This window comes from Chloroflexota bacterium, from assembly GCA_016197225.1.
GTDB lineage: Bacteria > Chloroflexota > Anaerolineae > Anaerolineales > VGOW01 > VGOW01.
In genome coordinates, this window is the sequence record JACPWC010000016.1 from 1 (window position 1) to 112361 (window position 112361).

Below are 112361 nucleotides of genomic sequence, written 5' to 3' on the forward strand. Positions count from 1 at the left end.
CTCGTCCGTCGCCACCTGTGGACCTCCGTGAAATTCGTGAACTCACCCGTGCAAACGCCATCTCTCGTAATTCCCAGCACCCTCTTCAATGGGCTACTCGATACTGTCTGCTATGCACGTTGAAATGGATAAAGTCCAGTTAGAGAGAGGTAATTACGGCGCACCTTCTTCGACGATCATCGAAATTTGATGCAGGCCTCTCATCATTTGATCCCAGTTGGCTTCACCCAGCGTTTCTACAATATGGGCTTGCGCCTTTTGCCAGTAGGGAAAGGCATTTTCAAGGACCGTTTTTCCCTTGGGCGTGACCGTAATCGGGCGCGCGCGGCGGTCACTGCCCACCGAAACCTTGACCAGGCCCTTTTTTAACAGCGGACTCAGGTTTCGGGTGAGGGTGGTGCGGTCCATGGCCAGCACAAAAGCCAAATCCTGCATGGAGGCTTCCCCCAACATAGATAACCCACTGAGTAAAGAATATTGCGTAGACCGCAGCCCCGTGGGGGCCAGCGCCTTGTCATAGTATTGAGTGACGAGACGGGTGGCGCGGCGGGTATTGAAGCCCACACAGGGGATCGCCTGACGGGCAAATTCATACAGATTTTCTTTGGGCATGTCTTTGAACATAATGAGTGTATATACATGCATTTTTGAGATTTGTCAATATACAGAGTCGGAGTGTTCGCCCCAGGTAGAAATGTCTCCATTTTGCCTGCGCTATTTGCCTTGACTTTCACCCTGCGTCAAACTTTATACTCTTACCATCTTTCAGTCAGGGGTGCTGACCATAAGAAAAAACTGTCGTGCCTGAAGCCTGCTTCTAATTGCGTAAGGCAACGATTCAGGAGAGCGCACATGAGGACAAAAAGGAAATCAAAACAGATGACGCCCTGGATAATCCTTGCAGGTTTTCTGGGCGCTTCCATCTTCATCTTTATTCAGATGGCCATAGGAGAATCCGCCATGAACGATTCCATTTTGATAGAGCACCCGCCTCAAAAAGTATTTCAAACGCTAGTCAACCCGGAGAACATTACACGAATTTCCCAAAACATCGGCAATATCCAACTGGAAACACAAGGGCTTCTTGAAAAAGGGTCAAGGTATCGAAGGGTCTTATACAGCCACGGACTGCCGAACCCTCAAGTGGTGACGATCGAAGAACTCGAACAGGACAGGCGATTAACGACAAAGACGACACTGGTGGGTTTCGATGTCACCTATCGGTATGTTTTAGAGCCTGCTTCAGATGGAAAAACTTTGCTTTCCCTTAAAAAAGAAGGGCAAGGCGGCTGGTTTATTTTTAAACCGCTCCTCATTCATCTTTTGACACGCCCAGAACACGACGGAGGTCATTTGGCCCTCATAAAAACGATTGTCGAATCGCAACCATAAGAATTCAATCACCAACAAGGAGATAAAAATGAAAGTAATATTATTTGGCGCAACAGGAAACCTGGGGCCGCTCGTATTGGAGAAAATGCTGGCGAAGAATATCAATGTCACCGTGTTTGCGCGCTCGCCTGAAAAGGTTGTTGCGCGGCATTTCGCATTGAAGGTTGTGCAGGGTGATGTTAAGGATGAACAAGCCGTGGCGAATGCCATTGCAGGTCATGACTCTGTCGTCAATGCTGTTGGCGGCGAATATGAATCCAACGCTTCGATTCGTTCCACGGCGGTTGATCATATTATGGCTGGGATGAAGCGCGGCAATGTCAAGCACATCATCAACCTCGGCGGGGCCGGAGTCCTTCAAGTGGGCGGCTGGTATTTGTATAAATCGCCTGTCTTCCCCAAAGACTTTGTGCCTGTCACCAGGGAACATCACAAGGTATATGAAAAACTGCAACAAAGCGGTCTCGAATGGACGCTGGTATGCCCGCCCAAGATGACGAATGCGGCGGCGACTGGCAAATATTCAACAAGAGCCGACAAACCATACCTCTTTGGGAAGATGGAAATCCCGCTTGGGGATGTGGCGGATTTTATTGCGCAGGAACTCAGCCAGCGGCAGTATGCCCGTCAGCGCGTGGCGATTGCCATGTCGTAGCCGATATTTTGCCTCTTGACTTTCACCCTGCGGCAAACTTTACAATGACGGACATCAAAATCAAGGAGATAAAACATGCTACACAACAAAAGACATGACATACTATGGATGGGTTTGCTCATTTTGGCAATCGCGCTGACTGCCTGCGCCGCGCCGCAATCTGCCGCAAACGATGTGAAGGATTACGGATTCATCGTGAAGGGCGTTTCTGGAAAGAACGTGATGCTGGATAGAACCTGGTACCGCGAATGCGCCCCGAGCGGCGTGGGAACCTGGATGAAAAGCATGCGAACGCTTTCGGGTTATGAATTGGCAACCACCATGCTGGATTATCAAAACGAATCAGAAACACCAGACTGCGCCAACGGTATCACGGCGGTCACCATCTTTGTGCAGACACTTACCAACGATCACGCGCTTGTCCCGATTACCTGGGTGGACCTCACCGGGCAGCCCGCCGACCCGCCTGCGGGGCTTGAAGATGTAAAGGAAGCCAATGCGGCAAGCGGCGTGGTGACCTTTGCCACGCTTACCCCGCTCACGCAGGCAAAAGCAGATGAATTAAATGCCGCCGCCTTTTGTGGGATTTCCAATTGGGCGCCAGGTGTAACAGAAGATTTACTTCCCTGTTTTTCATTTGGCGGACCTGCAAAAGGGGTGATTATTGTGGATGATAGAACTGAAACGGGCGCCGTTTATGATGGGATTAGCATTAACCCAGCAGAATATCCAACCCTGATGCCCAATGTGTTTCCGCACACGGGGCCTTTGAACGGGTTTGAATTTGGTGATCGATAAAGTTAAGTCAGGAAACCCGTTGCCGTAAAAGTGACAGCCGCGTGCGCGGCTGTCACTTTTTTTCGATGGGCAGTTGTATTTCCACCGTCACGTTTTCAAAATTGGCGAGATCGAGTTCGCGTCCGAATAAATGGATTTCACGATATGCGCCTGCGGGAGCGTAATTGTTTTGCGCCGCCCAGGTGCAGAGGGCGGTGATGGCTTGCCCCACATTCGCGAAGTGACCGTGGTGGATGGTGGTCGCCATCAGCGGGGAAAATGCCAGGGTGTGTGAAGCAGGCTCACGGTTAGGGGAGAAGCGGCGGGTCATTTTCGGCGAAACGGCTGTGGCGAGTTCCACGTCAATCTCTTCCTCCACATATTCGCGGTTGTGATAAATCGCCAGTTCGGGGCTTTCGGGTTGGATGCGCTGTTCAGACAGTCCTTGATAAAGCGCGTGAAGCATATCGGCGCGGACTTTATCGGCGTTGTTCAAGGTTGGCACGATGCGGCGGACGGAGGCGATGGCGAGCGGCGGGATTTCCTTGACGATGATTTCGTAGGGGGAGATTTTTCCCTCCGCTTCGATCTGACGCTGGCGGGCTGTGACGCGCGCGATTTGCATTCGCCCATCTTCGAGTTGTTTCTCCAACTCGATTTGTTTCATTGCGAGCATGTCGCTTAATTGTTGGGCGGTGAGATCGTCGGTGAGCATGGTTGCAATTTGTTCGAGCGAAAATCCCAGGTCTTTGAGCGCGAGAATGCGGTTGAGGCGCGGCAGTTGATCAAGCGAATAAAAACGATAGCTCGTGAAGTGTTCGACATGCGCGGGCTTGAGAAGATTTAGTTCATCGTAGAGCCGCAGGGCGCGGGTGGAAACCTGTGCCAGTTGGGAGAAGTCGCCGATGCGAAGGAGGGTCATGCTTTAATTTTATCGCATAAAAGGGGCGGATGCGAGACCCGCCCCTACTTGCTTATGCCTTTTTGCCAAGCAATACCCTTAACGAAAAAAGATGCAAAAGAATCGACAAGGGGACTGCGAAAACTGGAACCAATACCAATGGGAAGGCTGTAATCAATTCATTCGGCGACTGAATGGACAAAAGCTGAAGCGGACCTGGCGAAGAAAGTACACCAAGGGTAACAGCCAGAGTCAGGTCGAAGATTCCAGCGATATTCCAGATAATTGCGGCGGTTCGCGCTGAGGGGTGTTTTCGGAAGTAAAGATAGGCAACCAGCGGAGCGGTGATGCCGATGAGCATGTCGCCGATGCCTGCTGGAAGGGCAAATTCACCAGGAATTTGACCCTGGAAGTAGAGGATCAGAAAGTCAATTCCCAGAATTCGATAGAGTTGCACGCCGATGATCCAGTGTGGGGGAATGGCATCCACATTCTTTTGGAACGATTTCGAAGCGAATAAAAATAAATAGCCAATGACCAGCGGGACGGCGGAATAGGCGATGCTGGGAACAGGTTGTTCAGGGTTTGGCAGGAAAAAGCCTTGCAAGCCGAGCAACATGGCTACTCCCAGCCACCCAGCCAATAAAACTCCAACGCCAAGCGATGTTGACATTTTTTTGTCGCCGAATGTTTGAGTAGTACGATGATAGCCCAGCCAGGTCACAATGGCGGTGGCAATGGCGCTTACGATGATGCTTGCTGAGATCCAGGGTTGATCGATCATGATATTATCCTTTCGGGTTTTGATTTTGATGGCGAAAAGATAAAGTTTGACGCAGGGTTAAGGTCAAGGGGTGAACTGTAAGAAGATCGTTAATTTTTTGGGTCGCCCTCACCTTGAATATGGTTTTGTATTGACTATTTTGAGAGTTGAAAATGAATTAAGATTTCCCGCAAACGATTCTTTACTACCCAAACTGGACGGGCGTTTGCACCTCCACGAGGATATTTTCTTTGTCTGCATCCAACTCGCGCCCATAAATGTGGATTTCACGGCAGGTGCCACAGATTGAATAATCATTTTGCGCCGCCCAATAAAATAAGGCGGTGATGGCTTGCCCTACTTCGATCAATCGTCCGCGGTGAATGGTGGTCGCCGCCAACGGTGAAGCATCCAACTGTCGGATGGAAAGAGCGCCTTGATTTGTTTGAGTTGAATTGGCTTTGGGCAGGCTTACTGCGATGGCAATTTCCATGTCAATATTTTCTTCTACATATTCAGTATTATGGTAAATGACCAATTCAGGGTTTTTAATCGCAATCCCCTGTTCGGTGATCGCATCGTAAAGCGACTTGAGAATTTCCTCGCGGACGGTTTCCATATCCTTAAGTGCGGGAACAACGCGACGAATCGAAGCGATGGTAAGAGGCTCCGTTTCCTTGAGGATAACTTCATAAGGCGAAACCTTTCCCTCCGCTTCGATCTGTCGCAGGCGGGCGGCGACCCGCGCAATCTGTCGTTGTCCATCTTCCAACTGCTTTTCCAACTCGCTTTGTTTTTTCTTCAGCATTTCGCCAAGTTGGCTTACGCCAAGCTCATCCGTGAGCATATCCGCGATTTCATCGAGCGAAAATCCCAGGTCTTTGAGCGCGAGAATGCGGTTGAGGCGCGGCAGTTGATCGAGGGTGTAAAAACGATAGCTTGTGAGGTGTTCGACATGCGCGGGCTTGAGAAGATTTAGTTCATCGTAAAGCCGCAGGGCGCGGGTGGAAACCTGCGCCAGTTGCGAGAAGTCGCCGATGCGAAGGAGGGACATGGGGGGATTGTATCGCAAATCGTAATGTTATTCCCAAATTCACCATTCTTCGCCGCAAATTTACCTTTAGCTTATTGGCTCACTGCCATAGAATACCGGCATGGTTCACGCGTAAATCCTTCGCTCCGCGTGAAAAAAATCTCACACTCAAAAAGAGGAATCCCATGTCCGACTTGAAAGAAATTGTACGCCCGTTTTACACCCAATGCCTCACCGTCAACCCCGGCACAAATGTCGCGGAAGTGATGGGCAAAATCCTTGCCGACGACTTCCAGTCCAAAGGCTCGGCAGATGTCAAAGGCAAAGCCCAACTCATCGGGCAAATCCAGTTCTTCTGGAAACTCGTCCCCGACCTGAAATGGGACATTCAGGAAATGATCCAGGAAGGCGACAAAGTTGTCGTCCGTAGCCTGGCTTCCGGCACGCCCAACGGCGATTTCATGGGGTTGCCCACCACTGGAAGCAAATCCTTCAACATCATGACCATTGACATTCACACTGTCAAAAATGGTCAGGTGGCGGAAGTTCATCATCTCGAAGACTGGTCAACCGCCATGCGGCAGTTGCAGGGATAAATCTTCGCATAAAGAAATCGAACCCTGTGTCTGGGCAGATGCAGGGTTCGTTGGAAGCAGATCAGGGATAAATTCTTTGAGATACGCGCTTGAAAAACACCAGCAGCCAGCGCTTGACTTTGATAAGCCCGTGCCTCAAGGAAAAAAATAAAGTTATGCCCGATGTCATCAAGACCAAAGACATCGAGTTGAAGACCATCGCCGAATCGGGCTTGAACTGGACGGTTCTGCGCCCGCCCATCGTCGGGTCTGGCAATGCGGCGGGCAATGTCGTCGCGAGCGAGAAAGATATGACAGGCTCCAAGATAGGCGTGGAAGACATCACAGATTTTATTTTGTCCGCTCTTCAAACGAAAGAATGGGATCGCAAAGCCCAATCGTGGCTTCGCTCTAAATCTAGATGACCTGCCGGTTTCCCCATGCTTGGTCTTATAATTTAGGCATGGACTCAAAAATCCCGATTCACGAATTTGAACAGCCGCGCGAATTCAGTCGTCCCGACAGCTTGAGTGTACCGTTTGAAATTGCGCGCATTGACGATTTGTCCGAAATGGGAAAACCCTCGGGACCACACCGTCACACTTACTACGAGATATTCTGGTTCCTCGATGGCGGCGGGATGCATTACGTTGATTTCGAGGGCTACCCATTTTTGCCGAACACGTTTTTCTTCATTACGCCCGGACAAATCCATTACCCTGAAATCACAAAAGCCCCCACTGGGTATGTAATTTTGTTTACCGAAGACTTTCTCTCGATGAGCCGCCTTGAACATGATTTTCTGCGCGGCTTCGACTTTTTTCACCGCATTGATCATGTGCCTACCTTGCATTTGAATGATGAGGCGGCGCAGCCATTCAACACGATGTGCGCGCAGATGCACAAGGAATATAACGGCGATGCGTTTGGCAGGCTGGTGGTGCTGCAATCTCTGCTACAAAATTTTCTGGTTCAGATTCAACGACATTACGCGGCTTCTGCAAAACCTGTTGAGCCGCGCACCGGCGATATGCTTGTTCAACAATTCATCCGGCTGATTGATTTGCATTTTGTGGAGAAGCAGGAAGTCCAAGATTACGCAGCGCTGCTCGGAGTGACGGCGGGTCATTTGACAGATATGACGCGTGAAGTATTGGGGATTTCGGCGAGTCAGTTAATCCATCAGCGATTGATTGTGGAAGCGAAGCGATTGTTTGTTCATTCGGGGCAGACCGTCGCCCAAATTAGTAACCAACTCAAGTTCGCCGACCCGTCCTACTTCGCCCGTTTTTTCAAACGCGAGTCGGGCTATTCGCCCACGCAATTCAAGGAGCATTACCGAGAAAAATACCTGCTTCACCGAAGTCCTTGACTGGTCTCTGTGTATTAGGTGGAATAAAATCATTTTACGAGAATGCAAAATTATATTTTTAGGAGAATACTATGAACATTGAATCGAATCCCCCCGCGAAATCGCCTCGAGCGGCGATCATCTTCTTGGGTGCTCTGGCACTATTCCAAATTATCCGGATCACAGCTTTTTTCATGATCCAAGATGTCCTATCCGGTAAAACACCCGATGCGTGGCTCTTCCCGGCCATGACAGATGTGTTCATCGGAGCCATGGCTCTCTTTGTCGCAATTGGTCTTTGGAAAGGGAAAGGTCTCGCCGTCTGGGTATCTGCCATCGTTTTCTTTTGCATTTCAATCAGCGATCATTTGGATGCGATTACCGTGGTGCTCACTACCAAGGGGCCGCTCCCTGCCATGATGAACGGCGCACCGTCATCCACTGCAACGATGTTGGCGGTTATGTCTCTCGTTGAAGCCTTCGCTATTTGGGCGCTGACCCGGAAAAGTTTGAAGGCACATTACTTGGCTCCGAAAACGAACCCCACGCCTTAAGTCTGGAAAGTCTTCATTCTTCAGTGCAAAAAAATTCTCCATTGATGGAGTAATTCCATCAATGGAGAATTTTGTAAAAAAAGGAAGTGATATGAAAACTACAAAACTTGAAAGTTCCATCCCTGGCGCGATCAAAATATACGCTGGGATTGGTGCCGCCCTCAGCTTGTTCTTTGCTTTTGCCGTTTACTTTAATCCTGCCCAAGTTTCAGATGGGGCTGTGCTGGATAATACTTCCATCAAATTTGCATTCTACACTGCCGGCGCGTCTAGTCTCGGGTTGGGAGTCGGCTTGATTTTGGCAATCCTCAGCAACCGACCCAAATCTATGGCGTTGATGTTGATCACGCGCGTGGTTGTTGCAATTCAAGATATGCTCATCGCGATAGTCCTTGCAACAGGAACGGGACGGGTCGCCTTTCAGGCGGTCATCGTCATCTTCGGCATTGCCTCCATCGTCAAACTTTTCACCATCATTCGATCTGCTGAAAAACAAGCGGGTTAATGGAAAAAAAATGAAAACTAAAATTCCAATTTGGATCAACATTCTGCAAGTCGTCATCCTTGCCATTCTGTCTTTCCAAACTTATGCTTGCTACTTCAACCCAAACTTGATCTATCCTGGAATAACGATAGATGCTACCTCAGCAAAAATGATCTATGTGCTGGCAGGCAGAAACGCCGTGATGATGGTTATTTCGATTCTGGCTCTCGTCAAACAAAACCCGCGCTTCTATTCCTTCGCCTTCCTCATGCACAGTCTGCGCGAGTTGCAGGATATGTTCATCGTGCCGCTCACGGGCGAACCTGGCGTTCCGGCGATTGCCAATTTTCTCGTCTTTCTGATTATCTTCGTCATCCCTGAAATTACCGCCTATCTCAAACTCAACAAAATGGCGAATGAGTTGGCGAAAATATAGGAGAAACCATGTTTAATAGATTAACTGCCACCTGCCTGCTGGTACACGACCTCGACAAATCCATTGCTTTCTACCGGGACACCCTCGGCTTAGAAGTGGAATTCGCCAACGGAAATTTCTTTGTCAAATTCAAACTAGACGGCACGCCCTTGATGCTGTTTGAAAAAGAAGCGGCGGCAAAAATGTTGTTTCCAAAGGAACATATCACGCAAGGCGGCGGTGTCCTGCTGGCGTTTCAAGTAGACGATCTTCAAAAAACCTGCGCTGAACTTAAATCGAAAGGCGTGGAGATTTTCGAGGGACCCAAAGCCACCGCGTGGGGACAAACCGTCGCCTATTTCAAAGACCCGGATGGGAATGTTTGGGAAGTCTCAGCCAGATAGAATCACCAGCGGACTGCAAAAGAAAAAAGCGATAGATAACCCAAAATCCATGCAAAACAAAATTGTCTTGATCACCGGCGCAACAAACGGGATCGGAAAACAAACTGCCCTCACCCTGGCAAAAATGGGAGCGCAGGTCATTATCACAGGACGCAATAAACCTGCCGGAGAAGCCGCTGTTGCCGAATTAAAGCAGGCAAGTGGCGCTCCAAAAGTTGACCTGCTCCTTGCCGACCTCTCCACGCGAGCAGGCGTTCACGCACTCGCAGAGCAATTCAAGCAAAAGTATGACCGCCTCGATGTTCTGATCAACAATGCGGGGCTGGCGGCATCCGAGCGGCGACTCACGAAAGATGGGGTTGAATCCAACTTCGCAGTGAATGTCATCGCGCCATTCCTGCTGACGCATCTGCTCTTGGACAGATTGAAAGCCAGCCCTTCGGCGCGGGTTATCACGCTCATGGGCGGAGAAGCGAGAGGAAACATTGAACTGGATAACCTTCAAGCAGAACGCTCCTTTGCAGGGTTGAACACCTACTCGCATAGTAAACTGATTATGATGGCGATCATGCTTGAATTTGCCCAACGGGCGCAAGGCTCACATGTAACTCTCAATATCTGCTACCCCGGACAAGCCAGCACGAGCATGACCCGCAGCGTCACGCCCGGAATGTTGCCTGGCTTCATGCGTTTTCTATTCCCCCTCTTCAAACTGGCGGTTCGTGATGACGGGGGGAAATCCGCTGCGAAAGCATCGCGCTCTTCAGTTTATCTTGCATCTTCGGCGGAAGTGGAAGGTGTCAATGGCAAATACTTCGACACCCACAGCAAACTGGTGGATTGGCCCGCACCTGTCATAGACCAAACGACACGCCAGCAACTTTGGGCAATTGCTGAACAAATTTCTCACACATAACAATCAAGGAGCATTACAAATGCACAAAGGACGATTGGAAGCATTCAGCGATGGCGTCATCGCCATCATCATCACCATCATGATCCTGGAATTGAAAATCCCGCACGAGGGTGACATCGCCGCGTTGGTTCCGCTAATACCGAAATTCCTGAGTTACGTGTTTAGCTTTGTCTTCATCGGGATTTACTGGAATAATCATCATCACCTTTTGCAAGCCGCGAAGCAAGTTAACGGCGCTGTGCTGTGGGCGAACTTGCATTTGTTGTTCTGGCTGTCCATGGTTCCTTTCGTCACGGGCTGGATGGGCGAGAATAATTTTGCCACCATCCCGGTCGCGGTTTATGGCGTCGTGCTTTTATTATCCGGGTTGGCTTTCTTCATTCTCGTGCGCGCGCTTGTCGCCCATCATGGCGCGGATTCGGTGATCGCCCATGTCCTCGGTGAAGATAAAAAAGGAATATACGCCCTTTTAATCTACATCGCAGCCATTCCGCTTGCGTTTGTTTCCGCATGGATCGCGGTTGCAATGTATGTATTCGTCTCCATCATGTATCTTGTCCCCGAAAGACGGATCGAGAAAAAACTGGCGGAGTGAGACGCATGATGGAACACCCCCACAAACAAATTCGAGAGATGCTGCAAGCGGAGCATGATTGCGCCGGCTACGGTCCCGATCACATCTGTGTCAAAGTCGTCGCCTTCGCCGAACTGCCTTCGCGCTTCGGCGATTTTCACGTCGTGGCCTTTTCGGACACGCGCGACGGCAAGGAACATGCCGCCTTTGTGAAAGGGATGCCGTGGGATCACCCAGATGTGCCGGTGCGCCTGCACTCCGAATGTCTGACGGGTGACGCCATCGGCTCACTGCGCTGTGACTGCCGTGACCAGTTGGAGGCCGCGCTGAAAATGATCGGCGAAATGGACGAGGGCATTCTGCTTTATCTGCGGCAGGAAGGGCGCGGCATCGGCCTCACGAACAAAATCCGCGCTTACGAATTACAGGATTCGGGTCTCGATACAGTGCAGGCGAACGAGGCGCTGGGCTTCCGCGACGACGAGCGCGATTACAGCATCGCCGCGCACATGCTCGACTCGATGCAGATCAAATCCGTCCGCCTGATCACCAACAACCCGCGCAAAATCGAGGGGCTTAAGGCCCTCGGGGTCAACGTGAGCGACCGCATTCCTCTGGTCATCCCGCCCAACCCGCACAACGCGTTTTATCTCGAAACCAAAGCGGCCAAATCGGGACACCTCATCGCGCGGCAAGCCGCAGATGAACAATGAACAAAAGGGTATTGTATGTTTGACTTTGCACAAAATATCTGGCTGGACTTGCACCCCATGATCGTCCACTTCGCCCTGGCCGGGCTGTTCTTGAGCTTCGCGCTCACCCTCTGGACGCGCATCCGCCCTAACGCGAGGCTCAATGAACTCTCGTGGATTTTGCTGGTGGTGGGTGTGGCCGCCGCCATTCCCTCCACCGTCACCGGATTGATCGCCCATTCGCCTTATGAAGAAAGCGCGCTGGCCGCCGCCATCCAGCCGCATCAATTTTCGGGGATGATTGGCACGCTGGTTTCGGCGGGCGTGTTGATCTGGCGTTTCGTCGCGCGGCGGCGAGGAAACGATATTGACATGCACCCGGCTTATTTGGGGCTGGCGGTTCTGGGCTTGGCCTGGCTGGTGGTATTGGGCGGCACGGGCGGCAATCTGGTGTTCGAACTCGGCGTCAACGTGCGCGGCATCAACCCGTTGCTCAAATAAGATCGAATGGATGAAAACCGCATGAACAACCCGGTCAACTACAACGCCGTCGCGCCCAACTATAACGCCCGCTACGCGCAAAACCCGCTGGCCGGCGTGGCCCGCGAGTTGCGCGCGCTGGCCGCGCAAACCGGCGCGCGCGAAGTGCTGGAAGTGGGCTGTGGCACCGGGCGCTGGGTCGTCGAACTTCAACCGCTTGTCCGGCGCATCGCCGGGCTGGATTTTTCGTTCGGTATGTTACAGCAAGCCCGGACGCAGGATGCCGGGCTGTTGTTGATGAACGGCGACGCCAACCACCTGCCCTTTGCCGACTCCAGTTTCGATCTGATCCTATCGGTGAATGCCCTCCAGCACTACACCGATCAACGCGCCTTCATCTCCGAAGCGCGGCGTTTACTGCGGGCGGGCGGCGCGCTGGCCATCGTCAACCTCGACCCGCACATCGGGCGCGACCGCTGGTATCTCTACGATTATTTCGAGGGAGTTCATGCCAACGACCTTCGGCGTTTCCCCTCCAGCGGCACCCTGCTCAATTGGATGCTGGCCGCCGGGTTTGTGCGCGCGGAGTGGCGCGTGGCCGAACATATCCATCAAGAATTTGTGGGGCAGGCGATTTTGGACAATCCCTTCACCCAAAAACATGGCTCATCCCAACTTGCCATGTTGAGCGACGCCGCCTACACCGCCGGGCTTAATCGCCTCCACACCGCCCTGGCCAGGGCGGACGGCACACCCCCCGTCTTTGTCACCGACCAGTGGCTCACCCTTTTAGTGGGCTGGACTCAATAAAACAATCCGTTATACTTCGCCTCAGTCAAAAATCCCCCGGAGAACTTGACAGGCGAGTATGACCATCAACCCCAAAATCAAATTGTATAGCTTCAAAGAATCTCTGCCCCTGGAGATCGAAGTCGTGCCCCTTTCCAAACTCTACGCCCAGCACCGGGATAAAGCCACCATCCCGCACCGCACGCACTTTTATCACATCATCTGGTATCAAACCGGGGCGGCGACTCACCTCGTGGACTTCAAGCCGGTGGAGATCAAAGCCAGTTCCCTGCTTTTCGTCTGCGCGAACAGAGTTCAGGCATTCGACCCATTAGGCGCGTGTGACGGGAAGGAGATCGTCTTTACAGAGAGTTTCTTTTCCGCCACCGAGGCCGACCGGCTTTTTCTAAAAAGCACCGTGCTGTTCGACCCTTTGCTGGATGTGCCTGCCCTGCGTCTGGAGCCGCTCTCCTGCGCGCCCATCACGTCCATGTTCGAGGCGATAGAAGCAGAATCACAGAATCCTGTAGACGGCCACCAGCACGTCATTCTCAAGAATCTCCTGCACAACCTTCTGCTGATGGCCGAACGCGAAATCCACAAACAGGGCTTGCCCGAAATCAAAAAGGGCGCGGACTTCGATTACACCCTGCTCTTTCGCGACGCGCTCGATCAACAGTTTCGCGAGTTGAAATCGGTCGGCGGCTACGCCCGGCAGATTCATGTCTCGGAAAAACGGCTGACCCAGGCCACAGCCCAGATTCTCGGCCGGACGCCCAAACAACTGATAGACGACCGCGTCCTGCTCGAAGCCAAACGCCTGCTCGTTCACAGCGAGCGTGCAATCAAAGACATCGCCTTCGAACTGGGGTTCAACGAACCGACCAACTTCATCAAATACTTCCGCAAGCACAGCAAAATCACGCCGACTGAGTTCCGCGAGAAGTATCTCGTCTGATGCCTTCACAACCACCGCCATCGCTCCTGTCCATTTTGAGCGACGCGCCGAAACTAAGCAGGATCATCGCCGCGAATCCGTAAGTTGCCCAGAGAAACGGCGAGATGGGGATGAATTTCAATTGCAGGGCATACAGCCCGCCGACGATCAAAACCAGCGTAAAGTGAAGGACGTTGCGGGCGCGTTTTGTCTCCAGCCGCGCGGCGAAGGCGTAAGCCAGAACCAACAGCCCGATGGCGAAAATCCACCACCCGAAGAAACGATACAGGCCAGTCAGGTAATCGCCAAGATGCGCGTTGATGTCTGCCGCGAGCAGTTGGGCGTAGGTTGTTTGCAACAAGGCTTCGTTGGCTTTTTGATCCAACAGCCAGGGTTCGGGTGCGAATAACCAGCCCAGCCCAAGCAGGGACGTGCCGAGGCCGGTGAGATAAATTGGATATGTAACGAGATGGCGAAGATTCATAAACGGCAAACTCCTTCGATAAGATTTGCCGCCGATGATATTCCTACGAACACGAATTGACTTGAACAAACTGACTGTTTTTGAACAACTCTGCCATCGTCATACCAAACATCTGCTTGAACGTCCGGCTGAGATGCGCCGAATCGGCAAAGCCGCTTTCGTGCGCCGCGTCGGTTAGCGATGCGCCGCTTGTCACCTGCTTGATCGCTTCCATCAGGCGTTGCCACATCAAATAACGGCGAAACGGAATCCCGATGTTTTGCTTGAAAAGAGTCGCGAAGCGGCTTTGCGATAAATGCACGCCGTCCGCGATTGTTTTTAGCGACACTTTCTTAATGGGCAATTCCCGAATCAATTCCAACGCCTTCTCGATGTGCCGATGGATTTCGTTGATAGGCATATCCTTATCCAGCAAAGCCAGAATGATCTCATCGTAAAACTTGCGCGCTTCCGTGCAATTGCCTGGCGCAGAAAATTCGTCGGTCAGGCGATGAAACAGCTCGTGGTCCAACGCGGCTGTGGTTTCGTCTCCGAGGTATTTCTGCTTCGATCTGCGGGCGATTTCCATTTCCGGCTCCAGCAAGAGAAGGATTTGTACCCCGTCCCGTCCGTCGAACTGGTGAGGTTTACTTCCCGCCGTGATCGCCGCCCGATACGTGTTCCACGCCCCGCCCACCTTCACCTTGAATGTAGAATTGACCCCAATGCCAATCATCAGCGCGTGGTGGCGATGTTCGGTTGTGTCGGTAGATGCGCCAATGTACAAGGCTTGTCCGTTCCAGATGTAAAGAGAGGCTTGCATTTTGTCTCAACTACAAAGAACTGCGCGGAATTCTAATATAGGCCATTTGGCGCTTCCATGAACTGGATAGCTCTGGTAAAGTTTGCTGGCAATCGAACTCACATTCTGAAAGGTAAATTGTTTCATGAACAAAAGCATCTTATTTCTGCTGATAATCGCCGCAGTCGTCCTGGCGGGTTGTGCTGGAGGGCCTGGTAACACAGTTGAAGTCAAGCTGGAGGCCAGTAGCATGAGGTATCAACCGGCTACCTTTGAAGTCGTTGCCGGGCAACCCGTCAAGCTGACATTCGTCAACAACGATTCAGTCGAACACGATTTCAGCATCATGGAAATTCCGATGGCTTCGATGGGCGCAACTGCCGAGCCAATGGCCGGACACAACATGGGCAACATGACGACCGACCCGCAACTACACATGGCGGCAACGATGGGCGCGAGCAACTCTCTCGAATTTACACCCACGAAGTCAGGCACTTACGAATTCTTCTGCACCGTGCCGGGCCATAAAGAAGCCGGAATGGTCGGCTCGTTAATTGTCAAAGCGCCATAAATCACGCGCTTCCCTTTGCTTATGGCGATTTCCTGATCAGTTTGCGGGTAGAGCTTCATAAAACCTCCTCGCCGGCCAGTTTCTATTTTCGCTTGCGGCGCAACAACACCAGCGGCAACAAGATCATGGTCGCCAGAGGCCACACCCACGCCAGGTCGCCAGGGCCGCCGTGGCCGGTGCAGGCCCCGGTGCGGTGGAGACGCATCAGCGGATACTTGGCTGTCGCCGCGCCCAACTCTTCGTCGCTCATTCTGATCGGATCAAGCCCGGCAGCGTAAGCGGCGAAGCCGCTGGCGATCATTACCCGGCGCAGGAGCGCCAGCCGGTTTTCGGAATCCGAAATATCTTCCACCACTCCCGTCCACCAGCCTTCGGGCAGCCACACTTCGACGTTGGGATTCGCCATGATGTTGCGATACCAATCGGAGATGGAGCCAAAGCCGGCAACACAATAGATTTCACCGTCAACGATGGCATAGTTGACGGGCGAGCGCCGCTTCAACCCCGTCTTGCGGCCTCTGTGCACGATGACCATGATGCGCCCGCCCACACTCGGCCAAACGTTGAGGAACGGCCCCAGCCCCAGCCGCCACATAGAGAGCATGAAGGGGTTGAGGAAACGCTTGAAGCTTTGACGCAATTTTTCTTCCAGTTTCAGAGTCATGATGCAAACTGCCCGATCTCAACGCCGCCCAGCGCCCGCCGCAAATCTTCGGAGCGCAAGATGATGGTGACGCCGCGCGCGCCGGAGCCGATAGAAACCTCGTCGGGAGCAAATATGCTTTCGTCGGCCAGGATACGCATGGACTGAGGCAGGCCAAACGGGGAGACCGCCCCTGTTTGATACCCGGTGGCGGCCAACAACTCGGCCTCGTTGGCCATCGTCAGGCGCGACTGGCCGAGATGGCGGCGCAGAGCCGGCCACGACACCTGCTGCGCCCCGGCCATCAACACCATCACGTATTCATCCTTGCCAACGCGAAAGACGATGCTTCGCACCACTTGATCGGGCGACTGCCCGCGCTCCTCTGCCGCCTGCTCCAGCGACGTGACCGGGCCGGGGTGTTGGAAGACGCGATGAGGAATGTTGAGCGCGGCCAAAACGCGGGCCACCGGAGTCGATTCAGTCTCAGCCACAATTAGCGCCGTTGCGGCTCCAGCCTTCGCCGCCGCCCTTCAAGCTCGTCTTTGACCAGCAGGGTGAGGGCCACGCTTACCAGGGTGACGATGAGCGAACCCCAGAAGGCGGGCCAGAAGCCGTCCACGGTGAAGCCGATGTTGAACCAACTGCCGACCAGGCCCGTCACCCAGAAGAGAGCGGTGTTGATCAGCAAAGTGAACAGGCCCAGGGTGAGGATGATGAGCGGGCAAGTGAGGAACTTGAGCAATGGGCGAAAGAGGGCGTTGACCAGGCCGAAGATGAAAGCCAGACCCACGATTGCCACCCAGCTTTGCGGGGCCTGAATGCCCGGCACGAAAGTGATTGCCACCCACAGAGCAATGGCGTTGATGATGAGACGCAGAATCAGTTTTTGCATTGTCGTAGCCTCGCAACCGGCGTGGGCGGGGAGCCTGGCAGTTTTTGCTCAGGCTCCCCGGCCCGCCTTGAAGGAGGAAGTTGTTTTACCGTTGATCGTTCGGGTTGAATTGGAAGGGGCCGAACACCGATGCCCCTTCGACGCACGAGACGGCCAGGGTTTGGTTGTCCACGAGGCAGGAGATCACGTAGCCGTTATCGAAATTCACCTGCACATCCACGCCGTCGGTTACAGAGACCGACTTGCGCTGATCAACCAGATAGGTTGTGCCGGCGCGGGCGCGAAAGTCCGAGAGGCTTCGCAAGGCAATAGGCAAGGCTTTGTCTGCCGGGCTGGCCAGGGTGGTCTGTATCATCCGGTCAATTTTGCGCACGGCTTCCACCGAGGAGGGCGGCATTTGCGACCACGACCCGGCAAAGGCGGCCAGAGCTATGGCGCCGGCCAGCAAAATGCCCTGAGCCACCAGGCGGCTTTGACCCTGCTTCTGCAAGTTGTCTTCATAGCGGTTGACGATCAACCGAATTGCAATGGCAATGGGCAAGCTGAGGGCCACAAACGGCAGGAAGGTGTAAACCAGGACAATGACCATCACCGTGGTGTCGGCGGCGGGGGTGAGCAGTGACTTGACTGCGCCGGAACCGGCAATCACCAGCGCGCCGGCGATGATGCCTTTGAGAGTCTCGCCCGGCCAGGCCACGACTGCTCCCACCGCAAGGCCGGCGGCCCCCGTGGTCAGCGCCGAGATCAGAATCCGGGGCCACTCGAGTCGCAAAGGCAAATCCCGGAACAGAGTGAAGTCAATCGTCCCGGCCACCAGCGCGTACAAAACGCCAAGCAGTGCGCCGCAAATCGCGCCGACGATCCGCCGCTCCAGCGGCGAGATGAGCATGTGTTGCGCCTCATATTTTTCAGGGTCTTCCCAGAACGAGGCTTTGCGTGCGCGCGTCAGGGCGCTTTTGTTGTTGGGGATCATATTGAATAGGTCCTTTCTAGTTCGCTACCGACTCCTGGCCGGCGTTTTTCAGCGCCTGTGCTTCAATCCACTCTTTGTCTTCCACGCGCATGAGGAATGGATTGAACAGGCCGATCACACACCACACGGCCAGGACAGCGCCCAGCACCATTATGATCCGGCCCGGATCAAACTGGCTGGCGAGGGCGCCCATTAGGAAGGTGCTGGCCGGCCAGCTAAACTGGGCAATGAGCCGCCGCACCGAAAAGACGCGGCCCTGCAGTTCACGCGGCGTTTGTGTCTGCCAGATGGTCTGCGAATGAGAATTCATCACCGGGATCAGGCCTTCCATCATGAAGGCCGCCGCCGCCGAAAGGAAGATCATCTTGGAAAACCCGTAAACCGTCATTGCCAGGCCGGAGAAAATGAGAGCCACCAGCACGCCATAAACCCGTTTCTTCTTCAAGCCGCCCCAGGCGCTCACCGCCACTCCGCCCACCACGCCGCCGATACTGCCCGCCGTCGCCAGGGTGGCCATGGCGCTCTCAAAGGTAAAGCCGCGCGCGAGCCAGTCGGCGTTCAGTTGGAACTTGACGATGAGGGGTTGCAGAACCAGCGCCCCGGCGGTGAAGTTGGCCACGGTGAACGTGCCCAGCAACCACAGGAACGAGCGGCGATGCCAGATGTACAACGCGCCTTCGCGCACGTCGGCCCACAGGCTTTTCTTTTCACCCGACGCCGTTTCCATGTCGGTGCGTTTGGGCGAAGGGATAAACAGAAAGGCGGGCGCAAGGGCGGCAAAGAAAAAGGTCGCGGCATCAACGCCAATTGCCAGCAGAGCGCCGTCATTTACCTGCCCCAGCAACGAGGCAAAGACCGGCAGTTTGCCGTCACGAGCCAGCGTCGGTAAGACAATGAGGGTCGCGGCGATGCCCGGCGAGAGGATGCCCGACAGCGAGAAGATGGTCTGCATCATGCCGTTGGCACGCGGCAGTTTTTCTTCGGGCACGAGCATGGCGTAAGACGTGTCGAAGGCGGCGTTGTGGAAGGCGAAGAAGGTGGAGCCTAGCAAGCCGATGATGATCAGCCAGATGATGTTTAGCTGGTGAGTGGCGATCAAATAGAAGACGCCCAGGCTCAACAAACCGCTGGCAACATCCATCGCAATCATCGTCCGCTTGCGGTCGTGCCGGTCAACGAAAGCGCCGGCGATGGGCGCCAGGAACACAGCCGGGATCGCAAACGAGAGCGTCAGCGCCGAAATGGCCCAGGCCAACTGCGGCTTCTGGGCTTCGGTGGGATACAGCGTCGTGGTCAGCCAGACGATGATGGCAAACTGGGTCAGGGCGCTTCCGAAAACCGAGACGGATTGTGAAATCCAGACGATCAGAAATGTGCGCCAGCCGTCGGGCGGGGCCTGGTAAGGAGCTGTCGAGTCGGTCATGAGTTATTCCACAAAGATTTCGACGTGCTCGCCGTCTTCTTCGTCGGTCACGTCAATGATCTTGCCGGAGAGGCCGCTCTTGAGAGCGGTGTTGATGGCGTCCATTTGTTCCGAATCAATTTCGGGCGCAAAGCGAGCGCCGATCTTCAAGCCCACGTCCACCAGGCCCATCGGCAGATTGACGTTGACTTTGGCTTTGCCGGTGGCGGTGTCGGTGACGCGGATGCGGAGCCAGCGAGCCGAGCCGCCGGTGAGGCTGGCCGCCGAAATCGGCGGCGGCGTGCGGCGGCTGTCGGCCAGGGCCGACAACAACTTTGCGCCATCATCAGCCGTGATCTTGCCTTCCTCGATCATCTTCAAAATCTTCATGCGTTCTTCGATAGTTGCCATAGTTGTTTACCTGTCTAGCCGATATACACTTGCACTCGTTCGCCGTCGCCCTCATCCACGTCCACAAACAGCGGCGCTTCGGGCGAGGTGGTCTCGTTCAGGGCCAGAATAAGTTCGTCCACGCCGGTATCGCGCAGTTTAGGAATGAAGGGGCTGATCATTCGCAACAGCCAGGCAACAAGGCCGATGGGCAGTGGAAGCGAGATCAGGAGTCGTCTGGGGCCGTCACTCTTTTCGCCGGTCTTGATGCGAATGTGAAGCCACTTGGCCTTGCGGCTGGCCCAGGCCAGGGCCATGATGGCCACGCCCAACACAAACGGCGGCGAGGCCAGCGCCAGCCAGAAACTCACCCCGGCAACCTTCAGCACCCAATACAGGAAGAGACTGCCCAGGATCGTGACAGCCACACCCAGCCACATGATCTTGATCCACCAGCCGCGATAGCGATTAAGTTCTTCGGGCTGTGGCGGCCGGCCCCCACCCCGGCCTTCCCCGGCCGGGAGAGCACCAGCAGGGGAGGGAGTATCTCCCTGGAGTTTGGCCGAAAGGGCATTGAGCAGGCGCAGTCCTTCTTCGGCGCTGATCTTGCCATCCTCGATCATCTGCAAAATTTGCATACGTTCGTTATCGCTGGTCATCTTAATACTCCGACAAACTTCCTTTGGCGCGAGCCGCGTCCTCCTCGCGGCGATACATCCAGTAGCCGAGGAACGGCATGACAAGACCAAAAACGGTGACGATGATGAACTCGACCTGAAGCGGGGCCAGTTCAGGCGAAGTCCCCATGAGGGTTGTGCGAAAAGCGTCCACGCTGTAAGAAAGAGGAATAAAGCGAGCGATGTTTTGCATCCAGCCCGGCAGGGCCGAGAAGGGAAAGAAAGGGGCGCAAAGCACCATGAAGGTGAACTGAAAGAAGTTGGCCAGGGTCTGGCCCGCTTCACGCACGCGCAACGTAATGGCGGCAAAGGCAAAGCCAACGCCAAACGTTCCGAAGAGCGAGAGGATGAGGAAATAGAGACCAAGCGGCAAATTGGCAAATGGCAGTTTGCCGATCATGGCGCTCATGAGCAGGGCCGAGGCAATGCAGAGCGTGCCCGTCCAAACCAGGGTGACGGTGACCCGCGAGAGGAGGCTGTTGAACTTGGAGGCCGGGCTGAGATAAAGCTGTTCGAGCGTGCCCTGCTTCTGCTCGCGGCGCACGTTGTAGCCAATCGTCCACATCGTGTCGCTCACAAAGATGAACAGGATGAAGCCGTAAACCACCAGCCCGGCAGTGGCCGAGTTTTCGGCGGAGGCTTGCGTTCCGCTCCGGGAGAACATCAGCCCGGCCAGGGTCAGGATGATGACGATGAGGAACACCTGACCAAACGAGGCCACCAGTTCCACCGGGTAGCGCAACATGATCAACAGTTCCTTCTTGGTCATGGCGGACAGGGTGGCCCACCAGGCGGCCAGGCCGGTAAGATGTTGAGGCGCTTGATGAGAGTTAGAGTAGGGAGTTAGAGTGGTCATAGAGTCAATCCAAAATCGAAAATCCCAAACCAAAAATCAAAACTGTCCCACGCCTTCGTTGGCTTTCACCCCCCGCTCCACCCGGTTGAACACGGCAAAGCTGAACAGGGGCGCAATGAACAGGAAGGCCCAGAGCACAGCCATATCGAAATACCAATGGCCGAAGAAGAAACCAACGCCGAGCAGGGACGAGCGCACACCGTTGGTGATCCAGGTGGGTGGGAAGAGCCAGGCTATAAATTTGACAAACGGCGGCAGAACCGTGATCGGGAAGAAGATGCCCATGAGAAAGCTGACCACCCACTGCATCAATCCCACCAGAGCGTTAGACTCTTTGACTTTGAGCACCAGCGCCCCAAAGAGAAAGGCAACAGCATACAGCGGGATCAAGCCGACAAAGATAAAAGCCAGCGCCAGCAGAACATCGCCCTGAAACGGGTTGACCCGGAACACCAGGCAACCGATGATGTACGAAAGAAAAGCCGCAATCAGCCCGCGAATGACGCTGTAGATCGCCACGCCGCTGGCCAGGGTCAGGCTGGAGGTGGGCGTGAGGTACACCGCCTCCAGCGTGCCCGTCTCCTGCTCGAAGCGCAACCAGTAAGCGATGTGCCAGAAAGCGTTGGAGACCAGGGTGAAGATGTTGGAGCCGATGAGCAGAAAGGCGACGTAGTTCGTCGTGCCGGTGTTGGCGGCAAAGTTCGCGCCGGCGTCGGCCCCGGCGGTGGCCCGCCCCAGCAACATGGGCATCGAGGCAAAGATCACCGGGATGACGATCTCCAGCGCCAGTTGGCCCGGATAGCGGCTGATGTTGATCATGCGCAAACGCGTCTCAGCCAGCACGGCTGAAAGTTTTTGGGCAAAGGTGGGTTTGATAACGATTGTCATGGCAACCTATTTCACTCGCGTATCATCGGCCAGTGTGCGCCCGGTGCGGGCAATAAATACGTCTTCGAGCGTCACCTCTTCGGGCGTGATCTTTTGCATGACGGCATTGTGCGCGATGAGCGTTTCGATGAGACGCGGCAGGAGCGCCTGATGATCATGAGCCACGACGGTGAGTTGGGCATGGCCGTTTACCGGGGTGGTCGCCGCCTGACTGACGCCGGGGAGAGCGCCAACGGCCTGGCTGGCTTTGGTCGGAATCACACCCTCGATCCGAATGACCATGTCGCGGTTCAGCGAGGCCTTGAGTTCCGGCACCGTGCCCAGAGCCAGCACCTCGCCCCGATCAATGATAGCCACCCGGTCGCACATCGTCTCGGCTTCCGACATGATGTGCGTGGTGTAGATCACCGTCTTGCCTTCCTGGTTGAGTTCACGGACGACGGCTCGTAGTTCGCGGGCTGAGGGCAGGTCAAGGGTGTTGGTCGGCTCGTCCAAAATCAACAGCGGCGCATCGTTGATCAAGGCCTTGGCAAAGGCCAGCTTCATTTTCTGGCCGGACGAATACGTCTCCACCGAACGGTCGGCAATGTCGCCCAGACTCAGGCGCTCAATAATTTGATCGGTGCGGCGGCGGCGCTCGGCGGGGCTGAGGTGATACAACGCGCCAAAAAAGATCATGTTCTCGCGCCCGGTCAACTTCCAATACAGGCCGCGCTCGCCCATCAACATGCACCCCACCGTCGCCCGGATCGGGTTGTCGTCTTTGGTCAACTGAAACCCGTTGATCCACGCCTCGCCCGAAGTTGGCAGGAGGAGCGTCGTCAGGCATTTGATCAGGGTGGTCTTGCCCGCGCCGTTCGGGCCGAGCAGGCCAAAAATTTCGCCGGGCTTGATCTCCAGCGAAATGTCCTTGAGCGCCTCCACCAGTTTTTCTTCCGATTTGAAGAGGCCTTTGCGCTGGCGCGTTTGATACGTCTTCGCCAGTTTTTTGATGATGACTTGACCCTGCATTTTGATCTCCTATCTCCCCTCAATCGCCGCCAACAACTTCTCGGCTTCGGCCACCGTAATCTTGCCCTGCTCCACCATTTTCAGGATGGACATTCGCTCCTCGTCGCTGACGGGTTCAACCGGCGGCACGGGTGGCCTGGGCGGCACTGGCGGTTTAGGGGCCAGAGGCCGCGTAAAATCAAACCGCCACGTGGACGACGAACTCCGTTTGGAGCGATCGGCGGCGTGGGTAGCATGAGCGGCGTGGCGCTCGGCCTTGCGCTCGGCGCGTTCGCGCGCCGCCTCCGCCCGGCGCTCGGCGGCCTCGGCCAACGACTTGGCTCGTCGTTCAGCCGCCTCGGCCCGGCGGCGAGCCGAGTCTGAAACGCGCTCGGCGGCCCGGCGGGCGCGGGCGGCGATCTCGTCGGCGTTCACCCGGCTGGCGCCCATCGTGATATCCAACCCGGCCAGGCGGTCCGTCAGTTGCTTCTCGAAATCGGCCATTTGCGATTCGATCTGGGCTTCAATTTGCGCCGACAACTCTTCGGCCATCACATCGGCCATCATGCCAAATTCTTCGCCAAAGCGGTCGCCAACTTCTCCCATCACATCAGAACCCGAGGCAATATCAGACAGCGAAACGTCGCCGCCGGCCCGCAAATTGACTTTGGCCGCGCCATTGCCAGCCGTCACCATCTTGTTCCGGGAGTTGCCTTCGACCGTCGCGCCAAACACGTCCACGGCAATATCGCCGCCGCTCAGAATGTTGAATGAGGCTGAGGTGTTCGACGGCGCGCGGCAGATGATGTCTGACCCTGACTGGAAATGATATTCCTGGCCGGGCGCAAAATTGAGGCTGAGAATAATGTCGGAACCGACGACGGCCCGCGCAGCAGCGTGGGCGTCGCGCAGGTAAAGGTCGCCGCCCACTTGGTCGGCGGCAAACGCGCCCGCCACCCCTCGCGCCGACACATCGCCGCCCACAATTTTCAACACCAGTGAGCCGCGAATTTTCTTGGCGCTCACGTCGCCATCCACCTGCCCGGCTTCCACCGAGGCCACCTGGCGCAACACCAGATCGCCGCTCACGTGATCGAATCGCAAGTTGCCCTCAATCGCCTTGATCCGGGCGTCGCCGGCCACGTGCGCAACCTTGATCACAGCGCGGCGCGGGACGCGGATGGCGCAATCGGAAAGGCAGGTCACTCGAATCTCGCCGTTCTTCTGCTCGGCGGTCAACATCTTCCGGTCATCTGTCTCGGCATAAAATTCGTTTTGCTCCCAGCCCGACAGGCGCAAATCGCCGGCGATGGAGTCAATCACAATTTCGGGTGCCTCACCGGTCGTGAGGGTGATCTGTTCGGTGTTCATAGATCAGTCCACAAAGATTTCGACGTGTTCGCCGCTTTCAAAATCCTCAACATCCACCAGCCGCCCGCCCGTGCCAGCCTGGAGTTGCTCGATAATCTCGCGCAAGTCCAGCCCGGCAATTTGCGGCTCGTACCTGGCCCCAATCTTCAGCCCGGCATCCACCAGCGAGAGCGGCAGGTTGACGCTGACTTTTTGCTTGCCGGTGTCCAGGTCGGTAACGCGAACGTGAAACCAGCGGTTGGCGGCCAGGGCGTCAAAAGAAGCGGGCGAAGCCGGCGGCTGATTTAAAAGCCGGGCCGCCTCGTCGGCAGAAATCTGGCCGGAGGCCAGTTGTTCAAGGATGTGGGAACGTTCAAGGTTCATAGGGAAGTCCTCGTCAGCCGCCCTGCAGGAGTTTGACGGCATCTTCAGAAGTAATTCGACCGCTGGAGAGATCGTCAAGAATCTGGCGGCGTTCACCATCGCTGATCCCGGTCGGGGCCGCCTCTTCCTGCCCCACCTCAAAGCCCATGGCCCGGATCAGTTCATTCAACCGGCCCCGCAGGGTGGGATAAGACAGGCCCATTTCTTTTTCCATCCGGTTGAGCTTGCCTTCACAGCGAATGAACGTTTCGGCGAAGGCAATCTGCTCCGGGTTGAGACGGTCGAGGGCGCTCACGGCAAAGCGGCCTTCAATAGTCGTGTCACAGCTTCGGCAATGCAGGCGGGTGACGTTGAGCATCTCGCCACACACCGGGCAGGTTCCAATAATTGGATGCATCGTTCCCCCGCCGGCTACCAGGCCCACCAGGCAAGAAGGCCAAGCAGAATAACGGTTGAGGCGATCAACACCTCTCGAACTCGGGGGTAGCCGCCTTTGAAACCCTCAAGCAATTGGGTATGACGACCCTCTTCCAGCAATTCTTCGCGCCGGGAGTTGGTATAAAGTTCAAGTTTCTGAAAGTCATCCATGGGTTCCTCCTGATAGAACAAATGCCCGAAAATTCGGACACGAGATGCTTATTTATATCTATTTCCCTTTTCTTGACTCATTATAAGATATAAATAAATTTTGTCAATAACTTTTTCAATTTTCTTGATTAAAAAATCAATTTTATTTATTTCGCTCTTTGACTTTTCAAAATTATGTTTTTATGTAACGAAAAAGCGGGCTTCTGTCTCGTCAGAAGTCCGCTTTTTGAACAATTTGTCGTTTTGGGAGCTAAACTCTCGGCAAGTTTGGCTTGAAAAGGTCGTAGCTCTCAAGCGCCTTGCCACATCCAATGGCCACGCAAGCCAGCGGGTTGTCGGCCAAATAGGCTGGCACACCCGTTTCTTTAGTCAACAACTTATCAATCCCGCGCAAGAGCGCCCCACCCCCGCACACGACCATTCCCCGATCAATGGTGTCGGAAACCAGTTCCGGCGGTGTCTTCTCCAGCACTGCTTTGACCATGCCAATAATAGAACCAAGTGGCTCAGTCATGGCCTCCACCACTTCACTGGTGCTAATCGTCACCGCCCGGGGCAAACCCGTCACCTGATCCCGGCCCTGCACTTCCATCGTCAACTCTTCGTCCACCGGCACTGCCGCACCGATTCTGATCTTCACATCTTCTGCCGTCGGCTCGCCGATGACCAGGCCATATTTCTTGCGAATGTAGCTAGTGATGGCTTCGTCAAGTTTCATGCCGCCGATCCGGGCCGAGTTGGCGACGACAATGCCGTTGACGGCAATCACCGCCGCCTCGCTGGCCCCGCCGCCGAGATCAACGATCATGTTGCCGGTCGGCGTTCCCACCGGCAGGCCGGCCCCGAGCGCGGCGGCCAGCGGCTCTTGAACCAAATAGACTTCACGGCTCCCGGCCTGCAGGGCCGCCTGGTACACCGCCCGGCTTTCAACACTGGTCACGCCATAAGGCACGCTCACCATCACCCGCGGCTTGAAGAGGCGAAACGGGCCGCATATTTTCTGGATGAAGTAGTAGAGCATGCGTTCGGTCACTTCGTAATCGGCAATAACGCCGTCGCGAAGCGGCCTCATGACTTCAATCGACTCGGGGGCGCGGCCCTGCATTTCTTTGGCCTCCTGCCCCACGGCGACGATCTTCTGTTCGTCCACCTGGATCGCCACAATAGACGGCTCGTGTAAAACGATCTCGCCGTTTTCGTAGCACAACACATTGACCGTGCCCAGGTCAATGCCAATATCTTTAGAGAGAAGCGCCATGAGGGGGTATTCTACTTACAACTGCCCGTATCGGCAAACCTCCCGAAGGCTCAATGTCCGAGCCTTCGGGAGGTTGCGGAGCAATCACTAACCCATCATCGGTGGCGAGCCTGAACGACGTTTCTTCTGGCCCACCTTCAAGCGGATATTCGAGCGCCGGAGGGCATTCTCGATCTCGGCAAAGCGGTCGGAGCCGGGCGGCAGGCCCTGGGCCAGCAGTTCTTCGGCCCGCTTGCGGGCGGCCTCAGCGCGCGCAGTGTCAATCTCGTCGGCGTGTTCAGCCGAGTCGGCCAGCACCGTCACCTTACTGGGGGTCACCTCCAAAATGCCGCCGCCGATGGCGAATGGATATTCCTGCCCGCCTTTGCGAACAAGCAGTTCGCCCTGCTTCAAAGTGGTGAGCAAGGGCGCGTGGTGGGGCAGAACACCCAGCACCCCGTCAATCCCTGGCGCAACCACCATATCCACTTCGTCGGAGAAGACGATGCGTTCCTGAGTCACAATGTCGCAATGGATTGGCATAGTCAGGTAGTCGGGTAGTCAAGTGGTCAAGTGGCCGGATAGTCATTCGCCGACTACCAGACTACTTGACCAACAGACTATTCGACTAAAGCGTCTTCGCCTTCTCAACCGCGCCTTCGATCGTGCCAATGTACATGAAAGCCTGCTCCGGCAGGTCATCGTGTTTGCCGTCGAGAATCTCACGGAAAGAGCGCACTGTCTCCTTCATCGGCACATAAGCGCCTGACACGCCGGTGAAGCGTTCGGCCACGAAGAACGGCTGCGAGAAGAAGCGCTCGATCTTGCGGGCGCGGGCGACCAGCAGTTTGTCGTCTTCTGAAAGCTCGTCCACGCCAAGGATGGCGATGATGTCCTGCAGGTCTTTGTACTTCTGCAATACCTGCTTGACCTCGCGGGCGGTGCGATAGTGCTCGTCGCCGACAATAAGCGGGTCGAGGGCGCGGGAAGTTGAAGTGAGCGGGTCAACAGCCGGGAAGATGCCACGCGCGGCAATCGGGCGCTCGAGGGCGATGGTGGCGTCGAGGTGGGTGAAGGTCGCCACCGGGGCCGGGTCGGAGTAATCGTCGGCGGGCACGTAGACGGCTTGCATGGAAGTGATCGAGCCGCGCTTGGTGGAGGTGATTCGTTCCTGCAGTTCACCCATTTCAGTTGCCAGCGATGGTTGATAACCGACGGCGGAAGGCATGCGGCCAAGCAAAGCCGACACTTCCGAGCCGCTCATGACGAAACGGAAGATGTTGTCTACAAACAACAACACGTCCCGGCCTTCGTCGCGGAAGTATTCACACATCGCCAGCGCCGTCAGGGCCACGCGCAGGCGCACGCCCGCCGGTTCGTTCATCTGGCCGTAGACCATCACCGTGTCCTTCATCACGTCCGCTTCAATCATTTCGCGATACAGTTGTGTGCCTTCGCGGGTGCGCTCGCCCACCCCGGCAAACACCGAGTTGCCTTTGTGGACGGTGGCAATGGAGCGAATGAGTTCGGTGATAACGATGGTTTTGCCCACACCCGCGCCGCCGAAGATACCGGTCTTGCCGCCTTTGGTGAACGGGGCAATCAGGTCAATGGCTTTGATGCCGGTCTCCAGCACTTCCACGCGGGTAGACTGATCCTCAAATTTGGGCGCGGGTCGGTGGATGGGATAGTAGGTGTCACTCGACACGGGTCCCAGTTCATCAATAGGGCGGCCCAGCACGTTGAAGATGCGGCCCAGGGTGGCCGGGCCAACCGGCACTGAAATGGGCGCCCCGGTGGAGGCGGCCACATCCCCGCGCCGCAAGCCATCGGTCGTGTCCATCGCCACGCAGCGCACCCAGTTGTGGCCCAGGTGCTTCTGCACTTCCAGCACCAGCGACTCTGTGCCGGGACGATGAATTTCAACTGCCTCATAAATTTCAGGCAGGTTTTCGGCGGGGAACTCGCAGTCCACCACGCCGCCTTGAATTTGAACAATCTTTCCATTAGAAAGTGTCATAACGTTTCTCCGTGTTGCGTATTTCGTATTGCGTAACGGAATACGCAACACGAAACACGTTCTTATTTCTGCGTTGCCTTCGCCAGCGCTTCCGCGCCGCCGGCGATGTCTAACAGGTCGCTGGTGATCGCCAACTGGCGCGCCTTGTTGTATTGCAGTTGCAAGGTGCTTACCAGTTCTTCGGCGTTGTCGGTGGCGTTGCGCATGGCCACCATGCGGGCGCTGTGCTCCGAGGCTCCCGCTTCCAACACCGCCTGCAAAATTTGCAATTGAGTGAAGCGCGGCAGGATGGTGTTCAGCAACTCCTGAGCGTTAGGTTCGTAAATGAACGGCACTCGGGGGCCGATCGGCCCGTCGGTGTGGCCGACGCCAGCCAACCCGGCCCGTGTCATACCCGTCGTGCTGAACGGCAACAGCTTCTTCACCGTCGGGATTAACTTGATGGTGTTCACGAAGTCGGTATAAGCCAGATAAACTTCATCCACGGCCCCGTTAAGAAAATCGTCAATGGCGGTGCGGGCGATGGGGGCAATGTCGAGCGTGGTGGGTGTGGTGGGCAGGTTGCCAAACTCGGCCACGATCTGGCCGCGCCGCCGGAATACCAGGTCGCGTCCTTTGCGCCCCACCGTCACGTAACGCACTGCCGCCGATTGCGCGCGGGCAAAGGCCATCGTCTCCCGGACGATATTGGAGTTGTACGCGCCGGCCAGGCCGCGATCACTGGTGACGAGAACAATCTCAATCGTCTTCACCGTCTCGCGGGCAGTGAGGAGCGGGTGCAACATCGCCAAACTGCCGGGCTGGTTCGAGAGGTCGGTGAGGATGTCGTAGGCTTTGCCCGCGTAAGCGCGAGTGGCCATCACCGCCTGTTGCGCCTTGCGGACTTTGGAGGCGCTCACGGCTTCGAGGGCGCGCGTGACCTGAGAAATATTTTTGACGCTCCGCATGCGGAGCCGCATCTCGCGTGCTGAGGCCATGGGTTACGCCTGCCAGGTTGAGCTAAAGGCCTGCAGGGCTTCGCGCAAGCCGGCTTCGGTTTCTTTGGTGATCTGTTTCTTGTCGGCGATGTCTTTGAGCAGTTGACCGTAGGAAGTTTCGAGGTAGCGCGACAGGCTTGCCTCCCAATCCTTCATCTTGTCCACCGCCACTTTGTCGGCGAAGCCGTTGGTGACGGCGAAGATGGCGGCCACTTCCTGCTCCAACTGCACCGGCACATATTGCGACTGCTTGAGGATCTCCTGCAACCGCTGGCCGCGTTCGAGTTGGCGCTGGGTGGCCTTGTCGAGATCGGAGCCGAACTGGGCAAAGGCGGCCAATTCGCGGAACTGGGCCATTTCCAGCTTGAGGCGGCCCGCCACTTGTTTCATGGCTTTCGTTTGCGCGTCGCCGCCCACGCGAGAGACGGAGATACCGACGTTAATCGCCGGGCGGATGCCGGCGTTGAAGAGGTCGTTTTCCAAATAAAGCTGGCCGTCGGTGATCGAGATGACGTTGGTAGGAATGTAGGCCGAGACATCACTCAGCAGGGTTTCAATGATTGGCAGGGCCGTGAGTGAGCCGCCGGTGCCAGGCAACTGCTTCACGTCCAAATGGGCGGCGTCGCTTCTGGCTTTCAGGGCGGTATCGGCGTCGTGCTTCGCCAGCGGGCCGTTGTAGGCCTTGCCATCCACTGCATTGGCGACCGAGGGTTCAGCGTCTTTTTTGACGATGACGTATTGTTTCGCCATGCGGCAAGCGCGTTCGAGCAGGCGCGAGTGGAGGTAAAACACATCGCCCGGATAAGCCTCGCGGCCCGGCGGGCGGCGGAGAAGAAGAGACACCTGGCGATAGGCCCAAGCGTGTTTCGAGAGGTCGTCGTAAATAATGAGGGCGTCGCGCCCGGACTCCAAAAATTCTTCGCCCATCGCGCACCCGGCAAACGGGGCGATGTACTGCATGGCCGCCGGGTCTTCGGCAGAGGCGAGAACGACGGTGGTGTATTCCATCGCGCCGTATTTTTCGAGCGTGGCGACGATGCGAGAAATGGCCGCTTTCTTCTGGCCGATGGCAACGTAGATGCAGAAGCAGTCCTTGCCTTTTTGGTTGATGATGGTGTCAATGGCGATGGCGGTCTTGCCGGTCTGGCGGTCGCCGATAATCAACTCGCGTTGCCCGCGGCCGATGGGAAACATGGCATCCACCGTCTTGAGGCCGGTCTGCAAAGGGGTGTCCACGTCCTGCCGGTAGACCACGCTGGGAGCGATGCGCTCGACCGGGCGACGGTTGGAGGTGCTGATGGGGCCTTTGCCGTCAATGGGTTGGCCGATGGCGTTCACCACCCGGCCCACCAGGGCATCGCCCACCGGAACCGAGGCGATGAGGCCGGTGCCGCGCACGGTGGAGCCTTCTGCAATGGAAGCGTACTCGCCCATGATGATGACGCCGACGTTGTCCGCCTCAAGGTTGAAGGCGATGCCGAACGAGCCGTTGACGAACTGCACCAGTTCCGAGGCTTGCACGCCGGCCAGGCCTGAAACGCGGGCGATCCCGTCGCCCGCCTCCAGCACCGTGCCCACATCTTTCGCTTCCAGCTTCGGCGCATACGCTTCAATTTGTTTCTGCAGGTCAGCCGCAATTTGTTGAATGAGATCTGTCATTATGCCTCCGTAGCGCAACCGCGCCTGAATTTAGTTGAGGTGTTGAGGGGAGTTAAGTTGATGAGTCCCTTGAGGAACTGGATATTATGGCGCTGAAATAATATCTTAGAACACCTGATTTGTCCAGCCGTTCACAATCAAATTTCATTTATTCATGCTTCCAATCTTCTGCCAACCCAAAGACCCGCCCGACCAACAGGCAAACGACGACGATACCGAAACGAAACTCGATTGTGACGAGTTGCCAACGGCCAGCGCCTCATTTCTGGATACAATGAGTCCGACCAGGCCTCATGATTCACGGCAATATCTTCATGACTGGTAACTACTCAGACCAGTCTTTCAGAACGCAGATAAACGCTGATACAACGCAGATTTTCGCTGATCTCTTTTTGTTTGTATCCGCGTCCATCAGCGTTTTTTCTGCGAAATCTGCGTTCCGGTTTTTGCCCTGAGCAGTTACCATGACTGAAAATTTTCCCAGCCGCGCTTCAGGCGCAACCTGCCTGCTTGCTTTGATCACCCTGAGCCTGTGCGCCTGCGCCACTGCCAGCCGTGCGGCTTTCGACCAGCGCCCCGCCGAGGCCGCAACACTCAACTCCACCTCCTCGCCTGCCCCCGCCCTCGCGCCAACCCTCAGCCCAACCGCAACTTCAACACCGCCTGCCCTCACTCGCATTCTTTTTACCGGCGACATCAACCCGGGCCGGTGTGTTGCCAGGATCGCCATTGAAGCGGATGATTTCACCCTGCCCTACCAGGCCGTGGCCGACGAACTCCGGTCAGCCGACATTGCGGTGGGTAGCCTCGACGGCTCCATCACCGACCGCGCCACGCCCCTGAGCTGCCCGCAGACCATGAATCTCGTCGGCCCGGCGCGCACTGCCGAAGGTTTGCAGTTCGCCGGCTTCGACGTGATCAGCGTGGCCACCAACCACATCAAAAACTGCGGCGCGGTTGGATGCTGGAACGAGGCCTTGCTCGACTCGATGAAGAATTTAAAGGCGGCAGGAATTGCCGCCGTCGGCGGCGGCTCGACCCTGGAAGAGGCCCGCGCCCCGTTCGTCATCGAACACAACGGGATTCGATTCGCATTCCTGGCCGCTTCATCCGTCGGGCAGGAAATGTGGGCCGGCGAGTCCGAACCCGGCACCGCCCCGCTCCTGATCGAAAACATTGCCGCCGACATCAAAGCGGCGCGCGCCCTCGCCGACGTGGTGATCGTTTTGCCGCAGTGGGGCGGCGAGTACACCGACATCCCGAACTGGGATCAGTTCAAGCTGGCCGGAGCGATGATGGATGCAGGCGCGACGCTGGTGATCGGCAACCAGGCGCACTGGGTGCAGGCGGTGGAGACGTTTCCAGACGGGGTCGTCGCCTATGCGTTGGGGAATTTTGTTTTCGACCAGGGCTGGTCGGAGAAGACGAAACAGGGCGTGGTCTTTGAGGCGGTCTTTCGCGGGGCAACGCTCGAAAGCTGGCGGCTACTGCCCATCTACATTCACGACAACTACCAGCCGCGCTGGGCCGAGCCGGAGAAGGCGAAAGAGATTCTCGACAGCGTCGAGCAGGCCAACGCCGGCTTGCTGGTCGAGCGCGGGGCGCGCTGAACAAAGTGACTCTACCTGTACTCGCTCGTCAGTCCCGGCTCCAGCACAAAACTTTCCAGCAAAGAGTCGCAGGTGGTGCGCTCGCCGTTCACGTAGACAAAGTCGCCGTAAGGATACTCGCCCAACTTGTAGACATGCCAGCGAACCAGCAACGGGTCGGAGCGCAAAAGATCGAGCGCGGCTTGATGCGAGAGATGCGTCGCCTGCCAACTTGCTTTGGCATAACCTTGTTTCAATTGCGCCGCCCGGCAGACCAGGCCCGGGCCGAGAACATTGACCCCCTCTGAGTCTTCGCTTCGCAGTAATGGCATCAGCTCCGGCAGGGCGTCGTCTGAAAGGGTGATCAGATAAGTGGTGTGGAGCTTGCCAGTCTGTCCGTAGTAGTGAATGTTTTGTTGGGCGATGAAGCGATCCACGTCAATCACATTGAGAGTGGTCGTGAAACCGATGACGGCCAGCAGCGCGCCGGGGGCAAACCAGCGCAAGCGTCCGGCCAACAGCGCAACCAGATACGGAAGAAACAACAGACCCAGCCAGATAATCGCCACGTGCGAATAGGTTCGCAGGCGGGTGAAACCAAAGATGGCTTCGTAGAGCAACAGGCGTTGAAGGGCCGAGACGACCATCACTCCGACCAGAGCGGCCATGATCACGTTCAACACGTTGAAGACGGCCGCCCTGGCCCGCCCGTCGCGGCGAGTCACCGTGCTCAACGTCAGCAGGATCAGAAGCGTGATCATCACCACCATCACCAGTTCGCCAAAACCCCGGCGGGCGTACTCGCTGTAGGTGTAGCCGGCCTCGGTGATGTTGGCCGTGCTCCCGAACAAATACTGGAACTGGATGACGACGAACGAAGCAAAGAGGAGGTTAATGCTCCCCAGCACGATGCCGCTTTCGATGAGGCCGACGAAGGGCGGCACGAGCGGCCTCTCCGCGCCGAGCGGCGAGTAGCGGCTGTGCGGCCAGAGCGCCTGGGCCAGCACGCCCAGCGCCCAGAAGGCGGCAATCAGAATCAAGCCGCCGCGCCAGATCAATTCGGGAATGTTGTCGAGGTTGAGCCACTCCAGCAGATCGCGCAAACGGTCGGCAAAGACGAGATCGGCAGCGGCGAGGAGGGCGGCAAACAAGAGCAGGATGGGCGCGGCGACGATCCCGGCCCGCCGAGAGCAGGACGGGCAGAGGGAGCAACACTGTTTCGATCCCGGCCAGCAGGAAGTTGACGGCATAATCCAGCAAGCCGAAGCGGAAGAGTTGGCCGTGATAAAACGTGCGCGCCCACAACGCGCCCAGAGTCAGGGTGACGGCCACGTTGACAAAGGTGGTGAGCGGCTCGGCCCGCACAAAAGTGTAAGCGGCGAACGCGCCCATTGGAAGCAACAGCCACAGCGAGCTGAGAGAGGGCCGGACACGCTCTAACAGCGCCAGGGCCAGGAGCAAGGTCACGCCGAGGGCGACGAAGACCGGGAAGGAAAGGCCAAACGGCTTCTTGTAAAACAGAAGGTCCACGCTGTAGCCGATCAACAGCGCGGCCAGCAGGGCGCGGGAGGCGTTGGCGGGTTTGGGTGAGGTGTTGAGGGCAGGTTCAGAGGTCGGAGTCATATAAACGGGCTTTCAACGGATGGGAAACGGAAAAGCGGATGTGTTTGCACAGCCATCCGTTTTTCCGTTTGCCGAAGGCATCCGTTGAAAGCAGGTCACAAGTATTTCCATTCGCCTCAGTCTACCTCAACCACCCCACCCGCTTCCACCGCCTGACAACGCACCTTGACGCACCTGAGTGCTTGACGAAAAAAGACGCTTAAGCGTCTTTAATGAAATTTCCGGGTAACGATTTGTTACGAGGCTACTCTACATCAATTGCTTGAAAACCTCAGGATGTTGTTCAGCAATTCGAAGCAAAGCTATTGCAGGCCCACTGGGTTTGCGGCGCCCTTGCTCCCAATCTTGCACCGTCCTCAAGCTCACTCCCATTAATCCTGCAAAAGCGGCTTGTGACAACTGAAGTTTGGCGCGTATTTTTTGGGGTGGGGCCGGGCGTTTGAAATTGTGCGTCCGCAAAACCCGTTGACCGGCCTTGTAAGCTTTGATCTCACGAATGCCGTCAAGAATTTCCTGGCCTATGTTACGTTCAGCCATCTTTGAGTTCCTCCGCGATTTGACGCAAGATATGTGCCGGGATATTTTCCCTGTCACTTTTGCCGTAGATCGTCAACATCCAGATTTCGTTGTCCTGTTTCTTGAAATAGTAGATGACACGCACACCGCCCCGTTTGCCTTTGCCAGCCATCATCCATCGTAGTTTTCGGACTCCACCTGAACCAGGAACGATTTTGCCCGCTTCTGGATATTTGAGTAAAAAGACTTGAAGCCCCAAATACTCGTTGTCTGAAAGATAGGAGTAAATCAACTTGGTGAAAGCAGACGTTTCGACAAACTCCATGCCGGCATTATACGGCAAAGCCGTATAACTGACCAGCCCTTTGTACTTGTCTCCTGCGTTTCAACCCGAAGCATACAGTTCGATCTCCGAGCCGTCATCCGGCCATTGCATCGCGCGCTCGAAGGTCAGGCCAAGCTTGCTCAGCACATTGATGGAACGCTCATTGTTTGGCGAGACAATTGCCACGATGCGCTTCAGCCCCCAGACGCTTCTGCCGTAGTCCATCACCGCTGAGGCCGCCTCAACGGCATAACCCTTCGACCAGAATTGGGGCAGGAAGGCGAAGCCGATGTCCACGTCCTCTAATGTGTCCCGTTTGATCAGGCCGCACATTCCAATAGGAGTCCGAGGTTCCTTCAACTCGGTCAAATACAGCCCAAAGCCGAAACGTTCGTAGCTTTCAATGAGCCTATTTGAAATATAACCGCGAGCATCGTCGAGCGTCCTGACGCCTCGGTCGCCGATGAAATGCATGAATGAAGGTTCGTTGAGGAGCGCAAGAATAAAGTCTGCGTCCTCAATCGAGAATCGCCGAAGAATCAAGCGCTCTGTTTCAAGAACCTGCACGCTGATACCTTTCCTTTATGGCTCTTCCGTTTTTAGCGGGATTGTTGTCATCCTGAGGGCGTTCTTCCCGAAGGGTCTCTGGGCCGGCCTTTATGAGAGGCGATAGCGCTCGGAACGGAGATGTAGAGATTCTTCGCTTCGCTCAGAATGACAGGGTCGCCTTGCAAATCACGTTGAAGCCGGGAGAGCCTCCTTTATTTGAGCCTGCCGCCGATACCATTCCAGGGCGATCGGTTCGAGGTGTTTGATCCAGGCGTCCTTGGCATCGTTGTAAGCGGCAATGTCCGCCGGGTGGCGCGCATAGACTTCGCGCTTGAGGGCTTCGTATTCGGCCCGCGCCTGGGCGTGACTGCGCAGATAGGCGGGGAAGGCAAGGTGACGCTCGACATCTGGATTGTCCGCCTGATAAATGTGAGCGTTGTGCGTTCGATACCCGCCGCTGTCGTGGGTGAAGTAGCGCCGGCCGGGAAGTCCATACTCGCCCCAGGCCGTGTAGCCGGCTTCCTGCAGAACGGGCGTCGTGGCTTCTATGCGCGAGAGATCACGGGCCAGCGGGAGCAGATCAATGATGGGTTTGGCCGCCAGGCCGGGAACCGAGGTGCTTCCGATGTGATGCACGGCCACCAACGCCTCGCCGAGGAATGTTTTTAGCCGCTCGGCTTCCCGGGCAAAGGCCGCCGGCCAATCCGGGGAGTAATCGGTGAAAGTGTAGAGGCTTGGCATCTACGTCGAATCATGGATTGCCGAGGCGCAAATCGTAGCGGGTGTAGTTGTCTACGAAAACATCATCAGCCGCGTCAAATTTTCCATTCACCCAAACCTCTGATAGAAGCGGCGAATGAGGGCTGTGTTTTGTTGAGGGGTTATGGTGAAGGCTCTAGTTTAGCGAGTTGTATAAGTGGGCATTATCGCTAGCGTAATGGGTCACCATTATTCGTAGAGGTCTGCAATCGCTTCACGCTGGAGTTCAGCGACATGTAAAGCACGCGTGTTGGCTACAACGCCGGGTTGCAACACCAGATTATCACTTGATAACCGCATTGACCAATGCATCTACAATAGATTCAAGAGTTTTTTCGGTGAAGCTACCTACTTTTCCCATTACGATTTTCCCCTGACCACGAATAGTCTCAACATTCCCCTCATGTTCTAACAAATCCAATGGGTCCTTGCCCTGTGAGACAGCCTTTTGAATAATCGAGAACTTTGCGCGCATAGTTTGGTTGATTTCGTTTACATCTTTCTTTGCCATTTTAACGATTACACAGTCTGGTGAACGTATATCATCAAAAATAAGTAGGCACGGGAACTGAGTAAAGTCTATATTGAACAAACGGGCAACTTGCACACTATATCCTTCACTAGATTGCTTATACAATAACTTGTACCATTGATCTCCTGCAAACCGCGTAACTCTAAATTCCTTTTCGCTTAGCGCAAGAACCAAGCAGTTTGACCCAGACAGAGATTGAAGCTCTTTATTATATTTTTTTAGATAAAGAAGTGCGTCGGTATCCGATGCGAGAATGAGAAAAATAGCATAACAAGGATATCGCCCATAATTGCGCAAGATCGTATGCCACCAAGCTCGAAGCGATTGCGGGTCTGTCAACTTTAGAGCCGCCGCACTTCCCGCAATAGAAACTCCATGATCGCTAGTAGCACCATTGGTATCATCAGTTTCGTTTGTCATTTCTTGCACTCCTAATGGCTGTTGCATAGAAACTTGCAACGGCCAACTGTATCCCGCGAATTTTATCGTCATCTTGAATGATTGGGTTAGTGACATCAAGCTGTAAAGGGATGTCCTTAACTGCTTGAATACGACTGTTTAACGACGGATGCGAAGGTGTGTTTTCGTCTGATACTCGGGCCATGACTTCGTCTAATTCAGGTGCCGACATCAATTGTAAGTAGTAATTGAGGAAATCATCAAAGAAAGAATTCGCGGGATCGTTTGGAAATCGTTCAAGATAATCATTAAAACAAATTTGCAGTTTTACAACCTTTGTAAGCGCGCCAGAGAAAATGTTCGAGCCAAATCTTTCTGCACCTTGTTTATCACAATAGAATTCAAATTCGTAATGAAGATTTCGAGTTATTCCGTCGTAAAGTGGTTGAATGACTCGCAAATAGCCTGCTACTGCTAAATATACAGTATTGCTCAATTCATTAGATAGAATAGCTTTTACCTTGCCAATAGATTGGGTTAACCTCCAAATACTGTGGTGAACAAAGAATGCACGATTATCAAAATGTGCGAGTTCATGTGCGATGACGGACTTGAGTTCAGCCCCCGTTAAGACCCTTACAAGAGGCCATCCTATACAGAGCACTCGTTTAACGTCAGAAGTCAGTGTCACTTCGTATGCAAAGGCTTCGGGTCCGTATGAGAGAAAAATCTCGTCTGGCCCTGGGACATCAAGATCATTTGCTACATCCAAAATGAGATAATCCAGTTCGTCGCATTGGGTTTCATGTAGAGGAAGGCCAAAGTCAATCTTTCCCTTAAATAGTCGGATAATTCGAAATGTGTAATATAGAGTCAGTCCACCACCTAAATATGGGCCTAAGACAGGCGCCGTTCTCACAAGTGTTTCATTGGCGCTGTTCGCCGCGAGGATAATAAACGCCCAATATCCAAGAGCTAATGCAAGTGCAAAACCAAGATAGAATACCAAAACAAGAGCGGCGCTTACAAATATGTTGCTGAAGGTCGCACGCAAGTTTGATTGCATATATTCACAAGCCTAATATACTGCAATTCATCCCTACTTCTTATTCGGCTTCAAGAACGACTTCCGCTCCGGATCAGCGGGCAAGGTCGGCGAGGCGTTCGGGTCGGGCTGGTTGTAGGTGTCCAGGGCGTCGCCCACAGCTTGCCCTGCGACTGAAAGGAGTGCCGAAGGGTTCACGTACTGGTCGCCGGTCCCGCGCCCGGCCACGCCCTCGATCAGTTCGGCGGCCAGCGCCCGGCTCATCTCGGTGGATTGATACTCGCGCATGGCTTCCACTTGAATCCGCCGCTGGGCCACGCCCTCGAAGCGGGCGCGCAAGCTGTCGGGCGGCGTTACCTGCAAGATGAGAGGACTGCTGATGGCAATGCCTAACGGCTCCAGCAACTTGTTGGTGTTGGCCACCAACTGCTTCTCGATGTTCTCAAACTCCTGCGCCCGGCACACGACCTCGGCGGCGTAGGCTGGCAGAATGTTGAGCAGGGCGCGCCGCACCCGGTTGGCGACGATCTCGCAGAACACGTCGCGGCTCAGCCCGCCCAACTTGGCGATGGTCGTCAGCTTGGCGATCTTCTCCGGGGCAAACTCGTAGTTCAGGGCAAAGCGCAAGCCCACCTGCAGGCCGTCGTTCGTCGGCAGGTTGTCGAACTGAAACGAGAAGGCCTCCAGGCCCACCTTGAACTGCGGGCCGAGCGTCTCGGTCAGGGTGTTGTAGCGTTTGAAACCGGGACCGCGCTCCAGCCGGTGATACTGCTCCATGCGCCGCACCAGGCGCACGTGATTCTCTGGAACGTAGTACAGGCCGAACGGCCCGCCGATCCACAATAAAAACCGAAACAGGGGCGGCGCAGACTCAGACATACTCTCTCTCCAGTCCTGGCTTACAGAAATCCAGGCAACCGCTTCGCGTACCACAAAGTCTCAAAGACACAAAGGTCACGAAGCATTCTCTTGTTTCTTCGTGTTTCTTCGTGTCATCGTGTCTTCGTGGTGAAGCGGCTACAGACATTGATAACCGCCGCCGGGCGCAGAGGCAATCAAAACCTTGCCCGGTGGCTCGATCTTGCGCTTCAACTCGGCCACAGCCCGATCCAGCGCCGCGTCCAGTTCACTAGCTCGATGCGCCTCGGCGGCAAAGACTCGCTCCAGCAGGAGACTGCGCGAGCAGGCCTGGCCGCGCTTTTCAGCCAGGACACACAACAGATCAAACTCGGCTTTGCTCAACCCGCTGACCTCTCGACCGTCCACCCGCACCAATTTCACGCCGGGGAAAATTTCAATGACGGCCTCGCCGCCTTTCGCGTTGGGTGGCGGTGTGGCCGCCCTGGCCCCGGCCTTCTGCGACACGTAAGTTTCGAGCGGCGGACAGAGAATGGCGTGCGTGCCGTCCGTTCGTTCGCGAATGAGGCCTTTGGCCATCAACGCCCCCAGCGCCGGGCCGGTCACCGGCCTGCCCTGCGAAGCGGCAACCAAACCGGCGTGCTCCTCGTCCTCAAGGCTGTCCCAAATTTTGCGGCACTCGTCCATCACCGCCGAGTCGTTGATCAATGTCTCAATGAGATCGGATTCCAGCGCGGTCTCTCCGGCGCGGGTCGCAAAGAAGGCGGCCTTGATCAGGCCGGGGTGGCCGCCGGTGGCGGTGAGGAGGCGGTCTATTGCCAACGGCTCGAGTGGACGCGGTTGCGGCAGGCGGGCGGCGAGGCGCTCCAGCATGGTGCGCGCGTCGGCGTCGCTGTACGGCCCGACAGCGAACGAGCGCATGACGGCAATCTCGAAGAAGCTCTCGAACTCCGGCGAGGTCGGGCGCAAGCGGTGCAGTTCGCGGCGGGTGACGGTGATGTAGACGAGTTGATACTTGGAGTCGTCGCGCAGAGCGCGCAAGCGGCGGAAGAGGGCGGGCTGGCATTTCTGAACCAGCGTGTCGCAATCGTCGAGAACGAAAACGAACTGGAAGTTGCTCGCCGCCTTCACCGCTTCCACTGCCCGGCTCAGGGCGCGGAACGCGCCGGAGCGCAGTTCGGGCGAGACGGCTTCACGGTAGAGATCGCCGAGCGTGGCGTTGAGCGCGCCAAGATCACTGCGGGCGGACACTACGTGGGTCAACGAATCGATCATGGCCGCGTAGAGGCTATGCTCTTCGTAAGAGTCGAGGGCGTTGCAGTCCACCATCAGCCACAGCAGGCGGCGGGCGTCAGCGCCAAAGTAGTGCTGGCGGGCGTCGTCGCGCTCGCGCAAAAAGCGCACGATGTTGGACTTGCCGGAACTGCCCACGCCGACGAGGGCGCACGACTCGCCGGCGCGGATGGACTCGACGAGCGGCTCAATGATTTCGGAACGGAAAGTGAGAGGATGAGGAAGGTCGGGCATGAGGGCATTATAGCCAGCTTCCCAAAATTTAGCCGGGCGGGGTCAGGGTTGCAAAAGAATCGTCTCCCCCGGCTGAGGCGGCGAGACCGGCAACCGTTGCAGTTCGGGCCAACGATACATCCCGGCGGAAAATTGGATCTCGCCGGGCGGCATGCCCAACACATGCGTGTCGGCCACCACCTCACCGGCCAGCCAGCAGTGGGTGGGCAGTTGGCCGTCTTGCGGCTGGCCGTCGTGGCCAGCCACGAGTTGCCCGTTCGAGTCGGTGGCATGAACGAAGACGGTGAAGTCTTCGGCCAGAGGCTTGAGGGCTTGCCAGTACAGCGTCACCCTGTCATCGTCAACGTTGTAACCGGCGAGTCGAATTGAGCCGTCGAGGGTGAAGTCTAAAGGTTGGGCGTCCGACGGAAGTTGATAAACCGGGGTCGGCGACCCCTGCCCCTCACGCCCGCTCTCGATGGGTTGCAACATCCAACCGGCGACGATGGCTTGCGTTCCCATCAACGCTAACAGCGCCACTGATGGAAGGCGTAAACGCACTGCGCCGGCAACGCCCAACAACATCCACAGCGGCGAGAGGAAGAGCCACAGCCGCGCCGTCTCACCCAACACAAACGCCGAGAAGTCGAGCAAGAGGATGAAGCCCAGCAAGCCGAGCGCCAGCGCCGACCAACGCCGTCTGCGACGGCTCTGCCAGCACAGCCACAGCGCCGGGCCGAGGAGCGCCAGGCCCGTCCAACTGGCGAAGTCGTAAAGGTTGTACCAGGCCCAGAGCCAGTAACTGCGCCCGATGTCGCCATGCACTTCGAGCGCGCGGCGATACATGGCGATTCCCGAAACGCCCCACCCCAGCCAATAAACGATCCATACTGTAGACAGGCCGACGATCATCAATAAGCCAATCGTGATCGCCCGGCCCCAGTCGGCCCGGTTGTGCCGCTTTGTCACCAACCAGCCGCCGACGAGAAAACCGTTCAGCCCAAGAAAGGCGATGTTGCCAAAGCTGATGAAACTGCCGAGCGAGAGCAGAAGTCCGGCGGCGAGGGCGTAAGCCGGCCACACCCGGTGATTGATGATGGATTGCCAGGTGAGCCAGGACCCGGCCAGGGCAATTGGCACGTAGAGTTGATTGAAGGCCGGAGCAAACGCCGACAGCGCTGGAATGAACGGATAGAGTCCGACGGCGAGCAAAGCCGTGCGCCGACCGAAAAATGTTTGAGCCAGAGCAAACAACGGCAGAACGCCCAGGCCGCCGAAGAACGGCAGTGCAAACTGCGCCAACGCGCTCGCCACTTGCGGATACGAAAAACCAATCATCTCCGGGTGCAGACAGTCGGCGCGCAAGAGCCGGCGCCCGGCCTGCTCGCCCAGCCCCGGCCAGGCCTCGAACAACTTGCGGGCCATATAAAAGATCAGCGGGATGCCGGGCGGGTGCGTGCGCGCATGCACTTCACGATAACCGCCCATCCGGTCAATGTGCGCGATCAGAAACTCGTTCGGGTCGTCAATTCGAGCGCCGACGTTGAAGTAACTGCCGCTCGTCGTCGAAGCCGTGATCTGCAACATCTGCCGGATCGGATCGCCGCGCAGGGACAGGAGCGTATACGGCAGAAAACCGCTCACCAGCACTGCGCCAATCAACAACGGGGCAACCGTCGTTCGCGTGGGTCGCCTCTCCCGCCAGGCCACCAGCGCCGTCCAGGCAACCATCAACAAGAGAGGCCAAAGGAATGCAACCGAGAGCGGGGCCGGGCGGCGAGTCCACACCCACTCGGCGTTGCCGTAAACGAGAGACGGCCAGCCCGTGATCAGCGCAACGCAATACGCCAGCGCCGGAGCGGCTACGATCAACAGAGAGAGTTTGCGCTTCAAAGGGAGTGTCTTTTGTTCAAGCCGAATTTACGCATTGATTCAATCAATTCACCACAAAGACACCAAGACACAAAGGGCCACCAAGAAATCTTTGTGAAACTTCGTGCCTTTGAGGCTTGGTGGTAAATCGCCGCCTGGGTTTGCGTAAATCCAATCAAACTTTCGAATCTCGGTCAACCGGCCCGCCGCTCGGCCTGCTTGAGTTGCTTACGATACTTCGCCAGGTCTTCAGGCACGTCAATGTCCAGCCCTAGCCCCGGAAAGCGGCAAATTTCAACGCGCGCGCCCCGGTCGCGAGCCAGCGCCTTATGTTGCTCAAAGCTGTCGGGGCCGAAGACGTAGGGAATGATTCGCGGCGGGCGCATGAAGAGGGCGTTGGTGCCGTAATCGCGCCAGTCGGGAGCGATGGTGACGCACTCCGGCTCGTCCGAGGCCGCAATCAATTTGCGAATGTCGTCCGGGTCGAGCAGAGGCATGTCGCTCGGCATCACCAGCACCGCGTGCGCGCCCAACTGCGCGGCCACGTCGGTGGCGCGGGTGAGGGCCGCGTTCAACTCGGTGCGCTCGGACTCGGTGACGGTGTAAGCCTGATGCTTGCGGGCCAGGCGAAGCACTGCCGGGTCGCGGCTGATGACGAGCGTGCGTTGAATTTCGGGAACCTGATTGAGCACTTCGAGGGTGTGGGTGAGAAAGTTGCGGCTGATGGTCTGGCGTTCTTCGGGCGAGAGCACCGGGGCCAGTCGGGTCTTGGCGCGTTTGAAGGATTTGACAGGGACGATGGCCCAGATGGACATGAGTGGGAAGTGAACAGTGATTAGTCGTCAGTGAACAGTAATCAGTAAGCGGGCAAACTCTATCGTTTCCTGGGCAAGTCGAATCTTGTCTTCGTCCGTTTGCATCACGGTGTCGGTCACCAGCACTTTGAGGCCAAGCGATTCGATCTCCGGGGCAACGGTCTCGTCAATTCGATCTATCACCAGGCCGTCTATCGAACCGGCGTAATGCCCGGCCAGGGCCGTCACCGTCGCTTCCAGCCCCAACTCAGTCATCATCTTGGCCGCCGGGCCTTTGAGAGCCATGCCGCCGACAATGGGCGAGACGGCGACCACCGGCATTCCCGCCGCCCGCCGCGACTCGATCAGAGGCCGCAACCCCGGCAAAGCCAAAATCGGCGCGATGCTGACGTAAGGATTCGACGGGCAGTAGATCAGAGTTTCGGCCTCGGCCAGTCGTTCGAGCAAACGCGGCAGGGGCCGGGCCGAGGGCGCGCCCAAAAATTCAAAGTCGCGCACGCGCGGCTCGCACCGTCGGTGAACAAAGTATTCCTGAAACGGCAGTGGCCCGTCGCCAGTGTGGACGAGGGTGCGAACCGGGTCATCACTCATCGGAATGATTTCACTGGTTATGCCGAGTTGACGACAAAAACGTTGCGTCACTTGCGACAAGGTCTCGCCAGCTTGAAGCAGGCGCGTGCGCTCGACGTGAGTCGCCAGGTCGCGGTCGCCAAGCCGGAACCAGGTCTCGCCGCCCAGCCGACCGACGGCTTCCAAAAAATTCCACGTCTCGCCGATCTGGCCCCAGCCGGTTTCGGGGTTAGCGAGTCCGGCGAGGGTGTACATCACCGTGTCCAGGTCGGGCGAGACGCGCAGGCCGAGATGCTCAAAGTCGTCGCCGGTGTTGACGGCAATCGTGAGTTGCTCAGGCTTGAGAGCGCGAGCCAGGCCGAAGGCAAGTTTTGCGCCGCCCACGCCACCGGCGAAAGTGAGGATCGTCATAGCAATTTTTGGCTCTACCGGGTTTGGTGTGAAAGACATTTTGGACGCGGACGCTTCGCGCGCTGATTTTCGCTGATAAAAAATAAAATCTGCGTTTATCCGTGTGAATCCGCGTCCCATTTCCCGGTAAAGCCGGGAGACCCAGTTTCCTTTGCGTTCTTCGCGCCTTCGCGGTTCCTCTCTTTCAGCGCCAAAGCATCACGGCTTCCAGCGGCTTGCGTGAAGCAGGCTTGCCGCCATCTGCCGGGTAGCCGAGCGTGATCAGGGCTTGCGGTTCCCAATCGTCGGGCAGGCCGAGCGCCTCTCTCACCGCGTCCGGGCAGAAGAGCGGCGCGCACATCCAGCATGCGCCCAGCCCTTCGGCGTGAGCGGCCAGCAAAAGATTCTGCACAGCCATCGCCACGCTTTGCGCCGCCATCGTGTACTCGGCCTTCTTGCGCCGCGTGTCAGGATAATGATCCATGTCAGCCATCGAGAGGCAGACGGCGATCACGACCGGCGCTGAGAGGATGCGGGCGCGGGAGCGGGCGACGTCGGCTTCGACGGCCTCAACCGGGTCACCGTCGGCGAGGCGGTCAGCCCGGAGTCGGTCGCCCATCGCCCCGGCCAACGTTTGTTTGGCCGAGTCGGTCTGAATCGCCACGAAGCGCCAGGGTTGCCGGTTGTGGGCCGAAGGCGCCCAGATCGCCGCCGTCAGCACTCGCTCGACAATTTCGACTGAGACGGGTTCGGCAGTGTAACGCCGGATCGAGCGCCGCGAACGGATGGCCTGATCCAGAGTCATTTGATGTTGGTAAATACTTTTTCGGGCAGAATCTTGTAGGTGACGCGCACCTGGCCGGGAATTCTGGGATACTCATTCTTGCCGTGATACTTGTCGTTGAGGCGGCAGATCATTTCGTAGCCGCCCTCTTCGGTCTCTTCGACCACCGTCCCACGAATTTGCAAATACTTATACGGATCATCCGGCTCAGGGATCGCCAGCGCCACTTTGGACTTGCGCGCCAGAGCGCGATCCTTCACCCGGCCCCGGGCGGTGTTGATGACAATGTGTGTGCCGTCCCAGTCGAACCAGATCGGCGTCACCTGCGGCCCGCCATCTTTAAGCGCAAGCGCCAGATACGCAAAGGCTTTTGTCTCCCACTTAAGCAAGTGTTGTGCTGTTTCGGGAATCATTTTTTCTCCTATCGGAATAAATCCAAATCTTTTTGGCGGATGAGTTCCTGGGCGTTGCCGTCGCGCAGGGCGTACGGCAGGCCACGGGCGTGAATGACCGGGCGGCCCTCGGCGGCCTGGCCCATAAGCAGAGAAGCGGCGGCGGCCAACTCGTCGGCGAAGCCGACCTGGGTGACTTGCAGAGGATAATCAAAGAGGTCGGGCGTGCCGCGCAAATCGAGGAGCGCCGGGAGGCCCGCCGCGCCGATGGCGACTCCCACTGTGCCTGTTCGCCAGGCCCGGCCATGCGAGTCATTGATGATCACGCCGACGGTCGCCCCGGTGGCGGCGCGCAATTTTTCGCGCAGTTCGGCGCAGGAGCGATCCGGGTCTTCGGGCAACATCAGTAGATAATCGTCAGTCGAGTCGCCGTGCGGGGCAACGTTGGATCGATCCACGCCGGCGTTGGCGCACACATAGCCCAGCCGGTGCTCGACGACAATCACCCCGGGCCGCATCCGCACAATCTCTTTGCTCTCACGCAGGATGACTTCGACGTGGCGTGGGTCTTTTTGCAGTGGGTCGGCCAACTCCAGAGCGCGGGCCGAGGGCGTCACCGACGACAGCTTGACCAGCCGCCCTTCAGCCTTTGAAACGATCTTCTGAGCCAGGATCAGAGCATCATCATCTTGCAATTGCAGGCCCGTCTCAGCCAGCGATTTGAGGATGATATTAGACAGATCGTCGCCGGGTTGGATGAGGGGGATGTTGGGAAGGGCGGTGAGGGTAAGTTGGTAAGCAGATGCCATTTCAGAGCCAATCTTCAATTTGAAGGTCAGGGATGCGCTCGAAATGCTGTCTATTGTGCGTAAGGAGGGGTGCGCCGTGGCTCAGAGCTATGCTGGCAATCTGCAAATCCAAATCGGCTACAACACTACCAGAATGTTCAAGCGCCGCCTTCAGCGCGCCGAATCGCCGGGCCGAATCATCGTCGAATGGCAGCACGAGGACGGCAGACAGCAACGTATCTACGGCAGCGAGGTTTTGCGATGCGCGCAAAGATCGCCAAGCGCCATGAGTAAGTTCGCCAACAGTGATTGCGGTGACAGCCAGTTGTTCGTCGGGCGAGATTCGGCCTTGCAGGTCAAGGCGGCCACGTAGAATGGCAACACAGTGATCGGTATCCAGAATTCTCATAAAGAAACTTGAGAGCGAGACAGTTGTTGTCGCCGGTTGGCATACACTCTGTCTACCAAATCATCCAGATCCCTTTCATCCTTCCAAAGCCCGAATGCCAGCATGATCGGATGCGTCGTTTGTGATCCGGCGGCAGTTTCGGTTCCCCCGCGCTTCATTTGGAGAAAATCAATAAAGTCGTTAACCTCCTGAAGTAGCGGTTCAGGCAGGCGGCGGATTTTTGAAAGGATCGTTTCGTAGTCAATCATGTTTAGTCTCCTTCATCAACGGCAACCTCTTTGCCAATTCTACTACGAAGCAAATCTCTCCCACGCCTTCTTCGCCAACTCCCTGCTCTTCGCCGTAATCTCGGCCTCGTCCAAAAACAGCAGTTGCCTGTCCTTCATCAGCACCTTGCCGTTGCAGATCGTGGTCGTCACCATCGAAGACTCGAAGCCGAAGATGATGTGCCAGGGCAGGTTGCCGGCGGTGAGCGGCGTGATCGGGTGATAGTCCACAAAGATAATGTCGGCAGCGGCCCCGGGTTCCAGCACGCCAAGTTTCATGTTGGGGAAGAACATGTTCGCCAGGGCGGCGTTGTTGTAGATCGCCATTTGGGCCACATTATAGCCCCCCGCCCGGCGCGGGTCGCGGCTGGTCGCTTTGTGCAAAAAGTAGGCCGCCTTCCACTCTTCCCACATCGCGTTGGAGAAGCCGTCGTTGCCCAGGCAGGTGACGATCCCGGCCCGAAGCATGGCATCCACTTCCGCCGCGCCGACGGCGTTGTTCATGTTCGAGCGCGGCTGGTGAGTCACCCATGTGCCAGTTTCGCGCAGAAGCTCGGCTTCGCGGTAGTCAATATGAACGCAGTGAGCGGTGAGGGTGCGCGGGCCAAGAATGGAGAAGTGCCCCAGCCGATCCACGACTCGCGTGCCGCTCTTCTTCAAGCTGTCGTACTCGTCAACTTCGTGCTCGGCCACGTGAATGTGAAAGCCGCCATCGTGAGCGTTGCGGCAAGCCTCAAGCGTTTCATCTGAAAGCGTCAGCGAAGCGTGCAATCCAAACGTCGCCGCAATTTGTCGTTTGTCGTCTGTCGTTTGTCGTTTTATAAAGCGAACGTTTTCTGCGATTCCTGCCTTCATCCGCTCCGGGCCGTCGCGGTCAGTCACTTCGTAGCACAGGCAGGCGCGGAGTCCGGCTTGCGTCACGGCTTCGGCGATGGCGTCGAGCGAGCCGTCAATGGCGTTGGGGCTGGCGTGGTGGTCAACGAGCGTTGTCGTGCCGTGCTTGACGGCGTCAATCAGGCACACCAGCGCCGAGTAGCGCACATCGTCGAGCGTCAAGGCCTTGTCCAGCTTCCACCACAGCCGTTCCAGAATTTCGGGAAAGTCTTTGGGTGGGTCGCCGGGGATGGCCATGCCGCGCGCAAACGCGCCGTAGAAGTGAGTGTGGGCGCAAATGTTGCCCGGCATGACAAGCTGGCCGCGCGCGTCGAGCGTCGGCGAGTCGGGATATTTGGCGCGCAGGTTCGCCGTCGGGCCAATGTCGGCAATGCGGTTGCCGTCCAGCTTCAGGGCGTGATCGGGCAGAATACGATTTTCGTGGGGGCGGTTCCCATCCCAGGTGACGAGCGTGGCATTTGTGATCAGCATATCTTCTTAGCCGCCGGTCACACCTGACACGCTCCGCGAAACGCGAAGCGTGTCGGGTGTGACCGGGAGCGAACTCAATCAAACGCAGTTGGGCGCGATGGATCGTCGAGATGAGCGAAGCATTCGGTCAGTTGGGCGGCGCTGGTGCGGGCCGACGAGAGTTGCGGGACTTCGTCGCGGACGAAGAAGCCGACTTCGAGAATTTCGTGATCGGGATTTGGCTCGCCGCTGGTGATCTCGCACAGGTAGATCAGCTTGACGGCGTGGAAAGCCGCCAGCGGCTCCCCGCCCCGATTCGCGTCGAAGGCGCCGATCACTTTTTTCGCCACGCAGTCGAAACCCGCTTCCTCTTGCACTTCGCGCACTGCCGCCTCTGAGGGGACATCGCCAACGTCGGCCCAGCCGCCCGGCAAGCACCACCCGCCGTCCGATCTTTCGCGCACCATCAGAATTTTGCCGTCGCGGAAGCACGCGCCGCGCACGTCTACTTTGGGCGTGGCGTAGCCGGGTTGGAGGTTGAACCAGGCGTCAATGGTTGAAGCGGCTTCCCCGGTGTGAGCGGCGAAAATCTCCACCGCCAGGTCGCGTAGCTTCTTGTAGCGTTCCTTGTCAAACGGGCTTTCGGCATAAGTCAACCCGTTTTGAGCAATCGCTTGAATCTTGCGTCCCCAGTTTAGCCAGTTTGGTTGATTGTTTGTCATATTCAATTGTAGAGCGAATTGCCAATTCGCTCTACTTTGCCAATTGCTCCTTCAGCCACTTCTTCTCGGCAGGCAAGGCGTAGCAACGAACGCCAGTGGCATTGTAGATGCCGTTGATGATGGCTGGCGCGGTGGGAATGGAGGCCAGCTCGCCTACACCCTTCGCGCCGTAAGGCCCGTCTTTAGTTTCGTCTTCGACGAAGAAAGTGATGACCTCCGGCGTCTGGTCAATGGCGGGCAAGTGGCACTTGTGTAAAGAGTCGGTCACCACGTAACCATCCTTCATCACAAAGTTTTCCTGCAGGGCCATGCCCAGTCCCATCGAGATACTGCCTTCCACCTGACCTTGCAAAGCCAATGGATTGATCACCCGGCCCACGTCACAGGCGGCGATGACCTTGAGCACTTTCGTCTCGCCGGTCCTGGTGTCCACTTCCACCAGCGCGGCCTGCGCCCCGAATCCAAAAGCGAAGTGATGATATTGTGGAACCATCGGCGCAACATACTGATACATTACTTTGGGTTGGCGGCCTTCGCGGCGGGCGGCCTTCACCACCTCACTCAGGGCTACGCTGTGGCTGCCGTTCGCCCCGCCTGAGGCGGGGTTGCTACGCACGAAGCCGTCGGCGAACACCAGACTCTCCGGCGGCGCGTCGAGCATTTCAGCGGCAGTCTGGCTGAGCACTTTGCGAACCTCGATGCTGGCGTGGCGGGCGGCGTTGCCGGTGACGTAGGTCTGGCGTGAAGCCGTCGTCGCCATGCAGTCGGGCGTGAGATCGGTGTCGGAGACCAGCACGTCCACTTGATGATATGGCACGCCCAACTCTTCGCTGACCACTTGGGCCAACACGCCGACCAGCCCTTGCCCGATCTCCGCCGCCCCGGCCCGAACCGCCGCCCGGCCATTGGCAAAGAGTTCCACTTCGGCCCCGGCGGCGTCGTAAGCGCCGCTGCCGAAGCCGGTGTTTTTATAGGCGCAGGCCACACCCCAGGCGCGGCGCTTGTTGCCTTCAGTCGCCACAAATGGATGCTTCTCCATCTCGGCGGCCACCTTCTCCAAACAGTCTGGCAGGCCGCAACTCTCGGTGAGGGTGTGCCCGGCCAGAGTCTTCTTGCCGACGGCGAGAATGTTCTTCCGTCGAATCTCCAGCGGCGAGAGACCGAGCGCCTCGGCCAGCACATCCATCTGGCATTCCATCGCAAATCCGCTCTGTGTCACGCCGAAGCCCCGGAACGCGCCGCACGGCACGTTGTTGGTATACATGGCATAAGTGTTCACAAGCGCGTTGGGGACAGAATACGGCCCGGCGGCGTGGGTGGTGGCGCGCAACATCACGTGATTGCTCAGGCTGGCATAGGCTCCGCCGTCGCCATAAATCTCAACCTCGTGGGCGGCCAGCGTGCCGTCCTTCTTTGCGCCGGTCTTCATCTTGATGATCGTCGCGTGGCGCTTGGGGTGAACCATGAGCGACTCTTTGCGGCTCAACACCATCTTCACCGGGCGCTTGGTGAGCCACGCCGCCAGCGCGGCGTGAACCTGCACCGACACGTCCTCCTTGCCGCCAAAGCCGCCGCCGATCAAACAGTTGATCACGCGGACTCGGTCTTCCGGCAGGTTGAGCGTGGCCGCGATCTGCTCGCGGTCGCTGAACGGAATCTGGCCGCCGCAGTAAACGGTGAGGCGGCCATTGGCTTCGGGCATTGCCAGCGCCGCTTCCGGCTCGATGAAGGCGTGCTCGACAAATTGGGTTTTGTATTCGCGCTCGATAATCACCTCAGAGTCGGCAAAGCCTTTGGCGATGTCGCCATTTTCAAGATGATACTTGGTCTTGAAATTCCCGGTTGGATGATGTTCGTGGAGGATCGGGGCCGACGGTTGAGCGGCCTCTTTGGGGCCGGCCACGACGGGCAGAACGTCGTAATCCACCTCGATCAGCGCCAGAGCCTGCTCGGCAACGTCTTCCGACTCGGCCACCACCAGGGCGACGGCGTCGCCGACGTAACGAACTTTCTCATAGCACAACACCGGCCAGTCAATCTCATGCACGCCGCTGTCTTTGCGGCCCGGCACGTCGTCGGCGGTGAGAGCAGCAACTACGCCCGGCAGTGCTTTGGCTTTGCTCACGTCCACCCTCTTCAACAGTGCGTGAGGATATTTGCTCCGCAACGCCCGCGCAAACAACATGCCTTCTACATATAAATCGTCGGCGTAGATGCCCTTGCCTGTCACTTTAGCCGCCGCGTCCGGGCGCGGCAGGGGGCGGCTAATGGCGTTGAGGGGCTTCTTCACCTCGGGCGTTTGCGGCACCGGCTGACCGGCGGCTTGTTGGACGGCGCGAATGATGGCGTTGTGGCCGGTGCAACGGCAGATGTTCCATTTGTGGCCGTCGTAAATCTCTTCTAGAGTCGGATCCGGATTCTTATCTAGCAAGGCTTTGCTGGCCATGATGAAACCGGGTGTGCAGAAGCCGCACTGCGTTGCGCCCTGATCCACGTAGGCCTGCTGGATGGGATGAAGCGCCCCGTCAGAGGCGGCCAACCCTTCGATGGTGGTGATGGCCGCGCCGTCCGCCACTTTTTTCATCGGGGCCAGGCACGAGCGCACGGCCTCGCCATCTTTGATGACCATGCAACTGCCGCAGTGGCCGGTGGCGCAACCGTCCTTCACGCCGGTCAGGCGCAGTTGGTCGCGCAGAACGTCCATCAATAAGGTTTGGGGAGAGGCATTCACTTCGCGGCGGTGGCCGTTGACGATGAGGGTGTAGGGTTGGTGGTCGGCCATTGTTTTTTTCTCCGGCATTGGGACAACGAATGTAGGTCAAATCGTCAAACTGCTAAACAACCGAGGCAACTGGCCTCCAGCACTTCTCGTACGAGCGGGGATGCCCGACGCCGACGCGCGCCCGGCGCGTGCCGACTGGAGACCGAAGTTGCCTGAATTCTAGCACACCTTTTACACGTCAATTTCGATTGAATCGACAGCCGCAACCAGGAGTACAATACTCCAAAATGCCAGTCTCGACAGAGCCTTTGAAGGGAGTAAAGGAGACGAACTTATGAGCACTATCATCTTCTACATTTGCCCAATTTGCTTTGAGGTCTACGAAACCGGCGGCGAGTGCCACAGCCACGCGCGCGTCCGCTGTGATGTCGGCGAGCCTGGCGACGAGCGGCGCAAGCCAGAGATCAACGGCGGCGGACGACTGAAGTCACGCGCCCCGCGTTGGTTTCTGGAGGCCATTAGCCGGCCTCCGGCCCAGACGCCATCTTCCCGATAACCCCAATGACCGCCGCCTCCATGTTCATCGAACAGTTTGTGGACGAAGACCTCGGCAACTCAGCTTACCTGCTCGGCTCGCACGACACCAAGCTGACTGTGATCATTGACCCTCTGCGTGACGTGGATCGCTATCTGGCAACCGCCGGGCGGCTGGGCGTCACCATCATCCACGTGCTGGACACGCACCTGCACGCCGACTTCGTCTCCGGGGCGCGTGAGATCGCGGCCCAGACGGGCGCGGTGATCGGGGCCAGCCTGGAGGCGCATCTGGGTTTCGATCACCAGCCGCTGGTGGAAGGCGACGAACTGCCGATGGGCGGCTTTACGATTGAAGTGATGGCGACTCCCGGCCACACCCCGGAGCACATCTCGTTCAAGGTGGTAGCCGACGACAAGACTCCTGCCGCCCTGTTCAGTGGCGGGGCCTTGATCGTGGGTGGGGCGGCCCGCACCGATCTCCTGGGCCACGATCTTTCTGTCCCCCTCGCCCGGAATCTTTATGACACCCTCCACCACCGGCTCATGACTTTGCCCGACGAGGTGGCCGTGTATCCTACGCACGGCGCCGGCTCGTTTTGCGCCGCGCCCGCCTCGTCAGATCGTGTTACAACCATTGGCCGCGAGCGCCGCCACAACGCCCTCACTCAGCCGCAAACCGAAGATGAGTTTGTCGAGCGCGCCTTGAGCGGACTGCCGTCGTATCCGGTTTATTATCAGCATCTGCGAGCGGTGAACCGGCGTGGCCCGCAGGTGTTTGGCGGCCTGCCTGTGCTGGCCCCGCTCTCGCCGCCAGAGGCCCAGGCGCATCTGGGGCGTGGCGCTGTCCTGCTCGACGTGCGTTCGCCCAAAGCATTTAGCAAAGGCCACGTCCCCGGCGCTTACAGCATCAAGGTAGACGCGCCGCTCACCACCTGGGCCGGCTGGCTCATTCCGTTTGGCTCATCGCTCATCCTGATCGCCGAGAATGCCGAAGCGCGGCTGGACGCCACCCGGCAACTGCTTCGCATCGGCTACGATAAATTAATGGGCTACCTCGACGGCGGCGTGGAAGCCTGGGCGGCGGCAGGCCTGCGGTTAGAAACTGTGCCTACTATCTCGATAAAGGAACTGCGTGAGCGCATGCACGACGAGGGGTTGGCCGTGCTCGACGTGCGCCAAAACGACGAGTGGCAGGCGGGCCACATCCCCGGCGCAATTCACATCGAGAATGGCCGCCTGCCCTACGATGACCTCCCATTGCCAACCGACAGGCCAATCGCCGTTCACTGCGCGCATGGCAACCGTTCCATGGCCGGCATCTCGGTTCTGCGGGGACGCGGCTGGCAGAATTTGATTCAGGTGGAAGGCGGTTTTGCGCAGTGGGCGAACGCCGGTTTTGAAGTAGCGCGTGGCTAAACCTATCACCCTCGGCCTGAAAGCCAACTGGGAGCAGTTCACCCTGCTCGTCGTCGTCAACGCCTTCGTCGGCGCAATGGTGGGGCTGGAGCGCGCCGTCGTGCCCCTCATCGCCGAAGCCGACTTTGGGCTGACATCCAAATCGGTCGTCCTCTCTTTCCTCGTCAGCTTCGGTATCGTCAAGGCGCTGGCAAATTTGTTTGCCGGTCGTCTCTCGGATCGGATCGGGCGCAAGCGCATCCTTGTCGCCGGCTGGCTCGTGGGCCTGCCGGTGCCGCTGTTGATCATCTTCGCTCCAGGCTGGAGTTGGATCGTCTTTGCCAATGTGCTATTGGGAATCAATCAAGGGCTGTGCTGGTCAACGACGGTGATCATGAAGATCGATCTCGTCGGGCCAAAACAACGCGGGCTGGCCATGGGTTTGAATGAGGCCGCCGGTTACGTGGCCGTCTCCCTCTCGGCCCTGACCACCGGCTACCTGGCTGCCACTTACAACTTGCGCCCCGCCCCGTTTTATCCCGGCCTGGCCTTTGCCCTCCTCGGCCTGCTCATCTCCCTCTTCTTCATCCGCGAAACCAAAACGCACGCTTCTTACGAAGCGAAATCCCAAAATCCAAAATCCCAAATCCCAAATCAAGCGCCGTCATTTGCTCAAATTCTGTTGCTGACAAGCTGGAAAGACCGCGCCCTCTTCGCCGTGAGCCAGGCCGGGATGGTGAACAACTTGAACGATGGGATGGTCTGGGGTTTGATCCCGATCTTTCTAACCGCCGCCGGTTTGCCCGTCGAGCAGGTGGGCCTCGTCGCCGCAACTTATCCGGGCGTCTGGGGGCTGAGTCAACTGATCACCGGCGCGCTCAGTGATCGCCTGGGCCGCAAGTGGCTGATCGCTTCTGGCATGTGGGTGCAGGCCATTGGCATTGCGCTGTTCGTAGTAGGCCACGGATTTTGGGCGTGGATGTTGGGCGCGATTCTGCTTGGGCTTGGCACGGCCCTGGTTTACCCCACGCTGTTAGCCGCCATCTCCGACGTTGCCCATCCGGAGTGGCGGGCTTCCGCCGTTGGCGTCTATCGTCTGTGGCGCGATGGCGGTTATGCAATTGGCGCGCTGGCCGCCGGCCTGCTGGCCGATGCTTTCAACATCCCGGTTGCCATTGCCGCCGTCGGTGGCCTCACTTTCCTCTCCGGCCTGGTCGTGGCGGCGGTGATGCGCGAGACGTTGCCAGCCAAAGCCTAGAGACTCATGGCAGGAAGCTTTGCCGCGAATCGCTTCCCGCGAAGAAAGATTCAAAACAAGGGCGAAAAGTTTGATAAAATGTGGAAATGGCCTACACTTCGGCATAGAGTTGATTTGCGGCATATAGGTTTTTCATGCCGCAGCGCTATTAACTAAATTCATGGCGGTGTGGCTGAAAATAGAGTTGGGCGGCTCGTTACCGCCGTTACCGCACTTAACCCTAGAGTCCTCTGCAATGTGTTACACTTCGATTGTAATTTGAGTTAAACGAGAAACTGCATGTCCACCACCGGGCCAGTTGATTTTCTTCTGCAAATTCTTTTGGGGGTGTTAGCCGATTCCCCTAAGGAAATAATTGACTGGTATAAAAGGAAATTGAAAGGCATAACATTTGCGGTCTTCGGTTATCGGGGAACAGGCAAGACAACCTTACTCAGAAGAATGCAGGGAATCACTATTCATGAAGAAGTTGAACCAACCTTCGGACGCCAACAAGTATCCGATTTTGATTTTGAGATCTATGGCGGCAAGGAAGTTACAGTAAAGAAGACGTTTGACCCTTCAGGCGAGAAAGGCTCTTGGCCTCTATGGCGGCAGATATTTCTGGATGTAAAGCCGCAAGGTATTATTTTTGTTATTGACCATGAGCGACCAGATGATCACAGGATAGCATTGCGGCGTATCCTGAACATTATTAGACCTAGTAATCCACGACGGCCATCTCTATTCAAAGCAAATCCTTATGTGGCTGCGAGCAACAATCTCAAGGCGTTTCTCTTGTTAGTAAACAAAAGTGACATGTGGGAGAGTCAATCGCCGGGAGGAACGAAATTGCAAGATGTGTTGAAACTATACTCGGCAGAAATACTGGAAATAGAAAAATTCATGCTGGATAAAGGCGGTCAATTCTACGCTGAAAGATGCAGCGCCAAGTATGGCAATCACTTTGATGAAGCGATACCCAATTTTCTAATGGGGATGATACATGGCCGCAGAACTCGGAAGGGAAAAGCCTGAATGGAAAGGCAATTCGCGGAAATATCGTTGTCACCCGGTAAGGGATATGAAATCTCACAGCACTCATCCGACTTGACCAGCACGGAGCTTCAACATCTGTGGGAGAAAGCCCTTCCACAAGGCAATGGGTGGCCCTCCTACATTGGCATGGAAAGTCTAAAGTGTTTCCGTCTTAGCGACAACAAAATAGCAGTTTCTCAGGCCCGTGTCACTAATCAAGAAGATGAATTTGGCCGAAGAGGAATTTTCCGGGCACGAGTTGACATCTTTACTTCTGTTTCTGGCTATATCGAAAAATTAACAAAGGCTTACACACAAATATTATCATCCGCGCGTCTACGAGAATCAGCATTACATCAACCCTCTGTATTCGGCGTAATTGAGCAAGTCCTTTCCAACCGTCAAGTGATATTAGCGTCTCCGTTCATCAATCGAGAGAATTGGCGATATATGGAAGCAATTATTCTAAAGGCAATATTAAGCCTGCCAACGCAAATCTGCCCCTTAGTATCCCTTACAACTTTTGCTCTTTCGCCCTACAGAGAGTCATTTGTAGTTGCTTTGCCTATGAGTATAGCCAAAGATTTGAAGAAGCCCTTTATTACGGTTGGAGGGCATATCTGAAATAGAGAGCGGCCCAATCCTGTTTGTAACTGACCATGCTAACGCGCCGCCCAGCGGGCGAGTCGTCAGGTCAAGCGTCATGTGCCCGCAGATGAGTCTCTAACTCGCCGCGCGGCTGAAACTTGCCGTCAGCCCCTTTACTTCTTCCCCCTCCACTCCTCATAACCCCGCCTCATCTGCGCCACATGATCCGGGACGTGACGCTCGTAAATGTCCAGCCAGTCGTCAAAAGTAATCCAGCCGCTTTCGGAGTGGTGAACTTTGCTCGACCAGGCCGAGTCGGGCAAAGACTTGATGAGCTTGTAGCTTGCCAATCGTAGCCACTTGAACAGTTCGAGCGCCTCGTCGGTGCTTTGTTCGGTGTACTTCAAAGCCTTGGCCCACACGTTTTCGTCGTAGCCCAGCACCTGGCTCCCCGGTTCGGCAATCAGGCGGCGGCAACGCACGAAGCTGTTGGCCTCGCTGTCGGCAATGTGGATGATGATCTCGTGAATGCTCCAGCCGTCACTCGGCTTGAACTGCCATATCTCTTTCGGGAATTGCTTGAGGGCCTCTACAAGATGCTCGTAAGCTTTGCCGTAAGATTCGATTTTTTGGCGGCGTTCTTCGTTGGTCATGGTTGTTCCTTTCTCGAAACAATAGCACGGATTTCCACGCGAAGCGTGAACGGATCGCGATCCGCAAATTCTGCAAATCCGTGCTATTCAAGGTGAACTGCTATTGGGGCCATCTAATCCGCCATCAAACTTTGGTTCTCAGTTGAGGCTGGTTCTGCCGGGATACATCCCAGCAGAGAGAAGGTGGTTTTTAGAAAATGGTGTCCGGGCGGATTAGACCGGCACACTAAACCCATCGGGTCAATCCGAGGCCTAATCCCCAATTTCTATTTCTATTCGTTTGTTGATCTTACCCTTGCTTTTGTAATCCACCACGCGGATTTTGCCGACCTCTGAAGTGTTGGCAACGTGCGTGCCGCCGTCGGCTTGCAGGTCGAGGCCGACGATTTCGACGGTGCGGATTTCGGCAATGCCCTCAGGCAGAAGGTTGATTTTGGTGCGGATGAGGTCGGGGATGGCGAAGGCCTCGGCGCGGGGCAGAATTTTGACCCGGGTCGGACGGGCCGCCGCCACTTCGACATTCACCTTCTCTTCGATTTCCTTCACCAGTTCCTGCCGCATGGTCTCAAATTCAAAATCCATCCGGCCCTTCAGCGGCTCCATGTTGCCGCCGGTCACGCTCGCGCCATAGTCGCGAAAGATCACACCGCACAAAATGTGCATGGCGGTGTGGGTGCGCATGAGTTTGTAGCGGCGCTCCCAGTCAACTGCGCCGCGAACAACTACGCCGACAGCAGGCGGCTCACCCGTGAGTTCATGCCAGATGTGATCGCCTGCCCCTTCAGCCCGCTCAGGGCGGGTCTTTCGAACTTTGGTGACCGGCCACAACCGTTCCCCAACAGAGACGGTTCCCACGTCGTTGGGCTGGCCGCCGCCGCCGGGATAAAAAGCGGTTCGATCCAACGCAATTGCCACGCCCTCGACGGCGATCACCGTCGCCTCAAATTCTTTGAGATAAGCGTCGGTATGATAGAGCGGCTCGGTCATTTGCTTCTCACCAGGCTGTCGTAAAGCGCGCCCACGTTGCGCTCGTGCAGTTTGACCACCAGCCCGGCCAGCGGAATGCGACTCTTGCCGCACGACTCAATATCAATCTGGGCCAGGGCCTCGCGCGGCTTGCCTTTACCGGCCAGGCGGCTTACTTTCTTGCGCAGGGTGTCGAGGTACTTGAGATTTGATTTAATGGCATCGTCAATCTCGCCGCGCAGGATCAGTTCGCCATGACCCTGCACAATGTTTTCCAGCCCCATCGGCGGAATGGATTGTAGGGAATGAGTCAGGTCGTCAATGTCGCCGTCCACAAAATGGGGCAAGGGCATCATCGTGTCGCCGGCAAAGAGAATGCGATCTTCCTTGACCAGCACTATGATCGAATCCGGACTGTGGCCGGGCGAGTGCATGAGGGTCAGCGTCTTCTTGCCCAGATGCAAATCCAGCTGCCCGCGGGTGAAGATAATGCCTGGCAGGATCACTTCGATTTTTTCCAGGTCGGGCGTGTCAGCTTTAGCCTGCGTCAGGCCCCGACGGCCAACGGTGTCCAGCAGAGCGCGGCACTTGCTGTGGGCCACCGTCTCGGCGCCGGTGAAAAAGCACGTGCCGTAAGTGTGGTCGGCATGATAGTGTGTGTTGACGACGTATTTGACCGGAACATTCAGCCGCTTCTGCACAAAGTCCAAAATCTCCAGCGTCTCAGATGGAAACGGCAGAGTATCAATAATGACAGCGCCTTCCGGGGAGACCACTGCCCCAGCCGTCACCTGGGCATAAAGTTCACTGGTAAAAACGTAAATATCGTCGGAAACCCGCTCTCGCAACATGAATATGCTTCCTTAAAAAGAGGATGGCCGCGAGAATAGCACAGTCACTGAAGCAATGCAAGGTTGTCTAAACAAATATGGAGATTTCGCAGACGCTTCGCATGCAGATTTTTTGGGTTCTGCCGGGTGTAACGGGATATTTAGCGCAAAGTCGCAAGGACGCAAAGAAAACTGGCTTATAAGCCTATTGGCCCGAATCGGGTGGGTTGCCGTCACCTGGTGTTTGGCCGGATTCCGGTTTGGGCGTTGAGCCGGCTATCCCCGGCAGGTTCTTGAGCAGGTCAATCAAATTGGTTCCGGTCAGGGCTTCCACCACCACCGGCAGTTGAGCCAGCACATCAGCCACATCCTTCGTCACCCGGGTCACACCCGTGCCAGAGTTGGCGTCGCCACCAGAGTTGATGACGACGATCTTCTCGGTCTGGGCTAACGGTTGAGCAATGGCCGAAGCGAGCGCCGGCAAGTTGTTGATGAGCATTTGCAAAATGGCGGCCTGAGTATATTGGGCAAAGGCCTCAGCCTTCTTGGCCATGGCCTGGGCCTCCGACAAGCCTTGCGCCTGAATGACGTCGGCTTGCGACAGACCCTGAGCCTTCACCACCTCGGCCTGAGCCAGGCCCTGCGCTTTGTTCACATCGGCTTCAGCCAGGCCGCGAGCTTTGTTGGCATCAGCCTCGCCTTTACCCAGGTTGCTGGTGGCGGCGGCCTGACCGGAAGCTTCAGTCTCAAGCGAATACTTCTTGGCGTCGGCCAGCGTGCGAATGCGAAATTGCTCGGCCTCAGCCGGCTTGCGGACGGTGGCTTCCAGTTCCTTCTCTTTTCTCAGCGCCTCCTGCTGTTGCAATTCGATCTGTTTGACCTTCTCTACGACCGAAATCTGAATCTCTTCCGCCTTCACCTTCTGGTTGGTGATGTTTTGCTGTAGGATGTAGGCCAGTTCGGCCTCCGCTTTCTTTTGGTTCGTTTCGGCGTCGTAAGCGGCTTTCTGCACTTGATAATTTTTGTTGGCTTCGGCGATGCGAGTTTCGGCTTGCAGTTTGGCTATCTCGCCTTCCTGCCGCGCTTTGGCCGCCTGCACCGCCGCGTCGCGGGCGGCGTTGGCCTGGCCAATGGCGGCGTCGCGCTTCACTTCGGCGATTCGCCCCTGGCCAAGCGCGTCGAGGTAGCCCTGATCATCGTGGATGTTTTTGATGGTGAAGGAGATGATGATCAGGCCCATGTTCTTCAGGTCAAGCGCCGACACTTCCTGCACCCGCTGGGCGAACTTGTCCCGGTCTTTGTAAATCTCTTCCACCGTCAGCGTACCGAGGATACCGCGCAAGTGGCCTTCGAGGGTTTGCAGGGCAATGTTCTTGATCTGATCAACTTTCTTAGACAGAAACTGCTCGGCGGCAGTAATGATCGAAACGTCGTCCGAGCCGATCTTCACCTGGGCCACGCCGTCCACCGTCACCGGCACACCCTGAGCGGTGTAGACTTTGGTGGTGATGACATCAATCGTCATTAACTCCAGCGAGAGATCGTCAACCCGCTCCACCACCGGCCAGATGAAGGTGCCGCCGCCGCGCACGATACGGAAACTGCGCCGCGAGCGCTGGCCGGTTTGGGTGTCAACGACAGAAGAACCCCGCCCCGACACCACTAGCACTTCGTTGGGGCCAACCTTCTTATAGCGGCTGGCGTAAACGAAGGCCAGCACCAGCAATACAAAGATCAGAGCAAATGCTGCGACGGCGGCCCCAAAAACTCCTGTTGTAGGCATAGATGTAATCTCCTGTTTTACGATTGTGGGCGGACAAAAACAATGCCGCCTACCATTCGCTCAATCACCACTGTCGTATTGCGATTAATGGCCTGGCCGGTGGCTGACTTGGCCGGGAACGTTTTGCGGCCACCCTGAGCCACAAAAGCAACTTCGCCCACGCTGTCCGCCGGAATGGGCGTCACCACTTCGGCCACCGCGCCGATGATGTCTTTCATCGTCACTTCGCTTGAACCTTGCGGCGCGATGAGGAAGTAGCCGAAAGCAAAATGGGCAATCACCGCCACCACCAGCCCGCCAATGGCCGCCGACGCCAAACTCCAGGTGTCAGAAGCGCTGAATATTCCCTGGGCAATCAACCCAAATGCGCCAAACGCGGTGACGAAGCTGGAAATGGTGATTGGACTGAGCGACGGAATCTTGACTTCGCCCCCCGCATGAAGGTCGCCGCCAACGTGAACATCGTGGCCGTCCACGTGAAAATCAATGCCGCCCGGCAAGTGCAGGTTGCTCAAGCCGCCGCCGACTAGAATAACGATTGCATAGATGACGCCAATGCCGAGCAGGGCGCTGAAGAGCAGAGTCATGATCGTAATCTCCAGCGCGTAGTATATACCAAGCGCCGTTTAACGCAAAAGAGCGACGGGTTGTTGATCAACAAGTCGCTCTTTCTTTCATCAAGAGGCCCCACCATGCCGTGTGTCCGCGGGGTTTTGTGCCTGCCGAAGCAGGAGTGGGAGTCGTCTCCACCGGTTTGCCTTGGCTCGAGGCCTATCGCATTCCGCTGGCAAGTTGGCCCCCGTCACAAAAGTGTTGGCTCAAAACCGGGGGTGCGGCATCACGAACACAGCAGGGTCGGCTTTCTTATACCATGCTCATATCATTCCCGCAAGCGCGCAACCCTTAAAAATCGCTTGCCCGGAATTGATATCACTCGGCAATCTTGATATGCAACTCTTTCAACTGGCGCGGCTCCGCCGGAGACGGCGCGCCGGCCATCAAGTCGGCGGCCTGTTGCGACTTGGGGAAGGCGATCACTTCGCGGATGTTCGGTTCACCGGCCAGCAACATCGTCAGGCGGTCAATGCCGGGAGCAATGCCGCCGTGCGGCGGTGTGCCAAACTCGAACGCTTCGAGCATGTGGCCGAATCGCTCCTGGGCCACCTCACGCGGCAGGCCGATCAGGTCGAACACTCTCTCTTGCAGTTTGCGGTCGTGGATTCTGATCGAGCCGCCGGCCACTTCGTAGTTGTTGCACACCATGTCGTATTGCGCGCCGCGCACCTTGCCCGGCTCGGTGTCGAGCAATGGAATGTCTTCTGGCAAAGGCGAAGTGAAGAGATGGTGATTCGGATCCCAACGCTTCTCTTCTTCGCTCCAGGTGAAGAGCGGAAACTCGATGACCCAGCAGAAAGCCAGCACGTTCGGGTCGGCCAGGTTGAGGCGTGTGCCCAACTCGACGCGCAGGCGGCCAAGAGCGGTGGCGGCTACCGCCGGTTTGTCGGCGACGATCAGAACCAGGTCGCCCGGTTTGGCCGCCACTTTTTCCAGAATGGCCTTCATCTTGTCTTCCGGCACGAACTTGCTGAACGATGAGCGCACTTCGTCGCTCACTGCAACCCACAGCAACCCTTTCGCCCCAAAGGTCTTGGCAAACTCCGTCAGCTCGTCAATTTGCTTGCGGCTGTAGCCGGCGCAACCCGGCGCAACGATGGCCTTGACCTGCTCGGCCTCGTCGAAGACTTTGAAGCCGTGGCCTTTCGCCAGATCGGTAATGTTTTGTAATTCCATGCCAAAGCGGATGTCGAACTTGTCGTCGCCAAAACGCTCCAGGGCATCGTGATACGAAAAGCGCGGCCAGGGCTTTTGCAGAATCTTCTTGTCGCCGGTGCTTTCGACCAAAGCCGTAATCAGGCCTTCAACCAGATTCATCACGTCGTCGCGTTGAACGAAGGACATTTCCATGTCCAACTGGGTAAATTCGGGTTGGCGGTCGCCCCGTTGATCCTCGTCGCGGAAACAGCGAGCGATCTGAAAGTACCGTTCGACTCCGGCCACCATCAGCAATTGCTTGAGTTGTTGCGGCGACTGCGGCAGAGCATAAAACTCGCCGGGGTGAACGCGGCTCGGCACCAGATAATCGCGCGCGCCTTCGGGCGTGGTTTTGAAGAGGATGGGCGTCTCGACTTCGATGAAGCCTTTATCGTCCAGATACTTGCGGATGAAAGTGGTGACGTTGTGGCGCAGAACGAGATTTTTTCGCATCCGCTCGCGCCGCAGGTCGAGGTAACGATACTTGAGGCGCAAGGACTCGTCCACCGCAACTTCTTCATTGATGTAAAAAGGCGTGGGCTTGGCGGCGTTGAGCAGTTTGATCTCAAGGGCTTCAACTTCAATCGCGCCGGTGGAAAGGTTGGGGTTTTCGCTCCCGGCCGGGCGCAGGCGAACATTGCCCGTCACCTGAACGACGTATTCGTTTCGCAAATCACCGATGGCCGCGTGAGCGGCGGCATTCTTGGGGTCAGCCACCACCTGAGTCAGGCCCCATCGGTCGCGCAAATCCACAAAGGTCAGGCCGCCATGATCGCGGCGGCGGTTCACCCAGCCAGCCAGAGTCACCGTCTGGCCGGCGTATTCGGCGCGCAGTTCTCCGCAAGTATGTGTCTTGAGCATAAAATCCTCCTGATGATAAATAAAAAGCCGCCCGGCTGAGCAACCGGGCGGCTTCATGTGTCTGTTAGGGCAGGCAATTACACGGCGAACAGAACCAGACGAAACCCCCGGTTGGGGCCATCGTTAGTATTCAGGTTCGCGCCATCAACAATCAAAACTTGTTTCATAAGCGTGGCGGGATTATAGCATCGGGCCGGAGGCGGGTCAAGAACCGGAGGCGTTTTCAAAGAAGAGTGACCACCAGATCTCAAAATTACTGGGTGGATCAGGTTGAGCCGCCACTGCCGGGACGGGTGTGACAACCGCCCCAGCCGGGGCAACCGGCACCACCAGCACTTCGCCGGGTTGAACGTAACGGCCTTCGCCATGCGCCCACTGAGCCACATAGGCGTCCGAGGAAGCAAACGCCACTTCCGTCGCCAGCGCCGACTGGGTGGCGGCCAGCGCAGTGACCTCGACCCGAAGCTGGTTGGCCTCGGCCACGATCCTCTGCTCGGCCTGGATGCGGCGGTTGAAGTCAATGATCACCGTCAGGCCGATGATCAGCCCGGCCACAACCAATAATTGTGGCAGTGAAATATTCAAACCGCGCCGGCGGTCTCTTGGTTTTGCCTCTGTTGCCATTCGAGAAACCTTATTAGAGACCTGTCAGGTGGACGTTCAAAGCCTGCGTCAATGCTCGTCTCATGCGTCCACCTGACAGGTCTGCGCCAATTCTGAAATCCTGCAAGAACTATGCCTGAATAATACTGTCAGCCGCGAATCGGCGCAACTCAACAAAAAATCCCGGTTGAGAGTCAACCGGGATTCTGTGCCGAAGGTGGGAGTCGAACCCACACAGCCTTGCGGCCATAGCGCCCTGAACGCTACGTGTCTGCCAATTTCACCACTTCGGCCTGAGGCAAGGCACATTCTATCCGGTTTCAATGAACTGTCAAATATCAAAAATTGGGCTGGATTGGGTGGCTGTGAGCGTCACGTATCGTTAACCGCGAGTCTCCGAAATGTCGTAAAAGCCGCCGCAGTAGCCGGCGGCGGCTGTATTTAAGGTAGTATCCTTCTAAAAATCATCATGCTATAATCCAAAGCAAATGTCATTTCTGACGCAGGCATTCACCGTCATCGCCACCCGTGAAGGGAGCACAATCTATCATGTGCTGACTCTGTTTGCGTTGGAATTTGCCTTCTTCATTGCCGTCAGCCACCAGCGCCGGGCCGGGCCGGCCTCAAATGCCGCCCGGTTGGCAACTGCCGCCGGCCTCAGCGGCTTTCTGAGAATCATTCTTTTCGCTCTAGCGACTCTCGGCTTCAGCGGCCTATTCTCGGCCCCCGCCCTGCTGGCGCCGCTCGACCGGGCCGTCTCGCTGGCAACTCTGCTGCTGCTCGGCTGGGCGCTGGTATTCCGCGAAGGCAACCGCTGGGCCGACCTGGGCCTGGGCGTCGCGCTCATTGCTGTGCTAATCGGCTACATCGCCGCCGGAGTTCAGTGGTACGAAATTGGCGCAAGGGGCGCGGCTTATAATCCTTACGACATCATCTGGGAATCGGCCAAAGTGGGCGTCGTTCTGCTCACGATCCTGGGCTTGCTCTTGTTGCGCCCCGCAGACTGGGGCACGGCGCTTGGCCTCTTCCTCACACTTTTGGCCGGTAGTGTTTATCACCTGCTTAACCCCATTCCAACTGACAACTACCCGGCCCCCGAACGCATCGCCGAACTCTCAGCCCTGCCTTTGTTGGCGGTGATCTACTACCGGCATTCGATCAGCGTGGCGCTGCCAGCAACTTCGGAGCAAGGGGAAGCCGCCACCGCAGTAGCGGCCAAACCTGCGGTGTCGCTCACCCCGCAGGCGGCCAGCGCCCTGGCCGCCATCAGCGCCATAGACGAAGATCGCAGTGACATCGTCAACCGCATCACCCAGGCCGTTGGCCGCACCCTGCTGGCCGATGTCACCCTGCTCTTTAACCCGCCCGCGCCCGACGGCTCGCTGGCCTGCGCCGGCGCATTCGATCTGATCCGTGAAATGCAATTGCCCGGCTTTAACATGCCGGCCGCCAAAGCCATGTCGTTGGTGTCGGCCATCAGCCGGGGGCGGCCCTTGCGTCTGCGCCCGCCGGCTCGCCAGGCCGAGCTTGACCAGATTGCGCTGGCGCTTGGCCTGCAAAAATCCGGCCCAGCTCTGCTCATGCCGTTGGCTGACGCCGAACGCAGTTACGGCGCGGTGATGATCTTCTCGGCTCACACCCAAAAAGAATGGTCGAACGAAGATCAGGATTTGCTGGTGTCTCTGGCAACGCCGATTGTGGCGACGGTGATCAACCGGGGCAAGAGCATTGAAAAGATCGGCGACTTGCAGAGGCAGTTAGCCGATGCCCTCCGCCGGGTGGAGGCCGCTCAGGCCGAGACTCGCACAGGGCAAGAAAAAGTTGAAGAGGTGGCCTTTGAGTTGGAGGGCGCACGCGAGCAGGCCCGGCGCAGTCGCCAGCAGGTTGAGAGTCTGTCGGCCATCATCAAGGCCGGGGCCGCCGCCGAAAAAGAAGCGCTCACTGAAGGCGAACTGGCTGAACTGTCTACCCTACAAGCCAATTACCGCCGCGCCCTCGAAGACCTGGCCAACCTCAACCAGCAGTTGGTGAATGCCCAGTTTGAAGTGAAAAATCTGCGCGAGCAGTTGGCTGAGTATGTGGAGAGCCAGCCCGTCGTCGTTGACCGCACCGACGAACTGATTGCCATCAGCCGGCAACTGACCGAGGCGGAGGCCGAGAAAGCGAAGCTCCGGCAGGAATTGGCCGAAGCCCGCGCCGCCAGGCCGGCTAAGGATACCACTGCCGAACTAGCCGCCCTCACCCGCCAGCTCGCCGAGACACGATTGGAACTTGAAGGGTTACGCGCCCGGCTGGCGGCGGCTCAGGAAACGCGCCCTGGCCCGGCCCAGGCGCAAGAAGAGTCGGAAGACGTGCAGGCCCTCACCCGCCAACTTGAAATGGCCCAGGACGAGATCGGGCAATTGCAGGAAAAACTGGCGGCGTTGGAATCGGCGCTGGTGCGGCCCGCCGCCGGCGAGGCAACACCGCCGCAGCCGGCGGTGATAGTGTCGCTCATTCAGGATTTGCGTCAGCCCATGTCGTCCATTGTCGGTTACACCGATTTGTTACTGGGCGAGTCGGTGGGCATTCTGGGCGCGCTTCAACGCAACTTTTTAGAGCGGGTCAAAGCCAGCACCGAGCGCATGACGACCATCCTCGACGATCTGTTGCGCATCACCGCCATTGACTCGGGCACGCTCACGCTTCACCAGCAGGCGGTGCAAGTGACCGAGATCATCGAAGACGCCTTCACCAGTGTGGGCGCGCAGTTCCGCGAGAAGGGCCTGAGCCTGCGCATGGACATTGCCGACGACCTGCCGCTGGTGGAAGCCGATCAGGACGCCATTCATCAAATCATGTCGCGCCTGCTGGCCAACGCCTGCGCCGCTTCCGCGCCCAGTTCCGAAGTCGTCGTCACCGCCGAGTCCCAATCCGATGAATATCTGGTGATCTCGGTGCGCGACACAGGCGGCGGCATTCGCCCGGCCGACCAGAGTCGCGTGTTCGCCCGCGCCTACCGCGCCGACCGGCCTCTGATTGACGGGCTGGGCGACACCGGCGTGGGGCTGAGCGTGGCCAAAGCCCTCACCGAAGCTCAGGGCGGCCGCATTTGGGTGGAAAGTGAACTCGGCCAGGGCAGTGTGTTTAGCGTGCTTCTGCCCACCAACACCAACGGCCATCATTAGGCTCCGATGCGCGCGTTTCGCGAAGCTCTGGGCGGACTATTGCTGGCCGCTATTACCACCCTGACGGTCGTGGGCGGAATTTTTTTGGCGATGAGTGAGACGGGCGGCAGGAGTGTAACGCCGACCCTGATCGCGGAAGCAAGCCCGCAAGACACGGCTGAGGCAACAGTGGCGGCTTCCCCGGTGGAGCCGTCTCCCACTCCAACCCCGACTCTCTCTCCAACCTTCACCTCCACCGTCACCGAGACTCTGCCCGTCGAACCAACTCCGACTCAAACACTGTCGGCAACCGCCACGCCATGCCTCCCGCCTCGAAACTGGGTGGCTTACACTGTGCAACGTGGCGACACCTTGTTCCAGCTTGGCTTGCGTTACAGATTAACGACTCGCGAATTGCAAGAAGCCAACTGCCTGAGCAAGACCGATCTCCAGGCCGGCCAACGGCTCTTTGTGCCAACGCTTCCCACCAGCACGCCCACACCAACACCAACCGAGACGGCCACCCTCACGCCAACTGAAACGCCGATCCCGGAAAAGTTGGCGATCACCAATGTCGTGCTCGAAAATGTGGAGCGCGACGAGTCGCGGACGAACGGCGCAATCGCCATCATCCGGGTGGAGTTTTCGGGCGGCCTGCCGCCTTACGCCATTTCAGATGAGGGCATCATTCAGGCCGGAAGCCCGATGCGAATTCCGGCTGAGTGTGACGGCACGCTGATTCACACGGCGCGCGTTGATTCCGCAGATGGACAAATTGCTGTAAAATCGTACTACTTTTCGCCTATCACCTGCCCATGATCCAGGTACAACCCTTGCAACCATAGGATCAGGCAGTTTCTTTATGCGCATCTTTCGCGAAGTTATTGGCGGGGTGATTTTCGCCGTCATCACTACTGCTACCGTCATTGGCGGCATTGGCCTGGCTTTTATCGAGTCAGACAACTCATTCTTCGCGCCTCCAGCCATTGCTCAGGCCACTTTGCTTCCCACCGAGACTCTGTCGGTGCCATCGCCGGTTTTGCCTCTGCCTACGAGCACGCTCGGCCCGGCCTTCTCGCCCACGCCCTGCGCACCGCTGCCGGGTTGGTCGCCAGTGATTGTTGGCCCGAACGAGACTTTACTGACAATAGCCAGCCGCATCGGCATCAGCGCCCAGGTGGTCAGCCTGGCCAACTGCCTGACGAGTGATTCGGTATTTGCCGGGCAGGTGCTCTTTTTGCCTGCCGCCGTCTCCTCGGTTCAACAGCCGACGGCGATCCCCTGCGGCCCGCCGTTCGGCTGGATTTTCTACACTGTGCAAGGAGGCGATAATCTGTTCCGAATCAGTTTGCGCTACGGTGTGAGCCTGAATGAGTTGCTTCAAGCCAACTGCCTCACCTCCACCAACATCAGCGCCGGGCAGAGACTGTATGTGCCGCCGGGGGCGGTTGTCGCCGACACTGCGCCCCCGCCGCCCACATTCACCGTCGGGCCGGTCGCCACCTTCACTCCGGTTGCAACCAACACGCCCGTTCCTGGCGTGCCTGTCGCCACTAACACAGCCACATCCAACGCGCCCACCGCCCAGCCCACCACTGTTGTCGCGCCTACCATCACACTCACCCCGACCGCTACACTTACGGCCACTGGCACCGAGATCATCGCCTCACCCACACTCACACCAGAGACGCCGACCGAAACCCCGACCGAAACGCCCACCCTGGAAGCGACGACCGACACTCCGGTTCCGCCCACCGACACCGACACGCCCATCCCGCCAACGCCGACCGACACCGAGACGCCGACGCCGTTACCTTCACCGTCGTGATTAGCCCGCCTCGCGCTTCAACACCTCATAGCCCTCGTCGCCCAGAGCCAGCCGCAACTCGCTTTCAAACGTCAGCCAAAGCGGCGCAGAATTAGCCGCCTCGCGCTGGCAATGACCGCCCTCAATATAAATCTCGTTCGCGTCGTCGAGTTGGACAACATTGTTTTCAAGCGTGAGCGGGTGAAGGGCGCAATAGAACGGCTTGAGCGACCACGGATGCTGGCCGTTGGCCAGGCTGGCCGATTGCAAAGCGCAATACCGATCTTCGGGGCGCAGGAAAATGCAGGTCTCACCGGCCCGGTGGGTGGGGTCGGATACAACGCTTGTCCCCTCGCCCCGCCCCGACGGAAAATCCAAGTGGCTATCCTGCTCGCCATCAAACCACAGCGCCTCATCACGACGGTCGAGCGGCAAGTGAGGCTTGATCATTTCCGCGTTCGCCAGAATCTTCTCTTTCTCCCAAAGGTCAACCCACACCCCACCGGTGCAACACCACGATTGGCACTCGGCAATCCGGCAACGTTGGGTAGGTCGCGCTTCCAAAAGTTGGCGCTCCACCAACCGGCCATTAATCCTCAACGGTTCCGTTTCATCGGACATCAACTTTTCTCCTCTCAGCCGCATTGTAGCCCGGATTATCCAATGTATCCATCTTGACGGCCTGCAAGTGACAGGATAAAGTGATCGTCAAGGAATATTCCGCCATGCCACACTCCAAACTCCCCCTCCCACCTCATTTCGACCCGGCTAAAGTCGGCCAGGTCTGGAAAGTGCCCTACCAAAGCCGCGCCGCCGAAGCTGAGGGCTGGGCAAGACAGCACAACATTCAACCGGCGGCAGACGACCAGGTCCGCATCTGCCTCGTCGGCGTGGACGTGCAGAACACCTTTTGCCTGCCTGACTTCGAGTTGTATGTGGCTGGCCGCTCCGGCACGGGCGCGATTGACGACAACCGCCGGCTGTGCGAGTTCATCTACCACAACCTGGGAACCCTCACCCAAATTTGTCCGACGATGGACACCCACCAGGCCCTGCAAATCTTTCACGCCGCCTTTCTCGTCAACGATAAGGGCGAGCACCCCGCTCCGCTCACGCTCATTTCTGCCGACGACATCGAAAAAGGTTTATGGAAATTAAACCCGGTGCTTGAGCGAACCTTGCGCCTCAAAGAGGGCTACGGCCAACAGCACTTGCTACACTACACCGCCGCCCTCAAACGAAGCGGCAAATATGATCTCACCATCTGGCCCTACCACGCCATGCTGGGCGGCATCGGCCACGCGCTGGTTTCGGCGTTTGAGGAAGCCGTCTTTTTCCACAGCATCGCCCGCCTCACCCCGCCCAACTTCCAAATCAAGGGCAACAACCCGCTTACCGAAAACTACTCGGCGCTTGGCCCGGAAGTGATGACCGGGCCGGGCGGCGACCTGATCGCCGAGAAGAATTACTCCTTCATTGACGCCCTGCTCGACTTCGACGCCATCATCATTGCCGGGCAGGCCAAGAGTCACTGCGTGGCCTCGACGATTCAGGATTTGCTGAACGGCATCGTTGCCAAAGACGAAAGCCTGGCGAGCAAAGTTTATCTGCTCGAAGATTGCGCCTCATCCGTCGTCGTGCCGGGCATTGTTGACTACACCGACCAGGCCGACGCCGCCTTCCAAAAATTCGCCGAGGCCGGCATGCGCCTCGTCCGCTCCACCGACCCGATCACAAGCTGGCCCGGAATCAAGGACAACGGATGAAACGAATTTATCGGATTTGATTTCAATCCGTTTTATTCGTTCTATCCGTTGTCAAAAAACATGACCATCTTCGACAAACACCGTCTCACCAACGACACCTTCAAACTCGATCTCGAACGCATGCGGCGCGGCTGGTACTCGGACAAATACTTCGAGAACATCGGCGCCATGCTCACGTCTCTTGCCGAGCAAGGCTATCACTACAGTGGCCGCTCCCCTCGTTTCGACGGCTACACCGTCGAACAACTGCGGGCCATCGAGACCGGCAATATCGAAGTCGAGATGCAGTGGTTCACCCGCCGCCCCGGAACTACCATCGTCGTCGGCGTGGATAAAGCTGTAGCCATGTTGCGCGGTTGCGCCGGCTATTTTGATGAGGGAGGGCATTTTGCGGAGACGTGGGACAAGTTGATCGTCGAGGCCGTTCACGACGGGGCAACCGTCGTCTACAACGGCGACCCGCTCAACATCCGGCCCGTCATCCGCGCGCGCGGGCGCTACCGCGACTTCGCCCTGCTCGAAACGCCTACTCTGGGAATCCTCACCCGCGCCAGCCGCGTAGCCACCAACGTCTACAACACCCTCGTCGCCGCGCGCGGCAAGCCGGTGCTCTTCTTCCCGGCCCGCTTTGACTTGCACGAAGTTCAGGCCGCCGACGGCTACGCTTACAACATTGGCGTCCAACGTTTCAATCACGATTATCAGGAGACGGTGACGCGATTCGTTTCGACGGACGCGCAAGGAGACTGGTGGGGCGGCGCCGGCGGCGGAACGGTGGCCCATGCCGCCATCGCCTGTTTCTTCGGCGACACCGCCGAGGCCATGCTGGCCTTCTCTGCTACTCGCCCTTCCAACATTCCCCGCATCGCCCTGGTGGACTTCAACAACGACTCGGTCGGCGACTCGCTGGCCGTAATTGACGCCATGTTTGCCCGCTACCGCGACTTGATGGATGCCGGCGACGAGACCGAAGCGAAGAAGTATTTGCTGTACGGTGTTCGATTGGATACAAGCGGCAGTGTGCGCGACGTGAGCGTGCCGCCGCTGGGCGACCCGGCCCTCGATCTTGGCGTGAACCCGCGTTTGGTCTTCATCGTCCGCCAGGCCCTCAACTCGGCCTGGGAGCGTTGGCGCCTGCCGTCGGCGTGGCAAGAACGCGCCCGCGATTACTGCCGCAATGTGCAAATTGTGGTCTCAGGGGGATTCAACCCGGAGAAGATTGGGCGCTTTGAAAAACTGGCCGTGCCAGTGGATATTTATGCCGTCGGCTCGTCGCTCTTCGACAACCACGGCCCCACCGTCTCCGACTTCACCGCCGACGTGGTGCGGGCGAAAGTCAACGGCCAGTGGCACGATTTAGCGAAAGTGGGGCGGCGAGCTTGTGATAATCCGGATTTGGAGAGGGTGCTATAAAAAAAACTCCACTTCGGCTCAATCAGCCGAAGTGGTTCTCTTTTCACCATCATCTTCCTTTCGCCGAATGCGCACCTTGCCTGGCTCTACAATCACCAGGCAACCGGGCAGCTCATCCAACTTTTGATTGCGAACAAAATCCTCAACAAAACGACTCACCATCCCTGGCCCGGTGGAACTAAGCCGAAAAACAACGATGCCTGGGTGCTCTCCCGGCGCATATTGCCGCACATCACCCAAGCCTTTATCTAAAGTAAACAACATACGCTCGTTCTGACGCGCAATATCGGCTAAAACAGCATCATCCTCTGATTTCAACCCCTCGTCAACTACTGTATCTACATCGTGGCCCAACTCCTGCAATGTTGGTTTGAGCCGATACGACAATCCCTCATCCAGTTTTAACTTCACCTTTCGTTCATTCCTCTGACCAGAGCGCCATTGCCGCAGCGTATTCCAATGCCGCCCGAATGTCCTCTAATGTCAAACGCGGATAATGCTTAATCAACTCATCGGGCGTTAACCCTTCGGCTAACCCATCCAGAATCACTGCGATGGGTAAGCGTGTCCCTCGAACGTGTGGTTCACCGCTAAGTATGTTCGGATTAACCGTAATTCGCTCGTGCTGAAGCACAGCAGATGAAAGCGCGACTGTCCTCGGATCGGTAGAAAATATCCCCGAACGCCGCACAGTTTCGTCTTTTTCAAGGGTGGGAAAATCAAGTGTCAATAAACCGTTTGTGGTTATATCTGTTCTGGTCTGTAGCATGATTCTTACTCCTCAACCTTTAGGAGGTTCTCTAACCCAAAACGGCAACGTTGCCTCCTGCCTACTGTCAATAGCCAAGTTGATTGCATATTCGCCGTAGTTCTTGAACCGTAATTGACCCAAATTCAGAATTAGATTGGCCGAAGCAATTTGTGAATTGCCAGGTATCTCTACGCTGAAAGCACCCTCGATAGCGGGGACCACCAAGTTGCCATCATCGTCGACAATATGCAAAGTGAGACTATGCTGACCACGCTCAATCATTTGAAAACGCATCCGTAACGCCGCCGAACAAAAGGGATGCATGGCTGGCATCTGAGATGCGAAAATAGTATCAAAGACTCCTAGAATATTCAATCGGCCTTGATAGTCTGCCGCTGCATCACACAATGTGAAAATTTCAATATCCAAAGGATTCCTCCTACCCAAGTCCGTTACGTGGAGCGTGGGTTCAGACGCGACTTCCATCTAATTATAAGCGCATCTTTCTAAACACCAAATGAGAATATCAGATCATCAGATCGAGTACTCATCGCTACAAGTGCGTAGGTTTATATATTTTATCGCCTCACAAACACCACCGCCAGCACCCCGATCACCAGCGTTGGAATACTCAGCCCCACCATCAGATTGAAAGCGCGGTTCTCGCTTCGAGTGATCACTTTGCCTGCCTTCTCAAACTGGGGCAGTGAGCCAAGCGAGGCCCCAATCGCCGCGCCCCACAGCATCACCCCGCCCGCGCCGCCCACTGCCTCGCGCACACCCGGCCACGAATTGCCGATGATGGCCCCGGTGATCAGGCCGCCCAACAGTCCGACCATCTGGTTGCGCCGCACCTCGCGCCTCTGCCGGTCGTGATCGTTCATGCCATCTTGAACATGCTCTGCATCTTCAGCGCCATCTGCATGTCGCCGGTCAGCTTGATCTTGCCCTGCATAAACAAGTTCATAGGATTGGACTCGCCGTTGATCATCGCCAGATAATCGCCGGCGGCGATCGCCAGCACCATCGTCGGGCTGGCGGCGGCCCCTTCGGCCACCTTCACCTGCTTGTCAGCCACGGTCACATTCCACTGCCCGCCGCCCTCACCCGAAATATCAAATTGCAACACTGCATTCACGCCGGCCGCATTCTCCGGCACGAACACCTGCGGCATAGCCGCAAACACCTCCGCCACAGAAGACACTCTAGGCATACCTCTTCTCCTTCAAAAATAAAAAGTTGTTTAGAGTATATCATAGCGAGTTTTGGCCCAATTCCTTTGTGCTATACTTTTTGCCATGCGAAGACGCAGTGACACCTCCGGCCTGGAATGGATCGCCATCGTTGGCATCGTCGTTTCCATCGGCCTGCTCATCATGCAAATTGTGGCCTACAGCGGCGTGCGCGAGCGCCTGCCGGCGGGCATGGTGGTGGCCGGCGTGCCAGTGGGCGGCCTCACCCGGCAGGAAGCCGGGGCTGAACTGTCGCGGGTCTACTCGGCCCCCGTCGAGCTTCATTATCGCGACGCCGTCTTCACCCTCGACCCGGCGCAGATCAGCTTCCGCCTCGACACCGAAGTCATGCTGGCCCGGGCCGACACCTATCGCACCGACTCCAGCTTCTGGGACGGGTTCTGGAACTACCTCTGGCGGCAACCGGGCCGGCTGGTGGAAGTCAACCTGGTAACGGAATACTCGGACGCGCAACTGCATGACTTTCTGGCCGATGTTGCCAAACGCTACGACTCGCCCGCCTCCGCCGGTTCAGCCGACTCGGTGACCCTCACCTTTGGCCCCGGCCAGCCTGGCTATTCGCTCGACATTGACTCTTCAATGGCCGTGGTGGATTTTGCCCTGCGCCAGTCCACCAACCGCCGCGCCGCCCTCACCGTCTCCGAAGGCGGAGCCGCCCGCCCCCAGATCGACGCCCTCAACCAGATCGTCGGCGATTACTTGAAGAATCGCAATTTCAACGGCGTCGCCAGCATCGTCGTTATTGACCTCAAGACCGGCGAAGAGATGAAACTCAACGCCGACGTAGCCTTCACCGGCATGAGCGTCATGAAAATCCCCATCGTCATCCAAACGTACTGGAAGTGGGACACCGAGCCTGGCCCTGAAACCATCGAACAAGTCACCGAAGCCCTCTGGCGTTCCAGCAACTTTCATGCCAACCTGTTGCTTACGGATTTGGGCAACAACAGCGCCCTGCGCGGCGCGCAAACGCTCACCATCAACCTGCGCCTGCTCGGCCTGCAAAACACCTTCATGGCCAAAGCCTTTGATCAAAAAGACGAAGTCTCTCCGATCAAGTCTCCGGCCAACCAGCGCGCCGACTTTAACACCAACCCCGACCCTTACATCCAGGCCACCGCCGACGATATCGCCTCCCTGCTCCACATGCTCTACCAGTGCGCCAGCGCCAACGGCGGCGCGTTCGCCGTCGTCTTCCCCGGCAAAATCACCCAGAGCGAGTGCCAGACCATTTTGAGCTACCTGGCTCAAAACGAAACCGGGGTTCTCATCGAAGGCGGCGTCCCCGAAGGCGTGCGGGTGGCGCACAAAGAAGGCCTGAGCGATAACGCTTACGGCGACGCCTCCATCGTCTTCTCGGAAAACGGCGATTACGTGCTGGTCGAATACATCTGGACGCCCGACTATCTCGACTGGGATTATGGCCGCCAGATCATCGCCGACATTTCGCGGGCGGTGTACAACTACTTCGATCAGCAAGTCGCCAGCAACCAGTAAAAGGGCGTTTAAACAAAAAAGGCAGGATACTTCAATCCTGCCTCGCTGTTTGGGTGAGGGTGGCGGTTACGGTTCCGTCTGAGATCGGCGCTTGACCATCAATAATGAGTTGGTGCCGTCCTTGTAGACGAAGTTCACCTCATCCATCATCTTCTTCATAAAATACACGCCCAACCCGCCCACCGCCGTCTCTTCGATGGAAACGTTGAGTTGTGGCTCGGGCACCTGAGACACGTCAAACGGCTTGGCCTGATCCCGGAGTTCTATCGAGAGCACGCCGGCCCCTGCCCGGCAGACGACCTCAATTTGCCCCTTGTCTTCCCCTTCGTAACCATGCTCGATGATATTCGTGCAGGCCTCGTCCACCGCGATCTGGCAGTGGAAGACCGCCGATTCATCCAGCCCGGCCAGTTCAGCCGCCTCAACCACAAACGTGCAGAGTTGCTTGATGCGGTCGTAGCGAGCCGGAACGATGAGCCGACTCTCGCTCATAAAGTGTGAAACTGAAGCGCCCGGCTAGAAACTGCCGACGGCGTCAGTCTGCGAGGGGTAGATGTTGAAGATCGAAGTCAGGCCTGCCAGCCGCAAAACTTCGGCTACGCGCGGTGAGGGTGAGCACAGGCGCAAATCGCCATTGATGCGCTTGACGGCTTTGAGGGTAGACACCATGGCCCGCAAACCGGCGCTGGACATGTATTCCACATCCTTCAGGTCGAGCACGATCTGAGTCTTCTCAGTGTCTACCAATTGTTTGAGCGCGTTTTCCAGGTCGGGCGCGGTGGCGCTGTCCACCCGGCCCTTCACCGTCATCACCGAAACACGCTTGACTTCCTGAGTTGAAATATCCATGTTGTGATCTCCTCCGATACTTCCAAAACAATTAATTTTCGCGATTATACAACGGACTGTACATCTTTGCTCAAGCGGGTGGCCGCCAGCGCCAGTCCGGCCATCATCCAAAAGATCGTCTGCGCGGGTTGAAAATCGAGATTGACGAAGTAGTGGTCGCCAATGCCGACGACGAGCGCGGCCACGATGGCCGAGTGCAGGCCTAAAAACAACGGCTCCAAAGCCGGGTCGGCATAAGCCTGTTTGCGATGATCGAAGGCCCAGGCAAACACCACTGCCAGGGCAACCAGGAAAATCGCCAGGCCCACGAAGCCCATCTCTTGCGCAATCGCCAGGTAAGCGTTCGAGACGCCGAGGTAAATGTCAATGTCGGGCGCGCCGGCAAAGCCCACACCAATCAGCGGGTAGCGCGAGAGAAGGATCAGCGCATCTTTGTATTCGCCAAACCGCATTTGCGTCGCCAGGTCTGCGCCCTGCGCGCCCTCCACGAAGCGCAAGACGTAATCCTGAGTGACCGGCAAGACGATGATGACCGCCGCTCCAAGCAAAAGTATTCCAAGTAGTCGGCGATAACGAGCCAGCGCCAGGCCCAGCATGGCAACCACCAGCCCGGCCATGGCCGTGCGCGAGAAAGTGAGAATGAGGCAGATAACGATGACAAAGAACGACGCAACCCACAACCACCGGCGGCCAAACACCGGTTGTTTGGCCGTCAACTGCGGGGCGGCCAGCGCGCCTACAATCGCCAGCAATCCGCCAAACGCATTCGGGTTCACCGAGGTGCCAATTGCCCGTTGCCCAAGCTCAGGGTTGCTTTCGATGTATTGCAGAACGCCGCCCGAGGGGTAGCCGACGACGCGCAAGGCTGAGAGCAAACGCTCGGCCAGCGTTTCGGGGATGGCGTACAGGAAAATGCCAAGCGCCGCCGCTGCCGCGCCGCACAATAAAACCACGCCGGCCAACCGGCCAAGCTTCTCGCGGCTGTCCACGTAATCAACAATCAGGAACGCGAACAGAATGCTGAGGATAAATTCGGCGAAGTGGCGGATGAGGTTGGCGGTGAGCGGGCCGTTGCTCAACCCGGCCACAAAAGCAAACACGGCCATGACAATGAAGGCGACAATGGGCGCATGGGCGGGCGTAGTCGTCAGGCGAAAGCGGCGGCCTGACATCCATTGCATCAGGTAGACAAAGAACACGCCGCCCATCGCCAAGTCCAGAAAGGTGGGCGTGAAGACGATCTTCACTGGCAAGGTGGCGAATGGCAACAAGGCGATCACCGCCACGATGCCCCAGATGCCAACTTCGAGATCGGTCAGCGCCCACAGCGCGGCGGCAATCGCAACCAGCGCAATGACAGCCAACAGCGGCCCGGCAAAGCCGACCAGCGCCCCAATGCCAACAGCGCCGACAGCGGCAAGCACGCCAACAAAAACCGGGTTGATAAGAGGTAGGCGGCGAAGCATAACGAGGTCTATTTTACACTGACGGTCATCAACTCAATTGCCCGGTCGGGCCATTCGGAGCCGTCGGCGCGAAAAGCCGCTAGTGGAATCACCGTGGCCGGGTCGTAGAGACCGACGCGAATCGCGTACTCGCCCGGCGCAGGAAAGACGAGCGTGTGTGGATCGATCACGAGTCGATTCGGTTGCCAGGCCGAAGTTGGCCAGTCGCCGTTCAGCGGCGGGCCGTCGGCGGCGAACTGTTGTCCATTTGCATCAATCAGGTGGATGAAGACGGTGTAATCGGCAGGCAAAGGCTCTGACGTTTGCCAGTAAAGCGAAAGGGTTATTGGTTGATTGGTTATTGGAGATTCAGGGAGATCAAAGCCGATCAGAGTAATGCCGCCTTCCAGCGTCGTTCCAACTAATTTCTCAGGGGTAGCCGCCACTGACTGGGGAGAGTCGATCCTGCCCACCGGCACGATGACGGACGGGATGGGCGCAGAGTCCGGGCCGGTGATTTGAATCGGGTAGCCCGGATCAGTTTCCCACATCGCCAGGTCGAGCCAAAGCTGAGAAGGTGTGGCCGCGTCCGGGTCAAGTTGGATCACGTAAGAGTCCTGATAAATTTCGCCCGTCTTCCAAAACGAAGTAGGCCGCAAGCCGCCGCCGGGCCAGGTGTCCACACTGCCGACGAGGGCGCGGCTTTGGCCGAGGATGTGCAAGAACAAGTTGTAGTCTTTGTCCATCGTCGAAAGTGCGCGCCAGTAGAGGGTTATTAGTAATTGGTTATTGGGGGCGGTGAGGTCGGGCGAGTCGAGGGTGTAGCCGATGAGTTCTGCGCCGGGCGCGAGGCGGGCGTTGATGGGGCGAAGGGTCGTGGGCAGTTGCGACTCGGCCAGCGGCGCGGGCGGGAGGTAGGCGGCGGCCACATCGTTGACGGCGACGTAAAGCGCAATGAAGCCCAACACGCCGGCGAGCGCGCCGACGAATCGCATGGCGAAGCGGCGCGGAATCCACGACAGCAAACCGGCGGCGAGATACATCATGAGCGGGGCGAGGGCAGTGAACATGAGGCGGCCTTGCGCCGCATAGTTGAGCAAGTTCCAGCGAAGCAAACTGACGGCGGTGACGGCGATGAAGAGGATGAGCAAGCCGTGGGTGAGCCAGTGCCAGCGACCTTGTTTGAGAATGGCATCCCGGTTGCGAATTAGCCGCCACACGCCACCCACGATGCCGGCGAAAGTCAGGGCGGTGAAGAAGCTGTAGACCCAGCCCGAGGCCATGATGTTGAACGAGCCGAACATGCCCCAGAACGACAGCCAGAAGCTCGGCCACTCGGAGAAGAAGGTGGCCAGGGTGTAAGGCTCAAGGCGGGCGGCAGTGAATTGCCCGAAAATATTGAGAGCCAGAAGCTCGTTGTAGAGAATGAGGTTGCGAACGTACCACCACCCCGCAATCAGGGCAACGAGGCCGACGATGATCGTGCCATTGACGAAGAAGCGTTGCCAGTTGCGGGTGCGGGCGGCTTGGGCCAGCAGAGCCAGGCCGACGATCGGCGTGAGGATGAGCGCCGAAACTTTGGCAAGCGCGGCGATGCCGAGCAAAACGCCAACAGTTGGAATATCTAATCTCAAATCCCCGATCTCTCTCTTGATAAATTGCGACGGCCCACGCATGAGATGAACGGCGACAAACAGGGCGGCGACGGCGGTGAGCCAGGTGAGGCTGTCGTTGTTGACCGAGGCGCTGATGAAGAGGAAGGTGGGGTTAAAGGCCAAGAGGCAGGTGGCAAGAATCGCCTCACCCCCCGGCCCCCTCTCCCGTCGAGAAGTGCTCTCGACAGAAGAGGGGGAGAGGGTGCTCACGAAAAAATAGGTGAGGGTGACGGTGCAGACGCCGAGAAACAATGACAATAGCCGGATGATGTAGATTGCCAGCGCGGAGCCGTGAAACACAAATGGCTCGACGATGGCGCGGGCGGCGGCGCGGGTGTAGTTGACGTTCTGCGGCGCGCCGGGGATGCCGATGCGGGCAAAGGGGTTGGCGGCACGGAGGGAGTCGAAGTCGCTGGTATCAATCCAGAAGGTGAGGGCGGCGCTGAGAATGTGATAAGCCGGCGGGTGAAAGGCCACCTGCTCCCACGGTTGATGAACGTCCAATTTTTGAACAGGCAAGCCTTTGCCAAGCGCAATGTTGCGGACAAATGGATAGTGAAACACTTCGTCGGAAGCCTCGAATGGCGGCGTGGCGAGGGCGTAGACGAGGCCGAGGGCGAGATAGACAAGGAGGATGAGGCGGAGAGGGCGAGGCATGTAAAGGGAGTTTGGAGGATTGGAGATTAGAGATTGGATGCTTCGCGTGGGCGAAACACAATTAGCAGAGTGCAGACGGCTAATGATAACAAAGAAACAAGTGCGCCAACAAGTAATGTTATGGGGCGATAGCTGAGTTCAACAGTTGAGTCGCCTGCCGGGACGGGGACGGCCAGCAGGTAAGCGTCGGCTTCGAGGGCGGGAGCGGGTTGCCCATTCACGCTGGCGGCCCAACCGGGATAGTAGGCTTCGCTGATGACGAGCAGGGCGGGCGAGTCGGTTGTCACCGTCAGCGAGAGGTGGCCGGGGTAGTCTCCTATCACAGTCACGGCCCCCTCACCCCGGCCCTCTCCCCCGTTCGGGAGAGCGCCGAACAGGGGAGAGGGGGGGCGAATGACAGCAGTTGCAAAAGGATCGAAACCGGGGGCGCGCAAGGCGGCGAAAACGTCGTCGGTCGTTTGCGTTTGATAGACGGGCCAGGCGCGGCGCGGAAGTTCGTACATCATGTAAACTTTCGCCTCGCCCTGAGGGGCCAAGCCCTCGGCCACACGGACGGCGGGCGGCAGTTCGTTCTCACGAGTCAACGCGCCGTTCTTCCATGTAATCAGGTATTTCATTCCGATCACTTTCCAGCGCAAGCTCTCGGGCGCGTGTTCGTCGAACGTTGCCCAGGCGGCAGGCCGGATGGGCGAGATGCCGCCCCACTCTTTGAATCCGTAGCCGCAAGCGAAGTGGCCCTGCATGCGGGCATCGTCTTGCACGCGGAAGAAAGGTTCGCGGTCGGCGCGGATGGGATCGAGGATGAGATTGTAAGGATAGGGATCGAACGGCACGACGAGATTGGTGGAGGTGCGAGTGAGATACAGGTTGAGGACGGTGAAGCCGACGATTAGCAGGGAGACGGCCTTCACCCCCCTCCCCTCTCCCCTCGAAGACCACCAGGAAATGATCGCCGCCAGGCCATACGCCGCCAGCGTCGCCAGCGAAAACGAGACCAGCATCGCCAACCGCTCTTGTCCGCGAAAGAGGCGGTAGCCGGGAAGGAGATAGTAGGCGAGCGTGTAAAGAGGCGTGTTGCCGCCGAGCGAAAGAACAAGACTCACGAGCGCAACGCCAAGCCAAAACAGAACGCTACTTTTGCGGACGGCGGCCACGGCGGTCAGGGCCAGCACTAATGGCAAAATGCCAACGTACAACGGGCTCCAAACCGGATCGGTGATAAGGAACTGCTTGACGATGCCGGACGAGAAGCCGCTGGCAAGTTGCTCGAAGGTGAGCGAGGCGCGAGTGGAAAGCGAGAGGTATTGCGCCTGCGGCAAAAGCTGAACGAGCGAGAGGCCGAAGAGCAGGCCGAAGATGGCGGCGAGGCGTGTCAGCGTCCAGCGCCAGGGGCGGGCATTGACGGCGGCGCGATAGATGAAATAGGCAACGGAGAGATAGGCGACGAAGAGAAAGGTTTGCGGGTGGCCGGCGAAGAAGGCGAGGGCGAGAGTGATGGAAGAGAAAGCGATGAGGCGTAATTGGTTATTGGTGATTGGTGATTCGGTCAGGCGGTGGAGAATGAGGAGAATGAGCGGGAGCCAGGCGACGGTTTCGAGGATGGCGGATTGCAGTGGCGGGTAGCCGGTGAGGTAGCCGCCGTAGGTGAAGGTGATGGAACCGAGCAAGGGAGCAAGGGAGCCGGGGCGCGTGGGAGAACCCAGCTCGGCGCGTAAAAAGCAAAAGGTGAAGATGCTGACGAGAAGATAGTGAAAGGTCGTTTCCAGAGTGAGGGCAAAGAGGGGGAAGTTGCCCCAGCCCATGATCTTGAGCAGAGCAAAACTGATCCAGATGGGCGGATAGAAGAGTTGGGATTGCGGGTCGGCGTGGAAGGGATAGCCGGCGAAAAAGCAATCAGACCACAGCGGCAAGTGGCCGGCGGCGAGGGCGCGGTAGGCGATGTCGCGGAAGACGAAGAATTGATAGGTGAAGTCGCCGCTTGGAAATGTCACCTGGCCGACGAGGTAGCGCCAAAAGAAGAGGAGCCAGACGAGAAGGAGGAAGGAGAAAGGATGAAGGAGGAAGCGGCGCATGAAGCATGACATGGTGACAGGATGACAAGATGGCAAGATGATCCTTGCATTCATCCTGTCATCCCTTCATCTTGTCATCCTTGTCAGGGCAGAACTCGAATCTTGGACAGGAATACAAAGTTGTCCGTCAGGCGGCCATCGGGCAAAATGAGTTGCAGGCGATTGCCGTTTTCGTCGTAGAGGCCAACTTCCACATCGTACACGCCGGGCGGGGTGTCGGGCTTGAGGGTCAGGGTGCGGATGTCGGAGACGATCTTGCCGGGAACCCAGGTTGCAGTCGGCGCGGCCCCGTCTTGCGGCCACGAGTCGGCCTGCGCCCAGAGTGATTCGCCTGCACCGCGAACGTGGGCGAAGATAGAGTAGTTAGTGGTTATTGGTGTAATTGAGCGCCAGTAGAGAGTTAGAGTTAGCGCCTCGCCCGAAGCTAGCGCGCGCCGATCCATTTCGTAGCCCGCGAGTTGAATCTGATTTCCAAAGTTGAGAGCTTGCGGGTTTGGCAAATCGCCGGAATTTGCGGCGATGGTCAGCGGCGCAAGCCTCAGCGCGTCTCTGCCCGATTGATCGCCAGAAACAATCAGCAATCGCTCACCAGTATTGTAATCGTACAGGCCAATCTCAATGCTGGCATTGTCCGGCGCGTAAGTCGTTGGCGAAACGTTGATCACGTAAGTGTCGGCCAGCGTTCGCCCAACCGCCCACTTGCGCGTGGGCATCAGGCCGAGGCCGGGGTAGGTGTCGCGCTGGGCGACGACGATCTGGTTCTCGTCAGCCACATGCACGAAGACGCTCCAATCGCGATCCATCGCCACCAACGATTGCCAGTATAACGTGAGTTGCACCGGGCCGCCGGGCGTTACTTGAGTCGTATCGAGCTTGTAGCCGAGCAGGCGCATTTCGGGCGGGAAGGTGAGCGAGCCAAAGTCGGCGTCGAGGCGGTTGGGGATGGCGGCGATTTGTTCCTGAGTAAGCGATGGCGGATCAGTGTACTTTGGGGAAATGAAGGAAAAGGGGGAAATGAGGGTGACGGCGGCCATAAAGGCAGCAATGGCCCCGAGGCCGGTTGAGCGGACTCTGGCGGAGAGCAGGGTTCTGAGTCCCAACGTCATCAACACCGTGATGGCCGAGATTCCGCTAAAGACGAGACGGCCCTGAGACGACCAGGTGATAGTTGCCCATTGAATGAGGCCGTAGAGGAGGAGGGCGAGTTGGGCGAAGAGCAGGAAGTAAGAAAAAGAAGGAGACAAGGAGACAAGGAGTGGGGAGTTAGAACGACGGAATAGAACAATGGAACGAATAAGGAAGACGGCCAAACCGATGATGGCGATGAGGGCGACGGTGTTGAGGGCGGTGTAAATCCAGTCGCTCATAGGGACATTGACGCCGCCGAAGAGGCCCCAGTAAGAGCGGGTGAAGCTTTCGCGTTCGCCCCAAAGCTGAGCGAGAGAGGCCGGGGCCTGCCGCTTGCCCAGCACGGCAATAAAGGCGTTCCAGCCCAGCAGGTCGCCGTAAAGTTGGAGGTTGCGAATGTACCACCAGGCGGGGAGGAGGAGGGCGGGAATAAAGACGAGTGAACAGTGAACAGTGAACAGTATTACCGATTTCCGACTGTTCACTGTCCACTGCCCACTGTTCACTAGAAGTGTGAGGCCAGTAAGCGGAAAGAGGCCGAGGGCCGATTGTTTGGTGAGGGCGGCGAGGCCCAAGAGAATCCCCAGAAGCAAGTATTGAGTATTGGGTATTGGGTATTGGGTATTACGTACAAAGCGAACGAGAAGGAATAGAATGGCCGCCGAGAGGAGGGAGGCCAAATTGTCGTTGTTCACCGCGCCGGAGATGAAGGCGAACATGGGCGTGAAGGCGACGATGGCGGCGCTCATGAGGCGCGAAGGTTCGTCGTCGAAGAACTCGCGGGCGAGGAGGTAGGTGAACAGCACCGTGCCTGCGCTCATGAGGACTGAAAGCAGGCGAACGAGGCGCACGGCCAGCACGGTTCCACGCCAGGGCCAGTTCTCAGCGGGCGTGTGAATGGCAAGGTTGATGTTGCCGTCGGCGGTGATGATGCCGTTATCTACGTGCGGGTTGAGCCAGCGAACTTGTTGCATGTCATCGCCTTTGGCGATGTCAACCCAAGCGGTGGCCCAGCCCATGAGATAGTAATACAGCGGCGGCTGGCTGGCCTCCTGCCGCCACGGGCCGACGTTGTTCGGGTCCTGCACCGGAAGCGCCCCGCCCCGCGAAAGATGTTGCACCATCGGGTAGTGCCACAGTTCGTCGGAGGCTTCGAAGAGGGGCGTGGTGACGGCGTAGATTGAGCCAACGATGATAAAGCTAACGACAAGCCAGAAGATGGGTTGGCCCCTTCGGGGGGCGTGTTGTAGTTTGCGCAAGGCGACTTGAATCACCGGGAGCGTTTCGGGAGTCGTTCGGGATGATCCGCTGGAATGTATGGGATGAGGCCTTTGAGATAGGCAACTTCCTGGGCCTCGCGAGGCATGTACCGAATATCTTGAATCATGCCGTTGACGCTGAGCATCCACACCAACGGATTGCTGTCAACAAGGCTCGGCAGGGTCCATTCCGGGTGAAACTGAAACAAGTCAAACATATCCCGAATAAGTTTAGCCTTGGCCGATCCACTGCTGGCGCTCACGCCGAAGGCCGCGCAGAGTTCGTCGGCCCGCATGTGCGGAGTTTGAGATTTATCGAATAGGAAGTTGACCGTGCCAATTGCATACACGACAGCACAAGCCCAGACTTCAGGTTTGCCGCGCTCAAGCGGAGAAGGCCGCTTGCGAGCCAGCGCCGCCGCCAGTTGTCGGCTCAAAGTCGCATATTCGTCGTTGAGGTGTTCCTTGCAAACAGCCTCTATTCGAGCAACGATAGCCTCGTAGATCGGCTTCATCTTGGCGGGGACAGTTTCTTCTTCTGATCGTTTGCCCATTGGGTTTTCCCTTGTCCTTGATAGGTTCTTGTAAAAGGCAATTATTCCTGGCGATCCAGAATCTTTTCAAAGAAGGTCGCCGTCTGCATCGCTATTTTATCCCATGTGAACTCCTCGGCGAGTTCAAGCGCGCCGATAGATAGTTTGAGGCGCAAAGCCGAGTCGGCGGCCAGTTCGCGGATGGCGGCGGCGAGGGCGGCAGGGTCTTCGGGTGGCAGGAGGCGGATGTTGTCGCCGTCGCGCAGTTGCGGCAGAGGCGTGGCCGGTTGGGTGGTGATGGTAGGCAGGCCGTGCGCCAGGCAGGCCATGAACGTTCCGCGCCGAAAGGAAGCGCCGTCAACGTAGGGCATTGCCATGAGGTCGCAGGCGAGGAGGGCTTGAGTCGTTTCGGCGGGCGGCAGGAAGCCGGTGCGAATGATGCGGCTGGCGACGCCAAGTTGAATGGCCAGCGAGTCAAGCTGGGCGGCATAGGCGGCGTTGGTCGGGTCACTGGTTCCGGCGCGCCCGCCGATCAAAAGCAATTTGTAATTGGGCAATTGGGCGAGAGCGCGGAACAAGGTTTCGCCGCCTTTGCTGGTGTTGAGGAAGCCGAAGTAGCCAACGACGACATCTGAGTCCGTGAAGCCCCAACGTGGGCCGTATTGCGTATTTCGTATTCCGTTGTGGGTGGCAAAGGGTTTGATGTTGCTACCGATAGGAATCTCGGCGAGATGTTTGATGCGTGAGTCGCGTTCGAGAGCCAGCCGGTCTTCGGGGTTGGTGACGATGACGCCGGAGGCCGAGTGGGCGAGGGTGTTGACGGCGTCCCGGCGGAGGCGGCCTGCCTTTGGAAAAAGGTAAGGGACGCGAAGATCGTGAAAGGTGACAACCGATGGCAGTCCGGCCACTTTCGGCAAGGCGTGAATCGGCGCTGTCATGCCATAAGCGGCGGCCTGGTATTGAATGTTGATGAGGTCGAGCGAGAGGGCGCGGACGAGGCGGCGAACAAAGAGTAGAGATTGAAGATTCCAGGAGCGAGTGATGGGATGAACGTTGACGTTCGTAGTGACGACTTTAGTCGTCGGCAAGGGGCGACTAAAGTCGCCACTACCGATGGAAGTATGGGTGATGACGTGAACATCGTGGCCCAGGGCGGCCAGGGCGTGGGCGAGTTCGCGCGAGAAGTCACCCACGCCGCCTTGCATGGGCGGGTATTCGCCGGTGACGAAGCCGATCTTCATCGGCGTCAGAGATCGCGGCTGACGACGTAATCGGCCAGGCCGCGCAGAGAGTCGGCATAAGGGCCGGCGGGGCTGCGAAGTGTGTCGAGCGCGGCCAGGCCCCGGTTGGCAAAGTCGCGGGCTTCGTTGAGTGAGGCGCGAATCGCGCCGGAGTTGCTTACGGCTTCGACCACCCGGGCGGTAATGGCGGCGTCACCCATGTGGCCGTTGAGCAAGGCTCTGAGATCAGGATGGTTGGGATGTTCTTCCAGGAAGTAGAGCGCCGGAAGCGTCACCAGCCCCTGCCGCAAGTCGCCGCCCACCGGCTTGCCAATGTGAGCCGAGTCGCCCACAAAGTCCAGAATATCGTCCACAATTTGAAAAGCGGAGCCAACCTGCCGGCCACATTCGGCCAGCGCCGAAATTTCATCCTCGGTCGCCCGGCCCACCACCGCCCCAGCCTCGGTGGCCGCCTCAAAAACAGAGGCGGTCTTGGCATAGATGCGGCGGTAGTAGTCGTCGCGGCTGGCCATGCCCCGGCTCTTGAACATCTGGTTGATCTCGCCGTTGACGAGGATCATCAACGTCCGGGCAAAGATACGCATCACGCGCACACTGTTGGCCTGGGCGGCCAGGTCGGCGGCGCGGGCAAAGATGTAGTCGCCGGTGAGGACGGTGGCCCCGGCATTCCAGTTGGCGTTCAGGGTGGGAATGCCGCGCCGCAAGAGCGAGCCGTCAATCAAATCGTCGTGCACCAGCGTGGCCGTGTGCAACATTTCAATCGAAGCGGCCACCGAGACCGCCTCATCCGAGTCCGCGCCGAAAATGCCGGCCGCGAGCAAAGACATGGCCGGGCGAATCCGCTTACCGCCCGAGGCCAGCAAATGGTTGATGGCCGCTGTCAGGGCCTCGTGCTGATCCGGCACATAATCGCGCATCCGATCTTCCACCGCCTTCAGCCCGTCGCGCACAGGCGAGAGCAGTTCAGTCATGGAAGATTTGGTTATCGTAGTCAATCGGAATTACTCCATTCAAAGAGCAGACTGGCGTTGGCGCCCGTCTGCCTCACAATCGTTTCAAAGTCTTCGCCACGCACCTCGGCCAGCTTCCCGGCCACGTAACGCGCGTAAGCCGGTTCGTTGCGCTTGCCCCGGCGCGGCGCGGGCGTCAGATAAGGCGCATCGGTCTCAACCAATAACTTCGAGAGGGGCGCAGTCGCGGCCACAGCGCGCATCTCGTCGGCCTTCGGAAACGTGATCGGCCCGGTGAGGCCCAGAAGAAAGTTGACCTTCAGAGACGGCTCCACCTGAGTCCGGTCGCCGCTGAACGAGTGCAGGACGCCGGACGGTCTGGCCGCCTCTCGTGCCCAACCCCATTCTGTCAACATCCCGATCACATCGGCGAACGCTTCCCGGTTGTGAATGATCACCGGCAGGCTCAACTCAGCGGCCAGCTCCAGTTGCGCCCGAAACGCCTTCTGCTGAACGTCCTGCGGCGAAAGGTTGCGATAGTAGTCCAGCCCGATCTCGCCAATCGCCTTCACCTTCGGGTGTGTTGCCAGCACCCGAAGCTCTCTCAGTTCATCCGCGCCCAGTTTGGCCGCGTCGTGCGGGTGAAAGCCAACGGCGGCATAGACTTCGGGATACTTCTCGGCCAGGGCCACCGCCCGGCGGCTCGAGTCCAGATCAACGCCCGGGTTCATGATGCGCCCCACCCCGGCCTCGCGGGCGCGGGCGATCACTGCGTCCCGGTCGGCGTCGAAAGCGGACATATCAAGGTGGCAATGCGTATCAACCAATTTCACTTGTGAGAATTGTATCAAATATGTCTGGTTTTGGGGTAGGGGCGAAGCATTCGGAGGGCAAACTCACCCTTCGCCAAAATTCTCGCCCGAATGCTTCGCCCCTACAAAATCACAGATGCAAACTCTGAGCCTTCATTTGGCGGCTCTACGTTCAGCACGTTGGCAACCGTAGCCGCCAAATCGGCAAACGAGCCGCGCGTGCCAATGGCAACCGGCTTGATGCGCTTGCCCGCCGCCAGCAGTGGCACGCGCTCGCGTGAGTGATCGGTCGAGGGCGTGGTCGGGTCGTTGCCGTGATCGGCGGTGATGAACAGCACGTCGTCATCGCTCATCGCCGCCAGAATTTCCGGCAGGCGGCGGTCGAAGTCACGCAAGGCTTGAGCGTATCCTTCAACATTGTTGCGGTGGCCGTACAGCGCGTCGAAGTCCACCAGGTTGGTGAAGATCAGGCCGGGACGGCGCGTCTTGATGAACTCGATGGTGGCCGTCACCCCGGCCTCGTTGTTGCCGGTGTGATTGACATCGGTCAGGCCGCGATGCGCGAAAATATCTTCGATCTTGCCCACCCCCGCCGACATTAACCCTGCCGCCTTCACCTTGTCTAAAATCGTGTCGGCCGGCGGGGTGAGTGAAAAGTCGCGGCGGCGCTCGGTGCGCTTGAATGCGCCGACCGGCCCGACGAACGGACGGGCAATCACCCGCCCCACAGCTAATTCGTCCACCAACATCTCGCGGGCGATTTCGCACAGCCGATAAAGCTCGCCAATTGGAATCACTTCTTCGTGAGCGGCAATCTGAAACACGCTGTCGGCTGAGGTGTAGATGATGGGCTTGCCGGTGGCGACGTGTTCTGCGCCCAGTTGCTCGATAATGACCGTGCCAGAGGCGGGATAGTTGCCGAGCGTTCTTCGACCGATTCGAGTCTCGTAACTTTCCACAAATTCTTTTGGGAAACCATTGGGGAATGTGGGAAACGGTTTCTTGAGCGAGACGCCGCCCAACTCCCAATGGCCGGTCGTCGTGTCCTTGCCCGCCGACACTTCGGTCAGGCGGCCATACGCGCCGGTCGGCTTTTCCACCACTGGGATGCCGTCGAAGTTCCCAAGATGGCCGAGGCCAAGCATTGCCAGGTTGGGCAAACTCAAGCCGCCTACAGCGCGAGCGATATTGCCGGTGGTGTTCGAGCCAACGTCGCCGTAGGCCTCGGCGTCCGGCGCGTCGCCAACGCCAACGCTGTCGAGGACGATGATGATGGTTTGGTTAATTCTTATCATAGCTTTTTTGACAACGGATGAAAGTCGAGGTAGGGACGACCCTCACGGGTCGCCCCCCTCACAGAACCGGACGAGCGGAGTTACCGCATCCGGCTCTTACCTTAGGTCAGCCGATTAGCCGTTGAGACGGATACAGATGGTAGATACGAGGATAAGGCAACCAGTTACGCCCCAAGCGAGACATCCGCTCCCAAGTGAGGCGGGCTTTCTGACTGCGCCGTTCCAGCGCGCGCTTCCACACTCTCACGATTTGGTTTCGGAATTCGCTCAGAGCCGGACTATTCATTGGCACACCGTAGTACCGAAAGTGTCCCAAGATAACCGACCGCAACCACGCGCCTTGTTTCGGGATTGGCTCATGCAGGCGTCGGTGCAGTTCCAGTTTCACTGCTCGCACCTTCGCCCGCAATCGTTTTCGCATCGTTTGCCGCTTCACCGTAAAGTATCCCTTCCGAGTCTTACCGCAGATGTGCGTGAAGCCCAAGAAGTTGAACGTCTCCGGTTTGCTTTCGCCCCGTTTCTCGCGGTTCGTCGCCGCATAGCGTCCGAACTCAATCAGTCGGGTCTTGTCGGTGTGCAGTTCCAAATTGAACTTCTTCAGTCGCTCCGTCAGTTCGCCTTGAAATTGCTCCGCTTCCTCACGATGCTCAAAGCCCACCACGAAGTCGTCGGCGTACCGCACGAGGATGACTTCCCCACGCGCGTTCCGCTTCCGCCACTGGTGCGCCCACTGGTCGAACACATAGTGAAGATAGATGTTCGCCAAGACCGGGCTAATCAGCCCTCCTTGCGGCGTCCCTTCTTCACTCGGCGTCCAACTCCCTTCTTCAAGCACACCGGCTTTCAACCATTTCTGGATGAGACGCACGATGCGCTTGTCCCCAACCCGATGCTCGATGAACTTCACCAGCCAATCGTGGGAGATGGTGTCGTAGTACCCGCGAATGTCCGCATCCAGCACCCAGTTCACCTGCTTCTGTGTGACTCCGACTGTCAACGCATCCAGCGCGCTGTGCGGGTTGCGCCCCCGTCGAAATCCATACGAGAAGCCCAGAAACTCCGCTTCCCAAATGACCGTGAATATCTGCGCTGTCACCCATTGCACTATCTTGTCTTCCAGCGTCGGTATTCCCAACGGTCTCTGGCGTCCGTCAGCTTTGGGTATGTACACCCGCCGAACCGGAGTTGCCCAGTACGCTCCACGCCGCAACCGCGCAGACAAGTCTTGCAGATTGTTCTCCAAGTTTTGCCCGTACTGTTGCCACGTCTCACCGTCCACCCCCGGCGCGGCATCTCGTTTGAGGCGGAGATACGCTTCGCGCAGATGGTCAGCGTTGTAGACGTGATGGTAGAGCGCGGTGAACTTGACCTCCTTTTCTCGTTCCACTGCTATTCGGATGCGTTTCAACGCCGCTTCCATGCCATTGTCCCGGCTCTGTGTCCAGAGCATGACGGGTTGAACCACATTCCCTTTAGTCGGCGGCCTTCCCTCCATCTCCTCCATCCCTGTTCGTTCAGTGATGTTCGGAGATTTCTCAGGTACTACGCCCCCGTCCGACTGCCTGTAGTCGTTCTTCATCGGCTTGCGTCCTTAGACTTCCCGATGCAACCTGTCGTTCCATCTTCCGCAACAGGCAACTTCAGGCTCTCCCGATTCCTGCGTAAAGTGTTTCCCAGCATGTGCGGGGTCTCTGACCACGCAGAGCCTGTCCCGAACTCGCGCAAGGCTGGTCGTCCAGCTATCGCTCGGCACAGTGTTGCCTTCCGTGTATCCGACCACGTTGGCGCTCCGAAGTTGATCCGTATTTCGTGGCTCAATACCCGACCTACTAGTTCCCTTGTCAACGCTTCGCCGACGGGATTTCTCCCGCCCACGCATGACTCAGGGCCGATTTGGTTCGCTAGACCTTTATCGCATGTGACTTTCACTCTTGACACCTTACCAGTTTTCATCGGCGCACCGGATTGAACGGATAATCTTCAAAACTATCCGTTTACATCCGTTCAATCCGTTGTCATCAAAAGGCCGCCCCGGCTACAGTCTTGAATTTCAATGCCGCCGCCATTCATGCCAGAGGCCGCCTGAATCTGGCGGCAAATCCTGGCGGCAATGCCGGCCAGAGCTTCTTCGGACTGCTGGCCGTCGGATTCGAGCATGGCCCGGAATTTAGATTCGGTTCCAGAATAGCGCAGGTTAATGCGAGTGAGGCCGGGGTGGCCGGCCAGAGTTTGGTTCTCGATGTCAACCAAAGCAAACTTGTCGAGGCGCGGGCCGCGCCCCACGTCGGCAGAGGCGATCACCTGCGGCGTCTTGCCGATCCCGGCGGCGAACTCGGCCATTGATGTTGCGCCAGATTCGATGAAGGCGCGCATGACGAACAGCGCCGTTCTCATGCCGTCGCCGGTGACGTGAGAGTCGTCCAGCAGGATCACGTGGCCCGACTGCTCACCGCCCAGACCGATCCCGCCTGATTGCGGTGTGTTGCGGCGAAGTTCGATGAGTTTTTCAGTCACGTATTTGTCGCCCACCGGCGTTTCGTGAAGTTGCCAGCCGGCGGCTTCGGCAAACTTTTTTAGGCCGGCGTTACGCATGGTGGTGGTGACGAGTGAGCGGCCCAGTAGTTGATCCCGTTTGTCGAAGTAACGGGCCAACATGCCAAGCATGTGGTCGCCATCCACCACGCCGCCATTTTGGTCAACAAAGATGACCCGGTCGGCGTCGCCGTCAAACGCCACGCCAAAATTGGCATGGTAGCTTTGGATCAGGTTCTTCATTTTGCCCGGCCACTGACGCACGTTTTCAGAGCCGGCATCCACGTTGATGTTGAGGCCGGTGGGTGAGGCGTGAATGGCGACCACGTTCACTCCGGCCCGGGCGAAGATTTCGGGGGCGTATTCAGAGGCGGCGCCGTTGGCGCAATCCAACACGACGGTCAGGCGATCCAATTGCAAATCGTGGTGTTCGGCCAGGAGGCCTTCAATATATAGTTCACGCATCCCGTGCCCGTCCATGATTCGGCCCGGCCTGATCTTGGGGCGGGTTGTGTTGGGGATGGTGTCTTCGGGTTGGGGGTCGGCGATGCGTTCAATCTCTTCTTCGAGGGCTTCGGGCAGTTTGTGGCCTTCAGGACCGAAGAACTTGATGCCGTTCTGCTGAACAGGATTGTGCGAGGCTGAGATGACAACGCCGGCCCGCGCGCCCAGTTTGTGCGTGAGCCAGGAGATGCCGGGCGTGGTGATGACGTCAAGCTCAAGCACGTCCACGCCGCCGGCGAGCAGGCCGGCGACGAGGGCGCTTTGCAACATCGGGCCGGACTGCCGGGTGTCGCGGCCAACAAGAATGGTGGGCTGTTTGGAATGGGCGGCCAGCACCGAGCCTGCGGCCCGCCCCAGGGCCAGGGCAAATTCGGGCACGAGCGGCCACTCGCCCACCACGCCTCGAACACCGTCAGTTCCAAATAGTCGTGACATTATTTCCATCCACAGATTTTCACAGATTTCACAGATTACCCGTCTGTGTAAATCTGCATGATCTGTGGATCAAACTTCCCGGCCTTCCTGAATTGCTTTGATGTCTTCGTCCACCATCATTTCGATCAATTGTTTGAAGGAGACGCTTGGCTCCCAGCCCAGCGCCTTGCCGGCCCTGGCCGGGTCGCCGACGAGGAGATCAACTTCGGCGGGGCGGAAGTATTTTTGATCCTGCGTTACATAGTCATGCCAGTCAAGGCCGGCGCGCCCGAAGGCCACTTCGCACAACTCCTGCACCGAATGCGTCTCGCCGGTGGCGACGACGAAGTCATCCGGCTTCTCCTGTTGCAACATGCGCCACATGGCTTGCACGTAATCGCCGGCATAGCCCCAATCGCGGCGCGATTCCAGGTTGCCCAACTTAAGCTCTTTGGCTTTGCCAAGTTTGATCCGGGCCACGCCGTGCGTGACTTTGTGGGTGACAAATTCAAGGCCTCGTCTGGGGCTTTCGTGGTTGAAGAGGATGCCGGAGCAGGCGAAGAGGTTGTAGCTCTCGCGGTAGTTGACGGTGATCCAATGGCCGTAAACTTTAGCCACGCCGTAAGGCGAGCGCGGGTAGAACGGCGTGGTCTCGCGTTGCGGCACTTCCATCACCTTGCCGAACATCTCCGACGATGAGGCCTGATAAAACCGGATGGCCGGGTTGGTGGTGCGGATGGCTTCCAACATGCGGGTGACGCCGATGGCGGTGAACTCGCCGGTGAGGACGGGTTGCTTCCACGACGTGGGGACGAACGATTGGGCCGCCAGGTTATAAACCTCGCCTGGTTGATACTCACGCAAGATGTCCACGATGGACATTTGATCGAGCAGGTCGCCCTGCGCCAGTTCAATATCGTTCTGGATGTGCTTGATGCGATCAAAGTTAATAGTGGAGGAACGGCGCACCATGCCGACGACGCGATAGCCCTGCGCCAGGAGAAACTCGGCCAGGTAGGAGCCGTCCTGGCCGGTGATGCCGGTGATCAATGCTGTTTTCATGAGAGGCGTTCTCTTTCGTAGGTTAGCAAATCTTTCAGTGATCGTTCAAAGGGAATGGCGGGCGCCCAGCCAGTGGCGGCCATCATCTTAGTCGCATCGCCCTGCTGGCGGGGGGTGTCCGACGGGCGAAATTTGGCCGGGTCTACCTCAACCGCAATTGAGGCCGTGGAGAGCGCCAGTAATCCATCCAACACAGCTTGCACAGGCCGGGGCCGGCCGGAAGCAATGTTATAAACTTCGCCGGGCCGGCCCTGGTCTAAAACGGCGGCGTAGCCGCGCACCACGTCACGAACGTCGGTGAAGTCACGCTCGGCTTTGAGGTTGCCGACGCGAATGACGGGCGGCTGCAGACCGCGCTCGATGGCGGCGATCTGGCTGGCGAAGTCGGCGGCCACAAAGCGCGGGTTCTGGCGCGGGCCAATATGGTTGAAGGGGCGCACCCGGATGATATGCAAGCCGTGACTCAGGTGGTAGGCCTGCGCCAGAAAGTCTTGCGCAATCTTGCTCACGCCGTAAGGGCTGTCAGCGCGGAAAGGTGTGGTCTCGCGCGCGGGCAGTTCGTCCAGGTTCAGGCGGCCATATTCTTCGTTGGAGCAAACGGAAAGGATGCGCGCCTGCTTTAGGTTGAGGCGCAGGCACGATTGGATGAGGTTGAGTTGCGGACGGATGTTGTTCTCCATCGTGTCCCAGGGGTCGGCCCAGCTTTGCGGCACAAAGGCCTGCCCGGCCAAATGGTAAATTTGGTCGGGCCTGAGGCGGTCCAACAACTCGTCAACGCTGGCCGGGTTGCAGAGATCGATTTGCGTTAACCGGACTCGCCGATCAAGGTAAGGCGGGCAGTCGGGGCGGTTCGACGCGCCCCACACTTCAACGCCCGACTGAGCCAGAAGGTGATCGGCCAGATGACTGCCGGCAAAACCAGTAACCCCGGTGATTAGAATCCGCAACACATACACTCCGCAAGAGTCTTTCAGCGATTATACCTGAGCGAATGCCTCAGCCACGCACTGCCCCTCCCACTGCGCGTGAGGCGCGAAGCCCAGCAAGCGGGCCAGGGTGGGCGCAGTGTCGAGCAAACTGATCGGCCCGGCCAGTTGATAATTGCCTCGGACGCCCGGCCCGGCCACGACCCAGGGAATGGTCATGTCATCCGGCGAGTCAGTGCCGTGATTGCGGTCGTGGCCGCCGTGATCGCTCTGGATCAACACATGCGCCTCGGCGGGCATCGCTTTCAAAACTGAGGCGAGCAGGCCATCTACCTTTTCGGCCTGCTTCAAGTATTCAGCCGACATCCAGCCATGATTATGGCCGCTCGTGTCCACCGTGCCAAAGTAGACGAAGATGAAATCAAGCGCAACATCTGCCATCATCCGGATCGCTTCCCGGGCTACAAATGCGTCGCCGGAAGAAAGATCGTAGGGCACGTCGCGAAAACTGGAGGCGTGCAAACTCAGCGGCTGGCTCAGGTTACGCAACGGCTCCCAGTTGTAAACGAAGCCGCAACGCTTGCCTGCCGCCTGGGCCGCTTCCACCAGCCCCGGCAGTGGCCGCGCCATCGGCGACCAGGTGTTGGTGGTGACGCCGTGCCGGGACGGCGGCACACTGTGAAAAATGGACATGTGACATGGGAGCGTAATAGATGGCATCACACTCGAGGCCCGCAACGTGTAAGCGCCCCGCTCGAACACGCCGCTCAACGTCGGGCAATGAGTTACCGCGTCGGGCCGGAGGCCGTCAATCATGATCAAAGCAACAAGAGGCATAAATTCTCCAGATCAAACTATCCAAGCGCAACGCGGAATTATGCCACAACAAGCGTAACTGCTCAGGCTATCTTTGCAAACCGCCCAAGAAATCCGCAGATTTCGCAGATTGACACAGATTTCCTTCTGCGAAAATCTGCGTAATCTGTGGATAAATCAGGATGGCTGAGCAGTTACCAACAAGCTTTGTTTGGCCTTTGTTTGACAGGCCTTTCCCCGCTAGGTATAATGCCGTTCACAAGTTCTCTCATTCAGCCGCCGTGGTTTTGAGGCGGCTTGCCTTTTGCCGCCACCTTTTTAAAATAACTGGAGGAAGTATTCCTGTGAGTGATGATGTTGCGACGACCGATCCCATCAAAATAGCCGACTTGCGCCCCAAGACCCAGCTACAGGGCAAAATCAAAAAGATCGAACTCTTCGGCGCGTTCGTGGACGTGGGCGCTGAAAAAGACGGCCTGCTTCACATTTCGCAACTGCGAAAAGAGCGAACCAACCGGGTGGAGGACGTGGTGGCCGTCGGCCAGGACGTCACCGTTTGGGTGCGCAAGACCGACGCCAACACAGGCCGTATTGACCTGACTCTGATTGAGCCCCTCAAGCTCGACTGGGACGAGATCAAAACCGGCATGATCGTCAAAGGCAAGGTCAACAAACTTGAGAAGTTCGGCGCGTTCGTGGACATTGGCGCTGAACGCTCGGCCTTCATTCATGTGCGCGAGATGATGAGCGGCCACGTGGACGACCCGGCTGAAGTGGTAAAAATGGCTCAGGAAGTGGAAGCCAAAGTGATCGCCGTTGACCGCAAGAAGCGCCGGATTGATTTGAGCCTCAAGGCGCTGGACGACTTTACGCCGGAAGATGACGAGCCTGATGAGAAGCCGTTGACGGCCATGGAACAGGCCCTGCGCCAGGCCATGAAGGGCGAGCGCGGCGACGCCGAAAGCAGGCGGCGTAAGAAAAACAAGAGCGAGCGCCCCGAATTTGAAGAACTCTTTGAGCGCACCCGCCAGCAACACGTGCCGAACAAGTAGCCCGGCGACAGCTTACAAAGTCCCTCAAACATAAACGACGACGCGAGGCCGGATCGGCCCGCGTCGTCGTTTTGTCTTAAGTCCGGCGACCGGGGTGTTACTCAGTAATCGTCTTCCTCTTCGTCGTCGTCCCAATCGTCTTCCTCATCATCTTCATAGAGGTCTTCTTCTTCTTCCTCTTCTTCCTCAAGAACATCCTCCTCCCAATCGTCGGCTTCGGCAGTGGCCGGTTCGTCCACCTGAGAGTAGGTCAGGCAACCCGATTCAGGGTCAATCTCTACTGCCGCCGCGCCGCAGTATTTCTCTTCCAGAAAAATGCAATCTTCATAATGGCATCGTATTCGAGGCATCGCTTTCCCTCCAGAGTAAGATTTTGATTCAGGCAAGATGTTGCCGGAGCCGGATGATCGAGACTACCAGCAACAAGGTGACGGCAATTGCCGATACTACGCAATACGGGCAAATGGCTCGAAGCACCGCAACTTCAATATAAGTCAGGTAAACGGAATAGAGCGTGCCGACCAGACTGAGGCCGAAGAGACTCATGACCGGCCAGTCGGCGCCCGACCTTAGCCGCCCTTCGACGAGCAAAATACCGAGAATGAGCAGATAAGCGCCCAGGCCCAAAAAGGCGATGGGGAAGCCGTTGATCTCGGCATAGATGCTGTTGTTGACCGACTCGCAATCGCCTATGCCGCCGCATTGGGCGGTGGTGCCGGTGATCTTGAGCCATCCCAGGTAGAGCGAGTCCAGTGCGCCGATGACGGCCAGCCCGATGGCGACCCGGTTCAACCAGGTGGTGAGCGACGCTCCCGTGTTTTCTTGATTTTTGATAGCACTCGTTTTCATAATTGCGCTTCTATAAAACTTCCTCCGGCCAATCGAGCATCAAAGTTGGCAAGGTGTCGCCGACCAGAGCTTCGGTGAGACCCTCGGCCATGACCAGCAGAGCGTTGGCGCGGGTGAGAGCCGAGATGATGTTCGAGCCTTGCCGGCCCGCGCTCCGGGCCACGTAAACGCCGTCTTCGCGGGTGACGGTTGCCCGCAAGTAACTTTCACGTCCATCCGAATAAAACGGCTCGGCCAGTCTGGCCTTCACCGTCGGTTTCTCCAGCCGCGAATGGCCGCCCAGTTTCAAAATGGCCGGGCGCACAAAAAGCTCGAAGCCCACAATGGCCGACACCGGGTTGCCCGGCAGGCCAAAGAACGGAACATTTCGAACCCGGCCAAAGGCCAATGGTTTGCCGGGCCGCATGTTCACCTTCCAGAACTCCAGCGCCCCCTCGCGCTCCACCGCTGTTTTGACCACATCGTACGCCCCGACCGAGACGCCGGCTGAGGAAATAATCACATCCGCTTTTTGTTCAAGGGCAAGATGAAGCTTGCCCAGCACCGCTTCGAGATTGTCGGGGGCAACTCCCAACAGAGTCGGCTCGCCCCCATATTTCTTCACCAGCGCGGCCAGGGTGAGGCTGTTGACGTTGCGAATCTGACCCGGGCCGGGCGTCTCCGTAATGTTCACCAGCTCGTCGCCGGTTGACAGGATGGCAACGCGCGGGCGGCGTATCACCCGGATTCGGGTGAGTCCCAGCGCGGCCAGCACCCCCAGATCGTAAGGCCGCAACAACGTTCCCGACGAAAGCACTTCGTCGCCCGTCCGCACATCTTCGCCGGTTTGGCGCACGAACGCCCCGGCCTCGACGGCCTTCATGATCTGAACACTGGCAGGTAATGGCCCGCCAAGAGATGAGTGTTGGTCGTCGGTGGCTTCAATGGGGATGACGGCGTCCGCGCCAGTTGGCAGATGAGCGCCCGTCATAATTCGAGCCGCGGCGCCGGGGGACACTTCCAGCGTCGGCAAGACGCCCGCCGGGACATCGCCGATAACGGTCAACTTGGCGGGCGACTGGCTCGTGGCCGCGCGCACGTCGGCGGCGCGCACAGCGTAACCATCCATGCTTGAATTGGGAAAGGGCGGTAAGTCGAGTGTAGCGCAGATCGATTCGGCCAACACTCTTCCGACGGCGCTCTCTGAAGGAATCGCTTCGGAGTCGAGTGCTTGAAAGTGAGACAGGATCCGAGTGAGCGCGTCGAGTACAGAGAGCATCTCTGGCAACAGCCCGGTGTTTGCATCGTCCAGCCGGGCAATCTGTTGGCATTATATCACCCCTGTCAAGCGCCTTTTGGCGATAAACATCACTTGCGGTAAGTTACAATCTGCTTAGAATTAGCGTCATGGCCGACGACAAATTAGTGTTGAGCATTGAAGACGATCCAGACATCGCCAGTTTAATCCGCCTGGTTCTGCGCCACGCGCCGCTAACGCTGATCCACGCCTCGAGCGGCATCGAGGCCTGGCCCCTGCTCGAAAACCAGATCCCCGATCTGATATTGCTCGACATGATGTTGCCGGGCATCACCGGGCTGGACTTCCTGGCTCAGATGCGACAAAACCCCAAATACGCCGCCATCCCGGTGATGATCATCTCGGTTCAGGCCGACACTGCTTACCGGAACCGGGCCCAGGCCCTGGGCGTTGTGCGTTACCTGCTCAAGCCCTTCTCGCCCGCCATTCTGCGGCAGGAGATTCAACAGGCGCTCAAAATTTCCTGGCCGGAGTCGGGCCGGCTATCCGGGCTTCCACCGTCGAATGTCTAGCACGTTCGGCAACTGTTCGATCCGATTCATAATTCGCGTCAACTGAACCAGGTCGCTCACCTGAAGAGTCAACAGCATGTTGGCAATGTTCTCCTCCACGCCCGACATGTTGAAGCGGCTCATATTCACCTTCTCGTCGGCCACAATCGTCGAAACGTCGCGCAACAGGCCTTCACGGTCATAGGCCTGAATCCGGATCGGCACCGAGTAAGTTTGCTCCGCCGCCCCGCCCCAGCTTACCTGAATCAACCGTTCCGTCTCGCGTGTGCCAAGCGCGTTCGGGCAATCCTGGCGGTGAATGGTAATGCCGCGCCCGCGGGTGGTGAAACCGATGATCGGGTCGCCCTTGACCGGGTTGCAACACTTGGCCAGGTGAGTGAGCAAGCCGCCCGCGCCTTGAATCGTCACCTCGTCTGAAGTAAGTTCCACCGGCCGGCGCTCGGCGGTCGGCGGCGGCAGAGTCTCTTTGTCTTCCTGCTTCTGCTCACGCAGGTAGGTCACGATCCGGTTGACGACGGTCTGAGTGTGAATGTCGCCGCACCCCAGCGCCACCAGAAAATCGTCAATCTTCTCAAAATCAAACAGGGCGGCGATCTTGTCGTAGGTCAGGTCGTCAATGCCCAGTCGCTTCACCTCGCGCTCCAGCAAATTTCGCCCGGTGGAAATGTTCAGGTCGCGATCCTGCCGCTTGAGCCAGCCCCGGATTTTTTCTCTAGCGCGGGCCGATTTGACGAAGCCCAGGTCGGCGTTGAGCCAGTCGCGGCTGGGGCCGCCGCGCTTGGCGGTGATGATCTCCACTTGATCGCCGGTCTTGAGGGCGGTGTTGAGGGGAACCAACTTGCCGTTGACGCGCGCCCCGCGACAGCGTTCGCCAATCGAAGTGTGGACATGATAGGCAAAGTCAATCGGGGTGGCCTCGGCGGGCAAATCCACGATGTCGCCGCGTGGCGTTAGAGCGTACACCCGATCCTGGAACACGTCGGTCTTGAGGGCTTCGACAAACTCCTGGCCCTCGGTCACGTCTTTTTGCCAGTCCATCAGGCGGCGCAGATAGGCAATGCGTTTTTCAAAAGCTTCGTCGCGCTTCTTGGTGCCTTCTTTATAACGCCAGTGGGCGGCAATGCCATACTCGGCGTTCTCGTGCATCTCAGGTGTGCGAATTTGCACCTCTAGCGGCTTGCCGTCATCATAGATCACCGCCGTGTGCAGAGACTGATAAAAGTTATCTTTGGGGGTGGCGATGTAATCGTCGAACTCGCCCGCCTTTGGCATCCACTTGCCGTGAATGCCGCCCAGAGTCACGTAACAGGTCGGAATATCCTTGACGATGACGCGCACGGCCCGCACGTCATAAATCTGATCGAAGCTGGCCTCTTTGCGCGACATCTTCTTCCAGATCGAGTAGATGTGCTTGGGCCGCCCCTTGACCTCAATGGCTTCAATGCGGTTCTCAGCCAGCGCGTTTTTGATCTGCTCGATGATGGCCGTCATGGTGGACTCGCGCGAGACGCGGCGCTCGTCGAGCAGGCCGGCAATCTCTTTATACCGCGCCGGGTCCACGTAGCGGAAGCCCAGGTCTTCCAGCGGCGATATGAGGTTTATCGTGGCGGGAAACCCGCGGCAGGTTGGTCAGCTTGGTGACGCCGTCCACCAGTTTGGCAATCTCATCGCCAAAGTCCCGGCGCAGGTCGTCCAGAGTCACCGGCGTGTCTTCAACCGTGTCGTGCAAGAGGCCGGCGGCGATGACCGGCGCGGGCAGGTGCATCTCACTGAGAATTTTAGCGACGGCAACGCAGTGATTGATGTAAGGCTCGCCGGAGGCGCGGGTCTGGCCGGTGTGAGCGCGCTCGGCCAGTTGATAAGCGCGTTCAATCAGCAACCGCTCCTGCGGGCTGAAGGTGTTGACAAACTGATCGCGGAACTCGTCGTATTTCATAGACCGGAAGTATAACGAGTGCCGCGCCTGTTGTCTATCTGGTCTAGCTGTGCTATAAAAGCGGCATTAGCGAGCGTTTATCTGCGTCCATTCTTTTCTCTCAACAGGAGCGACTCATGTCCCTCAACGGCAAAGGCTTTTACACCTGGCAACTCAAAAACTGCGAAGGCGGCAACCCCGAAGCCATCGCCGCCAAGGCCAAGGCGGCCAACCTCACCCACGTCCTGATCCAAATCGCCGACACCACATTTGCTTTCGGCTTCGACCGCAACAACCGCGATCAGAATCCGGCGGTGATCAGCGCCTTGCGGAATCGCGGCATTCAGATTTGGGGCTGGCACTACGTGAAGGGCAACGACCCGGCGGGCGAGGCGCGAATTGCAGTGCAGAGATGCCGCGAATTGAGGGTGGACGGTTACATCATTGACGCCGAGAGTGAATACAAGGCCGCCGGCAAGGCCGCCGCCGCCCGCGCCTTCATGAACGAATTTCGGGCCAGCCTGCCTCGGATGCCAGTGGCCCTCAGCTCGTTTCGCTATCCCTCGTTCCACAAAGAATTTCCCTGGCGCGAGTTTTTGGAGAAGTGCGACCTGAACATGCCGCAGGTTTATTGGGAGCAGGCGCACAACGCCGACGCCCAACTGGCCCGCAGCGTTTCCGAGTTCGCCAGCACTTCACTGGTGGGCTTTGTGCGCCCGGTGATTCCCACCGGCTCGGCCTACGGAACCGGCGGCTGGCGAGCCACGCCCGACGACCTCCGCCGCTTCTTTCAAAAGGCGCAAGACCTGGGCCTCACGGCGGCCAATGCTTATTCGTGGGATTGGGCAACCTCAGCCGGCAACACCGATTTATGGGACGCGGTAGCTCAGTTTGATTGGCCGGTTGATCCGGGTTCAGCCGGATCGGGTGGAGACGTGGGAGCCGACACTGGGGGGGATATTGTCTCTCGCTACTTCCAGGCCCTGAACAACGGCGACATTGACGCCCTGGTGGCGCTCTACCAGCCTAACGCCGCCCACGTCACCGCGCAACGCACCGTCGTCGGCTCACAAGCCGTTCGCGATTTTTACAGCGACCTGCTCTTCAACCGCCTCGCCGGGGGAGCCTTCACGCTTCTCAACGCCACCGGGCAAGACCCGTCGCGCATGTTCACCTGGTCGGCCTCCAGCAACAGTGGCCGGGTGGTGGATGGCAGTGATACGCTGGGGTTGCGAGAGGGCAAGATTCAGTATCATTACACAAGATTCAACATCGCTTGAGTAGAGCGAGTTGACAACTCGCTCTACATCTCAAACAGACTTCCCTGCGCCCCTCTCTCATCCCCCCACTCTGGCAAGGGCGGCAGAGCGTAGCGTTCGTTCACCAGCGCATGAAACTCGCGCGCCAGCAAAGGCGCATCGCGATCTTCGGGAATGTGGGCGAAGAAGAAGACATCATTGCCCGCCGCCAGCCAGCCGGCAACATGATCAGCCCACTCAGCCAACAAGTCACGATTCAAAGAAGCTGGGGTGGCGGACTTCGACGGCGTAACGAAAATTCTGAGACAGGGTATCAAGAAAAGAGATGAGAGAAGGGAGATGTTGACTGCCGAATGTCGGCGGTAGTTGGAGGAAGGCCGGGCCGCAACGGTCGCCCAAGCGAGCGAGGCAATCCAAGAATCGAGCCGTCTCGGCCTCGGCGTTCCGCAGGCGTTTTTCGTGTGAGATGGCTCTTGGAAACTTGAGGCAGAATTTGAAACCCGGCGGAGTCTCGTCTCGCCAACGGTCAGCCGTCTCGGCGCTGGGGAGTGAATAAAAGGTGGTGTTGCCCTCGACCGTGTTCAGGCGACGGCTGTAGAGCGAGAGAAAGTCGCGCTGTTTGGCTTTGGCCGGAAAGAAGTTGCCCACCCACAGTTTGAGTCCCCACATCGGGCAACCGAGATAGAGAGGCATAGTTCACAGTAAAGTCTAAAGGGTCAACGGATTGAACGGATTTACCGGATGAATTCAAATAAATCCGTTCAATCCGGTAAATCCGTTGACCCTATTTCCTGGCTTTGTAGCCTGCCCCTTTTTTGGCCCACAACTGCGCCAGTTCCACCAGCATCTTCACCGAGAGCTCCATATCCTGCATGCAAACGTACTCGTGCGGGCCGTGCGAGTTGTGGCCGCCGCAGAACAGGTTGGGCGTGGGCAGGCCGCGGGCCGTCAGGCGCGAGCCGTCGGTGCCGCCGCGTGTGGGCGGGCTGGAGGGCGTAAGGCCGGTCAGGCGCATGGCTTCGCAAGCCAGATCAACCGGCAACAAGTTTTCTTTGAGCCAGTAGCCCATGTTGCGATACTGCGAGGTGAAGGACAACTTGACTTTAGCTCGCGGCTCGGCGGCCTGCAAACCTTTGGCCAGCCCGCGCAGTTGTTCGCGCTTGGCCGCCAGCAGGTCGTCGTCGTGATCGCGCAAGATAAAGTTGACTTCGGCGTGGGCTACGTTGCCAACCATGTCGTGCGGGTGAATGTAGCCCTGCCGCCCGTCGGTGGTTTCCGGGCTGTTGTTCTCGCTGGGCAGGGCGGTGATAAACCGGGCGGCCAGCTTGAGGGCGCTCACCATTTTGTATTTGCGTCCCTCGCCGGGGTGGGTGGACACGCCTTCGATGACGAGTTTAGCCCCGTTCGCCGAGAATGTTTCCCAGTTCACCTCGCCGGGGTTTTCGCCGTCGAGGGTGTAAGCCACGTCGGCGGCCAACTCTTTGAGATCAAGCTTGTCCACGCCGTGGCCGATCTCTTCGTCGGGGTTGAAGCAAATGCGGATCGGGCCGTGTTCGATCTCCGGGTGATTGAGCAGGTGATCGGCCAGGGTCATCACGACGGCGACCCCGGCCTTGTCGTCTGCGCCGAGCAGGGTCGTGCCGCTGGCCGTCACCAGATCGTTGCCCACGTATCGCTTCATCTCAACATACTTGGCCGGGTCAATAATTTGAGTCGGGTCGTCGGGCAGGACGATGGGTTTGCCATTCCAGCGGCGGTGGACGATGGGTTTGACACCCTTGCCGTAAAAATCGGGGGCAGTGTCCACGTGGCCGAAGAAGGCGACGGCGGGCAGGTTCTTCTTTTTAGAGGTGGCCGGGATCGTGGCCAGCACGTAGCCGTGCTTCAACAATTGCACGTTACTCGCGCCCAGAGCTTCAAGCTCGGCGGCGAGCAATCGCAGTAGCGTCCATTGGCATTCGGAGCTAGGGGTGGTTTTGGAATTGGGGTTGCTGGTGGTTTCTATTTGAGCGTAACGCAGGAATCGATCTAACACCGTTTCAGCCATTCACTTCTCCCCGGATGGCGCTATCAATCGAAGGATAAATACGATCCGCCACTTTCTTCAGCGCGTCATATTTGGGGCCGCCTTCGGCAACCCCAACGCCCACACACGCCCACGCCTCGCCCAGCGCCTTCACCGCCTCACGCACGCTTTGAATGCTGGAGGCCGAATCTTCAAACACCGTCACTATGCCGCCCCTCTCGCGCAAGTCGGCCAGGGGCGATTGCCACTCGCCCCGCGAGAGAGCTTCGGCGGCGCGCAAACTCTCCGACTCGGGAAACTGAGCCGCCGCCGCAATTGCCGCCCAGGCATGGACAGGCGAGGGCTTGAGGTAAGCATCGGCGTTGCCGCCCACCGTCTCGGCCAGCCAGTGCAGTGAGCCGTAACCGATCAGCGGCAGGTAGCTCAACTCCACTAACTCCGCGCCCAGTTCGGCTTCGGGGGCGTAGCCGGGAAGCGGCGTCACGTCGCGCGGCGGCTTGCAGGGGCGGGTGGTGTAAATCACCGAATTTTGCGGCGCGTACACCGTCAACTGTGGGCTGTCGTACTTTGAAAGTGTGGCTTCCGACTCGATGATGCGCGGCAAACCGTAGGTGGTTTCAAAGGCCTCGCCGAGCGCATATTGCTGGAACAGCGACAACACCGGCGAACGATGAATGTCGCGTGAGTGCAGAAGGATTTCGTCGGTGCGAACGCCCCAGCCGGTGAACGGCGGGCGAGGCAGGACTCGGTAGGCGGCTTCCGCCGGATACTCGCCGGGGCGAATTTCCCCGGCCACACGTTCGGCGATGGCGTGATAATCGGGGCGAGCGCCGTTAGGCGACAAGGCGGCGATGCAAATGGGGGTGATGTCCCACTCGCTGGAAATGCCTACCGACTCAAAGGCTTCGATTTCTTCCAGCGTTGGCGCAACCTTGCCCACACCGACGGCCTGCGAAAAGTGGTTGACGGTTGCCACCAGCGCCGCCCGGTAGCCGCCAGGGTGCAGGAGCACCGAGTCCATATCCAGAAGATATAGTTTCAGGGGAGTTGTCATGGTCAATGTCGGTTGAGTCCTATTTTACACGCACAGGCGATAACAAGCTATTCACTGCCTGTGCCTTTCCTCCAACTCGGCTTCCACTTGTTCGAGAGTCAAACCGCGTTGCGCCAATAACACCAGCAAGTGATAAAGCAGGTCGGCAGTTTCGGAGAGCACGCGCTCATCGCCCTGCCCTTTCACCGCCAGAATAACTTCAATGGCCTCTTCGCCCACCTTCTTTACGATCTCGTCCTCGCCTGCCGCAAACAAGCTGGCCGTGTACGAGTTGGGCTGAGGATCGGCTTTTCGTTCTTGAATAATCGTTTGTAGAGTGTGCAGAAAAGACATGTAGCGACGGGTATTTTATAGGATAAACGTTGAAAGCGGCGGACTATTTTTGGGCCAGTCACTCCCGCGCATGATAATCGCCAATAACAACCCATTTGTACGTCGTTAGTTCCTGCAAGCCCATCGGGCCGCGCGCGTGCAGGCGCTGGGTGGAAACGGCGACTTCCGCGCCCAGGCCAAGCTGGCCGCCATCCGTAAATCGCGTGCTGGCGTTGACGTACACCGCCGCCGAATCCACTTCGGCCACAAAGCGGTTGGCATTGTCGTCATTCCGCGTCAGAATCCCATCCGAGTGACTGGTGCTGTGGGCGGCGATGTGGGTGATGGCCTCTTCAAGATTCTCTACGACTTTGAGGCCGAGCACCAGCGACAACCATTCGATGTCGAAATCGCCCGGCCCTGCCGGGGACACCGACGGCGGCAGGTGCGGGCCGACTCTGCTTCCATACTTGAGTTCATCTTCACCCGTCTCCGGGTTGGGGCGCAAGTACGCGCCCGTGTAGTGCTGAACCAAAAACGGCAGGGCCGACTCGTGGGCGCGAAAGGTCACCCTGTCGGCGGCGAGGGCCGAGACAAGGTCCGGGAGAAAATCGGCGGCGGCCCGGTGAACGAGAACCGTGTCGAGCGCGTTGCACACGCTGGGCCGCTGAGTCTTGGCGTTGTGGATCACCTTGATCGCCGCCTCGAGGTCGGCGCTTTCGTCCACGAACAAGTGGCAAATGCCAATGCCGCCGGTGATGACGGGAATACGGCTGTTCTCGCGGCAGAACTGGTGCAGGGCGTTGCCGCCGCGGGGGATGATGATGTCTACATATTCATGCAAGCTGAGAAGTTCTAGCACGCGGGCGCGGTCGGGATCGTCAATGAACTGGATGGCGTCTTCGGGCAGGCCGCCTTCGGCTAAAGTTTGGCGGATGATGGCGACCAGGGCGCGGTTGGAGTTGAGCGTTTCGCTCCCACCGCGCAAAATTGCGGCGTTGCCGGTTTTGATCGCCAGCCCGGCTACGTCCATCGTCACGTTGGGCCGCGCTTCATAAATAACGCCCATCACGCCGAGCGGCACGCGCTGTTTGTGCACACGTAAGCCGTTGGGCAGAGTCGCTTCGTCGAACGTCTGGCCGACGGGGTCGGGCAGGCTGGCCACCCGGCGCAAGTCGGCGGCGATGCCGTCAAGGCGAGACTCGTTCAGCGTCAGGCGGTCGAGCAGAGCCGGCGACAGCCCGGCGGTTTCGCCATCGGCCACATCACGGGCATTGGCGGCCAGAATGTCGGCGCGGTTCGCCAACAAACGGTCCGCGAGGGCAAGCAGAGCGGTGTTTTTCTTTTCGGTGGTTGCCCGCGCCAGCTTGCGGGAAGCGGCGCGGGCGCGTTGGCCTATTTCTGTAAGCATGTTTTTATATCTGTAGGGCGAGTTGGCAACTCGCCTTCCAACAGAACTTCAACAGGGCGAGTTGGCAACTCACCCTACAACAGGACCATGTCGTTCCGGTGAATCACTTCGTCGCCGTAATTGTAGCCGAGGATGCCTTCGATGTCTTCGGAGCGGTGGCCGCGAATTTTTTGCAGGTCGGCGGTGGTGTAGTTGACGATGCCACGCGCGATCTCACGCCCGCTCGAGTCGGCCACGCGCACAGTATCGCCGCGTTCAAAGTTTTCTTCGACCGCCGTCACGCCAACGGGGAGCAAACTGCCGCCCTGGCGCAAGGCCCGCGCCGCGCCGTCGTCCACTTTGAGGCAGGCCGTCGGGCGCGCTCCGGCAAGGATGTAGCGCTTGCGGCTCTCGACGACGGTGACGGTTGGCTGAAAGCGGGTGCCGATTGAGTCGCCGGCGACGATGCGAGTCAGCACGTTCGGGTCACTGCCGCGGGCGATGACGACGGTGGTGCCGGAGCGGCGGGCCAGGTCGGCGGCTTGCAACTTGGTGATCATGCCGCCCGTGCCGAGTCCGGTGGCTGTGCCGCCGGCGGCTTCCCACAACGAGGCGGGTATATCGGAGTCGGAAACGTCGGCCACAAGTTGGGCGGTCGGGTCGCGGCGTGGATCAGCGGTGAAGAGTCCGGGCTGGTCGGTCAGCAGGATCAGCAGGTCGGCGTCCACCAAATTAGCCACGAGCGCCGACAAGTTATCGTTGTCGCCGACCCGAATCTCTTCGGTGGCAACGGTGTCGTTCTCGTTGACGATGGGTACCACTTTCTGGCCGAGAAGCGCAGTGAGGGCGTTGCGCGAGTTGAGGTAGCGGCGGCGGTCGGCGAGGTCGGCGCGGGTGAGCAGGACTTGGGCGACGGTGAGGCCGTAGAGGCCCAAGAGTTGCGCGTAGAGGGCCATGAGGCGCGGCTGGCCGACGGCAGACAGCATTTGCTTGGCCGGGATGTCTTTGGGCAGTTGCGGAAAGTTGAGGGCTTCACGCCCGGCTGCAATTGCGCCCGACGAAACGACGACGACCTCATGCCCGGCTGATCGCAGTTGGGCCATTTGCCGTGCCAGTTCGACAAGCTGAGGCGGCGAGAGGCGGGGTGTTCCGGCGGTGAGGGTGGAGGTGCCGAGTTTGACGACGAGGCGCATAAAAAGTAATCAGTAATTAGTGATCAGTAATTATGGTCGGGGCGTGAGGTTTGACTTTGAAGAGGCGGAAGGCGGCTTGGACGGCGGGGCCGATGGTGAGCGCAAAGATGAGGGTGCCGAGGCCGACCGGGCCGCCCAACAACCAGCCGGTGGTGACGACGGCTACTTCGACGATCGTCCGCGCCAGGCGCACACTGCGGCCAGTGGTGCGCGAGACGGCGATCATCAAACTGTCGCGCGGCCCGGCCCCGGCGTTGACGCCGATGTAGACGGCGGTTGCCACGCCCATGACGACCACGCCGAGAAGGAGGTAGAACAACTGGATCGGCCAGTTGTCGCGTACCGGTTGCAGAAAGCGCAGAAACAAATCTTCCCACAGGCCAATGCTGACGATGTTGCCCAGTGTTCCCCAGCCCACCGGCTCGCGCAAGAGCAGGGCTAACGCCAGCACGCCCGCGCCGACGAGAATGCCCGCCTGCCCCGGCGTGATAGAGATGAACTTGAGCAGGGCCACTTCAAAGACCACCCAGGGGCTGGTGCCAAAGTTCGATTGAATGAGGAAAGCGATAGAAAGGCCAAACAGAGCAAAACCAATCTGAATGACAAGAAAGTCGCGGGGAAAAGTACGCCAGTTGATGGGTTTGAGCATCAGTCTATTTTCCTATAAAAACATGACCGTTCGCCGGTGTGGCAAGCCGGGCCGGTTGGATCAACTTTGAGCAGGAGCGTGTCGGTGTCGCAATCTACCAGAATCTCGCGCACGCGCATGATGTTACCGCTGGTTGCGCCCTTGCGCCACAACTCGTTCCGGCTCCGGCTCCAGAACCAGGCCTCGCCGGTTTCGCGGGTGAGGCGCAAAGCTTCGGCATTCATCCAGGCCACCATCAGCACTTCATTGGTTGCGGCATCTTGTACCACGGTTGTGAGCAAGCCGCGCTCATCGAATTTCAAGTCCATAAAATCTACCACCAAGGCACTAAGACGCAAAGGAGCACAAAGTTCTTTTATCTTCTTCGTGAAACTTTGTGTCCTGGTGTCTTCGTGGTGGAATCAACGTCTCACAATAATGCCATGTCCGGCCAGGTAAGACTTCACTTCGCCGACTGACAACACTTTATCGTGAAAGAGCGAGGCGGCGAGAGCGGCCTCTGCGCCGCCCGCCGTCAGCACTTCGGCAAAGTGCTCCAGCTTGCCTGCGCCGCCGCTGGCGATGACCGGCACGGAAACTGCTTCGGCCACAGCGCGGGTGAGCGCCAGATCATACCCGTTTTTGGTGCCGTCGGCGTCAATACTCGTCAGCAGGATTTCGCCCGCCCCCAGCTCAACCACTCGCCGCGCCCACTCGACGGCGTCGAGGCCGGTAGGAGTGCGACCGCCGGAGACGTAGACTTCCCATGTTGGAGATTGGACGCTTCGCGCAGAGATAGGATTATCTCTTCTCTTCGCATCAATCGCAACGACGATACACTGGCTTCCGAACTTCTCCGCGCCCGCCGTGATCAGCTCCGGCGTTTTGACCGCCGCCGAGTTGATGCTCACCTTATCGGCCCCGGCCAGCAAAATAGCGCGCATGTCGTCAACCGCGCGAATGCCGCCGCCGACGGTGAGCGGCAGAAAAACTTCGTCGGCCACGCGGCGCACCATCGGCGCAACCGTTGCCCGGCCTTCGGGCGTGGCCGAGATGTCGAGAAATACCAACTCGTCCGCGCCTTCGGCGTCGTAAGCCCTGGCCTGCTCCACCGGGTCGCCCGCATCGCGCAAGCCCACGAAGTTCACGCCCTTGACCACGCGGCCATCTTTGACATCAAGGCAGGGGATGATTCGTTTGGCTAGCATGTTGGAGATCAGAGATTAGAGATTAGAGATTGGAGATTGAGGTGGCCTTCGTACAGGGCGCGACCGATAATGATACCGGCGAGTCCGGCATCGCGGACGCGGTGAACGTCGTCGGCGCTCGCTACGCCGCCGGAGGCGATGACGGCCAAACCGGAGTCTTGCGCCAGAGCCGAAGATGATTCCACGTTGACGCCGATTCCGATCCCGTCTCGCGACACATCGGTGAAGATGATCGTTTGGACGCCCTGAGTGCGCAATCGCCGGGCCAGATCAATTGCCGTTACAGCCGCCTCTACAGCCCAGCCCTTGATTCTCACCCGCCCCTCTTTCGCATCCACGCCGACCGCGATTCGCTCTGGCCCAAACTCGGCCAGCGCCTCATCCACCAGCGCCGGATTCTCCACCGCCGCCGTGCCGATGACGGCCCGCGATACGCCAAGTTGCATGGTCTGCCGGATTGACTCAAGGTCGCGCAAGCCGCCGCCAAATTGAATGTTGAGACCGGTGGAGAGAATGGAGATTAGAGATTGGACGCTTCGTGTGGGAGTCGACTCGTGGCCGAACGCGCCATCAAGGTTGACGACGTGCAGCCATCTTGCGCCTTCGGCTTGCCAGCGGCGCGCTGTTCCCGCCGGGTCGTCGCTATAAGTCGTCGTCCGCGCCAAGTCGCCCTGCGCCAGGCGAACAACCTGGCCGTTGCGGAGATCGATGGCAGGATAGATTACAAACTTTGGCATGATTCACTCATCAAGCGTCAAACGTCAGGCACAGCCCGCGACAAGCACGCAAACGACAAGGCGCTGCGCATGTCGTTTGACGTTTGTCGTTTGTCGTTTTTCTTCACCCTTGCTCCACAAAATTCCGCAACAACGTCAGCCCCACACTCTGCGACTTTTCGGGGTGGAATTGGATGCCGTAAACGCGGCCACACCCGACGATGGATGGATACGCGCCGCCATAATCGGTGACGGCCAAAGTGTCTTCGGGCCGAGCGGTGCAACAGTAAGAGTGGTTGAAGTAGGCAAACGAACCGATAGGCAGGCCGCGAAAAAGCGGGTTGTCCTTCTGCGGTTCGATCTGGTTCCAGCCGGTGTGTGGCACTTTCAGTTTTGCGCTTGTAGTAGCGGCTTCAGTCGCTCTCTGGCTTGGGCGACTGAAGTCGTCACTACGAACCGGGAACTTAAGCACCTGCCCCGGCAAAATGCCCAGCCCTTCGTGCTCGCCTAGCTCCTCTGAACTTTCAAACAGCACTTGCATTCCAACACAAATGCCGAGCAGAGGCTTGCCTACACGTACCACTTCCTTGACTACCGCATCCAGCCCGCGCACGCGCAAGCCCTTCATCCCG

121 protein-coding genes, 1 tRNA gene, 1 other RNA gene and 1 pseudogene (1 of these 124 running past the window's edge) are annotated in these 112361 nt (G+C 57.9%); 32 read left to right on the top strand and 92 right to left on the bottom strand.

What is annotated here, in order from left to right:
- Positions 1-153: 153 nt before the first annotated feature.
- On the bottom strand, positions 154-624 hold the full coding sequence (locus tag HYZ49_03035) for a winged helix-turn-helix transcriptional regulator (protein ID MBI3241248.1): 471 nt from the start codon (positions 622-624) through the stop codon (positions 154-156).
- Between the two features lie 255 nt (positions 625-879).
- Here HYZ49_03035 and HYZ49_03040 point away from each other — a divergent pair, with 255 nt between their 5' ends.
- The 3 genes from HYZ49_03040 to HYZ49_03050 all read left to right on the top strand — a co-directional run bounded on the left by HYZ49_03040 (position 880) and on the right by HYZ49_03050 (position 2845).
- Positions 880-1392: a hypothetical protein gene (locus HYZ49_03040; protein MBI3241249.1), complete on the top strand. Its 513-nt coding sequence runs from the start codon at positions 880-882 to the stop codon at positions 1390-1392.
- The gene (locus tag HYZ49_03045) at positions 1373-2047 is read left to right on the top strand and encodes an NAD(P)H-binding protein (GenBank protein ID MBI3241250.1); all 675 of its coding nucleotides are present in this window, start codon (positions 1373-1375) and stop codon (positions 2045-2047) included. Before HYZ49_03040 ends, HYZ49_03045 begins: the two co-directional genes overlap by 20 nt.
- A gap of 75 nt (positions 2048-2122) precedes the next feature.
- Positions 2123-2845, top strand: coding sequence for a hypothetical protein (locus tag HYZ49_03050; protein MBI3241251.1), 723 nt, complete (start codon positions 2123-2125; stop codon positions 2843-2845).
- 52 nt (positions 2846-2897) lie between these two features.
- Here HYZ49_03050 and HYZ49_03055 read toward each other — a convergent pair whose 3' ends face one another.
- The 3 genes from HYZ49_03055 to HYZ49_03065 all read right to left on the bottom strand — a co-directional run bounded on the left by HYZ49_03055 (position 2898) and on the right by HYZ49_03065 (position 5542).
- Positions 2898-3746, bottom strand: coding sequence for a MerR family transcriptional regulator (locus HYZ49_03055; protein MBI3241252.1), 849 nt, complete (start codon positions 3744-3746; stop codon positions 2898-2900).
- 52 nt (positions 3747-3798) lie between these two features.
- Positions 3799-4509: a hypothetical protein gene (locus HYZ49_03060; protein MBI3241253.1), complete on the bottom strand. Its 711-nt coding sequence runs from the start codon at positions 4507-4509 to the stop codon at positions 3799-3801.
- A 184-nt stretch (positions 4510-4693) separates the two neighbouring features.
- Entirely contained in the window at positions 4694-5542 is an 849-nt protein-coding gene (locus HYZ49_03065) for a MerR family transcriptional regulator (GenBank protein MBI3241254.1), read from the bottom strand.
- 164 nt (positions 5543-5706) lie between these two features.
- On the opposite strand from HYZ49_03065, the gene HYZ49_03070 reads away from it, so the two are divergent.
- The 13 genes from HYZ49_03070 to HYZ49_03130 all read left to right on the top strand — a co-directional run bounded on the left by HYZ49_03070 (position 5707) and on the right by HYZ49_03130 (position 13713).
- Positions 5707-6117, top strand: coding sequence for an ester cyclase (locus tag HYZ49_03070; GenBank protein ID MBI3241255.1), 411 nt, complete (start codon positions 5707-5709; stop codon positions 6115-6117).
- An 89-nt stretch (positions 6118-6206) separates the two neighbouring features.
- A complete protein-coding gene (locus HYZ49_03075; protein MBI3241256.1) occupies positions 6207-6521 on the top strand; it encodes an NAD(P)H-binding protein in 315 nt (104 codons plus the stop codon).
- A gap of 38 nt (positions 6522-6559) precedes the next feature.
- Entirely contained in the window at positions 6560-7468 is a 909-nt protein-coding gene (locus tag HYZ49_03080) for a helix-turn-helix domain-containing protein (GenBank protein ID MBI3241257.1), read from the top strand.
- 71 nt (positions 7469-7539) lie between these two features.
- Positions 7540-8001, top strand: a complete 462-nt coding sequence (locus HYZ49_03085; GenBank protein ID MBI3241258.1) for a hypothetical protein — start codon at positions 7540-7542, stop codon at positions 7999-8001.
- A 61-nt stretch (positions 8002-8062) separates the two neighbouring features.
- Positions 8063-8506 carry a hypothetical protein gene (locus HYZ49_03090; protein ID MBI3241259.1) on the top strand — a complete coding sequence of 148 codons (444 nt, stop codon included), beginning with the start codon at positions 8063-8065 and terminating at the stop codon, positions 8504-8506.
- 10 nt (positions 8507-8516) lie between these two features.
- Positions 8517-8921, top strand: a complete 405-nt coding sequence (locus HYZ49_03095) for a hypothetical protein (GenBank protein ID MBI3241260.1) — start codon at positions 8517-8519, stop codon at positions 8919-8921.
- An 8-nt stretch (positions 8922-8929) separates the two neighbouring features.
- Positions 8930-9304: a VOC family protein gene (locus HYZ49_03100; GenBank protein MBI3241261.1), complete on the top strand. Its 375-nt coding sequence runs from the start codon at positions 8930-8932 to the stop codon at positions 9302-9304.
- Entirely contained in the window at positions 9279-10220 is a 942-nt protein-coding gene (locus HYZ49_03105) for an SDR family NAD(P)-dependent oxidoreductase (GenBank protein ID MBI3241262.1), read from the top strand. Before HYZ49_03100 ends, HYZ49_03105 begins: the two co-directional genes overlap by 26 nt.
- A gap of 19 nt (positions 10221-10239) precedes the next feature.
- Complete coding sequence (locus HYZ49_03110; GenBank protein ID MBI3241263.1) at positions 10240-10815, top strand: DUF1211 domain-containing protein; 576 nt, start codon at positions 10240-10242, stop codon at positions 10813-10815.
- A gap of 5 nt (positions 10816-10820) precedes the next feature.
- Complete coding sequence (gene ribA, locus HYZ49_03115; protein MBI3241264.1) at positions 10821-11507, top strand: GTP cyclohydrolase II; 687 nt, start codon at positions 10821-10823, stop codon at positions 11505-11507.
- A gap of 15 nt (positions 11508-11522) precedes the next feature.
- Positions 11523-11987: a DUF2231 domain-containing protein gene (locus tag HYZ49_03120; protein MBI3241265.1), complete on the top strand. Its 465-nt coding sequence runs from the start codon at positions 11523-11525 to the stop codon at positions 11985-11987.
- Between the two features lie 6 nt (positions 11988-11993).
- Entirely contained in the window at positions 11994-12776 is a 783-nt protein-coding gene (locus HYZ49_03125; protein MBI3241266.1) for a class I SAM-dependent methyltransferase, read from the top strand.
- A gap of 58 nt (positions 12777-12834) precedes the next feature.
- The gene (locus tag HYZ49_03130) at positions 12835-13713 is read left to right on the top strand and encodes an AraC family transcriptional regulator (GenBank protein MBI3241267.1); all 879 of its coding nucleotides are present in this window, start codon (positions 12835-12837) and stop codon (positions 13711-13713) included.
- On the opposite strand, the gene HYZ49_03135 is transcribed toward HYZ49_03130, so the two are convergent.
- Positions 13676-14176 carry a hypothetical protein gene (locus HYZ49_03135; GenBank protein MBI3241268.1) on the bottom strand — a complete coding sequence of 167 codons (501 nt, stop codon included), beginning with the start codon at positions 14174-14176 and terminating at the stop codon, positions 13676-13678. The two genes, HYZ49_03130 and HYZ49_03135, sit on opposite strands and share 38 nt — an antisense overlap.
- 43 nt (positions 14177-14219) lie before the next feature.
- The gene (locus HYZ49_03140) at positions 14220-14978 is read right to left on the bottom strand and encodes an AraC family transcriptional regulator (GenBank protein MBI3241269.1); all 759 of its coding nucleotides are present in this window, start codon (positions 14976-14978) and stop codon (positions 14220-14222) included.
- A gap of 124 nt (positions 14979-15102) precedes the next feature.
- Between HYZ49_03140 and HYZ49_03145 the strand changes: the two genes are divergently transcribed.
- Positions 15103-15528, top strand: coding sequence for a cupredoxin domain-containing protein (locus HYZ49_03145; protein MBI3241270.1), 426 nt, complete (start codon positions 15103-15105; stop codon positions 15526-15528).
- A gap of 82 nt (positions 15529-15610) precedes the next feature.
- Here HYZ49_03145 and HYZ49_03150 read toward each other — a convergent pair whose 3' ends face one another.
- From HYZ49_03150 to HYZ49_03240, 19 genes are all read right to left on the bottom strand, one after another.
- On the bottom strand, positions 15611-16192 hold the full coding sequence (locus HYZ49_03150) for a nitroreductase family deazaflavin-dependent oxidoreductase (GenBank protein ID MBI3241271.1): 582 nt from the start codon (positions 16190-16192) through the stop codon (positions 15611-15613).
- On the bottom strand, positions 16189-16665 hold the full coding sequence (locus tag HYZ49_03155) for a YbaK/EbsC family protein (protein MBI3241272.1): 477 nt from the start codon (positions 16663-16665) through the stop codon (positions 16189-16191). The genes HYZ49_03150 and HYZ49_03155 overlap by 4 nt, the downstream gene beginning before the upstream one ends.
- A 2-nt stretch (positions 16666-16667) precedes the next feature.
- The gene (locus tag HYZ49_03160; protein ID MBI3241273.1) at positions 16668-17066 is read right to left on the bottom strand and encodes a phage holin family protein; all 399 of its coding nucleotides are present in this window, start codon (positions 17064-17066) and stop codon (positions 16668-16670) included.
- An 85-nt stretch (positions 17067-17151) separates the two neighbouring features.
- The gene (locus HYZ49_03165) at positions 17152-18039 is read right to left on the bottom strand and encodes a hypothetical protein (protein ID MBI3241274.1); all 888 of its coding nucleotides are present in this window, start codon (positions 18037-18039) and stop codon (positions 17152-17154) included.
- A gap of 16 nt (positions 18040-18055) precedes the next feature.
- Positions 18056-19462 (bottom strand): MFS transporter, encoded by a 1407-nt coding sequence (locus HYZ49_03170; GenBank protein MBI3241275.1) that lies wholly within the window; start codon positions 19460-19462, stop codon positions 18056-18058.
- 3 nt (positions 19463-19465) lie between these two features.
- Positions 19466-19852 carry a hypothetical protein gene (locus HYZ49_03175; GenBank protein ID MBI3241276.1) on the bottom strand — a complete coding sequence of 129 codons (387 nt, stop codon included), beginning with the start codon at positions 19850-19852 and terminating at the stop codon, positions 19466-19468.
- Between the two features lie 14 nt (positions 19853-19866).
- Complete coding sequence (locus tag HYZ49_03180; protein ID MBI3241277.1) at positions 19867-20490, bottom strand: hypothetical protein; 624 nt, start codon at positions 20488-20490, stop codon at positions 19867-19869.
- 1 nt (position 20491) lies between these two features.
- Positions 20492-21364: an ABC transporter permease gene (locus HYZ49_03185; protein MBI3241278.1), complete on the bottom strand. Its 873-nt coding sequence runs from the start codon at positions 21362-21364 to the stop codon at positions 20492-20494.
- A gap of 36 nt (positions 21365-21400) precedes the next feature.
- A complete protein-coding gene (locus tag HYZ49_03190; protein ID MBI3241279.1) occupies positions 21401-22252 on the bottom strand; it encodes an ABC transporter permease in 852 nt (283 codons plus the stop codon).
- Between the two features lie 6 nt (positions 22253-22258).
- Complete coding sequence (locus HYZ49_03195; GenBank protein ID MBI3241280.1) at positions 22259-23263, bottom strand: ABC transporter ATP-binding protein; 1005 nt, start codon at positions 23261-23263, stop codon at positions 22259-22261.
- 9 nt (positions 23264-23272) lie between these two features.
- Positions 23273-24613, bottom strand: a complete 1341-nt coding sequence (locus HYZ49_03200; protein ID MBI3241281.1) for a hypothetical protein — start codon at positions 24611-24613, stop codon at positions 23273-23275.
- A gap of 3 nt (positions 24614-24616) precedes the next feature.
- Positions 24617-24976, bottom strand: a complete 360-nt coding sequence (locus tag HYZ49_03205; GenBank protein MBI3241282.1) for a hypothetical protein — start codon at positions 24974-24976, stop codon at positions 24617-24619.
- A gap of 13 nt (positions 24977-24989) precedes the next feature.
- On the bottom strand, positions 24990-25373 hold the full coding sequence (locus tag HYZ49_03210; GenBank protein MBI3241283.1) for a DUF2089 domain-containing protein: 384 nt from the start codon (positions 25371-25373) through the stop codon (positions 24990-24992).
- Positions 25374-25387: 14 nt separating this feature from the next.
- Positions 25388-25564: a hypothetical protein gene (locus HYZ49_03215; protein MBI3241284.1), complete on the bottom strand. Its 177-nt coding sequence runs from the start codon at positions 25562-25564 to the stop codon at positions 25388-25390.
- Between the two features lie 250 nt (positions 25565-25814).
- The gene (locus tag HYZ49_03220) at positions 25815-26822 is read right to left on the bottom strand and encodes a rod shape-determining protein (GenBank protein MBI3241285.1); all 1008 of its coding nucleotides are present in this window, start codon (positions 26820-26822) and stop codon (positions 25815-25817) included.
- A gap of 87 nt (positions 26823-26909) precedes the next feature.
- Positions 26910-27344 (bottom strand): F0F1 ATP synthase subunit epsilon, encoded by a 435-nt coding sequence (locus HYZ49_03225; protein ID MBI3241286.1) that lies wholly within the window; start codon positions 27342-27344, stop codon positions 26910-26912.
- Between the two features lie 85 nt (positions 27345-27429).
- Positions 27430-28821, bottom strand: a complete 1392-nt coding sequence (atpD, locus tag HYZ49_03230) for a F0F1 ATP synthase subunit beta (protein ID MBI3241287.1) — start codon at positions 28819-28821, stop codon at positions 27430-27432.
- Positions 28822-28883: 62 nt separating this feature from the next.
- Positions 28884-29798, bottom strand: coding sequence for an ATP synthase F1 subunit gamma (gene atpG / locus HYZ49_03235; GenBank protein MBI3241288.1), 915 nt, complete (start codon positions 29796-29798; stop codon positions 28884-28886).
- A 3-nt stretch (positions 29799-29801) separates the two neighbouring features.
- The gene (locus tag HYZ49_03240) at positions 29802-31457 is read right to left on the bottom strand and encodes a F0F1 ATP synthase subunit alpha (GenBank protein MBI3241289.1); all 1656 of its coding nucleotides are present in this window, start codon (positions 31455-31457) and stop codon (positions 29802-29804) included.
- A 464-nt stretch (positions 31458-31921) separates the two neighbouring features.
- Here HYZ49_03240 and HYZ49_03245 point away from each other — a divergent pair, with 464 nt between their 5' ends.
- Positions 31922-33067, top strand: a complete 1146-nt coding sequence (locus HYZ49_03245) for a CapA family protein (protein ID MBI3241290.1) — start codon at positions 31922-31924, stop codon at positions 33065-33067.
- Between the two features lie 11 nt (positions 33068-33078).
- Here the strand turns inward: HYZ49_03245 and HYZ49_03250 are convergent, their stop codons facing one another.
- The 20 genes from HYZ49_03250 to HYZ49_03345 form a co-directional block, all read right to left on the bottom strand.
- Entirely contained in the window at positions 33079-34149 is a 1071-nt protein-coding gene (locus HYZ49_03250; GenBank protein MBI3241291.1) for a DUF4173 domain-containing protein, read from the bottom strand.
- Between the two features lie 769 nt (positions 34150-34918).
- Positions 34919-35206: a type II toxin-antitoxin system MqsA family antitoxin gene (locus HYZ49_03255; protein ID MBI3241292.1), complete on the bottom strand. Its 288-nt coding sequence runs from the start codon at positions 35204-35206 to the stop codon at positions 34919-34921.
- Positions 35199-35510, bottom strand: a complete 312-nt coding sequence (locus HYZ49_03260) for a type II toxin-antitoxin system RelE/ParE family toxin (GenBank protein MBI3241293.1) — start codon at positions 35508-35510, stop codon at positions 35199-35201. The genes HYZ49_03255 and HYZ49_03260 overlap by 8 nt, the downstream gene beginning before the upstream one ends.
- Before the next feature lie 60 nt (positions 35511-35570).
- Positions 35571-36077, bottom strand: coding sequence for a GNAT family N-acetyltransferase (locus HYZ49_03265; protein ID MBI3241294.1), 507 nt, complete (start codon positions 36075-36077; stop codon positions 35571-35573).
- Positions 36078-36245: 168 nt separating this feature from the next.
- Positions 36246-36800, bottom strand: coding sequence for a GrpB family protein (locus HYZ49_03270; protein MBI3241295.1), 555 nt, complete (start codon positions 36798-36800; stop codon positions 36246-36248).
- Between the two features lie 301 nt (positions 36801-37101).
- The gene (locus HYZ49_03275) at positions 37102-37770 is read right to left on the bottom strand and encodes a hypothetical protein (protein ID MBI3241296.1); all 669 of its coding nucleotides are present in this window, start codon (positions 37768-37770) and stop codon (positions 37102-37104) included.
- Positions 37754-38815 carry a M48 family metalloprotease gene (locus tag HYZ49_03280; GenBank protein ID MBI3241297.1) on the bottom strand — a complete coding sequence of 354 codons (1062 nt, stop codon included), beginning with the start codon at positions 38813-38815 and terminating at the stop codon, positions 37754-37756. Before HYZ49_03280 ends, HYZ49_03275 begins: the two co-directional genes overlap by 17 nt.
- A 33-nt stretch (positions 38816-38848) precedes the next feature.
- Positions 38849-39673 carry an SPFH domain-containing protein gene (locus HYZ49_03285; protein MBI3241298.1) on the bottom strand — a complete coding sequence of 275 codons (825 nt, stop codon included), beginning with the start codon at positions 39671-39673 and terminating at the stop codon, positions 38849-38851.
- Between the two features lie 138 nt (positions 39674-39811).
- Entirely contained in the window at positions 39812-41179 is a 1368-nt protein-coding gene (locus HYZ49_03290) for a winged helix-turn-helix transcriptional regulator (protein ID MBI3241299.1), read from the bottom strand.
- A gap of 42 nt (positions 41180-41221) precedes the next feature.
- Complete coding sequence (locus HYZ49_03295) at positions 41222-43051, bottom strand: hypothetical protein (protein MBI3241300.1); 1830 nt, start codon at positions 43049-43051, stop codon at positions 41222-41224.
- Positions 43052-43224: 173 nt separating this feature from the next.
- Positions 43225-43845, bottom strand: coding sequence for a 2-phospho-L-lactate guanylyltransferase (gene cofC, locus HYZ49_03300; GenBank protein ID MBI3241301.1), 621 nt, complete (start codon positions 43843-43845; stop codon positions 43225-43227).
- A gap of 27 nt (positions 43846-43872) precedes the next feature.
- Positions 43873-44826 (bottom strand): 2-phospho-L-lactate transferase, encoded by a 954-nt coding sequence (locus HYZ49_03305; GenBank protein ID MBI3241302.1) that lies wholly within the window; start codon positions 44824-44826, stop codon positions 43873-43875.
- Positions 44827-45010: 184 nt separating this feature from the next.
- Positions 45011-45610 (bottom strand): nitroreductase family protein, encoded by a 600-nt coding sequence (locus HYZ49_03310; protein MBI3241303.1) that lies wholly within the window; start codon positions 45608-45610, stop codon positions 45011-45013.
- Positions 45607-46002 carry a PPOX class F420-dependent oxidoreductase gene (locus HYZ49_03315; GenBank protein ID MBI3241304.1) on the bottom strand — a complete coding sequence of 132 codons (396 nt, stop codon included), beginning with the start codon at positions 46000-46002 and terminating at the stop codon, positions 45607-45609. The genes HYZ49_03310 and HYZ49_03315 overlap by 4 nt, the downstream gene beginning before the upstream one ends.
- A gap of 8 nt (positions 46003-46010) precedes the next feature.
- Positions 46011-46790 (bottom strand): coenzyme F420-0:L-glutamate ligase, encoded by a 780-nt coding sequence (gene cofE / locus HYZ49_03320; protein MBI3241305.1) that lies wholly within the window; start codon positions 46788-46790, stop codon positions 46011-46013.
- A gap of 1 nt (position 46791) precedes the next feature.
- The gene (locus HYZ49_03325) at positions 46792-47178 is read right to left on the bottom strand and encodes a type II toxin-antitoxin system VapC family toxin (GenBank protein ID MBI3241306.1); all 387 of its coding nucleotides are present in this window, start codon (positions 47176-47178) and stop codon (positions 46792-46794) included.
- Entirely contained in the window at positions 47175-47426 is a 252-nt protein-coding gene (locus tag HYZ49_03330; protein ID MBI3241307.1) for a DUF2281 domain-containing protein, read from the bottom strand. The genes HYZ49_03325 and HYZ49_03330 overlap by 4 nt, the downstream gene beginning before the upstream one ends.
- A gap of 42 nt (positions 47427-47468) precedes the next feature.
- Positions 47469-48809 (bottom strand): putative aminohydrolase SsnA, encoded by a 1341-nt coding sequence (gene ssnA, locus HYZ49_03335; GenBank protein MBI3241308.1) that lies wholly within the window; start codon positions 48807-48809, stop codon positions 47469-47471.
- Positions 48810-48883: 74 nt separating this feature from the next.
- Positions 48884-49510, bottom strand: a complete 627-nt coding sequence (locus HYZ49_03340; protein MBI3241309.1) for an NUDIX hydrolase — start codon at positions 49508-49510, stop codon at positions 48884-48886.
- A gap of 31 nt (positions 49511-49541) precedes the next feature.
- On the bottom strand, positions 49542-52292 hold the full coding sequence (locus tag HYZ49_03345; GenBank protein ID MBI3241310.1) for a molybdopterin-dependent oxidoreductase: 2751 nt from the start codon (positions 52290-52292) through the stop codon (positions 49542-49544).
- Between the two features lie 274 nt (positions 52293-52566).
- Between HYZ49_03345 and HYZ49_03350 the strand changes: the two genes are divergently transcribed.
- The 5 genes from HYZ49_03350 (at position 52567) to HYZ49_03370 (ending at position 57063) form a co-directional block, all read left to right on the top strand.
- Entirely contained in the window at positions 52567-52788 is a 222-nt protein-coding gene (locus HYZ49_03350; GenBank protein ID MBI3241311.1) for a hypothetical protein, read from the top strand.
- A gap of 5 nt (positions 52789-52793) precedes the next feature.
- Entirely contained in the window at positions 52794-54185 is a 1392-nt protein-coding gene (locus HYZ49_03355; GenBank protein ID MBI3241312.1) for an MBL fold metallo-hydrolase, read from the top strand.
- 76 nt (positions 54186-54261) lie between these two features.
- The gene (locus tag HYZ49_03360; GenBank protein MBI3241313.1) at positions 54262-55422 is read left to right on the top strand and encodes an MFS transporter; all 1161 of its coding nucleotides are present in this window, start codon (positions 54262-54264) and stop codon (positions 55420-55422) included.
- Between the two features lie 279 nt (positions 55423-55701).
- Entirely contained in the window at positions 55702-56439 is a 738-nt protein-coding gene (locus HYZ49_03365) for a hypothetical protein (GenBank protein ID MBI3241314.1), read from the top strand.
- Positions 56440-57063, top strand: coding sequence for a hypothetical protein (locus HYZ49_03370; protein MBI3241315.1), 624 nt, complete (start codon positions 56440-56442; stop codon positions 57061-57063). It abuts the gene before it with no gap.
- A gap of 137 nt (positions 57064-57200) precedes the next feature.
- On the opposite strand, the gene HYZ49_03375 is transcribed toward HYZ49_03370, so the two are convergent.
- The 9 genes from HYZ49_03375 to HYZ49_03415 form a co-directional block, all read right to left on the bottom strand.
- Positions 57201-57680, bottom strand: coding sequence for a DinB family protein (locus tag HYZ49_03375; protein MBI3241316.1), 480 nt, complete (start codon positions 57678-57680; stop codon positions 57201-57203).
- Between the two features lie 252 nt (positions 57681-57932).
- Positions 57933-58667 (bottom strand): alanyl-tRNA editing protein, encoded by a 735-nt coding sequence (locus HYZ49_03380; protein MBI3241317.1) that lies wholly within the window; start codon positions 58665-58667, stop codon positions 57933-57935.
- Entirely contained in the window at positions 58664-59497 is an 834-nt protein-coding gene (locus HYZ49_03385; protein ID MBI3241318.1) for an MBL fold metallo-hydrolase, read from the bottom strand. Before HYZ49_03385 ends, HYZ49_03380 begins: the two co-directional genes overlap by 4 nt.
- Positions 59498-59681: 184 nt before the next feature.
- Positions 59682-61259, bottom strand: coding sequence for a flotillin family protein (locus HYZ49_03390; protein ID MBI3241319.1), 1578 nt, complete (start codon positions 61257-61259; stop codon positions 59682-59684).
- Between the two features lie 17 nt (positions 61260-61276).
- Positions 61277-61846, bottom strand: a complete 570-nt coding sequence (locus HYZ49_03395) for a hypothetical protein (GenBank protein MBI3241320.1) — start codon at positions 61844-61846, stop codon at positions 61277-61279.
- A 93-nt stretch (positions 61847-61939) separates the two neighbouring features.
- A non-coding RNA gene (gene ssrS, locus HYZ49_03400) (6S RNA) lies at positions 61940-62118 on the bottom strand.
- Positions 62119-62189: 71 nt separating this feature from the next.
- A complete protein-coding gene (aspS, locus tag HYZ49_03405; GenBank protein ID MBI3241321.1) occupies positions 62190-63932 on the bottom strand; it encodes an aspartate--tRNA ligase in 1743 nt (580 codons plus the stop codon).
- Between the two features lie 204 nt (positions 63933-64136).
- Positions 64137-64517 carry a hypothetical protein gene (locus HYZ49_03410; protein ID MBI3241322.1) on the bottom strand — a complete coding sequence of 127 codons (381 nt, stop codon included), beginning with the start codon at positions 64515-64517 and terminating at the stop codon, positions 64137-64139.
- A gap of 227 nt (positions 64518-64744) precedes the next feature.
- A tRNA-Leu gene (locus HYZ49_03415) sits at positions 64745-64828 on the bottom strand.
- 195 nt (positions 64829-65023) lie between these two features.
- Between HYZ49_03415 and HYZ49_03420 the strand changes: the two genes are divergently transcribed.
- The 3 genes from HYZ49_03420 to HYZ49_03430 are packed head-to-tail and all read left to right on the top strand — an operon-like array spanning position 65024 to position 69509.
- Positions 65024-67702 carry a hypothetical protein gene (locus tag HYZ49_03420; GenBank protein ID MBI3241323.1) on the top strand — a complete coding sequence of 893 codons (2679 nt, stop codon included), beginning with the start codon at positions 65024-65026 and terminating at the stop codon, positions 67700-67702.
- 6 nt (positions 67703-67708) lie between these two features.
- Positions 67709-68500, top strand: a complete 792-nt coding sequence (locus tag HYZ49_03425) for a LysM peptidoglycan-binding domain-containing protein (GenBank protein MBI3241324.1) — start codon at positions 67709-67711, stop codon at positions 68498-68500.
- 43 nt (positions 68501-68543) lie between these two features.
- A complete protein-coding gene (locus tag HYZ49_03430; protein MBI3241325.1) occupies positions 68544-69509 on the top strand; it encodes a LysM peptidoglycan-binding domain-containing protein in 966 nt (321 codons plus the stop codon).
- Here HYZ49_03430 and HYZ49_03435 read toward each other — a convergent pair whose 3' ends face one another.
- Positions 69510-70109 (bottom strand): hypothetical protein, encoded by a 600-nt coding sequence (locus HYZ49_03435; protein MBI3241326.1) that lies wholly within the window; start codon positions 70107-70109, stop codon positions 69510-69512.
- 104 nt (positions 70110-70213) lie between these two features.
- Between HYZ49_03435 and HYZ49_03440 the strand changes: the two genes are divergently transcribed.
- Complete coding sequence (locus HYZ49_03440) at positions 70214-71254, top strand: isochorismatase (GenBank protein MBI3241327.1); 1041 nt, start codon at positions 70214-70216, stop codon at positions 71252-71254.
- Positions 71255-71314: 60 nt separating this feature from the next.
- Complete coding sequence (locus HYZ49_03445; protein MBI3241328.1) at positions 71315-72667, top strand: nicotinate phosphoribosyltransferase; 1353 nt, start codon at positions 71315-71317, stop codon at positions 72665-72667.
- Between the two features lie 18 nt (positions 72668-72685).
- On the opposite strand, the gene HYZ49_03450 is transcribed toward HYZ49_03445, so the two are convergent.
- The 5 genes from HYZ49_03450 to HYZ49_03470 all read right to left on the bottom strand — a co-directional run bounded on the left by HYZ49_03450 (position 72686) and on the right by HYZ49_03470 (position 74631).
- On the bottom strand, positions 72686-73078 hold the full coding sequence (locus HYZ49_03450; protein ID MBI3241329.1) for a DUF5615 family PIN-like protein: 393 nt from the start codon (positions 73076-73078) through the stop codon (positions 72686-72688).
- Between the two features lie 7 nt (positions 73079-73085).
- Complete coding sequence (locus HYZ49_03455; GenBank protein MBI3241330.1) at positions 73086-73436, bottom strand: DUF433 domain-containing protein; 351 nt, start codon at positions 73434-73436, stop codon at positions 73086-73088.
- 12 nt (positions 73437-73448) lie between these two features.
- Positions 73449-73847 (bottom strand): hypothetical protein, encoded by a 399-nt coding sequence (locus HYZ49_03460; GenBank protein ID MBI3241331.1) that lies wholly within the window; start codon positions 73845-73847, stop codon positions 73449-73451.
- Positions 73848-73996: 149 nt separating this feature from the next.
- Entirely contained in the window at positions 73997-74302 is a 306-nt protein-coding gene (locus tag HYZ49_03465) for a hypothetical protein (protein ID MBI3241332.1), read from the bottom strand.
- A complete protein-coding gene (locus tag HYZ49_03470) occupies positions 74299-74631 on the bottom strand; it encodes an SCP2 sterol-binding domain-containing protein (protein MBI3241333.1) in 333 nt (110 codons plus the stop codon). Before HYZ49_03470 ends, HYZ49_03465 begins: the two co-directional genes overlap by 4 nt.
- Positions 74632-74716: 85 nt before the next feature.
- Here HYZ49_03470 and HYZ49_03475 point away from each other — a divergent pair, with 85 nt between their 5' ends.
- A complete protein-coding gene (locus HYZ49_03475; protein ID MBI3241334.1) occupies positions 74717-76168 on the top strand; it encodes a serine hydrolase in 1452 nt (483 codons plus the stop codon).
- A gap of 66 nt (positions 76169-76234) precedes the next feature.
- Here HYZ49_03475 and HYZ49_03480 read toward each other — a convergent pair whose 3' ends face one another.
- From HYZ49_03480 to HYZ49_03555, 16 genes are all read right to left on the bottom strand, one after another.
- Positions 76235-76660 carry an ATP-binding protein gene (locus HYZ49_03480; GenBank protein MBI3241335.1) on the bottom strand — a complete coding sequence of 142 codons (426 nt, stop codon included), beginning with the start codon at positions 76658-76660 and terminating at the stop codon, positions 76235-76237.
- Between the two features lie 24 nt (positions 76661-76684).
- The gene (locus HYZ49_03485) at positions 76685-77017 is read right to left on the bottom strand and encodes an STAS domain-containing protein (GenBank protein ID MBI3241336.1); all 333 of its coding nucleotides are present in this window, start codon (positions 77015-77017) and stop codon (positions 76685-76687) included.
- 44 nt (positions 77018-77061) lie between these two features.
- Positions 77062-78483, bottom strand: coding sequence for an O-antigen ligase family protein (locus tag HYZ49_03490; GenBank protein MBI3241337.1), 1422 nt, complete (start codon positions 78481-78483; stop codon positions 77062-77064).
- Positions 78484-78491: 8 nt separating this feature from the next.
- Entirely contained in the window at positions 78492-80774 is a 2283-nt protein-coding gene (locus tag HYZ49_03495; GenBank protein ID MBI3241338.1) for a hypothetical protein, read from the bottom strand.
- Between the two features lie 26 nt (positions 80775-80800).
- Positions 80801-82846, bottom strand: coding sequence for a YfhO family protein (locus tag HYZ49_03500; GenBank protein MBI3241339.1), 2046 nt, complete (start codon positions 82844-82846; stop codon positions 80801-80803).
- A gap of 83 nt (positions 82847-82929) precedes the next feature.
- Complete coding sequence (locus HYZ49_03505) at positions 82930-85233, bottom strand: glycosyltransferase family 39 protein (GenBank protein ID MBI3241340.1); 2304 nt, start codon at positions 85231-85233, stop codon at positions 82930-82932.
- 11 nt (positions 85234-85244) lie between these two features.
- Positions 85245-85787, bottom strand: coding sequence for a hypothetical protein (locus HYZ49_03510; GenBank protein ID MBI3241341.1), 543 nt, complete (start codon positions 85785-85787; stop codon positions 85245-85247).
- A gap of 41 nt (positions 85788-85828) precedes the next feature.
- Positions 85829-87007 (bottom strand): glycosyltransferase family 4 protein, encoded by a 1179-nt coding sequence (locus HYZ49_03515; GenBank protein ID MBI3241342.1) that lies wholly within the window; start codon positions 87005-87007, stop codon positions 85829-85831.
- Between the two features lie 5 nt (positions 87008-87012).
- Positions 87013-88002, bottom strand: a complete 990-nt coding sequence (locus HYZ49_03520) for a polyprenyl synthetase family protein (GenBank protein MBI3241343.1) — start codon at positions 88000-88002, stop codon at positions 87013-87015.
- The gene (locus tag HYZ49_03525) at positions 87999-88757 is read right to left on the bottom strand and encodes a TatD family hydrolase (protein ID MBI3241344.1); all 759 of its coding nucleotides are present in this window, start codon (positions 88755-88757) and stop codon (positions 87999-88001) included. Before HYZ49_03525 ends, HYZ49_03520 begins: the two co-directional genes overlap by 4 nt.
- Before the next feature lie 134 nt (positions 88758-88891).
- The gene (locus tag HYZ49_03530; protein MBI3241345.1) at positions 88892-90064 is read right to left on the bottom strand and encodes a phosphopentomutase; all 1173 of its coding nucleotides are present in this window, start codon (positions 90062-90064) and stop codon (positions 88892-88894) included.
- Between the two features lie 106 nt (positions 90065-90170).
- Positions 90171-91643, bottom strand: a complete 1473-nt coding sequence (ltrA, locus tag HYZ49_03535; GenBank protein MBI3241346.1) for a group II intron reverse transcriptase/maturase — start codon at positions 91641-91643, stop codon at positions 90171-90173.
- Between the two features lie 425 nt (positions 91644-92068).
- Complete coding sequence (locus tag HYZ49_03540; protein MBI3241347.1) at positions 92069-93535, bottom strand: phosphoglucosamine mutase; 1467 nt, start codon at positions 93533-93535, stop codon at positions 92069-92071.
- Between the two features lie 69 nt (positions 93536-93604).
- Positions 93605-94576 (bottom strand): GDP-mannose 4,6-dehydratase, encoded by a 972-nt coding sequence (gmd, locus tag HYZ49_03545; protein MBI3241348.1) that lies wholly within the window; start codon positions 94574-94576, stop codon positions 93605-93607.
- Complete coding sequence (locus tag HYZ49_03550; protein MBI3241349.1) at positions 94573-95523, bottom strand: GDP-mannose 4,6-dehydratase; 951 nt, start codon at positions 95521-95523, stop codon at positions 94573-94575. The genes gmd and HYZ49_03550 overlap by 4 nt, the downstream gene beginning before the upstream one ends.
- Positions 95524-95553: 30 nt before the next feature.
- Positions 95554-96339 carry an alkaline phosphatase family protein gene (locus tag HYZ49_03555; GenBank protein MBI3241350.1) on the bottom strand — a complete coding sequence of 262 codons (786 nt, stop codon included), beginning with the start codon at positions 96337-96339 and terminating at the stop codon, positions 95554-95556.
- 323 nt (positions 96340-96662) lie between these two features.
- Here HYZ49_03555 and HYZ49_03560 point away from each other — a divergent pair, with 323 nt between their 5' ends.
- Positions 96663-97370, top strand: a complete 708-nt coding sequence (locus tag HYZ49_03560) for a S1 RNA-binding domain-containing protein (GenBank protein ID MBI3241351.1) — start codon at positions 96663-96665, stop codon at positions 97368-97370.
- Positions 97371-97471: 101 nt separating this feature from the next.
- Here HYZ49_03560 and HYZ49_03565 read toward each other — a convergent pair whose 3' ends face one another.
- From HYZ49_03565 to HYZ49_03575, 3 genes are read right to left on the bottom strand one after another with little or no spacing between them, the layout of a single operon-like run.
- Positions 97472-97720: a hypothetical protein gene (locus HYZ49_03565; GenBank protein MBI3241352.1), complete on the bottom strand. Its 249-nt coding sequence runs from the start codon at positions 97718-97720 to the stop codon at positions 97472-97474.
- A 28-nt stretch (positions 97721-97748) separates the two neighbouring features.
- On the bottom strand, positions 97749-98219 hold the full coding sequence (locus HYZ49_03570) for a vitamin K epoxide reductase family protein (GenBank protein ID MBI3241353.1): 471 nt from the start codon (positions 98217-98219) through the stop codon (positions 97749-97751).
- A gap of 10 nt (positions 98220-98229) precedes the next feature.
- Entirely contained in the window at positions 98230-99477 is a 1248-nt protein-coding gene (locus HYZ49_03575; GenBank protein MBI3241354.1) for a molybdopterin molybdotransferase MoeA, read from the bottom strand.
- 128 nt (positions 99478-99605) lie between these two features.
- Here HYZ49_03575 and HYZ49_03580 point away from each other — a divergent pair, with 128 nt between their 5' ends.
- Complete coding sequence (locus tag HYZ49_03580; GenBank protein ID MBI3241355.1) at positions 99606-100028, top strand: response regulator; 423 nt, start codon at positions 99606-99608, stop codon at positions 100026-100028.
- On the opposite strand, the pseudogene HYZ49_03585 reads toward HYZ49_03580, so the two are convergent.
- Positions 99999-101964, bottom strand: a pseudogene (locus tag HYZ49_03585) (bifunctional (p)ppGpp synthetase/guanosine-3',5'-bis(diphosphate) 3'-pyrophosphohydrolase). The gene HYZ49_03580 and the pseudogene HYZ49_03585 sit on opposite strands and share 30 nt — an antisense overlap.
- Before the next feature lie 116 nt (positions 101965-102080).
- Here HYZ49_03585 and HYZ49_03590 point away from each other — a divergent pair.
- On the top strand, positions 102081-103223 hold the full coding sequence (locus tag HYZ49_03590; protein ID MBI3241356.1) for a nuclear transport factor 2 family protein: 1143 nt from the start codon (positions 102081-102083) through the stop codon (positions 103221-103223).
- Between the two features lie 23 nt (positions 103224-103246).
- On the opposite strand, the gene HYZ49_03595 is transcribed toward HYZ49_03590, so the two are convergent.
- From HYZ49_03595 to hisH, 12 genes are all read right to left on the bottom strand, one after another.
- Positions 103247-103447, bottom strand: coding sequence for a DUF72 domain-containing protein (locus HYZ49_03595; GenBank protein MBI3241357.1), 201 nt, complete (start codon positions 103445-103447; stop codon positions 103247-103249).
- 4 nt (positions 103448-103451) lie between these two features.
- Positions 103452-103895 (bottom strand): DUF72 domain-containing protein, encoded by a 444-nt coding sequence (locus HYZ49_03600; GenBank protein ID MBI3241358.1) that lies wholly within the window; start codon positions 103893-103895, stop codon positions 103452-103454.
- Between the two features lie 91 nt (positions 103896-103986).
- Positions 103987-105249 carry a peptidase T gene (gene pepT / locus HYZ49_03605; protein ID MBI3241359.1) on the bottom strand — a complete coding sequence of 421 codons (1263 nt, stop codon included), beginning with the start codon at positions 105247-105249 and terminating at the stop codon, positions 103987-103989.
- A complete protein-coding gene (locus HYZ49_03610; GenBank protein ID MBI3241360.1) occupies positions 105242-106282 on the bottom strand; it encodes a hypothetical protein in 1041 nt (346 codons plus the stop codon). The genes pepT and HYZ49_03610 overlap by 8 nt, the downstream gene beginning before the upstream one ends.
- Before the next feature lie 51 nt (positions 106283-106333).
- Positions 106334-106615 (bottom strand): phosphoribosyl-ATP diphosphatase, encoded by a 282-nt coding sequence (gene hisE, locus HYZ49_03615; GenBank protein MBI3241361.1) that lies wholly within the window; start codon positions 106613-106615, stop codon positions 106334-106336.
- A gap of 58 nt (positions 106616-106673) precedes the next feature.
- Positions 106674-108005: a glutamate-5-semialdehyde dehydrogenase gene (locus HYZ49_03620; protein ID MBI3241362.1), complete on the bottom strand. Its 1332-nt coding sequence runs from the start codon at positions 108003-108005 to the stop codon at positions 106674-106676.
- Positions 108006-108079: 74 nt separating this feature from the next.
- The gene (proB, locus tag HYZ49_03625; GenBank protein ID MBI3241363.1) at positions 108080-109177 is read right to left on the bottom strand and encodes a glutamate 5-kinase; all 1098 of its coding nucleotides are present in this window, start codon (positions 109175-109177) and stop codon (positions 108080-108082) included.
- 16 nt (positions 109178-109193) lie between these two features.
- Complete coding sequence (locus HYZ49_03630; protein MBI3241364.1) at positions 109194-109826, bottom strand: hypothetical protein; 633 nt, start codon at positions 109824-109826, stop codon at positions 109194-109196.
- Entirely contained in the window at positions 109826-110134 is a 309-nt protein-coding gene (gene hisI, locus HYZ49_03635) for a phosphoribosyl-AMP cyclohydrolase (protein MBI3241365.1), read from the bottom strand. The genes HYZ49_03630 and hisI overlap by 1 nt, the downstream gene beginning before the upstream one ends.
- A gap of 93 nt (positions 110135-110227) precedes the next feature.
- Positions 110228-111013, bottom strand: a complete 786-nt coding sequence (gene hisF, locus HYZ49_03640; protein MBI3241366.1) for an imidazole glycerol phosphate synthase subunit HisF — start codon at positions 111011-111013, stop codon at positions 110228-110230.
- A gap of 8 nt (positions 111014-111021) precedes the next feature.
- On the bottom strand, positions 111022-111750 hold the full coding sequence (gene hisA / locus HYZ49_03645; GenBank protein ID MBI3241367.1) for a 1-(5-phosphoribosyl)-5-[(5-phosphoribosylamino)methylideneamino]imidazole-4-carboxamide isomerase: 729 nt from the start codon (positions 111748-111750) through the stop codon (positions 111022-111024).
- A 103-nt stretch (positions 111751-111853) separates the two neighbouring features.
- Positions 111854-112361 carry the 3' portion of an imidazole glycerol phosphate synthase subunit HisH gene (gene hisH, locus HYZ49_03650; protein ID MBI3241368.1) on the bottom strand. The gene runs 155 nt beyond the window's last position, so only the last 508 of its 663 coding nucleotides appear in the window; the start codon falls outside the window, past its right edge; its stop codon occupies positions 111854-111856.

Bases quoted from the DNA above. Each gene is read 5' to 3' on its own strand.
- HYZ49_03430 (MBI3241325.1), top strand. From the start codon at position 68,544: ATGCGCATCTTTCGCGAAGTTATTGGCGGGGTGATTTTCGCCGTCATC.
- ssnA (MBI3241308.1), bottom strand. From the start codon at position 48,809: ATGCTGATCACAAATGCCACGCTCGTCACCTGGGATGGGAACCGCCCC.
- HYZ49_03285 (MBI3241298.1), bottom strand. From the start codon at position 39,673: ATGTCTGAGTCTGCGCCGCCCCTGTTTCGGTTTTTATTGTGGATCGGC.
- HYZ49_03110 (MBI3241263.1), top strand. From the start codon at position 10,240: ATGCACAAAGGACGATTGGAAGCATTCAGCGATGGCGTCATCGCCATC.
- HYZ49_03280 (MBI3241297.1), bottom strand. From the start codon at position 38,815: ATGCAATCAAACTTGCGTGCGACCTTCAGCAACATATTTGTAAGCGCC.
- HYZ49_03395 (MBI3241320.1), bottom strand. From the start codon at position 61,846: ATGACTCTGCTCTTCAGCGCCCTGCTCGGCATTGGCGTCATCTATGCA.
- HYZ49_03200 (MBI3241281.1), bottom strand. From the start codon at position 24,613: ATGAACACCGAACAGATCACCCTCACGACCGGTGAGGCACCCGAAATT.
- HYZ49_03100 (MBI3241261.1), top strand. From the start codon at position 8,930: ATGTTTAATAGATTAACTGCCACCTGCCTGCTGGTACACGACCTCGAC.
- cofC (MBI3241301.1), bottom strand. From the start codon at position 43,845: ATGTCCATCTGGGCCATCGTCCCTGTCAAATCCTTCAAACGCGCCAAG.
- HYZ49_03050 (MBI3241251.1), top strand. From the start codon at position 2,123: ATGCTACACAACAAAAGACATGACATACTATGGATGGGTTTGCTCATT.
- HYZ49_03380 (MBI3241317.1), bottom strand. From the start codon at position 58,667: ATGACCGAGCCGCTCTATCATACCGACGCTTATCTCAAAGAATTTGAG.
- ribA (MBI3241264.1), top strand. From the start codon at position 10,821: ATGATGGAACACCCCCACAAACAAATTCGAGAGATGCTGCAAGCGGAG.
- HYZ49_03185 (MBI3241278.1), bottom strand. From the start codon at position 21,364: ATGACCACTCTAACTCCCTACTCTAACTCTCATCAAGCGCCTCAACAT.
- pepT (MBI3241359.1), bottom strand. From the start codon at position 105,249: ATGGCTGAAACGGTGTTAGATCGATTCCTGCGTTACGCTCAAATAGAA.
- HYZ49_03240 (MBI3241289.1), bottom strand. From the start codon at position 31,457: ATGACAGATCTCATTCAACAAATTGCGGCTGACCTGCAGAAACAAATT.
- HYZ49_03065 (MBI3241254.1), bottom strand. From the start codon at position 5,542: ATGTCCCTCCTTCGCATCGGCGACTTCTCGCAACTGGCGCAGGTTTCC.
- HYZ49_03440 (MBI3241327.1), top strand. From the start codon at position 70,214: ATGCCACACTCCAAACTCCCCCTCCCACCTCATTTCGACCCGGCTAAA.
- HYZ49_03390 (MBI3241319.1), bottom strand. From the start codon at position 61,259: ATGCCTACAACAGGAGTTTTTGGGGCCGCCGTCGCAGCATTTGCTCTG.
- HYZ49_03315 (MBI3241304.1), bottom strand. From the start codon at position 46,002: ATGATTCCCGAAACAGCACAACACTTGCTTAAGTGGGAGACAAAAGCC.
- HYZ49_03060 (MBI3241253.1), bottom strand. From the start codon at position 4,509: ATGATCGATCAACCCTGGATCTCAGCAAGCATCATCGTAAGCGCCATT.
- HYZ49_03120 (MBI3241265.1), top strand. From the start codon at position 11,523: ATGTTTGACTTTGCACAAAATATCTGGCTGGACTTGCACCCCATGATC.
- hisI (MBI3241365.1), bottom strand. From the start codon at position 110,134: ATGGACTTGAAATTCGATGAGCGCGGCTTGCTCACAACCGTGGTACAA.
- HYZ49_03255 (MBI3241292.1), bottom strand. From the start codon at position 35,206: ATGGCTGAACGTAACATAGGCCAGGAAATTCTTGACGGCATTCGTGAG.
- HYZ49_03570 (MBI3241353.1), bottom strand. From the start codon at position 98,219: ATGAAAACGAGTGCTATCAAAAATCAAGAAAACACGGGAGCGTCGCTC.
- HYZ49_03630 (MBI3241364.1), bottom strand. From the start codon at position 109,826: ATGCTCAAACCCATCAACTGGCGTACTTTTCCCCGCGACTTTCTTGTC.
- HYZ49_03165 (MBI3241274.1), bottom strand. From the start codon at position 18,039: ATGATCCCCAACAACAAAAGCGCCCTGACGCGCGCACGCAAAGCCTCG.
- HYZ49_03530 (MBI3241345.1), bottom strand. From the start codon at position 90,064: ATGATAAGAATTAACCAAACCATCATCATCGTCCTCGACAGCGTTGGC.
- HYZ49_03245 (MBI3241290.1), top strand. From the start codon at position 31,922: ATGACTGAAAATTTTCCCAGCCGCGCTTCAGGCGCAACCTGCCTGCTT.
- HYZ49_03515 (MBI3241342.1), bottom strand. From the start codon at position 87,007: ATGAAGATCGGCTTCGTCACCGGCGAATACCCGCCCATGCAAGGCGGC.
- HYZ49_03470 (MBI3241333.1), bottom strand. From the start codon at position 74,631: ATGCCTAGAGTGTCTTCTGTGGCGGAGGTGTTTGCGGCTATGCCGCAG.
- HYZ49_03225 (MBI3241286.1), bottom strand. From the start codon at position 27,344: ATGCCAATCCATTGCGACATTGTGACTCAGGAACGCATCGTCTTCTCC.
- HYZ49_03340 (MBI3241309.1), bottom strand. From the start codon at position 49,510: ATGACAAACAATCAACCAAACTGGCTAAACTGGGGACGCAAGATTCAA.
- HYZ49_03275 (MBI3241296.1), bottom strand. From the start codon at position 37,770: ATGACAAACGAAACTGATGATACCAATGGTGCTACTAGCGATCATGGA.
- HYZ49_03190 (MBI3241279.1), bottom strand. From the start codon at position 22,252: ATGACAATCGTTATCAAACCCACCTTTGCCCAAAAACTTTCAGCCGTG.
- HYZ49_03205 (MBI3241282.1), bottom strand. From the start codon at position 24,976: ATGAACCTTGAACGTTCCCACATCCTTGAACAACTGGCCTCCGGCCAG.
- HYZ49_03455 (MBI3241330.1), bottom strand. From the start codon at position 73,436: ATGCTACAGACCAGAACAGATATAACCACAAACGGTTTATTGACACTT.
- HYZ49_03085 (MBI3241258.1), top strand. From the start codon at position 7,540: ATGAACATTGAATCGAATCCCCCCGCGAAATCGCCTCGAGCGGCGATC.
- HYZ49_03345 (MBI3241310.1), bottom strand. From the start codon at position 52,292: ATGGCCGACCACCAACCCTACACCCTCATCGTCAACGGCCACCGCCGC.
- HYZ49_03385 (MBI3241318.1), bottom strand. From the start codon at position 59,497: ATGTTGCGAGAGCGGGTTTCCGACGATATTTACGTTTTTACCAGTGAA.
- HYZ49_03525 (MBI3241344.1), bottom strand. From the start codon at position 88,757: ATGTCCGCTTTCGACGCCGACCGGGACGCAGTGATCGCCCGCGCCCGC.
- HYZ49_03090 (MBI3241259.1), top strand. From the start codon at position 8,063: ATGGAGAATTTTGTAAAAAAAGGAAGTGATATGAAAACTACAAAACTT.
- HYZ49_03465 (MBI3241332.1), bottom strand. From the start codon at position 74,302: ATGAACGATCACGACCGGCAGAGGCGCGAGGTGCGGCGCAACCAGATG.
- HYZ49_03360 (MBI3241313.1), top strand. From the start codon at position 54,262: ATGGTGGGGCTGGAGCGCGCCGTCGTGCCCCTCATCGCCGAAGCCGAC.
- HYZ49_03180 (MBI3241277.1), bottom strand. From the start codon at position 20,490: ATGACCAGCGATAACGAACGTATGCAAATTTTGCAGATGATCGAGGAT.
- HYZ49_03325 (MBI3241306.1), bottom strand. From the start codon at position 47,178: ATGAGAATTCTGGATACCGATCACTGTGTTGCCATTCTACGTGGCCGC.
- HYZ49_03475 (MBI3241334.1), top strand. From the start codon at position 74,717: ATGCGAAGACGCAGTGACACCTCCGGCCTGGAATGGATCGCCATCGTT.
- cofE (MBI3241305.1), bottom strand. From the start codon at position 46,790: ATGGCATCTGCTTACCAACTTACCCTCACCGCCCTTCCCAACATCCCC.
- hisF (MBI3241366.1), bottom strand. From the start codon at position 111,013: ATGCTAGCCAAACGAATCATCCCCTGCCTTGATGTCAAAGATGGCCGC.
- HYZ49_03140 (MBI3241269.1), bottom strand. From the start codon at position 14,978: ATGCAAGCCTCTCTTTACATCTGGAACGGACAAGCCTTGTACATTGGC.
- atpD (MBI3241287.1), bottom strand. From the start codon at position 28,821: ATGACACTTTCTAATGGAAAGATTGTTCAAATTCAAGGCGGCGTGGTG.
- HYZ49_03215 (MBI3241284.1), bottom strand. From the start codon at position 25,564: ATGGATGACTTTCAGAAACTTGAACTTTATACCAACTCCCGGCGCGAA.
- HYZ49_03260 (MBI3241293.1), bottom strand. From the start codon at position 35,510: ATGGAGTTTGTCGAAACGTCTGCTTTCACCAAGTTGATTTACTCCTAT.
- hisA (MBI3241367.1), bottom strand. From the start codon at position 111,750: ATGCCAAAGTTTGTAATCTATCCTGCCATCGATCTCCGCAACGGCCAG.
- HYZ49_03055 (MBI3241252.1), bottom strand. From the start codon at position 3,746: ATGACCCTCCTTCGCATCGGCGACTTCTCCCAACTGGCACAGGTTTCC.
- HYZ49_03080 (MBI3241257.1), top strand. From the start codon at position 6,560: ATGGACTCAAAAATCCCGATTCACGAATTTGAACAGCCGCGCGAATTC.
- HYZ49_03485 (MBI3241336.1), bottom strand. From the start codon at position 77,017: ATGGATATTTCAACTCAGGAAGTCAAGCGTGTTTCGGTGATGACGGTG.
- HYZ49_03160 (MBI3241273.1), bottom strand. From the start codon at position 17,066: ATGCAAAAACTGATTCTGCGTCTCATCATCAACGCCATTGCTCTGTGG.
- hisE (MBI3241361.1), bottom strand. From the start codon at position 106,615: ATGTCTTTTCTGCACACTCTACAAACGATTATTCAAGAACGAAAAGCC.
- HYZ49_03445 (MBI3241328.1), top strand. From the start codon at position 71,315: ATGACCATCTTCGACAAACACCGTCTCACCAACGACACCTTCAAACTC.
- HYZ49_03290 (MBI3241299.1), bottom strand. From the start codon at position 41,179: ATGCCCGACCTTCCTCATCCTCTCACTTTCCGTTCCGAAATCATTGAG.
- atpG (MBI3241288.1), bottom strand. From the start codon at position 29,798: ATGGCCTCAGCACGCGAGATGCGGCTCCGCATGCGGAGCGTCAAAAAT.
- HYZ49_03105 (MBI3241262.1), top strand. From the start codon at position 9,279: ATGTTTGGGAAGTCTCAGCCAGATAGAATCACCAGCGGACTGCAAAAG.
- HYZ49_03370 (MBI3241315.1), top strand. From the start codon at position 56,440: ATGGAAAGGCAATTCGCGGAAATATCGTTGTCACCCGGTAAGGGATAT.
- HYZ49_03130 (MBI3241267.1), top strand. From the start codon at position 12,835: ATGACCATCAACCCCAAAATCAAATTGTATAGCTTCAAAGAATCTCTG.
- HYZ49_03610 (MBI3241360.1), bottom strand. From the start codon at position 106,282: ATGACAACTCCCCTGAAACTATATCTTCTGGATATGGACTCGGTGCTC.
- HYZ49_03495 (MBI3241338.1), bottom strand. From the start codon at position 80,774: ATGCCTCGCCCTCTCCGCCTCATCCTCCTTGTCTATCTCGCCCTCGGC.
- HYZ49_03135 (MBI3241268.1), bottom strand. From the start codon at position 14,176: ATGAATCTTCGCCATCTCGTTACATATCCAATTTATCTCACCGGCCTC.
- HYZ49_03365 (MBI3241314.1), top strand. From the start codon at position 55,702: ATGTCCACCACCGGGCCAGTTGATTTTCTTCTGCAAATTCTTTTGGGG.
- HYZ49_03095 (MBI3241260.1), top strand. From the start codon at position 8,517: ATGAAAACTAAAATTCCAATTTGGATCAACATTCTGCAAGTCGTCATC.
- HYZ49_03035 (MBI3241248.1), bottom strand. From the start codon at position 624: ATGTTCAAAGACATGCCCAAAGAAAATCTGTATGAATTTGCCCGTCAG.
- HYZ49_03305 (MBI3241302.1), bottom strand. From the start codon at position 44,826: ATGACGATCCTCACTTTCGCCGGTGGCGTGGGCGGCGCAAAACTTGCC.
- ltrA (MBI3241346.1), bottom strand. From the start codon at position 91,643: ATGAAGAACGACTACAGGCAGTCGGACGGGGGCGTAGTACCTGAGAAA.
- HYZ49_03175 (MBI3241276.1), bottom strand. From the start codon at position 19,852: ATGGCAACTATCGAAGAACGCATGAAGATTTTGAAGATGATCGAGGAA.
- HYZ49_03375 (MBI3241316.1), bottom strand. From the start codon at position 57,680: ATGACCAACGAAGAACGCCGCCAAAAAATCGAATCTTACGGCAAAGCT.
- HYZ49_03070 (MBI3241255.1), top strand. From the start codon at position 5,707: ATGTCCGACTTGAAAGAAATTGTACGCCCGTTTTACACCCAATGCCTC.
- HYZ49_03210 (MBI3241283.1), bottom strand. From the start codon at position 25,373: ATGCATCCAATTATTGGAACCTGCCCGGTGTGTGGCGAGATGCTCAAC.
- HYZ49_03590 (MBI3241356.1), top strand. From the start codon at position 102,081: ATGTCCCTCAACGGCAAAGGCTTTTACACCTGGCAACTCAAAAACTGC.
- HYZ49_03435 (MBI3241326.1), bottom strand. From the start codon at position 70,109: ATGTCCGATGAAACGGAACCGTTGAGGATTAATGGCCGGTTGGTGGAG.
- HYZ49_03480 (MBI3241335.1), bottom strand. From the start codon at position 76,660: ATGAGCGAGAGTCGGCTCATCGTTCCGGCTCGCTACGACCGCATCAAG.
- HYZ49_03575 (MBI3241354.1), bottom strand. From the start codon at position 99,477: ATGCTCTCTGTACTCGACGCGCTCACTCGGATCCTGTCTCACTTTCAA.
- HYZ49_03510 (MBI3241341.1), bottom strand. From the start codon at position 85,787: ATGGGCAAACGATCAGAAGAAGAAACTGTCCCCGCCAAGATGAAGCCG.
- HYZ49_03220 (MBI3241285.1), bottom strand. From the start codon at position 26,822: ATGGCGCTTCTCTCTAAAGATATTGGCATTGACCTGGGCACGGTCAAT.
- HYZ49_03565 (MBI3241352.1), bottom strand. From the start codon at position 97,720: ATGCCTCGAATACGATGCCATTATGAAGATTGCATTTTTCTGGAAGAG.
- HYZ49_03330 (MBI3241307.1), bottom strand. From the start codon at position 47,426: ATGATTGACTACGAAACGATCCTTTCAAAAATCCGCCGCCTGCCTGAA.
- HYZ49_03580 (MBI3241355.1), top strand. From the start codon at position 99,606: ATGGCCGACGACAAATTAGTGTTGAGCATTGAAGACGATCCAGACATC.
- HYZ49_03425 (MBI3241324.1), top strand. From the start codon at position 67,709: ATGCGCGCGTTTCGCGAAGCTCTGGGCGGACTATTGCTGGCCGCTATT.
- HYZ49_03170 (MBI3241275.1), bottom strand. From the start codon at position 19,462: ATGACCGACTCGACAGCTCCTTACCAGGCCCCGCCCGACGGCTGGCGC.
- HYZ49_03310 (MBI3241303.1), bottom strand. From the start codon at position 45,610: ATGACTCTGGATCAGGCCATCCGTTCGCGGCGCTCGATCCGGCGTTAC.
- HYZ49_03350 (MBI3241311.1), top strand. From the start codon at position 52,567: ATGAGCACTATCATCTTCTACATTTGCCCAATTTGCTTTGAGGTCTAC.
- aspS (MBI3241321.1), bottom strand. From the start codon at position 63,932: ATGCTCAAGACACATACTTGCGGAGAACTGCGCGCCGAATACGCCGGC.
- HYZ49_03555 (MBI3241350.1), bottom strand. From the start codon at position 96,339: ATGCCTCTTGTTGCTTTGATCATGATTGACGGCCTCCGGCCCGACGCG.
- HYZ49_03145 (MBI3241270.1), top strand. From the start codon at position 15,103: ATGAACAAAAGCATCTTATTTCTGCTGATAATCGCCGCAGTCGTCCTG.
- HYZ49_03195 (MBI3241280.1), bottom strand. From the start codon at position 23,263: ATGCAGGGTCAAGTCATCATCAAAAAACTGGCGAAGACGTATCAAACG.
- HYZ49_03270 (MBI3241295.1), bottom strand. From the start codon at position 36,800: ATGCCAAGCCTCTACACTTTCACCGATTACTCCCCGGATTGGCCGGCG.
- HYZ49_03540 (MBI3241347.1), bottom strand. From the start codon at position 93,535: ATGTCACGACTATTTGGAACTGACGGTGTTCGAGGCGTGGTGGGCGAG.
- HYZ49_03500 (MBI3241339.1), bottom strand. From the start codon at position 82,846: ATGCGCCGCTTCCTCCTTCATCCTTTCTCCTTCCTCCTTCTCGTCTGG.
- HYZ49_03490 (MBI3241337.1), bottom strand. From the start codon at position 78,483: ATGCTTCGCCGCCTACCTCTTATCAACCCGGTTTTTGTTGGCGTGCTT.
- HYZ49_03420 (MBI3241323.1), top strand. From the start codon at position 65,024: ATGTCATTTCTGACGCAGGCATTCACCGTCATCGCCACCCGTGAAGGG.
- proB (MBI3241363.1), bottom strand. From the start codon at position 109,177: ATGCGCCTCGTCGTCAAACTCGGCACCTCCACCCTCACCGCCGGAACA.
- HYZ49_03620 (MBI3241362.1), bottom strand. From the start codon at position 108,005: ATGCTTACAGAAATAGGCCAACGCGCCCGCGCCGCTTCCCGCAAGCTG.
- HYZ49_03600 (MBI3241358.1), bottom strand. From the start codon at position 103,895: ATGCCTCTCTATCTCGGTTGCCCGATGTGGGGACTCAAACTGTGGGTG.
- gmd (MBI3241348.1), bottom strand. From the start codon at position 94,576: ATGAAAACAGCATTGATCACCGGCATCACCGGCCAGGACGGCTCCTAC.
- HYZ49_03040 (MBI3241249.1), top strand. From the start codon at position 880: ATGACGCCCTGGATAATCCTTGCAGGTTTTCTGGGCGCTTCCATCTTC.
- HYZ49_03125 (MBI3241266.1), top strand. From the start codon at position 11,994: ATGGATGAAAACCGCATGAACAACCCGGTCAACTACAACGCCGTCGCG.
- HYZ49_03355 (MBI3241312.1), top strand. From the start codon at position 52,794: ATGACCGCCGCCTCCATGTTCATCGAACAGTTTGTGGACGAAGACCTC.
- HYZ49_03150 (MBI3241271.1), bottom strand. From the start codon at position 16,192: ATGACTCTGAAACTGGAAGAAAAATTGCGTCAAAGCTTCAAGCGTTTC.